At 29.2% G+C, this 115,343-nt stretch carries 119 protein-coding genes, 9 tRNA genes, 1 pseudogene and 2 other annotated features (1 of these 131 running past the window's edge); of the genes and pseudogenes, 13 read left to right on the top strand and 116 right to left on the bottom strand.

Features of this window, described 5'->3' with window-relative positions; all coding sequences use genetic code 11:
• The 6 genes from pyrF to GKG00_RS02860 all read right to left on the bottom strand — a co-directional run.
• Positions 1–234: the 5' portion of an orotidine-5'-phosphate decarboxylase gene (gene pyrF, locus GKG00_RS02885; RefSeq protein ID WP_094207104.1), read on the bottom strand. The gene continues 618 nt to the left of window position 1, outside the view; only the first 234 of its 852 coding nucleotides appear in the window; the start codon lies at positions 232–234; the stop codon falls past the left edge of the window.
• The gene (locus GKG00_RS02880) at positions 221–1,417 is read right to left on the bottom strand and encodes a dihydroorotase (protein WP_154254169.1); all 1,197 of its coding nucleotides are present in this window, start codon (positions 1,415–1,417) and stop codon (positions 221–223) included. Before GKG00_RS02880 ends, pyrF begins: the two co-directional genes overlap by 14 nt.
• A complete protein-coding gene (locus GKG00_RS02875; RefSeq protein WP_002836363.1) occupies positions 1,417–1,845 on the bottom strand; it encodes an aspartate carbamoyltransferase regulatory subunit in 429 nt (142 codons plus the stop codon). The genes GKG00_RS02880 and GKG00_RS02875 overlap by 1 nt, the downstream gene beginning before the upstream one ends.
• Entirely contained in the window at positions 1,845–2,765 is a 921-nt protein-coding gene (gene pyrB / locus GKG00_RS02870) for an aspartate carbamoyltransferase (RefSeq protein WP_154254168.1), read from the bottom strand. The genes GKG00_RS02875 and pyrB overlap by 1 nt, the downstream gene beginning before the upstream one ends.
• A gap of 68 nt (positions 2,766–2,833) precedes the next feature.
• Positions 2,834–3,460, bottom strand: a complete 627-nt coding sequence (gene nth / locus GKG00_RS02865; protein WP_154254167.1) for an endonuclease III — start codon at positions 3,458–3,460, stop codon at positions 2,834–2,836.
• Positions 3,441–4,274, bottom strand: coding sequence for a deoxyribonuclease IV (locus tag GKG00_RS02860; protein ID WP_154254166.1), 834 nt, complete (start codon positions 4,272–4,274; stop codon positions 3,441–3,443). The genes nth and GKG00_RS02860 overlap by 20 nt, the downstream gene beginning before the upstream one ends.
• A gap of 84 nt (positions 4,275–4,358) precedes the next feature.
• On the opposite strand from GKG00_RS02860, the gene rodA reads away from it, so the two are divergent.
• Both rodA and GKG00_RS02850 read left to right on the top strand, forming a co-directional pair.
• On the top strand, positions 4,359–5,462 hold the full coding sequence (gene rodA / locus GKG00_RS02855; protein WP_154254165.1) for a rod shape-determining protein RodA: 1,104 nt from the start codon (positions 4,359–4,361) through the stop codon (positions 5,460–5,462).
• An 8-nt stretch (positions 5,463–5,470) separates the two neighbouring features.
• Entirely contained in the window at positions 5,471–5,941 is a 471-nt protein-coding gene (locus GKG00_RS02850; protein WP_154254164.1) for an S-ribosylhomocysteine lyase, read from the top strand.
• A 21-nt stretch (positions 5,942–5,962) separates the two neighbouring features.
• Here the strand turns inward: GKG00_RS02850 and GKG00_RS02845 are convergent, their stop codons facing one another.
• From GKG00_RS02845 to GKG00_RS02770, 16 genes are all read right to left on the bottom strand, one after another.
• Positions 5,963–6,595, bottom strand: a complete 633-nt coding sequence (locus tag GKG00_RS02845) for a thymidine kinase (RefSeq protein ID WP_094208563.1) — start codon at positions 6,593–6,595, stop codon at positions 5,963–5,965.
• A 1-nt stretch (position 6,596) separates the two neighbouring features.
• Positions 6,597–7,181 carry a peptidylprolyl isomerase gene (locus GKG00_RS02840; RefSeq protein WP_154254163.1) on the bottom strand — a complete coding sequence of 195 codons (585 nt, stop codon included), beginning with the start codon at positions 7,179–7,181 and terminating at the stop codon, positions 6,597–6,599.
• A 41-nt stretch (positions 7,182–7,222) separates the two neighbouring features.
• Complete coding sequence (locus GKG00_RS02835; protein WP_154254162.1) at positions 7,223–7,921, bottom strand: response regulator transcription factor; 699 nt, start codon at positions 7,919–7,921, stop codon at positions 7,223–7,225.
• 8 nt (positions 7,922–7,929) lie between these two features.
• Positions 7,930–8,994 carry a selenide, water dikinase SelD gene (gene selD / locus GKG00_RS02830; RefSeq protein WP_094205632.1) on the bottom strand — a complete coding sequence of 355 codons (1,065 nt, stop codon included), beginning with the start codon at positions 8,992–8,994 and terminating at the stop codon, positions 7,930–7,932.
• Between the two features lie 11 nt (positions 8,995–9,005).
• Positions 9,006–9,644, bottom strand: a complete 639-nt coding sequence (locus GKG00_RS02825; RefSeq protein ID WP_154254160.1) for a helix-hairpin-helix domain-containing protein — start codon at positions 9,642–9,644, stop codon at positions 9,006–9,008.
• A 99-nt stretch (positions 9,645–9,743) separates the two neighbouring features.
• On the bottom strand, positions 9,744–11,495 hold the full coding sequence (locus tag GKG00_RS02820; RefSeq protein WP_154254159.1) for a C40 family peptidase: 1,752 nt from the start codon (positions 11,493–11,495) through the stop codon (positions 9,744–9,746).
• A gap of 217 nt (positions 11,496–11,712) precedes the next feature.
• Positions 11,713–12,270 carry a ribosome recycling factor gene (gene frr / locus GKG00_RS02815; protein ID WP_154254158.1) on the bottom strand — a complete coding sequence of 186 codons (558 nt, stop codon included), beginning with the start codon at positions 12,268–12,270 and terminating at the stop codon, positions 11,713–11,715.
• On the bottom strand, positions 12,263–12,982 hold the full coding sequence (gene pyrH / locus GKG00_RS02810; RefSeq protein WP_154254156.1) for a UMP kinase: 720 nt from the start codon (positions 12,980–12,982) through the stop codon (positions 12,263–12,265). The genes frr and pyrH overlap by 8 nt, the downstream gene beginning before the upstream one ends.
• A gap of 122 nt (positions 12,983–13,104) precedes the next feature.
• The gene (gene tsf / locus GKG00_RS02805; RefSeq protein WP_154254155.1) at positions 13,105–13,779 is read right to left on the bottom strand and encodes a translation elongation factor Ts; all 675 of its coding nucleotides are present in this window, start codon (positions 13,777–13,779) and stop codon (positions 13,105–13,107) included.
• Positions 13,780–13,857: 78 nt separating this feature from the next.
• Positions 13,858–14,670: a 30S ribosomal protein S2 gene (rpsB, locus tag GKG00_RS02800; RefSeq protein WP_154254154.1), complete on the bottom strand. Its 813-nt coding sequence runs from the start codon at positions 14,668–14,670 to the stop codon at positions 13,858–13,860.
• Between the two features lie 115 nt (positions 14,671–14,785).
• Positions 14,786–16,852 (bottom strand): type I DNA topoisomerase, encoded by a 2,067-nt coding sequence (topA, locus tag GKG00_RS02795; RefSeq protein ID WP_154254152.1) that lies wholly within the window; start codon positions 16,850–16,852, stop codon positions 14,786–14,788.
• A gap of 19 nt (positions 16,853–16,871) precedes the next feature.
• Positions 16,872–17,414 carry a class IV adenylate cyclase gene (locus GKG00_RS02790; protein ID WP_154254151.1) on the bottom strand — a complete coding sequence of 181 codons (543 nt, stop codon included), beginning with the start codon at positions 17,412–17,414 and terminating at the stop codon, positions 16,872–16,874.
• A 1-nt stretch (position 17,415) separates the two neighbouring features.
• Positions 17,416–18,096 (bottom strand): metallophosphoesterase, encoded by a 681-nt coding sequence (locus GKG00_RS02785; RefSeq protein ID WP_154254150.1) that lies wholly within the window; start codon positions 18,094–18,096, stop codon positions 17,416–17,418.
• A gap of 2 nt (positions 18,097–18,098) precedes the next feature.
• A complete protein-coding gene (locus tag GKG00_RS02780) occupies positions 18,099–20,351 on the bottom strand; it encodes an AAA family ATPase (protein ID WP_154254148.1) in 2,253 nt (750 codons plus the stop codon).
• Entirely contained in the window at positions 20,348–21,424 is a 1,077-nt protein-coding gene (locus GKG00_RS02775) for a DNA repair exonuclease (protein WP_154254146.1), read from the bottom strand. The genes GKG00_RS02780 and GKG00_RS02775 overlap by 4 nt, the downstream gene beginning before the upstream one ends.
• Before the next feature lie 8 nt (positions 21,425–21,432).
• Entirely contained in the window at positions 21,433–21,672 is a 240-nt protein-coding gene (locus GKG00_RS02770; protein WP_035109486.1) for a PC4/YdbC family ssDNA-binding protein, read from the bottom strand.
• Between the two features lie 188 nt (positions 21,673–21,860).
• Between GKG00_RS02770 and GKG00_RS02765 the strand changes: the two genes are divergently transcribed.
• Positions 21,861–22,478 carry a RecX family transcriptional regulator gene (locus GKG00_RS02765; protein ID WP_154254144.1) on the top strand — a complete coding sequence of 206 codons (618 nt, stop codon included), beginning with the start codon at positions 21,861–21,863 and terminating at the stop codon, positions 22,476–22,478.
• Positions 22,478–22,753, top strand: a complete 276-nt coding sequence (locus GKG00_RS02760) for a GIY-YIG nuclease family protein (protein WP_154254143.1) — start codon at positions 22,478–22,480, stop codon at positions 22,751–22,753. Before GKG00_RS02765 ends, GKG00_RS02760 begins: the two co-directional genes overlap by 1 nt.
• Positions 22,754–22,784: 31 nt before the next feature.
• On the opposite strand, the gene rplT is transcribed toward GKG00_RS02760, so the two are convergent.
• The 15 genes from rplT to GKG00_RS02685 form a co-directional block, all read right to left on the bottom strand.
• A complete protein-coding gene (gene rplT / locus GKG00_RS02755; protein ID WP_094203591.1) occupies positions 22,785–23,138 on the bottom strand; it encodes a 50S ribosomal protein L20 in 354 nt (117 codons plus the stop codon).
• A gap of 18 nt (positions 23,139–23,156) precedes the next feature.
• Positions 23,157–23,348, bottom strand: a complete 192-nt coding sequence (gene rpmI / locus GKG00_RS02750; RefSeq protein ID WP_002836329.1) for a 50S ribosomal protein L35 — start codon at positions 23,346–23,348, stop codon at positions 23,157–23,159.
• Positions 23,349–23,361: 13 nt separating this feature from the next.
• A complete protein-coding gene (gene infC / locus GKG00_RS02745) occupies positions 23,362–23,868 on the bottom strand; it encodes a translation initiation factor IF-3 (RefSeq protein ID WP_154254141.1) in 507 nt (168 codons plus the stop codon).
• A gap of 23 nt (positions 23,869–23,891) precedes the next feature.
• Positions 23,892–24,003 (bottom strand) — a sequence feature (ribosomal protein L20 leader region).
• 36 nt (positions 24,004–24,039) lie between these two features.
• The gene (gene mprF, locus GKG00_RS02740; RefSeq protein ID WP_154254139.1) at positions 24,040–26,442 is read right to left on the bottom strand and encodes a bifunctional lysylphosphatidylglycerol flippase/synthetase MprF; all 2,403 of its coding nucleotides are present in this window, start codon (positions 26,440–26,442) and stop codon (positions 24,040–24,042) included.
• Between the two features lie 10 nt (positions 26,443–26,452).
• The gene (locus tag GKG00_RS02735) at positions 26,453–28,192 is read right to left on the bottom strand and encodes an ABC transporter ATP-binding protein (RefSeq protein WP_154254138.1); all 1,740 of its coding nucleotides are present in this window, start codon (positions 28,190–28,192) and stop codon (positions 26,453–26,455) included.
• The gene (locus GKG00_RS02730; RefSeq protein ID WP_154254136.1) at positions 28,170–29,909 is read right to left on the bottom strand and encodes an ABC transporter ATP-binding protein; all 1,740 of its coding nucleotides are present in this window, start codon (positions 29,907–29,909) and stop codon (positions 28,170–28,172) included. Before GKG00_RS02730 ends, GKG00_RS02735 begins: the two co-directional genes overlap by 23 nt.
• 80 nt (positions 29,910–29,989) lie before the next feature.
• A complete protein-coding gene (thrS, locus tag GKG00_RS02725; RefSeq protein ID WP_154254135.1) occupies positions 29,990–31,894 on the bottom strand; it encodes a threonine--tRNA ligase in 1,905 nt (634 codons plus the stop codon).
• 192 nt (positions 31,895–32,086) lie between these two features.
• Positions 32,087–33,382 carry a histidine--tRNA ligase gene (gene hisS, locus GKG00_RS02720; RefSeq protein ID WP_154254134.1) on the bottom strand — a complete coding sequence of 432 codons (1,296 nt, stop codon included), beginning with the start codon at positions 33,380–33,382 and terminating at the stop codon, positions 32,087–32,089.
• A 10-nt stretch (positions 33,383–33,392) separates the two neighbouring features.
• Entirely contained in the window at positions 33,393–34,526 is a 1,134-nt protein-coding gene (locus GKG00_RS02715; RefSeq protein WP_094223410.1) for a DUF6873 family GME fold protein, read from the bottom strand.
• 51 nt (positions 34,527–34,577) lie between these two features.
• A tRNA-Cys gene (locus GKG00_RS02710) sits at positions 34,578–34,651 on the bottom strand.
• A 3-nt stretch (positions 34,652–34,654) separates the two neighbouring features.
• Positions 34,655–34,729 (bottom strand) — tRNA-Gly (locus GKG00_RS02705).
• An 8-nt stretch (positions 34,730–34,737) separates the two neighbouring features.
• Positions 34,738–34,813 (bottom strand) — tRNA-Phe (locus GKG00_RS02700).
• A gap of 89 nt (positions 34,814–34,902) precedes the next feature.
• Positions 34,903–35,628: a hypothetical protein gene (locus GKG00_RS02695; RefSeq protein WP_094203584.1), complete on the bottom strand. Its 726-nt coding sequence runs from the start codon at positions 35,626–35,628 to the stop codon at positions 34,903–34,905.
• Positions 35,629–35,649: 21 nt separating this feature from the next.
• Entirely contained in the window at positions 35,650–36,291 is a 642-nt protein-coding gene (locus tag GKG00_RS02690) for a zinc dependent phospholipase C family protein (RefSeq protein ID WP_094205609.1), read from the bottom strand.
• A 58-nt stretch (positions 36,292–36,349) separates the two neighbouring features.
• Positions 36,350–36,790 carry a hypothetical protein gene (locus tag GKG00_RS02685; protein WP_094207079.1) on the bottom strand — a complete coding sequence of 147 codons (441 nt, stop codon included), beginning with the start codon at positions 36,788–36,790 and terminating at the stop codon, positions 36,350–36,352.
• Between the two features lie 86 nt (positions 36,791–36,876).
• On the opposite strand from GKG00_RS02685, the gene GKG00_RS02680 reads away from it, so the two are divergent.
• Positions 36,877–38,022 carry a nucleotidyltransferase family protein gene (locus GKG00_RS02680; protein ID WP_154254132.1) on the top strand — a complete coding sequence of 382 codons (1,146 nt, stop codon included), beginning with the start codon at positions 36,877–36,879 and terminating at the stop codon, positions 38,020–38,022.
• 38 nt (positions 38,023–38,060) lie between these two features.
• Here the strand turns inward: GKG00_RS02680 and map are convergent, their stop codons facing one another.
• The 4 genes from map to secG form a co-directional block, all read right to left on the bottom strand.
• Complete coding sequence (gene map / locus GKG00_RS02675; protein WP_094207077.1) at positions 38,061–38,816, bottom strand: type I methionyl aminopeptidase; 756 nt, start codon at positions 38,814–38,816, stop codon at positions 38,061–38,063.
• Between the two features lie 8 nt (positions 38,817–38,824).
• Complete coding sequence (locus GKG00_RS02670) at positions 38,825–40,156, bottom strand: hemolysin family protein (protein WP_154254130.1); 1,332 nt, start codon at positions 40,154–40,156, stop codon at positions 38,825–38,827.
• Positions 40,157–40,326: 170 nt separating this feature from the next.
• Positions 40,327–42,339 (bottom strand): sodium-translocating pyrophosphatase, encoded by a 2,013-nt coding sequence (locus GKG00_RS02665; RefSeq protein ID WP_094223406.1) that lies wholly within the window; start codon positions 42,337–42,339, stop codon positions 40,327–40,329.
• 24 nt (positions 42,340–42,363) lie between these two features.
• Complete coding sequence (secG, locus tag GKG00_RS02660) at positions 42,364–42,588, bottom strand: preprotein translocase subunit SecG (RefSeq protein WP_002836307.1); 225 nt, start codon at positions 42,586–42,588, stop codon at positions 42,364–42,366.
• Positions 42,589–42,793: 205 nt separating this feature from the next.
• Between secG and GKG00_RS02655 the strand changes: the two genes are divergently transcribed.
• Positions 42,794–43,339 carry a DUF3793 family protein gene (locus tag GKG00_RS02655; protein WP_094208538.1) on the top strand — a complete coding sequence of 182 codons (546 nt, stop codon included), beginning with the start codon at positions 42,794–42,796 and terminating at the stop codon, positions 43,337–43,339.
• Positions 43,340–43,342: 3 nt separating this feature from the next.
• Positions 43,343–43,762, top strand: a complete 420-nt coding sequence (locus tag GKG00_RS02650; RefSeq protein ID WP_094223405.1) for a flavodoxin — start codon at positions 43,343–43,345, stop codon at positions 43,760–43,762.
• 45 nt (positions 43,763–43,807) lie between these two features.
• Here the strand turns inward: GKG00_RS02650 and GKG00_RS02645 are convergent, their stop codons facing one another.
• The 6 genes from GKG00_RS02645 to GKG00_RS02620 all read right to left on the bottom strand — a co-directional run bounded on the left by GKG00_RS02645 (position 43,808) and on the right by GKG00_RS02620 (position 49,530).
• Entirely contained in the window at positions 43,808–44,281 is a 474-nt protein-coding gene (locus GKG00_RS02645; protein WP_035109473.1) for a hypothetical protein, read from the bottom strand.
• A gap of 76 nt (positions 44,282–44,357) precedes the next feature.
• Positions 44,358–44,846 carry a pantetheine-phosphate adenylyltransferase gene (gene coaD / locus GKG00_RS02640; protein ID WP_154254129.1) on the bottom strand — a complete coding sequence of 163 codons (489 nt, stop codon included), beginning with the start codon at positions 44,844–44,846 and terminating at the stop codon, positions 44,358–44,360.
• Positions 44,839–45,399: a 16S rRNA (guanine(966)-N(2))-methyltransferase RsmD gene (gene rsmD, locus GKG00_RS02635; protein ID WP_002836302.1), complete on the bottom strand. Its 561-nt coding sequence runs from the start codon at positions 45,397–45,399 to the stop codon at positions 44,839–44,841. Before rsmD ends, coaD begins: the two co-directional genes overlap by 8 nt.
• Before the next feature lie 8 nt (positions 45,400–45,407).
• Entirely contained in the window at positions 45,408–47,444 is a 2,037-nt protein-coding gene (gene recG / locus GKG00_RS02630; RefSeq protein ID WP_154254127.1) for an ATP-dependent DNA helicase RecG, read from the bottom strand.
• An 89-nt stretch (positions 47,445–47,533) separates the two neighbouring features.
• Entirely contained in the window at positions 47,534–49,159 is a 1,626-nt protein-coding gene (locus GKG00_RS02625; RefSeq protein ID WP_154254126.1) for a DAK2 domain-containing protein, read from the bottom strand.
• Between the two features lie 8 nt (positions 49,160–49,167).
• Positions 49,168–49,530 carry an Asp23/Gls24 family envelope stress response protein gene (locus tag GKG00_RS02620; RefSeq protein WP_002836299.1) on the bottom strand — a complete coding sequence of 121 codons (363 nt, stop codon included), beginning with the start codon at positions 49,528–49,530 and terminating at the stop codon, positions 49,168–49,170.
• Positions 49,531–49,709: 179 nt separating this feature from the next.
• Between GKG00_RS02620 and rpmB the strand changes: the two genes are divergently transcribed.
• Positions 49,710–49,925: a 50S ribosomal protein L28 gene (rpmB, locus tag GKG00_RS02615; RefSeq protein WP_002836298.1), complete on the top strand. Its 216-nt coding sequence runs from the start codon at positions 49,710–49,712 to the stop codon at positions 49,923–49,925.
• 29 nt (positions 49,926–49,954) lie between these two features.
• Here rpmB and GKG00_RS02610 read toward each other — a convergent pair whose 3' ends face one another.
• The 24 genes from GKG00_RS02610 to GKG00_RS02495 form a co-directional block, all read right to left on the bottom strand.
• Positions 49,955–50,587 (bottom strand): thiamine diphosphokinase, encoded by a 633-nt coding sequence (locus GKG00_RS02610; protein ID WP_094205596.1) that lies wholly within the window; start codon positions 50,585–50,587, stop codon positions 49,955–49,957.
• Positions 50,584–51,123: an energy-coupled thiamine transporter ThiT gene (gene thiT, locus GKG00_RS02605; protein WP_094223403.1), complete on the bottom strand. Its 540-nt coding sequence runs from the start codon at positions 51,121–51,123 to the stop codon at positions 50,584–50,586. The genes GKG00_RS02610 and thiT overlap by 4 nt, the downstream gene beginning before the upstream one ends.
• A gap of 16 nt (positions 51,124–51,139) precedes the next feature.
• Positions 51,140–51,790 (bottom strand): ribulose-phosphate 3-epimerase, encoded by a 651-nt coding sequence (rpe, locus tag GKG00_RS02600; protein ID WP_154254124.1) that lies wholly within the window; start codon positions 51,788–51,790, stop codon positions 51,140–51,142.
• A complete protein-coding gene (rsgA, locus tag GKG00_RS02595; protein WP_154254123.1) occupies positions 51,790–52,668 on the bottom strand; it encodes a ribosome small subunit-dependent GTPase A in 879 nt (292 codons plus the stop codon). The genes rpe and rsgA overlap by 1 nt, the downstream gene beginning before the upstream one ends.
• Positions 52,658–54,541 (bottom strand): Stk1 family PASTA domain-containing Ser/Thr kinase, encoded by a 1,884-nt coding sequence (pknB, locus tag GKG00_RS02590; protein WP_154254121.1) that lies wholly within the window; start codon positions 54,539–54,541, stop codon positions 52,658–52,660. The genes rsgA and pknB overlap by 11 nt, the downstream gene beginning before the upstream one ends.
• Positions 54,531–55,268 (bottom strand): Stp1/IreP family PP2C-type Ser/Thr phosphatase, encoded by a 738-nt coding sequence (locus GKG00_RS02585; protein ID WP_154254120.1) that lies wholly within the window; start codon positions 55,266–55,268, stop codon positions 54,531–54,533. Before GKG00_RS02585 ends, pknB begins: the two co-directional genes overlap by 11 nt.
• Positions 55,265–56,314: a 23S rRNA (adenine(2503)-C(2))-methyltransferase RlmN gene (gene rlmN / locus GKG00_RS02580; protein ID WP_094224623.1), complete on the bottom strand. Its 1,050-nt coding sequence runs from the start codon at positions 56,312–56,314 to the stop codon at positions 55,265–55,267. Before rlmN ends, GKG00_RS02585 begins: the two co-directional genes overlap by 4 nt.
• Positions 56,315–56,363: 49 nt before the next feature.
• The gene (gene rsmB, locus GKG00_RS02575) at positions 56,364–57,635 is read right to left on the bottom strand and encodes a 16S rRNA (cytosine(967)-C(5))-methyltransferase RsmB (RefSeq protein WP_094224622.1); all 1,272 of its coding nucleotides are present in this window, start codon (positions 57,633–57,635) and stop codon (positions 56,364–56,366) included.
• 114 nt (positions 57,636–57,749) lie between these two features.
• Positions 57,750–58,433 carry a zinc metallopeptidase gene (locus GKG00_RS02570; protein ID WP_094207062.1) on the bottom strand — a complete coding sequence of 228 codons (684 nt, stop codon included), beginning with the start codon at positions 58,431–58,433 and terminating at the stop codon, positions 57,750–57,752.
• 9 nt (positions 58,434–58,442) lie between these two features.
• A complete protein-coding gene (gene fmt / locus GKG00_RS02565; RefSeq protein WP_094224633.1) occupies positions 58,443–59,375 on the bottom strand; it encodes a methionyl-tRNA formyltransferase in 933 nt (310 codons plus the stop codon).
• The gene (def, locus tag GKG00_RS02560; RefSeq protein WP_094224621.1) at positions 59,365–59,853 is read right to left on the bottom strand and encodes a peptide deformylase; all 489 of its coding nucleotides are present in this window, start codon (positions 59,851–59,853) and stop codon (positions 59,365–59,367) included. Before def ends, fmt begins: the two co-directional genes overlap by 11 nt.
• A gap of 9 nt (positions 59,854–59,862) precedes the next feature.
• Positions 59,863–62,232: a primosomal protein N' gene (gene priA, locus GKG00_RS02555; RefSeq protein WP_154254118.1), complete on the bottom strand. Its 2,370-nt coding sequence runs from the start codon at positions 62,230–62,232 to the stop codon at positions 59,863–59,865.
• A 6-nt stretch (positions 62,233–62,238) separates the two neighbouring features.
• The gene (coaBC, locus tag GKG00_RS02550) at positions 62,239–63,405 is read right to left on the bottom strand and encodes a bifunctional phosphopantothenoylcysteine decarboxylase/phosphopantothenate--cysteine ligase CoaBC (protein WP_154254116.1); all 1,167 of its coding nucleotides are present in this window, start codon (positions 63,403–63,405) and stop codon (positions 62,239–62,241) included.
• Entirely contained in the window at positions 63,398–63,595 is a 198-nt protein-coding gene (gene rpoZ / locus GKG00_RS02545) for a DNA-directed RNA polymerase subunit omega (RefSeq protein WP_094203559.1), read from the bottom strand. Before rpoZ ends, coaBC begins: the two co-directional genes overlap by 8 nt.
• Positions 63,588–64,175, bottom strand: a complete 588-nt coding sequence (gene gmk / locus GKG00_RS02540; protein WP_094203558.1) for a guanylate kinase — start codon at positions 64,173–64,175, stop codon at positions 63,588–63,590. Before gmk ends, rpoZ begins: the two co-directional genes overlap by 8 nt.
• Before the next feature lies 1 nt (position 64,176).
• Entirely contained in the window at positions 64,177–64,428 is a 252-nt protein-coding gene (locus tag GKG00_RS02535) for a DUF370 domain-containing protein (RefSeq protein ID WP_154254115.1), read from the bottom strand.
• 7 nt (positions 64,429–64,435) lie between these two features.
• Complete coding sequence (locus GKG00_RS02530) at positions 64,436–65,311, bottom strand: YicC/YloC family endoribonuclease (protein WP_154254114.1); 876 nt, start codon at positions 65,309–65,311, stop codon at positions 64,436–64,438.
• Positions 65,312–65,381: 70 nt separating this feature from the next.
• Entirely contained in the window at positions 65,382–67,118 is a 1,737-nt protein-coding gene (locus tag GKG00_RS02525; protein WP_154254112.1) for an NFACT RNA binding domain-containing protein, read from the bottom strand.
• Positions 67,119–67,127: 9 nt separating this feature from the next.
• Positions 67,128–67,577 (bottom strand): SsrA-binding protein SmpB, encoded by a 450-nt coding sequence (smpB, locus tag GKG00_RS02520; protein ID WP_094203555.1) that lies wholly within the window; start codon positions 67,575–67,577, stop codon positions 67,128–67,130.
• Between the two features lie 12 nt (positions 67,578–67,589).
• Entirely contained in the window at positions 67,590–69,695 is a 2,106-nt protein-coding gene (rnr, locus tag GKG00_RS02515) for a ribonuclease R (RefSeq protein ID WP_154254110.1), read from the bottom strand.
• Between the two features lie 76 nt (positions 69,696–69,771).
• Positions 69,772–70,386: an ATP-binding cassette domain-containing protein gene (locus tag GKG00_RS02510; protein WP_154254108.1), complete on the bottom strand. Its 615-nt coding sequence runs from the start codon at positions 70,384–70,386 to the stop codon at positions 69,772–69,774.
• Complete coding sequence (gene modB / locus GKG00_RS02505) at positions 70,373–71,056, bottom strand: molybdate ABC transporter permease subunit (protein WP_241673642.1); 684 nt, start codon at positions 71,054–71,056, stop codon at positions 70,373–70,375. The genes GKG00_RS02510 and modB overlap by 14 nt, the downstream gene beginning before the upstream one ends.
• Entirely contained in the window at positions 71,049–71,855 is an 807-nt protein-coding gene (gene modA, locus GKG00_RS02500) for a molybdate ABC transporter substrate-binding protein (protein ID WP_154254106.1), read from the bottom strand. Before modA ends, modB begins: the two co-directional genes overlap by 8 nt.
• Positions 71,856–71,922: 67 nt before the next feature.
• Positions 71,923–72,717, bottom strand: a complete 795-nt coding sequence (locus GKG00_RS02495) for a nitroreductase family protein (protein WP_241673641.1) — start codon at positions 72,715–72,717, stop codon at positions 71,923–71,925.
• A gap of 100 nt (positions 72,718–72,817) precedes the next feature.
• Between GKG00_RS02495 and GKG00_RS02490 the strand changes: the two genes are divergently transcribed.
• Complete coding sequence (locus GKG00_RS02490; RefSeq protein ID WP_154254103.1) at positions 72,818–74,659, top strand: ATP-dependent helicase; 1,842 nt, start codon at positions 72,818–72,820, stop codon at positions 74,657–74,659.
• Between the two features lie 27 nt (positions 74,660–74,686).
• On the opposite strand, the gene GKG00_RS02485 is transcribed toward GKG00_RS02490, so the two are convergent.
• Positions 74,687–75,250, bottom strand: a complete 564-nt coding sequence (locus GKG00_RS02485) for a redoxin domain-containing protein (protein WP_002836263.1) — start codon at positions 75,248–75,250, stop codon at positions 74,687–74,689.
• A gap of 130 nt (positions 75,251–75,380) precedes the next feature.
• Positions 75,381–76,337, bottom strand: coding sequence for a DUF1002 domain-containing protein (locus tag GKG00_RS02480; protein WP_154254102.1), 957 nt, complete (start codon positions 76,335–76,337; stop codon positions 75,381–75,383).
• Positions 76,338–76,514: 177 nt separating this feature from the next.
• On the opposite strand from GKG00_RS02480, the gene GKG00_RS02475 reads away from it, so the two are divergent.
• Positions 76,515–76,601: transfer RNA gene (locus GKG00_RS02475), tRNA-Leu, on the top strand.
• Positions 76,602–76,871: 270 nt separating this feature from the next.
• On the opposite strand, the gene GKG00_RS02470 is transcribed toward GKG00_RS02475, so the two are convergent.
• The 4 genes from GKG00_RS02470 to GKG00_RS02455 all read right to left on the bottom strand — a co-directional run bounded on the left by GKG00_RS02470 (position 76,872) and on the right by GKG00_RS02455 (position 78,544).
• Positions 76,872–76,955: transfer RNA gene (locus tag GKG00_RS02470), tRNA-Leu, on the bottom strand.
• A gap of 3 nt (positions 76,956–76,958) precedes the next feature.
• Positions 76,959–77,035 (bottom strand) — tRNA-His (locus GKG00_RS02465).
• Between the two features lie 125 nt (positions 77,036–77,160).
• The gene (locus tag GKG00_RS02460) at positions 77,161–77,850 is read right to left on the bottom strand and encodes a thermonuclease family protein (RefSeq protein ID WP_154254101.1); all 690 of its coding nucleotides are present in this window, start codon (positions 77,848–77,850) and stop codon (positions 77,161–77,163) included.
• A gap of 19 nt (positions 77,851–77,869) precedes the next feature.
• The gene (locus GKG00_RS02455; RefSeq protein ID WP_154254100.1) at positions 77,870–78,544 is read right to left on the bottom strand and encodes a glucosaminidase domain-containing protein; all 675 of its coding nucleotides are present in this window, start codon (positions 78,542–78,544) and stop codon (positions 77,870–77,872) included.
• Between the two features lie 116 nt (positions 78,545–78,660).
• On the opposite strand from GKG00_RS02455, the gene GKG00_RS02450 reads away from it, so the two are divergent.
• Both GKG00_RS02450 and GKG00_RS02445 read left to right on the top strand, forming a co-directional pair.
• Positions 78,661–78,736 (top strand) — tRNA-Thr (locus GKG00_RS02450).
• A gap of 27 nt (positions 78,737–78,763) precedes the next feature.
• Positions 78,764–79,651 (top strand): DegV family protein, encoded by an 888-nt coding sequence (locus GKG00_RS02445; RefSeq protein WP_154254099.1) that lies wholly within the window; start codon positions 78,764–78,766, stop codon positions 79,649–79,651.
• Positions 79,652–79,668: 17 nt separating this feature from the next.
• Here the strand turns inward: GKG00_RS02445 and GKG00_RS02440 are convergent, their stop codons facing one another.
• The 33 genes from GKG00_RS02440 to mraZ all read right to left on the bottom strand — a co-directional run bounded on the left by GKG00_RS02440 (position 79,669) and on the right by mraZ (position 111,491).
• Positions 79,669–80,592, bottom strand: coding sequence for an RluA family pseudouridine synthase (locus GKG00_RS02440; protein WP_154254098.1), 924 nt, complete (start codon positions 80,590–80,592; stop codon positions 79,669–79,671).
• A complete protein-coding gene (locus GKG00_RS02435) occupies positions 80,589–81,266 on the bottom strand; it encodes a uracil-DNA glycosylase (protein WP_154254097.1) in 678 nt (225 codons plus the stop codon). The genes GKG00_RS02440 and GKG00_RS02435 overlap by 4 nt, the downstream gene beginning before the upstream one ends.
• Positions 81,266–81,712, bottom strand: a complete 447-nt coding sequence (lspA, locus tag GKG00_RS02430) for a signal peptidase II (protein WP_094203541.1) — start codon at positions 81,710–81,712, stop codon at positions 81,266–81,268. The genes GKG00_RS02435 and lspA overlap by 1 nt, the downstream gene beginning before the upstream one ends.
• Positions 81,713–81,720: 8 nt before the next feature.
• The gene (locus GKG00_RS02425) at positions 81,721–82,497 is read right to left on the bottom strand and encodes a YlmH/Sll1252 family protein (protein WP_154254095.1); all 777 of its coding nucleotides are present in this window, start codon (positions 82,495–82,497) and stop codon (positions 81,721–81,723) included.
• A gap of 1 nt (position 82,498) precedes the next feature.
• The gene (locus GKG00_RS02420) at positions 82,499–82,771 is read right to left on the bottom strand and encodes a YggT family protein (protein ID WP_154254094.1); all 273 of its coding nucleotides are present in this window, start codon (positions 82,769–82,771) and stop codon (positions 82,499–82,501) included.
• Positions 82,768–83,253 carry a cell division protein SepF gene (locus GKG00_RS02415; RefSeq protein ID WP_094203538.1) on the bottom strand — a complete coding sequence of 162 codons (486 nt, stop codon included), beginning with the start codon at positions 83,251–83,253 and terminating at the stop codon, positions 82,768–82,770. Before GKG00_RS02415 ends, GKG00_RS02420 begins: the two co-directional genes overlap by 4 nt.
• Before the next feature lie 9 nt (positions 83,254–83,262).
• On the bottom strand, positions 83,263–83,943 hold the full coding sequence (locus GKG00_RS02410; protein ID WP_154254093.1) for a YggS family pyridoxal phosphate-dependent enzyme: 681 nt from the start codon (positions 83,941–83,943) through the stop codon (positions 83,263–83,265).
• Positions 83,943–85,100 carry an HlyD family efflux transporter periplasmic adaptor subunit gene (locus tag GKG00_RS02405; RefSeq protein ID WP_154254091.1) on the bottom strand — a complete coding sequence of 386 codons (1,158 nt, stop codon included), beginning with the start codon at positions 85,098–85,100 and terminating at the stop codon, positions 83,943–83,945. The genes GKG00_RS02410 and GKG00_RS02405 overlap by 1 nt, the downstream gene beginning before the upstream one ends.
• Positions 85,101–85,137: 37 nt before the next feature.
• Entirely contained in the window at positions 85,138–86,364 is a 1,227-nt protein-coding gene (locus tag GKG00_RS02400; RefSeq protein WP_154254090.1) for a U32 family peptidase, read from the bottom strand.
• Between the two features lie 46 nt (positions 86,365–86,410).
• On the bottom strand, positions 86,411–87,055 hold the full coding sequence (locus tag GKG00_RS02395) for an O-methyltransferase (protein ID WP_094224599.1): 645 nt from the start codon (positions 87,053–87,055) through the stop codon (positions 86,411–86,413).
• On the bottom strand, positions 87,048–87,386 hold the full coding sequence (locus tag GKG00_RS02390) for a YlbF family regulator (protein WP_094203533.1): 339 nt from the start codon (positions 87,384–87,386) through the stop codon (positions 87,048–87,050). The genes GKG00_RS02395 and GKG00_RS02390 overlap by 8 nt, the downstream gene beginning before the upstream one ends.
• Position 87,387: 1 nt before the next feature.
• Entirely contained in the window at positions 87,388–89,055 is a 1,668-nt protein-coding gene (locus tag GKG00_RS02385; RefSeq protein WP_154254089.1) for a ribonuclease J, read from the bottom strand.
• Positions 89,056–89,508 carry a Fur family transcriptional regulator gene (locus tag GKG00_RS02380; protein WP_094207035.1) on the bottom strand — a complete coding sequence of 151 codons (453 nt, stop codon included), beginning with the start codon at positions 89,506–89,508 and terminating at the stop codon, positions 89,056–89,058. It lies immediately after the preceding gene.
• A complete protein-coding gene (locus tag GKG00_RS02375; protein WP_094224597.1) occupies positions 89,508–89,750 on the bottom strand; it encodes a DUF1292 domain-containing protein in 243 nt (80 codons plus the stop codon). Before GKG00_RS02375 ends, GKG00_RS02380 begins: the two co-directional genes overlap by 1 nt.
• A 2-nt stretch (positions 89,751–89,752) precedes the next feature.
• Positions 89,753–90,166, bottom strand: coding sequence for a Holliday junction resolvase RuvX (ruvX, locus tag GKG00_RS02370; RefSeq protein ID WP_094205557.1), 414 nt, complete (start codon positions 90,164–90,166; stop codon positions 89,753–89,755).
• A gap of 52 nt (positions 90,167–90,218) precedes the next feature.
• Complete coding sequence (locus GKG00_RS02365; RefSeq protein ID WP_094205556.1) at positions 90,219–90,485, bottom strand: IreB family regulatory phosphoprotein; 267 nt, start codon at positions 90,483–90,485, stop codon at positions 90,219–90,221.
• A 12-nt stretch (positions 90,486–90,497) separates the two neighbouring features.
• Positions 90,498–93,119: an alanine--tRNA ligase gene (gene alaS, locus GKG00_RS02360; protein ID WP_094224632.1), complete on the bottom strand. Its 2,622-nt coding sequence runs from the start codon at positions 93,117–93,119 to the stop codon at positions 90,498–90,500.
• 10 nt (positions 93,120–93,129) lie between these two features.
• Positions 93,130–94,317, bottom strand: a complete 1,188-nt coding sequence (locus GKG00_RS02355) for an AI-2E family transporter (protein WP_094203528.1) — start codon at positions 94,315–94,317, stop codon at positions 93,130–93,132.
• A gap of 2 nt (positions 94,318–94,319) precedes the next feature.
• Positions 94,320–94,727, bottom strand: a complete 408-nt coding sequence (locus GKG00_RS02350; protein WP_002839398.1) for an Rrf2 family transcriptional regulator — start codon at positions 94,725–94,727, stop codon at positions 94,320–94,322.
• Between the two features lie 106 nt (positions 94,728–94,833).
• On the bottom strand, positions 94,834–97,242 hold the full coding sequence (gene leuS / locus GKG00_RS02345) for a leucine--tRNA ligase (protein WP_154254088.1): 2,409 nt from the start codon (positions 97,240–97,242) through the stop codon (positions 94,834–94,836).
• Between the two features lie 37 nt (positions 97,243–97,279).
• Positions 97,280–97,460: a binding site (T-box leader), on the bottom strand.
• Between the two features lie 47 nt (positions 97,461–97,507).
• The gene (gene asnS / locus GKG00_RS02340) at positions 97,508–98,893 is read right to left on the bottom strand and encodes an asparagine--tRNA ligase (protein WP_094203526.1); all 1,386 of its coding nucleotides are present in this window, start codon (positions 98,891–98,893) and stop codon (positions 97,508–97,510) included.
• Positions 98,890–100,185: a replication-associated recombination protein A gene (locus GKG00_RS02335; protein ID WP_154254087.1), complete on the bottom strand. Its 1,296-nt coding sequence runs from the start codon at positions 100,183–100,185 to the stop codon at positions 98,890–98,892. The genes asnS and GKG00_RS02335 overlap by 4 nt, the downstream gene beginning before the upstream one ends.
• A gap of 93 nt (positions 100,186–100,278) precedes the next feature.
• Positions 100,279–100,731: a transcriptional regulator NrdR gene (gene nrdR / locus GKG00_RS02330; RefSeq protein WP_002836229.1), complete on the bottom strand. Its 453-nt coding sequence runs from the start codon at positions 100,729–100,731 to the stop codon at positions 100,279–100,281.
• On the bottom strand, positions 100,731–101,813 hold the full coding sequence (ftsZ, locus tag GKG00_RS02325) for a cell division protein FtsZ (protein ID WP_094224593.1): 1,083 nt from the start codon (positions 101,811–101,813) through the stop codon (positions 100,731–100,733). The genes nrdR and ftsZ overlap by 1 nt, the downstream gene beginning before the upstream one ends.
• A 332-nt stretch (positions 101,814–102,145) precedes the next feature.
• On the bottom strand, positions 102,146–102,868 hold the full coding sequence (locus GKG00_RS02320; RefSeq protein ID WP_110058111.1) for an FtsQ-type POTRA domain-containing protein: 723 nt from the start codon (positions 102,866–102,868) through the stop codon (positions 102,146–102,148).
• Positions 102,855–103,967 (bottom strand): undecaprenyldiphospho-muramoylpentapeptide beta-N-acetylglucosaminyltransferase, encoded by a 1,113-nt coding sequence (gene murG / locus GKG00_RS02315; RefSeq protein WP_154254086.1) that lies wholly within the window; start codon positions 103,965–103,967, stop codon positions 102,855–102,857. Before murG ends, GKG00_RS02320 begins: the two co-directional genes overlap by 14 nt.
• A complete protein-coding gene (locus GKG00_RS02310) occupies positions 103,964–105,073 on the bottom strand; it encodes a putative peptidoglycan glycosyltransferase FtsW (RefSeq protein WP_154254085.1) in 1,110 nt (369 codons plus the stop codon). Before GKG00_RS02310 ends, murG begins: the two co-directional genes overlap by 4 nt.
• 4 nt (positions 105,074–105,077) lie before the next feature.
• Complete coding sequence (murD, locus tag GKG00_RS02305; protein WP_154254084.1) at positions 105,078–106,403, bottom strand: UDP-N-acetylmuramoyl-L-alanine--D-glutamate ligase; 1,326 nt, start codon at positions 106,401–106,403, stop codon at positions 105,078–105,080.
• Positions 106,404–106,410: 7 nt separating this feature from the next.
• On the bottom strand, positions 106,411–107,373 hold the full coding sequence (gene mraY / locus GKG00_RS02300; protein ID WP_002836221.1) for a phospho-N-acetylmuramoyl-pentapeptide-transferase: 963 nt from the start codon (positions 107,371–107,373) through the stop codon (positions 106,411–106,413).
• 78 nt (positions 107,374–107,451) lie between these two features.
• Complete coding sequence (locus GKG00_RS02295; protein WP_154254083.1) at positions 107,452–109,689, bottom strand: penicillin-binding transpeptidase domain-containing protein; 2,238 nt, start codon at positions 109,687–109,689, stop codon at positions 107,452–107,454.
• Entirely contained in the window at positions 109,689–110,078 is a 390-nt protein-coding gene (locus tag GKG00_RS02290) for a cell division protein FtsL (protein ID WP_094207022.1), read from the bottom strand. Before GKG00_RS02290 ends, GKG00_RS02295 begins: the two co-directional genes overlap by 1 nt.
• Before the next feature lie 35 nt (positions 110,079–110,113).
• A complete protein-coding gene (gene rsmH, locus GKG00_RS02285; RefSeq protein WP_154254081.1) occupies positions 110,114–111,052 on the bottom strand; it encodes a 16S rRNA (cytosine(1402)-N(4))-methyltransferase RsmH in 939 nt (312 codons plus the stop codon).
• Between the two features lie 7 nt (positions 111,053–111,059).
• Positions 111,060–111,491 carry a division/cell wall cluster transcriptional repressor MraZ gene (mraZ, locus tag GKG00_RS02280; protein ID WP_035109458.1) on the bottom strand — a complete coding sequence of 144 codons (432 nt, stop codon included), beginning with the start codon at positions 111,489–111,491 and terminating at the stop codon, positions 111,060–111,062.
• Between the two features lie 167 nt (positions 111,492–111,658).
• Here mraZ and GKG00_RS02275 point away from each other — a divergent pair, with 167 nt between their 5' ends.
• Complete coding sequence (locus GKG00_RS02275) at positions 111,659–112,330, top strand: class A sortase (RefSeq protein WP_094207020.1); 672 nt, start codon at positions 111,659–111,661, stop codon at positions 112,328–112,330.
• A gap of 97 nt (positions 112,331–112,427) precedes the next feature.
• Here GKG00_RS02275 and GKG00_RS02270 read toward each other — a convergent pair whose 3' ends face one another.
• The 6 genes and pseudogenes from GKG00_RS02270 to GKG00_RS02245 form a co-directional block, all read right to left on the bottom strand.
• Positions 112,428–113,153, bottom strand: coding sequence for an HAD-IB family hydrolase (locus tag GKG00_RS02270; protein WP_094207019.1), 726 nt, complete (start codon positions 113,151–113,153; stop codon positions 112,428–112,430).
• Entirely contained in the window at positions 113,153–113,533 is a 381-nt protein-coding gene (locus GKG00_RS02265; RefSeq protein ID WP_154254080.1) for a hypothetical protein, read from the bottom strand. Before GKG00_RS02265 ends, GKG00_RS02270 begins: the two co-directional genes overlap by 1 nt.
• A 90-nt stretch (positions 113,534–113,623) precedes the next feature.
• Positions 113,624–113,699 (bottom strand) — tRNA-Lys (locus GKG00_RS02260).
• Positions 113,700–113,717: 18 nt separating this feature from the next.
• Positions 113,718–113,793, bottom strand: a tRNA-Lys gene (locus tag GKG00_RS02255).
• A 151-nt stretch (positions 113,794–113,944) separates the two neighbouring features.
• A pseudogene (locus GKG00_RS02250) lies at positions 113,945–114,811 on the bottom strand (IS3 family transposase); the annotation flags it as partial.
• Positions 114,802–115,341 carry a helix-turn-helix domain-containing protein gene (locus tag GKG00_RS02245; RefSeq protein WP_002842148.1) on the bottom strand — a complete coding sequence of 180 codons (540 nt, stop codon included), beginning with the start codon at positions 115,339–115,341 and terminating at the stop codon, positions 114,802–114,804. The pseudogene GKG00_RS02250 and the gene GKG00_RS02245, both read right to left, overlap by 10 nt.
• Between the last annotated feature and the right edge of the window lie 2 nt (positions 115,342–115,343).

Below are 115,343 nucleotides of genomic sequence, written 5' to 3'. Positions count from 1 at the left end.
TTTGTAAGCTATTAATCCTTCTATACCATGTGCTTCGTAGTAAGCAATTTGCACCTTAAAACATGCTACTAAATCTTTTGTATTATCTATGATTTCCTTATTAAAATCAAATAAATATTCGCTAACTTTCTTTCCTTTTTTCATATTTTCTGGTACATAATTTGTACTAGTATCTAGTCCTACACATACTATAGATCTTTCGTTTATTCTTTCAGAAAGCTTATCTATTATCATTTTTAGCCCCTTTCTCAAATTTAACTTTTCCATTTACGATTGTCATCTCAATACTACCCCTAAATTTTTCGCCAATAAATGGACAATTGTTTGATTTTGAATTAAATTTTCCTACTTTGATTTCTTTATTAATATCAATTATAACTAAATCAGCATCGTATGTTGGATTTATAACACCTTTGTTTTCCCCTAATATCTTAGCTGGATTGTAACTCATTAATTCAGATATTTTGTTTAATAATATATCATTTTCTTCATGCAATACTTTATATGCAATATTAAAGGCTGTCTCTAATCCAATCATTCCACATGCACCTTTATCTTTATCCTCTTTAGTATGAGGTGCATGATCCGTTGCAATAGCATCTACTGTATTGTTTTTTATCATTTTTATTATGCAATCTATATCTTCTTGAGTTCTTATTGAAGGATTTACTCTAAAATCACTATCTTTCATATATATGTGATGAGGAGTAACTTCGCAAGTAATTGGAGCATTTTTTTCTTTGTAGAATTTTATCGCTTCCAATGAGTCAATAGTGCTAACGTGACAAAAATGAACTCTACATCCTGTTTTTAAGCTTAAGTAGCAATCTCTAATTGTTTCTAAATCCTCTGCATACCTTGTAGAAATCTTTGTTAGATTATGGTCTTCTGCATGTACCATTATACCCTTGTTTATTTTTTCTATTTCCGTAAAAATATTAAAGGCTAGTAAAGAATCTGTTATACCTTTCCCATCTTCACTAAAGAATTTGATATTATTATCTGCTTTTTCAAAATTAATCATTTCTATAGATTTTAAATCTTTTGTTGTGGCCATGCATTGATATATATTTATTAGATCAATTTCTTTTGATTTGTCTATAATTTGATTGTAGATTTCATTATTATCCACAACTGGTTTAGTGTTTCCCATCAAATTACAACTTGTGTAGCCTCCAGCAAGTGCTGACAGGCTACCAGTATATAAATCCTCTTTATTTTCTTGACCGGGATATCTGAAATGAGTGTGTAAATCTATGAATCCTGGCATTACAATTTTTTCCTTAACATCAATGATTTCATCACATTTTTCTAATATCTCTCCTATTGCTTTTATTTTACCATTTTCTATTAAAATATCAGCAAAAATATCTTTATCTTTATCTATAATATGACAATTTTTAAGCAGCAGTTTCATTATTCCTCCACGTTATATAAGTGATCACAATAATCACACTTATAGGTTCTAGTATCCTTATCAACTAAACTAAATTTTTGTACAATACTTCGTTCAGACTGAGTAATACATCTAGGATTTTTGCATTTAATAAAGCCTTCGAAATGTTCTGGCAAATTCAAGCTAATTTTTTCTTTTATTTTTTCATTTTCAATTATATTAACGGTCATATTATCATCGAATACTCCAAGTATATCAAAATCTATATCAATAACATTTTCGATTTTAATCATATCTTTTCTTCCCAATTTACCTGATTGTGCATTCATAATCAATGCAACTGTATAGTCAGCCTTGTCTAACTTTAAAAGTTGGAATATTTTATAACCCATTCCACATTTAATATGATCGATTACAATACCTTTTTCAATACTATTAATGTTTAACATTATCTCACCCCTAATAATTTCAATATTAACGCCATTCTAACAATTACACCGTATCTAACTTGCTTAAAATAAACTGCTCTTGGATCACTATCAACTTCTGTAGCTATTTCATTTACTCTTGGCAATGGATGAAGTACAGCTAAATTTTCTGAAGCTAATTTCATCTTATCATTATCTAATATATACGAATCTTTCAATCTAACATAATCTGCTTCATTGAAGAATCTTTCACGTTGGACTCTAGTCATGTATAAAATATCAAGTTCACCAATTACATCTTCCATTTTTTCAACTTCTTTAAATTCTATATTTTTTGATTTTAAAAATATCTTAATATAATCAGGTACTTGAAGTTCTTCTGGAGATATTAAGACGAATTTGTTGTTTTCATATCTTGACATTGCTTTTATCAAAGAATGTACTGTTCTACCAAATTTTAAATCCCCACACAATCCTATTGTCATGTTGTTTAATCTTTTTTTAGTCATCCAAATTGTCAACAAGTCTGTCAAGGTTTGAGTTGGGTGTTGATGACCCCCATCACCTGCATTTATCAATGGAACTTCTGCATAAGAACTAGCTAAAACCGCTGAACCTTCTTTAGGGTTTCTCATTGCAATTATATCTGTATAATTCGATACTGTTCTTATTGTATCAGCTAAAGATTCACCTTTTGATGTTGATGAGCTTGCACTTTCTGAAAAACCTATGCAATCTCCACCTAATCTATGTATTGCTGATTCAAAACTTAATCTTGTTCTTGTTGAAGGCTCAAAAAAAAGAGTCCCTAAGATTTTTCCATTACACAAATTAGAAAAATCAGAAGGACTCTTTATAATTTCTTCTGCTAAATTTAATATTTCATTTATCTCTTCTACATTAAAATCATCTGCGTTAATTAAATTTCTATTTTTTAACATAACTATCTCCTTTGATTTATTTTCATTATAATAACATCAAAAAAGATATCTGTCAATAGTTTTTTTAATTAAGAATTGTAAAATTTACATCTGTCGTTCAATATACATTCTTCACATTTTGGATTTCTAGCCTTACATAAATTTCTTCCATGCCAAATAAATAAGTGATGACTTTTTGACCATCTATCTTTTGGTATTACTTTCATCAAAGCTATCTCAGTACTTAATACATCTTTCTCATTTACAATTCCAATTCTGTTAGTTGCTCTAAAAACATGAGTATCCACAGCTATAGCCGGTGTACCAAATGCATTACTCACAACTACATTTGCAGTTTTTCTTCCAACTCCTGGTAATTTCATTAATTCCTCTATAGTATCAGGAACTTTTGAATCATAATCATGATATAAAACATTACATGTATTAATAATGTTTTTTGATTTTGTTTTGTACAATCCACAACTTTTGATGTATTTTGTTAATCCATCTACGCCTAAGCCTAATATAGCTTTAGGGGTATTGTGTTCTTTAAATAAAACAGCTGTAACTTTATTAACTCTAACATCTGTACATTGTGCCGATAAGATAGTGGCAATTAATAATTCGAATGGAGTAGTAAAATCCAAACCTGCTTTTGCATTAGGATATAAGCTATCTAAATCATCCAGAATTTTATTAATTTTCTCGTAACTCATGAAACTTTCTCCTTATTTTTTCAATTTCAATTTTATATCCATCTAGGTTGTTAGGCGTTTCTAGTATTATTGGTCTGCCTTCTAACCTTTCATTAAAGATTACATTAAAAAGGTCTGATTTTCCAATCAATCCTTTACCAAACTTTTCATGTCTATCTTTATTTGCTCCAAATGGCATCATAGAATCATTGCAATGAATCACTTTAATTTTTTCAATACCAATTAACCTGTCAAATTCATCAAGATAATCATCAAAATTAACCAGTTTAATTCCTGAGCTAAATAAATGACAAGTATCGATACAAACATACAATGGAATACTAGCATTCCTAATAATATAAGCAATTTGATTTAAATCAAATCCAACTTCACTACCTTTTCCACTCATAGTTTCAATACATATCTTCTGACCATTTGAAACATCTATTTGATTCAAGCCTTGTACAATTAAATTAAGTCCTTTCTCAATTCCTTGATTTTTATGACTTCCTGGATGAAGAACATAATTATCAATTTCCAAATCACGAATTTTTTTCATATCCTCATTTATAAGCTTGATTGCCAATTCTCTTAGGTCTTCTCTTTCACTACATAAATTCATGGTATATGCTCCATGACATACTATTTCGTTTATATCATGAGTATCTCTAAGCTTCAAAAATTTTTCTATTTCTCTATCAGGAATTAATCTAGACTTAGATCCTCTTGGATTTCGTGGAAAGAATTGAAAAGTGTCAGCATTTATTTCTAAGCATTGTTCTATAGTTTTGTGAAGACCTTTTGATGTAGATAAATGACATCCTATTCTATTCATAAAACCTCCTAATCACCTCTAAATCATTATTATATCACACCTTAATATTTTAATATGTTATAATACTAGTTGAGGAAGTGAGACATGTTTAATATTAGCAAAAAAAATATATCAAAAATAGATAAAACTTTAATTATAAGTGTTTTAATACTTGTTATTTACGGTCTTGTAGTATTATACAGTGCTGGATCAAGTCTTTCTAATCATTATTTCAGAAAACAATTAATAGCTACAATTATAGGAATAATTGTTGTTTTTTTTATAATTTCATTAGACAACCACATAATAAAAAAACTTAACATTCCAATGTACATAATTTGCAATGTTTTACTGGTTTTAGTTTTATTTTTTGGTGTTGGTGATGAATGGGGTGCAAGAAGTTGGTTTAAGTTTGGACCAATTAATTTTCAACCTTCTGAAATAATGAAGATAGTTCTTATTATTTCGCTAGCAAATATTATTGAATCTAACAAGAACAGCCTGAATAATCCCAAAACTTTATTAAAAATACTAATTTTCGCTTTTATTCCTGTAGCTCTAATTTTAAAACAACCAGACGCAGGAACAGCAATGGTGTATACATTTATAATAATCGTAATGTTATTCACAGCTGGAATTGATTGGAAATATTTAATAGGAGCAATTATCTTAGGTTTAGTTAGTTTACCTTTTTTATACTTTAGACTGGATCAGTTTCAAAGAGATAGAATATTAAATTTTGTTCATCCTGAAAGAGATTTATCGAATACTGGATGGCAAGCTCTCCAAGGTAAAATAGCAATAGGATCAGGAAAATTGACTGGTGAAGGTTTCTTAAACGGAGTACAGAGTCAATATAATTTTATTCCTGAAAAGCAAACAGATTTTATTTTTGCAGTATTAGTTGAAGAATTTGGATTTATAGGTGGATTTATATTGATTTTATTATATGCCATTATGCTTTATAGATGTGTGGTTATTGCTCAAAATTCAGATAATTTATACTCAAAATTATTGACTATTGGATTTGCAGCAATGTTTTTATTCCACATATTTGAAAATATTGGAATGACTATTGGTGTAATGCCTATAACAGGTATCCCATTACCATTTTTTAGTTATGGTGGAACATTTCAAATTATCAACTTAATTTCAATTGGATTGATAATATCTTCATCAATTCAAAAAGACCCATTGAACTTTATTTAGGAGGAAATATGAATAAAATAGAAAGTTTTAAAATTAATCACTTAAAATTATTACCAGGAATTTATGTATCAAGAAAAGATTACTTAAATAATGAAGTATTAACTACTTTTGATTTAAGAATAACTGCGCCTAACAGAGAACCCGTTATGAACACAGCAGAAGTTCACGCAATAGAACATTTAGCAGCTACATTTTTAAGAAATAAACTTGAAAATGAAGTTATTTATTTTGGTCCTATGGGTTGTAGAACAGGATTTTATCTAATCTTGGTCGGAGATAAAAAATCTGAAGATATCGTATATTTAGTTAAAGAACTCTTTGAATTCATATCTAATTATGAAGGCGATATACCTGGTCAATCAGCAAAGGACTGCGGCAATTATTCAGATATGAATTTAAATATGGCAAAATTCTATTCTGATAAGTACTTGAAGGTTCTAAATTCAATTAAAACAGAAAATTTAATTTACCCAGAATAGAAAAAACACAATTTAGTTATACTAAATTGTGTTTTTATTTTTTTGATCTTTATCTAAATATGTTGTTTGTAGTTCTGTTAGCTTCTTTTCATTCATTTTTTCAATATAGTGTTTTCTACATAATGGCATATATGCCTCACTAGCACCCAACTGTATTCTGTTTTTATCGTCTGATATACGATAACTTACCCATGCATCATTTCCACACACAGCACACACAGCGTGGTGTTTTTCGACGTAATCACATATAGGCAATAATTCCTTAACAAGTTGAAATGGCTTGGCTTTATAGTCCATGTCAAGTCCAGCAGCAATAATTGTGAATCCTTTTTCCAAAAGATAGTTAATTTGTTTTACAAAATGATCTGCTTTTGAATTAATAAATTGTACTTCATCTATAGCAATGACATTTACATCATGAGTTTTTGTATATTCAACTATATCGTCAATATTATCGACATTTATTGCTTCAATTTCGTTTTTATCATGTGTTACTACTTTTTCCTTAGAATATCTAGAATCCATCTTCGGCTTAAACACAACTACATTATATTTAGCTATTTTAAACCTATTCACTTCTTTCCATAAACTAGATGTTTTTCCAGAAAACATAGATCCAGTATGCACTATTAATTTGCCTCTATATTGATGCATATTAATTCCTTGAAATCTCTATTGATTGAATAATAATATCATCCAACGGTTTATCTGAAAAGTCAGTATTTACGTTAGCAATTTTGTCTACAATATCCATTCCACTATAAACTTGACCAAATACAGAATGTTTTCCATCTAACCAAAAACATCCCCCGTTATTTTTATAGTATTCTTTTTGTTCTTCATCCAAATCACATTCGTCAAGATATTTAATATAATCTTTTCTAATTGAAGTGTTTTGAACTATAAAAAATTGAGATCCATTAGTGTTTGGTCCAGAATTAGCCATGGATAATGCTCCTCTTATATTTTTTAAATTATCAGAAAATTCATCTTCAAAAGACTTTTCCCAAATGCTTTCTCCGCCATAGCCTGTTCCTTGTGGATCTCCTCCTTGAATCATAAAATCTTTAATGACTCTATGAAAAATAGTTCCATCATAATATCCTTCTTGTGCATGAGTTACAAAATTTTCCACACAATTTGGAGCATCATTTTCAAACAAACAAATTTTTATTTCTCCCATGTTTGTAATTATATTTGCAATTAATTGATCTTTTTTAGGTATATCAGTTTGATACATATTCCCTCCATAAATAATTAAACTGCTTTTTAAAAAGCAGTTTAAACTTTTGTATTTGATGAGAAGTAATATCCTTCTCCCCATTTTGTTCTAATAATTAATGATTCGTTATCTTTGATTTTTTCTCTCAATCTTTTAATGTGAACATCAACAGTCCTGATATGAGACTGTGCATCTTCCCATAATTTTGCAGCCAATTCCTTTCTTGAAAGAACCTTATCTTTATTAGAAACAAGTGCATATAACAATTCAAATTCTCTTCCTGTTAATTCTATATATTGACCATATCTTTTTACAGTTCTTGATATTAAATTAAATTCAAATTCACCGATTTGTATTATGTTTGTTTTATTATTGTCATTTACTAAATCTGATTTCGTTCTTCTTAGAACTGCTCTAATTCTTGCTTTTAACTCAAGCATATTAAATGGATAAACTACATAATCATCTGCGCCATATTCTAACGCTAAGATTTTTTTCATATCATCTGATTCGTCACTAACAAAAATTGTCGGAATGGAATATAATTTGCTAATTTCTTTTTTGAAATCTAAGCCTGTACCATCCGAAAAATTCATGTCACTAAGCAAAAAATCATAGTAACCTTTTTTTAGTTTTTCAAGTGCATCTTCAATTGTAGAACATTCTGAAACTTCATAATTTTCATCATTAGAGAAATTCAAAATGATCTCATCTTTATACACATTAGATGGAAAAACTAACAGAATTCTAAGTTTCATAAGTTTAATTAGATTACTTCAATAAAGTGATCTGTTTTTTCCTTTACTCTTCCTATTATATTTCCAACTTGGCCTGATTCATGTAATTTTTCTACAAGTTTATCAGCATCTTCCTTAGATAATGCAATTAATAATCCGCCTGATGTTTGGGGATCAAAGACCAAATCATCTACAAAGCTACTAACATTTTTGCTGATTTTAACATCATTTCTGATAAAGTTTCTGTTGTCATAAGCTCCTTTTGGAACTAATCCTAAGTTAACAAACTCTTCTACTCCTTCAAAAATAGGTAAGTTTTGTGAGTCAATTTCTATTGTTAAATCAGATCCCTTAGCCATTTCAAGTGCATGGCCGCACAAACCAAATCCTGTTACATCAGTAGCAGCATGAACTTCTAGTCCATCGCAGGCTTCCTTAGCGTATTTATTCAAAGTAGACATAGATTTGATAACTTCATCAAATAATTTTTGATTATCCATTCCACCTTTTATAGCAGTATTTACAATTCCTACACCTAATTTTTTAGTTAATACAACCACGTCTCCAACTTTAGCTGTAGAGTTGGCCCAAACTTTATCAGGATGGTTTATCCCTGTCACAGACAATCCATATTTAGGTTCATCATCTTGAATTGTGTGACCACCAACTAACAGACATCCCGCTTCTTTTGCCTTATCAGCACCGCCTTTTAAGATTTCAACCAAAATATCTTGATTCATGCAATCTGAAAAACAAACAATATTTAAAGCTAACAATGGATCTGAACCCATAGCATATAAATCACTTAAAGAGTTTGCCGCAGCTACTTGACCAAATGTATATGGGTCATTAACAACCGGCGTAAAGAAGTCTAGAGATTGAATTAAACATAAATCATCTCTTACTTTGTATACAGCACAATCATCGCTTGTATCTAATCCTACTACTAAATTATCGTCATTTACTTTTTCAAGATGACTTAATACCTCAGCTAATTTACCAGGTCCTATCTTTGCTGCACATCCAGCTGTTTGAGTAAACTCAGTTAATTTGACATCTTCTGGTTTAATTGTTTTGTACTTTTTGTCTAACATTTTTATCTCCTTTAATCTATAGTTATTAAACTTTTCAATGATTCAAAAGTTTTATCGCCTATTCCATCTACATTTTTTATTTCTTCAATTTTTTTAAATTGATTTTTCTCTCTAAATTCTATTATTTTTTTAGCTTTGGAAGGTCCAATACCTGGTAATGTTTGCAATTTATTACTATCAGCGGTGTTAATATTTACAAGATTACTTGAGTTATTATCTCTTATTGTAACTAAATCAGAGCTTTGTGTATCATTGTTTTGTTCTTTTGAAGTTTCTGATTTAGAAGGAATATAGATCTTCATTTCATCTTTTAGCTTCATCGCCAAATTTACACTTTTCGTATCAGCATCTTGTTTAAATCCACCTGCTAGTTCAACGATATCTTTAATTCTATCATCTTTTTTAAAATGATAGACACCAGGTTTGTTTACACAACCATCTATTTGACACATCTTAGTAGAATTATCTTCGCTGTTATGTGCACTATTTTCAGACTGCTTATTTACACTTTCTGTTGATTTTGTATCAACTAAAGCTTGAATTTGATTGTGATTCAAATTATCTGAATTAGATTTATAGTAACCAAAACCAGCTAAAACAATTATTGCTATACCAATTAAAATTTTATCTTTAGAAAAATTGAAATTCATAGTGCGCCTCTTATATCTATATACTCTATAATATCATATGCTCAAGCAATTCGTCCAATAAAAAAAGCTACTAGCATTAAATGCCAATAGCTTATGATTTTAGTTTAAGATTCTTCTTGCTGTTACAAATGTATTTGAGTAATAGTTTGAGTCAATGTCTGAAATAATTACACCAGTTGAAGGTGTTGATGCATGAATCATTTTTCCATTACCAACATAAATCCCTACGTGAGAAATACTACCTGATCCATTTGTACTAAAGAATAACAAATCTCCTTGTTTCAAATTACTTTTACTTACAGGATATCCATTATTTGATTGTGCAGCTGAATTTCTATAAAGAGAAATACCGCATACTTTATTATATAAATAACTAGTTAAACCAGAGCAATCAAATCCTACTCCTGGTTGTGCAGAACCCCAAACATATCTTTCTCCCAAATAATTATAAGCTGCTTGAGCTACAGCACTGCCAGAACCACCTTCATTAGATCTTACAACCTTAGAGTTAGAATCTTTTTTATAAGAATCTTTAACTTCTGTGTTTTTTGTTTGGTTTGGTTCAACTTTACTGTCTTGAATATAATTTACAGAAATATATCTTCCCTCAGAAAGTTTTAGCCAATATTCTCCTTTGATACCACTAACTTTAGTACCTTTTTCTAATACTGAAACAACATTAGAATCCATACTGTCTTTATCTCTAACATTAACAGATTCTTTTACATATCCAGTATAGTTAGTTCCTTCAAATTTTGTAGAATTTGATTTATTTACTTGTTCTTTCTTCTTTGCTTCTGAAATTTGATGTTTATCATTTTGTTTTTCTTCAATTTTACTATTTTGCAAGTATTTAATACTAATAAAACCATTATTTCCATTTACAGAAGTTTTGAACCATCCATCTTCAACTACACCTTGTACTTTAGTGTTTTTCTCTAATACACCTAGTTTATTAGAGCTGATTGATTTTTCACTTCTTATATAAACTGGAGATTTTACCCACATATCTACTGACTTTTCAGCAGAATTTGATTTTACTTCCTTAACTTCAGTATTGTTTTTTGAAACTTGTTTTTTAGCTTCAGAAACTACTTTTTTGCCTGATTTTTCATTAGCTAAGAAGTCTTTACTTACGTATGCTTCTTTGTTTTTATAGCTTATTTTTGCCCATGATTTATTGCCATCATCTTTAACAACAACTTTTGTATCTTTTGGTAAAACACCTATTGCTTCAGATTCTTTATCCGCTTTTTCTCTTACAAATAAATCGCCTGTCGTAGATTTTGTTATATTTGAATAAATCTTTTCTTCTTCATTTTTAGAATTCCTTGAAAGAGTTAATGAAGCAACTTCAGATTTTTCTTTCTTTAGGCTTGATTTTGAATTCTTATTATCTTCTGAAATTTTCCCAAAATTTGCAGTAGATAATTCTACTTTTTTAGCTTCATCTTTTTTTGTATCTACTTTTTCACTATTTTGTTTGTATGTAGAAACGTTATTATCAATAGAAGCTTTTAATTCTTGCTTATTCTTTTTAACTTCTTTTACTTCAGAATTAATTTCTTCTTTAGATTCTTTAGATATAGTTCTTGTGGAATCATTTAATACGTTTCTTACTTGTGAATTTCTTATTTCATTAAGAGCTTTCTCTTTTTCTTCTTTTTCAGCATTTGGAGTCAATAAATCATTGCTTTTTATTGCAACTGAATATTTAGAATCATTTGATTGATTAGATTCAACATTATTGTCTCCTATTAAAGTTGTGGAACTTAAATAAGGCGATACAAAAGTTCCTACAGCTATGACTGAAGCTAATCCGATAGATAAGCCAAGTCCTTTTTTGTTCATATTAACTTCCTCCTAATACATCCTAAGATAATATTAAAAGAATTAAAAAAATATGTCAAGTAAATTCAACAAAAAAGTTACAAATAAGTTTCAAAAAAGTAATAATTGTAACATTTTTGTCATAATTACTGATTTCTCCACTTTTATATAAGTTACTTAAAAATAAAAAAAATCTATTCACAACATGATGAACAGATTTTTAATTTAATATTAATTTTTAGATTTCCATTAGTTCAGTTTCTTTATCAGAAACAATATTGTCAATTTCTTTTGTTAACTTATCTGTTAATGATTGAATATCATCTAATAATACGTGCAATTCATCTTCAGATATTTCAGCATTTTTTTCCATTTTTTTTGCATCGTCAACAAAATCTCTTCTTATAGATCTTATAGTGACTTTAGATTTTTCGCCATATTCTTTAACAACTTTTGTCAATTCTTTTCTTCTGTCTTCAGTTAATTGCGGAAATGGTAATCTTATAATATTCCCATCATTGGAAGGAGTGATTCCCAAATTAGATGCTTGAATTTGTTTTTCAATTTCTTTCATTATTGATTTATCCCATGGCTGAATTGTAAGTAATCTAGCTTCTGGAGCAGAAATCGTAGCAACTTGTTTTAAAGGTGTTGAAGTTCCATAATAATCTACCATAATATTATCTAATACGCTAGGATTCGCACGACCAGCTCTTACTGTTTTCAGTTCTTCTCTTAAAGCATGCAATGTTTTCTCAGCTTTTGTTTCCATATCTTTTAAAATTTGTTTACTCATTTTTATCCCCCTCAACAATTGTTCCAATATTTTCTCCATGAGAAACTCTAATTATATTTTTAGGATCATCTATACCAAAAACCACTAATCCCATATTATTTTCCATGCAAAGTGATGTCGCTGTTGCATCCATTATCCCTAAGCCTTTGTTTAAAATATCAATATAAGTAAGTTTATCGTATTTGATTGCATTTTTATTTTTATTAGGATCAGAATCGTATATACCATCTGTTCCTCTTTTACCTGCTAAAATAACATCAGCGTTAATTTCTACTGCTCTTAATGCAGCTGTTGTATCAGTAGAAAAATAAGGTAATCCTGTTCCTGCAGCAAAAATTACAATTCTACCTTTTTCAATGTGTCTTATGGCTCTCCTTCTAATATAAGGTTCTGCAACTTGTTTCATATCTATTGCTGTTTGTACTCTTGTTTGAATACCTTTTGCTTCCAAAGATGCTTGCAATCTCAAAGCATTTATTGTCGTTCCTAACATTCCCATTGAGTCCGATGTAGCTCTATCAATTTTAGATGATCTTCCTCTCCAGAAATTTCCACCACCAACAACAATAGCAATTTCTAATCCCTGTTCGTGGACAGCTTTTATAGAATCGCAAATATTTTCTATAATATCATCATCTAATCCGTGTCCTTGGTCTCCACTTAAAGCTTCACCGCTTAATTTTAGTAGAACTCTTTTATATTTTAAACTCAAAATTTCCTCCTAATTAATAATAAGGTTTTCTTTAATTAATCATACCAAATTAACATTTTAAAATCAATATGATACTATGTAAAATAAAAAAAGCTGCAATATAGAAATTGCAGCAATAATTTTTATTGACCCATTTGTTTTTTTACTTCTTCAGCAAAATCTTCGTTTTTCTTTTCTAAACCTTCGCCAACTTCAAATCTAGCAAATCTACGAATTTTAATGTTTTCACCTATTTTTGCAATTAAATCTGTTAATAATTCTTCTACAGATTTATTAGGATCTTTAATGAATGGTTGTTCTAATAGACAAATTTGTGAGTAGAATTTTTTTATTCTTCCTTCAACTTTCTTTTCAGCAATCATTTTTGCTTTATCTTCAGGAATATTTTTTCCGTCGTTTTCGTTCATAGCTTGATGAACTAATACTTCTTTTTCTTTTTCTACTTCTTCAGATGGTACTTCATCACGACTTACGTATTTTGGATTTGATGCTACAACTTGCATTGCTATATCTTTTGCGAAATCCTTAAATTCTTCATTTTTTGCAACAAAATCTGTTTCGCTATTGATTTCAACAATAGCAGCAATTTTTCCACCGTGAATATAAGTTTCAACAATACCTTCAGATGCTAATCTTCCAGCTTTTTTTTCTGCTCCAGCAAGTCCTTTTTCTCTCAAAAGATCAATTGCTTTTTCAATATTTCCATCTGCTTCAGTTAGGACTTTCTTACAGTCCATCATTCCTGCGCCAGTTTTTTCTCTTAATTCTTTTACCATACTAGCAGTAATTTGTGCCATTTTATTACCTCCAATTGAATTAAAAAGCGACTGTCAAACAATTATTTAATTTTAAGTTTAACCGTCGCTTATTTTTTATTATTCTTCGTCTGATTGTTCTTCAGAATTTTCAACAAATTCTTTTAAATCTTCTTCTAATACTGAGTCTTCGTTTTCAGATTCTTCTGTATCACTTTCAGTTTCAGAATAAACTTCTTCTGAATCTTCACGACCTTGATTTGCTTCAATAACAGCATCAGCAATTGTAGAAGTTAAAAGCTTAACCGCTCTAATTGCATCATCGTTACCAGGAATAGCAATATCCAATTCGTCTGGATCACAGTTAGTATCTACGATACCTACAACTGGTATTCCTAATATTTTTGCTTCGTGAACAGCAATGTATTCTTTTTTAGGATCAACTACAAAAAGTACACTTGGCATTTTTGTCATTTTTCTAATACCACCAAGGTTTTTTTCTAGTTTTTCTCTTTCTCTTTCTAATTGGCTAACTTCTTTTTTAGGTAAAAGATCGAAAGTTCCATCTTCTTCCATTTCATATAATTGGTGAAGTCTATTAATTCTTGTTTTGATAGTTTTGTAGTTTGTTAACATACCACCTAACCATCTTTGGCTTACATAATGTTGTCCACATCTTTTAGCTTCTGTTTCGATTGCTTCTTGAGCTTGTTTTTTTGTTCCTACGAAAAGAACTTCTCCACCATCTGCAACGATGTCTCTTACATAATTGTAAGCATCATCAATTTGTTTTACAGTTTTTTGAAGATCTATAATATAGATTCCATTTCTTTCTGTAAATATAAATTTTGACATTTTGGGGTTCCATCTTCTTGTTTGATGTCCAAAGTGAACCCCAGCTTCTAACAATGATTTCATTGATACTACTGACATTTTTTCTACCTCCGTTTTTTTCCTCCAGACGACTCATCTACAAATGCGACAATTAAGCAACTGCATCTGTATCATCGACTGTGTGTTTTACTTTCAAAGTATATCATATATGTTTTTATTTTTCAAGCTTTTTATAATCACATTTTTCATTAGAACAAAGAATGGATTCTCCATGCCTATTTTTTCTATGAACTAGTAAACTACCACATTCAGGACATTTTTCACCTGTAGGCTTATCCCATAAAGCGAAGTCGCAACTTGGATAATTTTCACATCCATAAAAAACTTTACCTCTTTTAGAAACTTTTTCTATTATTCTGTGACCACATTTTGGGCATTTTACTTTAGTATCTTTTACAATAGTTTCAGTATATTTGCAATCAGGAAAAGCACTACAGCCAATAAACTTTCCATTTCTTCCGTGTTTTATTACCAAATCATTGCCACATTCAGGGCATTTACGTCCAATTGGTTCGTCTTTAACTTTAAATTTATCTTGTGCATTTTTTGCATTGATTAAATCTTCATTAAATCCATCATAAAAATCTCTAATTACTTTTTTCCATTCAACGTCGTTTTCAGCAATATTATCTAATTCATTCTCCATTTCAGCAGTGAATTTTTCATTAATAATTGAATCAAAATATTTAACTACAAATTCACAAACTTTTTCTCCGATTTCTGTTGTATAAAATTTTTTCTCTTTTAATTCAACATAATTTCTAGACAAAATACTGCTTATAATCGATGCATAAGTACTTGGCCTACCAATGCCATCTTCTTCAAGTGTTTTTACAAGGCTTGCTTCTGTGTATCTAGGTTTTGGTTTAGTAAAATGTTGTTTAGATTCTATTTCTTTTGAAATTATAGAATCTTTTTCCTTTAATTCAGGCAATTCGCTATCTTTGGTATTCAAAGAATATACTCTTGTAAAACCGTCAAAAATCACCACGTTACCATTAGATCTAAAAGTATAACCATTGTTATCAAAATCTATTGATGTAGATAGATAACGTGCATCTTTCATCTGACTAGCAACAGTTCTTTCCCAAATTAATTTATATAATTTGTACTGATCATCTGTCAAATATTTTTTAATTTCATTCGGTCTTCTTTTTACTGATGAAGGTCTAATACCTTCGTGAGCATCTTGTGATCCTTTTTTCTTTTTAGAATAATCGTATCCTTTTGTGGCATATTGTTTTCCATAGAGATTATTAATAATATCTAGGCAATCACTTACGCAAGCATGAGAAATTCTTGTTGAATCTGTTCTCATATAAGTAATCAAACCTACTGACCCTTCGCTACCCAAACTAATTCCTTCATATAATTGTTGAGCTATTCTCATTGTTTTAGAAGTTTGAAAATATAACTTTTTATATGCTTCTTGTTGAAGTGTAGATGTTGTAAAAGGAGCGTAAGGTTTCCTAGATTTTTTTTGTTGTCTTATAGAATTTACAACAAAATTATCTGACAAATCATTTAGAATTTTATCCGCTTCATCCTTGTTTTTTATATTGATTTTATTAGATTTATCGTTTTTTGAATAATATAACTCAGAATCAAATTCCAGTTTTTCTTTGGATAAATTTGCATGAATAGACCAGTATTCTTCTGGTTCAAACTCTCTTATCTCTTTTTCTCTTTCACAAATTAATCTTAAGGCTACAGACTGTACTCTACCAGCACTTAGGCCAGATTTAACTTTCTTCCATAATAATGGAGAAATGCTATAACCTACTATACGATCTAAAACCCTTCTTGCTTGTTGAGCATCTACCAATTTTAAATCGATAGCTTCAGGTTTTTTTATTGCTTCTTTTACAGAGTCTTTAGTTATCTCTTGAAATTTTACTCTATTTTCTTCCTCTGGATTTATATCTAATAAATAGCACAAATGCCAAGAAATAGCTTCTCCTTCCCTATCAGGGTCGGTTGCCAAGAAGATTTTTTGAGAATTTTTGTAATCTTTTTTTAAAGAATTGATTACACTGGCCTTACCACGCACATTAATATATTGTGGTTCGAAATCATTCTCTATATCTATGCCTAGTTTACTTTTTGGTAAATCTCTTAAATGACCAATTGTAGCTACAACTTTATATCCTGACCCTAACATTTTTTGAATTGTCTTTGCTTTAGTTGGAGATTCTACTACCACTAGCTTTTTATTTGCCATTAAAAGTCTATCCTTTCTGTTAACTTTCTTGTAATTTCGATCTTAGTTCACTTATAGATTCAGTTGAAATTTGATCTTTATTTATTCCTAATTTATTTATTATCTCTTTTAAATGTTCTTCATCTTTGACTTCAATTTCCAAATATGGATACGGATAAAAATCTTTATCCCAGCAATCAAAATCCAGTCTTGCATCCATAAACTCAAATGATTTTCTTTCTTTTTTTGATGAAGATTGCTTATCCAATTTAACAAATTTTAATATTTGTTTCAAGTTTTCTTCGCTATCAAATTCTATAGTATATTCATCGTAATGTCTAACGTTCGTATCATTAACTCTATTTTTGTAAGTAAGAAATTTCTTGTTTACATTATTAAAAATATCTTTCGAAATTCTAATTCTAAGATAATCACTACTATCAATTAAATCAAAATTATTAGATTCAATTAAAATATTTTCTTGAATTTCATGAGCTATCATTTTAGCTCCCATTTCAACAGCTTTATCCATCAAACCATTAAAATCATCAGTAAATACCTTGCATTCTAATTCTTTTTCCATACTATTCCCTAATTTTCTTAACTTTAAAATCTATATAATCCGAAGACACACAATGTACATTTATTCCATCTATTGTTCCTTCGACGACATTTTGATGTCCATATCCGTGCAAATGTCCGTATATTAAATCTGTAACATTATAATTTTTTAAACAATTAAATATCTCATTAGGTTGTTTATTAATATTAAAAGGTGGATAATGAAGCATCATAATAATATCATTGTTATTTCGGACGCTTTCCAAACTCATATTAACTCTTAAAATTTCTCTTTGAAAAATTTTTACATCTTTCTCTGTAGCTTCTTTGCTAGTTGGATCAAGCCACCCACGTGATCCACATATATTGATATCTCCTAAATCTAGTGAATCATTTTGAATAAAATTAATAGATTCTAATTCTAATTTTCTTAGTTTACTTATACCAGACCACCAATAATCATGGTTACCTCTAGTTAGAATCTTTCTACCTGGACTCTTATCGATCCTTTTCAAATCTACAAAAGCATCATCTAGTTGCATTGCCCAGGAAATATCTCCTGGTATAAGTATAATATCTTCATCATCCAATTTTTCTAGATTATGAAATATCTTTTCTTCATAATTATCCCAATTATCACCAAACACATCCATCGATTTTTCTTTTGTATAATCCAGATGTAAATCACCTATCGCATATATCATAATTACTTTAACTCAATTTTCTTATATATTATGTCTAGTTCATTTAACAATTGCTCATCTCTGTTTTGGCAAGAAAAAAGTATTATTTGATTATTATTTGAAATTTTAAATAACAAATCTAGACATTTCTTATATCTTACATCATCTAATTGGACAAAACAATCATCTAGTATCATCAAATAATCAAGACCCATTAATTCTTCAAGAACACTTATTCTAATAAAAACAGAAAGCAAGTCAAATGTTCCAGAACTTAAATGTTTTTGTTCATAAAATTTTACTCCATCATAAATACTGACATCTAAATTTTCATCAACCCTAAATTTGTCCTTATCTTTAGTTGAATAAGCCATCATTTCTGAAACTTTCTTGTTAATTCTAGGGATAAAATTTTTGTGTAATTTATTTATACTTTTATTGATCAAATCCATAGCTAATTCTATAGATGTAATTTCATTTTCGTATTTTTGAATATTCTCATTGATATCTGCTAATTTTTCTTCTTTTTCCAATAGAAGATTTACAGATTTTTCAAGTATTTTTGTCCTTTCAAATAATTTCGCATTTTCTTCAATAGATTCGTCAATTTCTTTATTAAGTAAGTTGATGTCTTTTATATCATTATTCTCAAGTTTTATTGAATCTGAATTAATATCTTCTAATAAAATACTAAAATCATATTCAGATGATATCTTTTGAAGTTGATCATCTTTATCTGAAATTCTATCCATCAATTGATCATACTCTATTTTTTTTCTTCTATAATCTTCAACATCTATGTTCTTCAAATTTCTTGATGAAGATAAAATATTGTTAATCTTTGACTTGGAACTTTCATCTTCATTTATAATAGAATCTAGTCTTGAGTCAATATCTTGAAGCTGTCCCTCAAGTTTGCTCAAATAATCAATGCTTTTATCCATGTTTGAGTCATATCTAAAGTCATTAATTACTTCATTGTAATTTTTATAACTCATATTAGTAATTTGATTAACCTTTTGCACAATCTTATTTAATTGACGATTGTACGATAATTTCTTAAATTTATTGGATATACTAACCAAAATATAATAAAGAACAAATAATACAGGAGCAATAACTATTTCTTTTGTATACCCCGTCATATAGATCATTCCAGCAACAATTATTGTAAATATAACTCCAATAATGAGTAATTTAAGCTTTAATTTAGAAATTCCATTTAATTTTTTAATTAAATTATTCATTTCATCAATATAATCTCTTATAGTTTCATAATTACTAAGTTTTGCTTTTAATTGGTAGTAATCCTTACTTAATAATTTCTTTTGCTTCGATAACTCATTAAATGTAATTCTATTGTCGTTTAATAATTTATTTTGATATTCCAAACTATTGACATCATCTTCGTCAATGTCATTGATGTATTTAATCTTTGATACTCTGTCTAATAAACTTGCTTTTTCTTTTAAAATCTGCATTTTATAGTTTTTTGCATCTTCTATTTTTTCTATATCGTTCTTCTTGTGCAAATTAACTAATTTTTCTTTATTTAAAAGAAGTTTCTCGTGTCTAAGCTTGTACTCATTTAACTTATTTAAACTATCTTCATATTCTTTTTTGTCTTTATTAATATTTTTGATTTCATCTTCTAAATCAAACTTTTTTTGATATAAACTCCCCAAAGGTTTTGCCTTAGATTGTTTAGTCCCAATATTTGATTTCATCTTTTCCAGATTATCTAGAGCTTTTTTAAATGAAACAGAATCATTATTGCTATCTGATGAATTCAATAGCATATCAACAATAGAACTTACATTTTTATTTTCTGCATCTAATTCTTTCAAGTTAGAAAAAACAGTGGATTTGAAGATATCTGAAGGCATTTTAAAAAAGTATTCACCAGGAAATGATAAATTATCTTGATTAAAACCATCTAGTTCAGTTTCGTTATTACCAGTAGTCTCATTGAAAATATTAAAATATTTTTCTTTAAAATTACGATAAATTACATATCTCTTATTATCTTTCTCCACTAAAATACTGCCCTCATAGTTTTCACTATTCCAAGGGCGATATTTTTCGTAGTCTTCACTAAATACAGTTCTCTTTAAGTAAGGTTTAACAAATCCATAAAATACACCTTCTATAAATTTAGATATAGTGGTCTTTCCTGACTCATTTAACCCATAAATTAGATTAAATTTGTCTCCAAATTCTATTGTGTAATTATTAAATCTGCCAAATGATATCAAATCTAATCTAATAATTTTCATAAATTATTCTCCATTAAGGACTTAATTCCTAAATTAATTGCTCTTTTAACCACAGGATCTTCCCCATCCAAGTTTTTTGTCTCTTCAATAAAATAACCCAACACATTATTTCTGTTAAATTCATAAATTTTATCCAAATTTATATTAGATTCTGTGTTGTCAATTATTTCTACATATTCACAATATTTTTTTAAACTTTCTTGTAAAGAATCTATATCTAGATCAAACCCATCTTCTAATTGTCCCTTTAAATTAATTCTAATGTAATTTTTCTTATCTTCAACTAAACATTTAGACAATGAACCTACCAAATCGTAATAACTAAATTTATCTGATATATAATAGTCAAATTCATTGAAGTTTGATTCTGAACAATCTAAAAAATCGATGTCAAGTCTATTATCAACTATACTTCCAATAACAGCACCGTGCATCCCTTTTTCTTTAAAACTCAATGGTTCAATAGAACCTGGATACACAAATTTATCATTAAAAATAGTCGGTTTATGTATATGGCCTAAAGCCACATAATCAAAACCCAAATTATTTACTTTATCTTGATCAAAAAACATATAACAATTGTTATCATTTAATAAATCAGAATGAATCATTAAAACATTAGTTTTTAACTTGTCCAGTTTTAAATCATCAAAAATGTTTATAAAATCGTAGTTGTTTTTATTGTAACTTATCCCATAAACATCAGTGTCATCAAATTCTATTTTTTCAAGAGTATCCTTTTTGAAAATATTCAGATTATCACTAATATTTACCATATCCCATAAATTATCATTATAAATAGGATCGTGATTACCACCTATAATACAAATTTGTGAATTTGTTCTAGAAAATAGATCCATTAAACGATTCATATCACTTAGGCTAAAATTATCCAAATTATACAAATCCCCAGACAGAAAAATATAATCAACATTTTCATCAATACTATATTTGATTAACTTTTCAACTGATGTCCAAATTCTTTGCCTTCTTATTTTAGACATAGATTGTGGAATTGAAGATTTTTCAAATTTCATGCCTAAGTGAAAATCAGCCGAATGTATAAACTTCAAAATATATCCTACTTTTCTGAATCTAATTGTTTCAATTCATCTTCTATTAATGCGTGTAATACTCTTAATTCTTCTTCTGTGAATGTAAGACCTTTACTCATTCTTGTATGATCAGGATTCCATTCTCTAATATCGTATTTTGCATCGTAATCAGACCATTTTACGATATTTAATTCCTTGTTCCAGTTGTTAGCTTTTGTAGATAAAACTCCAATTCTTTCTACTATTTCAAATTTTAAATCAGCCATAATTACCTCCATTTTTATAAATATATTATAGCATTATTTTAAAATATGCAAATATATGTTTTTGTGTTAGAATATCATAGAGGTGAATTTAATGAAAAAACAAAAATTAGCTCAAGTTATAGCGTTTATTTTGGTAGCAATGATGGTTGCTCCATTTATACTAAATGTAATAATGAACATGAGATAAAATGATAATAAATAATATTGAGTTCAGTGATAAAAAAGATAAGTTCGTAATTGAGACTGATACAAAAGAAAGTTTTTTACTAAGTTACAATGATTTTGAAAAATATAAAATTCATAACGAAATGATAATAGATGATGAATTATATACTCATTTATTGAATATCTCAAAATTTACAGAGGCTTTTGAAATCAGTCTTAATTTTTTATCGTATAAATTACGAACTGAAAAAGAAATAACGACAAAATTAAAATCAAAAAAATTTAGTTCTGAAATTATTGAAGACGTTATAGAAAAATTAAAAAAACTAGATTTACTAGATGATTATAACTACGCGAAAATATTTATAAATGATAAAATTAATCTGACAAATTACAGTAAAAGAAGAATAATCAATGATTTATACCAAAAAGGTATTGATAAAAGAATTTATGAGGATTATTTAGAAGAGGTTTTTGGATATAATATGGAGTTAGACAAAGCAACTCAAATAGTTGAAACTAAAATCAATATTTGGAAAGAAAAGCATGAAGGCTATGATTTAAAAAATAAAATAGTTACCTTCTTACTTCAAAAAGGTTTCAGCTACGATATTGCAAAACAAGTAAGTGGTATGTATTAATGTATTATCTATATATCTTAGAATGCGCTGATAAGAGTTTATATACAGGTATTACAAATGACTTTTCAAAAAGAATTAAAATGCACAATAAAGGCAAAGCTAGTAAGTATACGAGAGCAAGGCTTCCTGTAAAATATGTTTTTATGAAAAAAATTGATAATAAAAGTGATGCATTAAAATTAGAAATTAAAACAAAAAGTCTAACTCGTGATAAAAAGTTAAAACTAATAAATTCAAATGAAAACGAAATTAATACTATATTAAAAAAAGCTTAAGTATGATATAAATCAACTTAAGCTTTTAATTTTATAAATTGTTTTTTGCTAATTCAACTAATTTTGCGAATTCTTTTTCATCTCTAACAGCCATGTCAGCAAGAACTTTTCTGTTCAAGTCAACACCTGCTACTTTTAAGCCGTGCATAAATTTGCTGTAGCTTAAATCATGCATTCTTGTAGCTGCGTTAATTCTAGCAATCCATAATTTTCTGAAATCTCTTTTTCTTCTTTTTCTTCCAACGTATGAATAAGCCAATGATTTCATTACAGCTTGGTTAGCTGTTTTGTATAATGTATGTTTTGAGCCGTAATATCCTTTAGCTTGTTTTAATACTTTTTTATGTCTTTTTCTATTATTTGTACCACGTTTAATTCTAGCCATTTATATTTCCCCCTCTAACTAAGGAATCATTTTATCGATTCTTCTCATATCTGCATCACTAACTGTTGTACCTTTTCTTAAGTTTCTAATTCTCTTTGCAGATTTTTTACCTGTTAAGTGACTTGCATAAGCTTTGTATCTTCTTAACTTACCTGTACCAGTTCTTCTAAATCTCTTAGCAGAACCTCTATGTGTCTTCATTTTTGGCATATTATTTCCCCCTCTAATTTTCTTTATCAGTCAAAGGACCCATAAACATTATCATCATTCTACCTTCCATAGAAGGTTTCTTTTCTATTTGTCCTACATCTTTTGTTAATTCATAAAATTTATCAAGAACTTCCTTACCCAAATCCTTGTGACCAAGTTCTCTACCTCTAAATCTAACAGAAACTTTTACTCTGTTTTCATTGCTTAAAAATTTAGATGCTTGATTAGCCTTAACTTCTAAATCGTGTTTTTCAATATTTGGTGAAAGTCTTATTTCTTTTACGTTAATTACTTTTTGATTTTTCTTCGCTTCTTTTTCTTTCTTTAATGCATCGTATTTGTATTTTCCATAATCTAATATTTTGCATACAGGTGGCTTAGCGTTTGGTGCTACATTTACCAAATCTAGATGTTTATTTTCAGCCATTTTCAAAGCTTCTTTAATAGGAATTACACCTATTTGTTCACCTTCATCATCGATTAATCTAACTTTAGAAGATCTTATCTCCTCATTAATCATTAAGTCTTTTATATTATTCACCTCCAAAAAAATAATGGCGGGTAAAAATACCCGCCAAAAATTAATAATCAAATTAAATTTTAACCTTATGAATTCGAAATTATAAGGTGAGAGCGGATATCTCTACTTAACAACAATAAATATTGTATACTATGTTGAACGCTTTGTCAACTATTTTTTCTTTGAATTTACTACATTAATTAAAATATATGGTAAATTAAAGTCCGAAGTATATGCTATATACTTATTCGACCAATTAGGCTTAAATTTATCCTTGTAGTTTCTTAAACCTTTAAAATTATATATCTTATTTTGAGTATTGTAAACAATATTTAGAAGTTTTTCCTTCTTCTTTGAATAAATCTTATCTCCAACTTTAGACAAAGGAGCCATTCCTAGGTAAAATTTTTCAAAATTATTTTCTTGACCCCATAAAATTAACTTGATAAATATAAAATCCATCAACCCGTCTTCATTTGATCTATCATATCTCATTAGATCGATAGAAAGTGTTTTATCATCATAAAACGGTTGAAGATTTGCAAAAGCAAGTAATTCATCGTCTTTGTAAATACATGCAATTTTTGTTCTTTTCAGATAATATTCGTCAAAAAATCCTAAACTAAATCCCATTTCATTTTTATTTCCTAACCATTTATCCGAAACAATTTTCATTTGAGATAACAGGTTATCGGTTGGATCTTCAACTTTAAATTCATAATTTCCCTTATCGAAGTTATTAAGAACATGTCGCCAAGTTCTATTTTTCTTTCCTACTAAAGAAAATTGAGTTAAGTCTACTGTTGCGTCTTGTCCAACCTTAACGAATCTAAAACCTTGATCACAGTATAATTCAAGATTTTCTCCATTTATTTCATAAAAACAAACATTCATGTGATATTCATTGCAATAAACTATAAAATCATCAATTGCTTCAACGAAATTTTCTTTCTTACCTATTGGATCACCTAATACGATAACGCTGTTTTTTACTGGGCGATACATAATCATTACTGTATTTGTCTTGTCAAAATAAACATTTTTATCATTCAAATAAACTAAATGACTAAATTCATTTCCACCAAATTCTTCCAAGAATTTATCAATTTTTTCAAAATACTCATCTGTTAATTTTGTAAATGTGATCTTCTTAGTTCGTGTATATTGAGCAAGGTAAGATAATATCAGAACAAATAAAACATATAGAAGTATAAATTTCTTGTTTTCAACCAAATAATTTAGAGAATATTTTCGATGTGATGTCAAAAAATTTACCTTGCGAACAGTATTGCTAATAAAGATAAATAATACTGTGACAACTGATAATTTACCGATAGTATTTATAAAATATTTTGGGTTGATTTTGATAGCTTTTTCTGTGAATCCATCTTTCATTATATACATTACAATTCCCAATACTAATGTAATAATAGATTCTTCAATGTCTAATCCTTTTAATAATGTTGAAAATACTGAAACTATTAATACTGCTTCAGCTATATAAAAAGATTTCTTAACCGATTTTTTTATTCCTTGTGAAAGAAGTATTAATAACCCACCTGATGTAAGAGTTATAAATCTAGCCAAAATCACTACATCTTTCTTAACAAATCTCTTTAAAAATTTTATTCTTAATAACATTGATGGAGTGGCAACACTTAAACATAATATTATCCCAACGATTAGAGTAAAAATAGACAAAATATTAAATGCGAACTGTTTCTTGTATTGATCAGTATTGTAATTGTCGTAAATTCTTTTTAATATCATAATTAAAGAAATTATCCATGGAATAACACTACTTACAATTCTGTATATCAATATGGCAATTATTGCAGCTCTAGGTTCTATCAATTTACATAAAAAGTGTATTTCTATTAAATCCGATACAACAAATCCATCCTGCATCAAGCTAACTTGCCCAAATACATTTGAAACACAATAAATAAGCACCAAAGATGAAAGATTTACATTAGTAAATTGTTTTATCACAAAAACGAAAAGTAACATATTAAATGCTGTAACAACAGTTTCATAAATTACTGATAAAACTTTTCTTTTGACACTTATGTTATCCTTTACAACAAAATCTAAATAATATGGACATTTATTTTTAAAATAAATAACACAAATACCAATAACCAATATTACTAAATAAATCAAAAATAGTGTCCATTCTGGTTTCATTAAAAATATCGTGATTATACTAATTAAAGATAAAGCGATAAAATTAGAAATATTTTTGTTTAAATTCTGATCCTTATACTCATCTTCACCAATAAATACTGATTCTATTCCCTTTATCCACACAAATTTTCTTAATGATTCTAGAACCCAAAACTTTTTTATATCCTTGAAATCAAAATTTTTATTATATAAAAAATAAGAGGTTGATGAAATAAGAAATACTAAAAGTCCAAATAAAGCAATTTGTAATTTTTGAGCAATACTCAAAAAAATCTTATATTTAAAGATATGATTAGGTGCTATAAAATTGTTCCTTACTATATATAAGACAATAATTGTGAATATTATAGTGTATGTTGTCCTAATTAATTTTAGTTTTTTGTCCATTAATCCCCCTTTAATTGGATGATTGCTCATCATACATTTGTTTGTAGAAACCATCTTTTAGTAATAGCTCATCATGAGTTCCACTTTCTATTATTTTACCATTGGATAAGGCAAAAATCTTGTCTACATTTCTAATTGTAGATAATCTGTGAGCTACTATCAATGTAGTTCTTGAATATTTTAATTTTTCTAATGGTTGTTGGATAATTTGCTCTGTTTCAGTATCAATATTTGATGTAGCTTCATCTAAAATTAATATTCTAGGATTTCTAATGTATGCTCTTGCAAAGGAGATTAATTGTCTTTCTCCTTGTGAAAGATTAGAGCCTTTTTCTTTTATAGGTTCATTTAAACCTTTTTTAAGCAATGTATAGCATCCTAATTCTTCTAACGCATGTATCACTTCCTCGTCCCTATAATCCTTATCTAAAGTGATATTTTCTTTTAATGTAGTTTCAAAAAGAAACGGATCTTGTAGTACAACCGCAAAGTTTTCTCTCATAATATCTTCATTTAAATTATTGATATTTATCCCATCAATTAAAATTTCACCACTTTTTACATCGTAAAACTTCAATATTAAATTAAGGATTGTTGATTTTCCACTACCTGTAGTCCCTACAAAAGCTGCACTAGTTGATTTTGGTATTTTAAATGAAATATCCTTCAATACATCATTTTTATCATAAGCAAAATAAACATTATTAAATTCAATATCTCCCTTTAGGTCTTCTATCACACCATCTGACTTTTCAATTGTATCTAATTTCATTATGTCAAATATGTGACTTGCAGATGCATAAGCTTGTTCCATATCTCCAAATCTTGTAACGATTACGCTAACATTCGAAAATATCTTTGAAGTATAATCAATAATGATATAAAGGCCACCAACCGTAACTGGATAACTTTTCGTTATCTGACCATATCCAAAATAAAATAAAATTATAACTGTTGATAATAAACCAATTATATCAATTGCCCTGTATCCACCATAACTTCTCAGTTTTGTAAGGGCCAAATTATTATAAAAAATTTCTTTGTTAATTTTATCAAATTTATTCTTTATAGTTTTCTTGACATTTAATGCTTGAATTATTTCCATATTATTAATATTTTCATTAATATTTGCATTTATTTTACTAACTAGATGTCTGATTCTTTTGTTATGCTTTGCTGACTTGTATCTATAATCATAAAATATTAAGAAAACCAATGGAAACAATATAAGAAGCATCAGCGACACTTTTATATTTGTTACAACCATCATAATATATATTGCAATTATCATTATCGCAGCAGTTGTAATATCTGCAAGAATTAATTGAAACATTATCTTCAATCTCATAGTATCATTCGTAATCCTTGATACGATACTTCCCGCTGCCAAATTATCGAAATATTCTATAGGTAATTCATTGATATGTTTGTAGATATCATTTTGTACAAAATATGTTACATTGTTTGCTGCCAATTCAAAATAAATCATACTCAAGTTACTAAAAATTCCACACGCAACGTAAATCACCAAATAAATAGTCAAGTATTTAATAATTGATGAAAAATTTCCAACTATATTATTCTTTGCGACAAACTCATTTAATACAAATCCTATTACAATCGGTCCCAAAATTTCCATTGAAGTTCTTAATAAGGAAAAGACAAATCCAATTACCAATTCTTTTGATTGCTTCATGGAATACATTTTTAGTTTTTCTGATACAAATTTATTTCTTAATTTGCTCTTCATATCTGCCCCTTACTAATTGGATATTATATTGATTGTAATACCATTGTTTGTTTTCCATTAATTCTGAATGAGTACCCATCTCACTTATTTGACCATCTTTCATTACTATTATTAAATCAAAATCGTCAATCTGATTTAATCTATGAGTCGATAATATTACGGTTTTTTTAAGTTTTTTTAACTCTCTTAAAATATTTTTCTCAGTTTGAGTATCTAATGCACTTAAACAGTCGTCTAATACAACCAAGTTTGAGTCTTTTAATAAAGCTCTTGCTAATGAAATTCTTTGTTTTTGACCTCCAGATAACGACAGCCCGTTTTCACCACACAAAGTGTCAAATTCATCAGGAAAATTGACTATATCCTTATAAATATCCGCACTTTTAGATACTTTAACCACTTCTTCATCTGTGGCCTCTATCTTGGAAAGTTTTATATTATTTTTTATTGTATCCGAAAAAATCATACTTTTTTGAGACACATACGCCATATTATCTCTTGCTGATTTTAAATTTAATAAATTCGTGTATTTACCGTTGATTTCAAATTCATCTTGCCTTGGATATAAGAATAATAATTGTTTAAGAATAGTTGACTTTCCTGACCCTGTCTTCCCAACAATAGCCACCCTCATGTTCTTCTTGAATTCAAAAGAAATATCTTTAAGTGCGAATTCTTTAGAGTAAGGATATTTGAAACTATAATTTTCAAACTTAATACTTTCTATATCATCAATTTCCTTGTAATCTTCGTTTAAATCTAATTCATCTTTATAGTCAAGTATATTATCGATTCTATCCATTGATGCATCGGCTTGTTGATATACATTTATGAAGTTTCCTAATGCATACATTGGCCAAATTAACATATTTAAATAATATGTAAAAGAAACCAATTGACCAACAGATATTTGATTCTTACTTATTAAAAATGTTCCATATCCGATTGCTATAACAAAAGTTATTGCTGGGATTATCCTTTGAAAAGGAGCCATCATTGCTCTGTATTTTACAACATCCATGTTTTTTTGAACCAACATTTTAGAACGATTTTGAAACGAAAAATATCTGGCATCTTTTATCCCAAAAACTCTTATAATTCTAATACCTTCAACATCTTCTAGTACACTATTGTTTAGCTTATCAAATGTAGATTGCACAATTGAGTATTTTTCATGGATTTTCTTACCAATTTTTAAACACAAAAATGCCAATATAGGAAGAGGTATTATAGAAACTAGTGTTAAACGAACGTCAACTACGACCATCATTATAATTATTATAAACAAAGGAAATACTGTAGAATCAAAAAATGTAAGAGTTCCAAATCCCATCAAATCGCTTAAACTATTGACATCTCCAGTAGCTCTGTTCATAAGTTCTCCCGTTTTGAAAGTTTGAAAATATTTCATGGATTCGTTTAAGTATTTATCCATAAGTCTATTTCTAGTTACATAGTCTATTTCATTCGAAGCTCTGAATGTGTAATAACACCATCCCATTGCAAAAAAATATTTAATTCCTATTACTAAAACATCAATTAAAAGTATAATTAAAAAAGGTTTTAATTCTATCGAATTGTTTAATACTCTATCGGTTAATTTCCCTGTTATATATGGAGGAATTAATCCTACTAGGTCACTTAATAAAAGAAATGTAATAGCAAGAATTAATTTGTTTTTGTAATATTTTAGAAACCAATAAAATTTCTTGTACATTTTACCTCCTTCTATTAAAAATTTGCTCTGAAAAATTCAGAGCAAATTTTTATATTGTAAAATAAGCTTTCTTTATAGAATTATTTTCTATTTTGATATTCATCTACTAATTCATCAATAAATTCATCAGTATTCTTAGATCCTACATCTCCGAGATCTCTTTTTCTTACTGATACCTCATTGTTATCAATTTCATTTTGTCCAATTATTAATGAATAGTTCACTTTCTTCAATTGAGATTCCCTGATCTTAAGACCGATTTTTTCACTTCTATCATCGACTTTCACTCTCAATCCACGTGCTCTCATTTTTTGTTGTAATTCATACGCATAATCATTGAATTTATCGCTAATAGGAAGAATTTCTACTTGAACTGGTGATAACCATAATGGGAATTTTCCAGCATAGTGTTCTATTAGTATTCCCATAAATCTTTCTTCACTACCTAAAATTGCTCTATGAATCATTGCTGGACGTTTTTTAGATCCATCACTTGCGATATAAGTCATATCGAATCTTTCTGGCATTTGGAAATCTAATTGAATAGTTCCACATTGCCAAGTTCTACCAATTGCATCTTCCAAATGGAAATCTATTTTAGGGCCGTAGAAAGCTCCGTCACCTTCATTAATTTTATATTCAAGACCTTTGTGTTCCAACGCACTCTTAAGTGAATTGATTGCTAAATCCCAATCTTCATCTGATCCCATTGAATCTTCAGGACGAGTCGACAATTCAACTTCGTATTTAAATCCAAATTTAGAATAAATGTAATCACAGAAATCTATAATCTTAGTTACTTCTTCTTCTATTTGTTCAGGTAAACAGAATACATGTGCATCATCTTGTACGAAAGTTCTAACTCTGAATAAGCCATGCAATGCACCTGATAATTCATGGCGGTGAACTTGACCCAATTCTGCAACTTTAATTGGAAGCTCTCTGTAGCTGTGCAATTCATCTTTGTAAACTAAAATTGATCCTGGACAGTTCATTGGTTTTATTGCATAATCATCGCCATCTATTTGAGTGAAATACATATTTTCTTTGTAGTGATCCCAGTGACCTGATTGATGCCATAAATCTTCGTTCAAAATCAATGGAGTTTTGATTTGACCATATCCTCTATCTAAAAGTTGTTCTTTCAAGAATTTTTCTAGTTCATTTAACACAACCATTCCATTTGGATGGAAAAATGGGAAACCCGGTCCTTCTTCTTGAATTGAGAATAGCCCCATTTCTTTACCAATTTTTCTGTGATCTCTTTTCTTAGCTTCTTCCATTCTTTCTAAATATTCGTCTAATAATTTTTTCTTAGGGAATGAAATTCCGTAAATTCTTTGAAGCATCTTGTTATTTTCATCACCTCTCCAGTATGCACCGGCAATTGATAATAACTTGAATGCTTTAATATTTTTCACTTCTAATAAATGAGGTCCTCTACACAAATCAACGAAGTCTCCCATTTCATACAATGTAATTGTAGCATCTTCATCAAGATTTTCTATTAAGTCAACTTTATAATCTTGACCTTCTTTCTTAAATCTTTCCAAAGCTTCTTCTCTTGAAATCTCAACTCTTACTAATTTAGGATTTTCCTTAACTATTTTTTTCATTTCGGCTTCAATTTTTTCTAAATCCTCAGGTACAAACTTGTGATCTGTATCTAAATCATAATAGAATCCAGAATCAATTGATGGTCCAATTGCAAATTTTGTATTTGGATACAATCTTTGAATAGCATAAGCCATTAAGTGAGATGAAGTATGCCAGAAAACTTGCTTTCCTTCTTCATCATCAAATTTTACGAATTGAACTTCACAGTCAGAATCAATAGTTTCCATTAATCCCATTATTTTACCATCTACAACTGCTCCGACACAGTCTCTTGCTAATCCTTCAGAAATTGATTTGCAAACATCTAATAAACTAATTTCTTCATCAAATTCTTTTACGGATCCATCTTTTAATTTTACTTCAAACATAAATACCTCCTAATAAAAAAGAGACCCTCATCCCGATAGGGACAAGTGTCTCGTGGTTCCACCCTAATTTTTTCTCATTTGACAATAGGCTCCAAATTAGTATTCAGCATACTGATCTCTTAAGTAAAATTTCAGCCTAAGTTTTACTCTCTCTGAAAGTTCTTATATGCCTACTGGGATTTTTCATCGCCTTTATTTTAACTTTTCAATAATTTGGTTAAGTTCTAATAATTCTTGATTACCATTTTCCATATTTCGTAAAGTGAATTTATTTTGCTCAACTTCATCTTGTCCTATTATTATAACATATTTTACGGATAATTTGTCAGCATAATTAAATTTCTTTTTTAATTTATCATCTTCAAGATAACTCATACATCTTACAGAAGAACTTCTCAAATCATTCATAAGTTTAACTGCATTTTTTTCGTAACCTTTCATAGGAATAATGATGCAGTCAAAATTATTTTGTTGGCCTTTTACTAAATTTAATTCTTGAAGTTGATAAAATAATCTAGTTAAGCCGATACTCATTCCTACTCCAGGCAACTTGCTTTTGGTGAAATTATTAGCTAAACTATCATATCTTCCTCCAGAACAAATAGATCCTATTTCACGATATTCCTTAAAAAATGTTTCAAATACTGAACCTGTGTAGTAATCAAGCCCTCTAGTTATAGATAAATTTATTTTAATATTATCTGGACTAACTCCCAAAGATAAAATATCGTCATATACAAATTTCAATTCTTCAAGTCCACAAACAAATAATTCATTATCAATATTCAATGATTCAAGTTTTTCGATAATTTCTTGGTTAGTTCCATCTATTTGTAAGAAATTTAAAATCGAATCAATTTTTTCATTATCCAAGTTTAGCTTAGATAATTCTTCTTTTACATTATCTATTCCTATTTTATCTAATTTATCAATTATTCTCAAACATGATTCAAAGTCCTCAATACCTAAATAAGAGAAATATCCATTCAATATTTTTCTGTTATTAAATTGAAATTCAAAGTCTGGAACATCTATTGATTTTAAAGCTTCATACATACATTTTACTATTTCCGCATCATTATATAAGCTCAATTTTTCATTTCCTATGATGTCTATATCGCATTGATAAAATTCTTTATATCTTCCTTTTTGATTTCTTTCTCCTCTATAAACCTTAGCTATTTGATATCTTCTAAATGGGAATGCTAAGTCTTGCATGTACATTGAAACGTATTTTGCGAGTGGCACAGTTAAGTCAAATCTCAATCCTTGATTTTTCTTACTACTATCAATTCTATACACTTGCTTACTTGTTTCTCCTCCACCTTTAGATAGTAAAACGTCTAATTTTTCTATAGCAGGTGTATCGATTGAAAAAAATGCATTTTTAATAAAAACATCTTCTATTCTTCTTTTAATTGTATCAAACACCATTTGGTCTTCAGGAAGAAGTTCCATCATTCCCGGTAATGTAGATGGTTGAATCATAATTGACCTCCTAATAATTAAAAATTATAGATCCGCGATCTATAAAATCATCATCATCTGTATAATAGTATTTTATATTTTCTTTTTCTAAAAATTCAATAAGTTTATTTTTAAATTTATAATTTTCAAGATTGCCATAAAACACAACCCCTAAATCAGCACAATATCCACAAGTCCCACCAATAAATCCTGTATCATAACCTTCTAGTTTTATTTCACCATAATCTATTAAATATGCCTTAATATTTTGTTTCTGAACACTAGCATATATAGATTTATCACTGGTAATTACAAATTTATCAGTAACTACTGTTGAACATTTTGAATATCCTTGTTTGACCATTATTATTTTCTCATCTTTAAGTAATTTTAATACAACAGGATCTACAGATTTTTTATTACAGACTAAATGATTTTCAATTGAAAAGTTATTTAACAAGCAATCTTTCGGGTATGTGTTCGTTATCTCAAGCTCCGTTACATATAATGCTATATAATTTGGAAGATATGCTCTATAATGAAAATACGATTCTTGAGTACAAACGAATGCATTTTCATTTATTTTCCTAATTTGCATATCTACATGGTCACTAACTTTTTCATCCATTTTTTTACTATCGAAACTGTAAATAACTTCATAACAATTGCCTTTTAAAAATTTTATCAAGCCATTTTTAGCTTTAAAACTAATTATCGCAAATTTCTTATGAGATTCTTCAAACATATCATTCTTTATTTCTAATCTATTTTGATCATCCAAATGTTCTTTTATAATTTCATCGAAAATAAATCCATTAAACTTAAATTTAATTATATCAAATAAGTTTGATAGTGCATAATCCATTAAAAATCTAAAAATTTTAAAAAGTATTGATTTATTAATTTTATCTAAATATATCTCTTTGATTAACAACTCTTTATCATCTAAATCTAACACCAAATACCCTATTAACTTAGTTTCTTCAAAAATCACGAAATGATTTCTATTAGATATTTGTTTTTTCAAAGATTTAATTATTGTTGTTCTATTTTTCGCCAAATTTGAATCAAACTTATTTTGAAATAAAAAATTATTTCTCAGTTTGTATACAAAATCTGATAATTCCTCAATATACTCATCTTCTAATAAATCAATAAAAATCATATTAACTCCTTTACATATAAAAAAAAGGAAAGTCTATAATAAACTTTCCTTTGGAGGCGACACCCAGATTTGAACTGGGGGTGAAGGTGTTGCAGACCTCTGCCTTACCACTTGGCTATGTCGCCGTATGGAGCGGAAGACGAGACTCGAACTCGCGACCCTCGCCTTGGCAAGGCGATGCTCTACCACTGAGCCACTTCCGCACACATTTTGGTGCCCAGAGCCGGAATCGAACCAGCGACACAAGGATTTTCAGTCCTTTGCTCTACCGACTGAGCTATCTGGGCTTAATGTATCAAACATTACTTTACTAGTATAAACGATTAAATTTGTTTTGTCAAATTTTTTTACAACAATTTAAATCCGACTTTACAATTTACTTATACCTTTGTAATACTCTGTCATTTAACCCATACCACAATGCATCTTCTATAGAATTATTTAAAACAGTTTTCAAAGTTTTAACAATTTTTTTGTACAAATTTTCTAATTGCCACATATTCAAGAATTTTTCTTCAGAAATCACTACACTATCATTAATAGATTTCATCACTAACTGTTTGTCCATCTTGCTATTAATGCTAAATATCTTGTCTTTTAAGATGTTTTCACAATAATTATCTATTATTGAATCTTGTACTCTAAATGCATTTGATTTGTTTTTAATTGAACTAATCATCTTATTTTTTAAAAACTTAGCACTTCTGCTTTCAGTATTATGAAGAAGAATATCCGATTTTTTAATCGTAGATGCTGGAATATGTCTTAATGCATAAAACTCCAACTCATCACTTATATTCTTATTATTAAATCCTTCAGTATAAGCTTGAAGATAATAAGTGAATTCAATTTTATTAATATCTTCTGATATCAAATCAAAAATAGCTTTAATAATATTTTCTCTATCATTTCTATACGACAAATGATTAATTAAAACATTGTAAATTTTATTAAGAGCGTTATATTTGACATAACAAGGTTGTATTTTATTTTCTTGTTGAACAATATCAAGCATTAAGTATAAAGCTAATAAATCGTCTTCGAAAAGAAATTTTTTCTCAAGCTTTTTCTTTAAATTGTTCGTGTTATAAGCTTTATACATAACTCCTACTCCTAATTATATTTAAAAAACAAAGGACTTTTGATAGTATCTTTCTGTAGAGAATACTTCAATAGTTTCAAAGATAAAACAGAAAATAGAATAATTCAAACCGTACGCAAAATCCAAATCTCTTGTTTTATCTTCTGAAATGCTATATTCATCTACTATATCTTCAATATAATTCTTAACCAATGTTTTTAACATCACACATTCATCATTATCTATGCTTATTTGACTTGATGTTATTGCTTTTTTGTCAAATATATGATTTTGTGCTAACTTATTCAAAACTCTTTCGTAATTCATGTGATCTTTAAGGTGTTGATTACACCTCCATCTTTTTGCATGTGGAAGACACACATAATCACTTAGATAATGACTTATTACTCCAAGTTTTGTACTTAAAATCTTATTTTGCAATGAATTCAATCTTGTTAAGTCTGTAAATTGAAAAAGATAAATTATAGTGATAATTTCTTTTACAATATAATTTATACTTTCTTCTTTGTAATGTGCTATTAGCTTGTATTTTGGTAAAATATCTGGACTAACAGCTCCCCATTCTAATTTTTTTATATTTAAATTGATTCCATAGGAATCTTTAATGTCTTGATTTATTTCTCTAACAATTCTCTTATGAGTTTCTGGAAAAATATTAATCACTACCTTTCGTCATTGGACATAATATTATTTTAGAGTAATTTAAGTTAAAAGTCAATTATTAACTTTTGCACATAAATACAAGGAAATCGCTAATTCTCAACGATTTTTCGTCTATAACTTCATTTATAAGATTAACAAATTCACTAGAATATTTTTCAGTTAAAAAAGAATAATCTATGTTAAGCGAATGAATTTCGAATTTTTTCATTTCACAAAAAACATTATAGATTAGATTTTTGAAAATATTTTTGTTGTTATTTCTTAAATCATCTGGCAAATTTGCCAATATCACATAATCCGAAGTTATATTAAAAGCGGGAATGATTTTACATTCGCCTTTTTCTATTCCACTTATTTTTGTAAGAGGTTCTAAAATTCTTTCTCCAGCTTTTTCAACTAATTTTTTTGAATTCTCTTCCAGAAGTGAATTTTCGATAAAATATAAAATTGCATCGCTTTGTAGCTCAAAAATATTGCCTTTAACAAATCTTATATCCATAAAATCTACCCCTTTTTATTTACTATATTACCAATATCAATTATAATACAACATAAGAAAAAAGTATATGAAAGGAATCAATAATTATGAATATAGCTATAGTAAGTGAATACAATCCGTTCCATTTTGGGCATTTACATCAAATAGATCAAATAAAAAAAATTTTCCCAGAATCAAATATAATTGCAATCATGAGCGGAAATGTAGTGCAACGTGGTGAATTTTCTATTTTAGATAAACTTCATAAAACTAAAATTGCTTTGGAACACGGAATAGACTGTGTTATTGAAATTCCTTCAGTATTTTCCTTGCAATCAGCGCAAAATTTCGCCTATTACGCTATTAAAATAATAGACACTATTGGATGTGATTATATTTCTTTTGGAATTGAAACAGAAATAAAAGATCTAATTTCATACAAAGATTTTCTACTAGAAAATGAAGGTAATATTAAACAGTTTATACTAGAAAACAAAAATATTTCATATAATAAAAACATAATGATATTTTCAAAGCAAAACTACTCTGAATATTCCGATGAAATATTCAAATCAAATAACATTCTTGCTTTGGAATATATGAAATCATTAGATAAACTACACTCTAAATGTAAAATTCTGCCAATAAGAAGAGTCAATAGCGAGTACAATTCAAATTCCTTAGAATGTATTTCTTATAGTGCCTCTTCTATTAGATATAATTTGAAACTATTAGAAGAATTCAAAGACAAAATTCCATCCTTAACTTACGAATATCTAAAACAAAATTCTATTAGATCTAACAAAAAACTTTTAGACATATTATCTTATAAATTATTTGTGGAAAAGTCAGAATTAGATAATATAACGGGTTATGAGAAAGGATTAGATAATCTTCTATCAAATGCATTGAATGAAAATTATGATGATTTTTTTGAAAACATAAAAAATAAAAAATATACCAAAAATCGACTTCAAAGATTGATTTTAAATTATATTTTAGGAGTAGATAAAAAATTTGTAGATGATATCGTAAATGCAGATATTGAAGCTGTTCGCCTATTGGGATTCAAAAAAAACTTCGATTTGTCCGCAATTAAAAAAAATTGTAAAATTTATTCTTTGAACAGAGATTTTTCAAGTTTATCTGATAATTACAAAAAATTATTTGAATATGATATAAAAGTCAGTAGACTAATATATTCTACAAAAAAGGTTAATGATTTTTATAATTTTCCAGTAATAAAAAAATAGAGAATATTTTGAGGAACCCCCAAAATATTCTCTTTATTTTATTGTCCTTGTTGTTTAGTCAAAATTCTTGGACCATCTTTTGTGATAGCTAATGTATGTTCATATTGGCATGATTTTTTTCCGTCAATAGTTCTAGCTGTCCATCCATTTTTATCAATTTTCAACTTATGAGTTCCCATATTTATCATTGGTTCAATAGTTAAAACCATTCCCTCTTGTAATCTAAGACCTCTGTGTTCTTTACCATAGTGAAGAACCATTGGATCTTCATGCATACCTCTTCCAATCCCGTGGCCTGTGAATTCGCGTACTACAGAATAGCCATTAGTTTCTGCTATTGATTGAATTTTAGCTCCTATATCTCCTAATCTATTGCCAATAACAGCTAATTTAATTCCTTCATACAAACATTCTCTTGTAACATCCATAAGTTTTTGAGTATCTTCATCTATTTCACCAACTGCATAACTCCAACAGGAATCACTCATCCAACCATTCAATTCAACTACTGTATCTACTTTTAACAAATCACCTGATTTTAAAATATAATCAGATGGATATCCATGGCATATTTCATCATTTACAGAGCAACATGTAGCGTATGGGAATCCCTCAAATCCTATTTGAGCTGGTATTGCTGCCTTGCTTCTAATAAATTTTTCGCAAAAATCATTAACTTGCATTGTAGTCAAACCTGGTTTAACAAATTCCCTCAAAGCTTCATGCATTCCAGAAATAACATTTCCAGAAATATCCATTTTTTCTATTTCTTCTTTATTTTTTATAATAATCATTTAATCACCTATTCAAAAAAGTTCTTAGGTAATGTAATTTTTACCTTTTTAATTCTTTTATCTTCCACAAAAATTATATTGTACAAAACACCATCTATTTCTATTTTTCTTTTAAAACCATCTTCAGGTATATATCCCAATCGATTTATTAACATACCCCCTAATGTATCATAATCATCCGATAGCTCATCAATCTCAAGTCCAATGTTAGAATTAATTTCTTTTATAGAAGTACTACCTTTTACTATATAATTAAACTTGTCAACCTGAATAATATCAGGAGCTTCATGATCGTATTCATCTTCAATATTTCCAACTATTTCTTCAATTAAATCTTCCATCGATACAATACCTGAGAAACCACCATATTCATCAATTAAGATTGCCATGTGAATTCTTTTTTTCTTCATATCTGAGAATAAATCATTGATATTTTTAGTTTCTGATATAAAATACGCTGGCTTTAAAATCTTTCTTAAGTCAACATTATTAAATCCATGTTTGTAAGCTTCACTCATGTAATCTTTAATGTAGATGATGCCCAGTATGTTGTCAATATCACCTTCATATACTGGAATTCTTGAAAATTTTAGTTCCATTAATTTATCCAAATAATCTTCAATACAATCTTCAAGGTCAATTGCAAATACTTCTGTTCTTGCTGTCATTATTTCTTCAGCTGTTTTTTCATCAAAGTTAATAACAGCATCAATCATATCTTTTTCGTTTGAATTTATAATTCCTTGTTCCTTTCCGACCTCTACCATTGATTTTATTTCTTCAACAGTAATTTTGCTCTCCACATTCAAAGTTTTAATTCCAATTATACTCAGTATAAATTTTGTTGACTTAGAAAGTAAAAAAACAAATGGTTTTAAAACAAAGTAAATAAATTTTACAGCATTAATCGAAAATAACGCAAAAGAATCCGCCACACTCAAAGCAATTCTTTTTGGAATCAATTGTCCAAACAAAATATACAAAAACGATAAAACAATAAGTACAACACACACTGATATCCAATAAGTTACAGATTTATTTAATCCTAAAAATATCATCTTTTTACTCAAACTTACACTTAAACTAGATGCACATATTGCTGAAGCAACAAATCCAATATAAGTTAATATAACTTGAATAGTAGACAAAAATTTTGTGTGTTTTTCAAATTGTTCTAAAACAGATTTTGCCTTTTCATTTCCGTCATCACTCATAACCCTAAGCTTATTTTTATCACAAGAAACAATTGCTATTTCACTTGCTGAAAAAAAAGCATTAATTACTATAAGTATTAATAAAATAACCAATTCTACAATAAGATTGGGCCCGACTTCGTCCATTTAATCCTCCTAAAATTATAGATAATAATATTATACAATAATTTTGAATTAAAATAAAACAAAATTAAAAACGGAATGTTTTCTGCAATACAAAGATAACATTCCGCTTAAAATCATTTAATTCAATTCGTGTTTTAGAAAAACACATCAAATACTAAAATATTCGATTTTTAGAATAAGTTTAGTATTACTCCACCATGTTGAGCAATCAATGGTGCGAATACTAATGATACTACCGTCATCAATTTAATTAAAATGTTTAATGATGGACCTGAAGTATCCTTGAATGGATCCCCAACAGTATCTCCTACTACAGCTGCCTTATGAGCATCTGATCCTTTTCCACCGTGTTGACCAGATTCAATATATTTCTTAGCATTATCCCATGCTCCACCACTGTTTGACATGAATATTGCCATTAAGACACCTGTTACAAGTGAACCTGCTAAAAGTCCACCTAAAGCTTCTGCACCTAATAAGAATCCCATTAAAACTGGACAAACTACAGCTAACAAACCTGGAACAAGCATTTGTCTTAATGCAGCACCTGTAGAAATGTCGACACATTTTTTGTAATCAGGTTGTTGAGTACCTTCCATAATTCCTGGGAATTCTTTAAATTGTCTTCTAACTTCAACAATCATATCATTTGCAGCTGTTCCTACAGCATCCATAGTCAATGCTGAGAATAGGAATGGTAACATACCACCAATGAACATACCAGCTACAACTTCTGGACTTGTAACATCTATTTGTTTCAAACCTACTACAGCTGTATATGATGCAAATAATGCTAATGCTGTTAATGCAGCACTACCAATTGCAAATCCCTTTCCTATCGCAGCGGTAGTATTTCCAACTGAGTCTAATTTATCTGTAATATTTCTAACATCTTCTGGTAATTCGCACATTTCAGCAATACCACCAGCATTATCTGCTATTGGACCATAAGCGTCTACTGCAATTGTCATTCCACAAGTAGATAACATACCTATAGCAGCTACTGCAATACCATACAAACCTTCTGTAGGGTTTGTAGCACCATTTGATGCAAAGAATGAAACTATTATACCAATAGCTATAACAATAATTGGACCAGTAGTTGATTTCATTCCTGTAGCCAAACCAGAGATAATATTTGTAGAAGAACCTGTTTCTGATTCTTCAGCAATTTTTTGAACTGGCTTTTTATCTTCAGATGTGTAGTATTCAGTAAATTGTGAAATTATCAATCCAACTAATATACCAGCTAATACAGAGAAGAAAGCATTATTACTACCAAGAATAGATCTTGATAAGAAGAATGATCCTGCGATTGCTAATATTGAGCTGATAATTGTACCTGTATTCAAAGATTTTTGAGGATCTTTTCCTCCTCTAACTGTAAATACACCTATAATAGATGCAATAACACCTAAAGCTGCTGTTGCTATTGCAAATGATACACCAGCTTCTTTATAAGCTAATAAACCTAATGTGATACCTGATAAAATACTACCAGCATAGGATTCAAATAAGTCGGCTCCCATACCAGCAACATCCCCTACGTTGTCCCCAACATTATCTGCAATTACTGCAGGGTTTCTAGGGTCATCTTCAGGGATACCAGCTTCAACTTTACCAACCAAGTCTGCTCCAACATCAGCTGCTTTTGTATATATACCTCCACCAACTCTGGCAAATAAAGCTATAGAAGAAGCACCAAAACTAAATCCAGTAACAACTTCAGCATCTTGGAAAATAATATAAGAAAGAGTTATACCTAAAATTCCTAATCCAACAACGCACATTCCCATTACTGCTCCACCAGAAAATGCTACGTTTAATGCTCCATTCATTCCTTCTTCTTTTGCCGCATTAGCTGTCCTAACGTTTGCCTTTGTTGCAGCTTGCATACCGATGTAACCTGCAAGTACACTAAATATTGCACCAGCTAAAAAACAAATTGCTGTCTTATAATCGATTGCAACACCTAGAATTACACATACTATAACTACAAAAATAATAAGTGCTTTGTACTGGCGAGAAAGATAAGCCATTGCTCCGTCGTGAATAAATCCAGATATCTCCCTCATTCTTTCATTACCAGCACCTTTTTTACTTATGCTACTAAATTTTATTGCAGCAAATAATAAAGCGATAATACCTGCTGCAATAGCTAAATAGTAATACATATTGTCCATGATTTACTCCTTTCAACTATTAAATTATTTTATATATGCTAACGCCAAAGCTGAAACCAAGAATATAACTGATGATACAATAACAACTCTGTTAATATAATTATCCTTAGTTAATCTTCCACCATGTCCACCGACATTAGTTTCGCCTGTTAACGCTGCCATCCCTTCTGATTTAGTTTCTTGACTCATCACTGCAATTATTATTACAATGCTGGCAATAACTAAAATTACTGAAAAAATAGTCTTCATTTATCCACCTCATTTCGATTAAGTTGATATATAAAATATAACATAGACATTCGATATTATCAAGATACTTCATATATCATTATTGCACAAAGTTATTATACCACAAATTTCTTTGAATTTAATTGATAATCAGTATTGATTTATCAAAAATCATGTGCTATACTTATTGTGATATCAATTATCAATACTTATTATAGAGGTGGTTATGTTACAAGACATATTATTAGAACATTGTTATCCCACACTAAGTAATCTCAAATTTGCAAATATGATAAATGTTGATTATACAGATAGCATATTTGAAGACATATTTAAATTAAACGAAAAATTATCAGAATATAATTTTAGCTTAATTATTTTAAAGCAAACTAGAAAAAAGTTGTTGCTGTACTTAATAAATTACAATTTAATAGAAAACTATAATGATAAGAGGCTGCAAAATGCTTTGAAAAGTTATGGTTATCCTGCGGATAATTTTAATAGCAGCATAAATTTTTTAAAGAAAAGATTACTTGAAAATGAATTTCCTCATGAAATCGGATTCTTCTTAGGGTATCCCTACGAGGATGTTCTTGGTTTTATCAATTACAACGGAAAAAATGAATGTATTTCTGGAAAGTGGAAAGTATATTCTGATGTAGAAAAAGCAAAAGATATATTTAAAAAATATGACTATGCTAAGCTCGTAACAAAAAGATTATCATTACAAGGAAATAACTTGTTTGATATAATAAATTATTTTAAGGAGTAAATTATGAATTTATTAATTTTATACTGGTCTCAAACTGGTAATACTGAAAAAATGGCTCAAATCATTAAAGAAGAATGTGAGTCAAAAGGATCTAAAGTCGAAATGGTATTTAGTGATGATTATGAAAACTACGATATAAACAATTTCGATGTCATTGCTTTTGGGTGCCCTGCTATGGGTGATGAAGAACTAGAAGATACTTCATTTGAACCGATGTTTTCTGATTTAGAAAATACATTAAATGATAAAAAAATTGCTCTCTTTGGTTCTTATGAATGGAACAACGGTGAATGGATGGGCTTTTGGAAAGAAAGATGTTCGAAAAATAATTTAAACGTTATTGATACTGTAATCTGCTATGATACACCAGACGAAAATTCTACTGCTGATATCAAAAAATTCGCAGATAATTTATTAAAATAATACTTAAAAAAGCTTGGTAGTCATCTAAAACTACCAAGCTTTTTATTAGCCTTTTAATTCATTTCTGTTTTCTTGTAATTCTTCCAATAGATTGTTCAATTTGTCTTGAGTTGTTTCCAACATTTCATCGATATATTGGATAGATTGACTCTTTAATAGTCTAGCATTGTTTTCAGCTTGAGAAGTAATTTCTTCTGCATTTTTTTGAGCTGCAATAGTAACATCGTGTTCATTTACCATTGTTTCAAATCTGTTTCGAGCTTCTTGGTCTATTTTTTCTGCTTCTTTGTAAGCTTGAGTTCTAATATTTTCAGATTCTCTGTTAGCTTCATCAATAATTCTATTCTTTTCAGCATTAGTCCATTGAGCTTGTTTGATTTCTTCTGGTAAATTTTCTCTCATATCTTTTAAAACTGATAGAAGTTCTTCTCTTTCAACCATAACTTTTTTAGAAAATGGAACTGTTGATGCTTCATCAAGTATATCTTCCATTTCTTCTATTAACTTAATAATATCCATGTAACCCTCCTGCATTGAGCTAATTATTCTTACAATTATTATAATAAAAATATCAAATTAATTCAAGATAAAGCATTTATTTATCGCTAAATTTATCCTTTATATCGTCAATGATATTTTCAGGAACAAGTTCTGATATATCAGCTCCATAGGAAGCTATCTCTCTTACTATAGAAGACGAAAGAAATGCATATTTGCCATCTGCAACTAAAAACAATGTTTCTAATTCATTATTTAATTTCTTATTAGCCAAAGACATTTGCATTTCTGATTCAAAATCACTAACAGCACGTAGTCCCCTTATAATTGTACTACATCCTATTTGTTTTGCAAAATCTACAGTCAATCCTTCAAATTGATGAACTCTTACATTAGATAAATGGCTACAAGATTTTTTAATCATCGAAACTCTTTGTTCAAGAGAAAATGTACTTTTCTTTTGAATGTTTTTTACAACAGCTACATTTACTTCTTCAAAAATTTTTGCACTTCTTTCAATAATATCCATGTGTCCATTCGTAATTGGATCAAAACTACCCGGATATAATACCTTTGTTTTATTCATTATCATTCCTCAAAAAATATATATTCTTCTTTTTACCATATTGTTTTTGTTTTTCTAATTTCAAATTTTTGAAATATTCATCAGACAATTCTTTTTCGGATTCTAATATAACAAGACAATCATCATTTAAAAGATCATTATCTATGAGCATTTGAATGGATTCTTTGTAATAATTTAATCTTTCATAAGGCGGATCGATAAAAACATAATCAAATTTTAATCCTTGTCTTCTGATATTCAATAAATTTTTCTTAAAATCACCTTTAAAGACTTTTGCGAATTCCTGTGATTTTGTATGCTCAATATTTTCATTGATGCATTTTATATTATCATTAGAAGCTTCACTAAATACTACTAAATCACATCCACGACTTATGAACTCTATACCAACTGCGCCACTTCCTGCAAATAAATCTAATGCTTTGGAATTAGGTTTTACTTGAAAAATCACGCTAAATATAGCCTCTTTTATTTTACCTTCTGTCGGTCTTGTAAATCTATCTAAATCGGTATTTAAGTTCATACCTCTCATTTTTCCTGAAATAACTTTCATTTCTCACCTCAATTAAAAATAACATTTTCTAGTAATTTATCTTTAAACTTATTAATTTCTTCATCCAAATACATATATTCTTTAGTTTCGCATAAATCATTCGTATATATATACTCAGTTATCACAGCAGCTTTTTCTATCAAATCATAGTCTTTTTCTAGATCTGCTATGTTTAGAAGTGGTATTCCTGATTGTCTAGTTCCTAACAAATCACCACTACCTCTCATCATCAAATCCTTTTGTGATAGTTCAAATCCGCTGTTCGTCTTAACCATAATATTCATTCTTTCCATTTGTTCATCAGAATGTGCATTGTTGATAAGAATACAATAAGATTGATCTGAAGATCTGCCCACTCTACCTCTTAATTGATGAAGTTGTGAAAGTCCAAATCTTTCTGCATTATATATAACAATTACATTTGCTTTTTTGACATTAACGCCAACTTCAATAACTGTTGTAGATACCAATATTTTTGTATTCCCGTCTACAAAATCTTTCATAATTTCTTCTTTTTCCGAAGATTTCATTTTACCGTGTAACATTCCAACATTTATATCAGAAAAATATTCACTAGATAACTTATTGTAAAGTTCTGTTACATTCTCTAAATCCAATGCTTCAGATTCTTCTATCAATGGACACACAACATAAGCTTGAAACCCATTTTCAACTTGTTTTCTGATAAAAGCTGCTATTCTTTTTTCATAACTAAATCCAACAGAATATGTTTCTATTACTTTTCTGCCTTTAGGCATTTCATTTATTGTTGATATATCCAAATCCCCATAGTAAGAAAGTGCTAAAGTTCTTGGAATTGGAGTAGCTGTCATCACAAGAACATCTGGATTTTGTCCCTTGTCTGAAATTTTCTTTCTTTGCCCTACACCAAATCTATGTTGCTCATCGGTAATTACGAGTCCAAGCTTTTTAAATTCCACAAAATCTTGTATTATTGCATGCGTACCAACTATGACATCAAAATAACCCGACTTTATTCCTTCTAAAACAGAATCTTTTTCCGATTTTGTTAAATCAGATTTTAATAAACAAACTTTTAACCCAAATTTTGAAAAATCATCCGATAAGTTTTCATAATGTTGTGTCGCTAAAATATCCGTAGGAGCCATAAAAGCTGATTGATAACCACTTGAATATGATTTGAATATCGCTGCTTCAGCTACTATTGTCTTTCCACTTCCTACATCTCCTTGAACCAATCTATTCATTCTCTTTTCAGATGTCATATCACTTTCAATATCTCTAATTGCTTCTAACTGTCCTTTTGTAAGTTCAAATTTTAAAGACTGTATGAAAAGATCCATGCTTTCGTCAGTTTGAAATTTTATATAATTTTGTTCGTTTAGTGTTGTCTTCATTGATTTCATTGCCAATTGCATTATAATAACTTCTTCAAGAACAAGCGCTGTCCTGGCTCGTTTAAATTGTGCATAATCCACAGGCTTGTGTATGTTTTTTATTGCATTTCTTTTGTTCTCAATATCGTAGTTTTTAATCATACTATAAGGAATAACATTTTTAATTTCATCAATACAATGTTTAATAGCAAAATCAATGAATTTAATCATATCATTATTTGTAACGCCTTTTCTTACTTTGTAAATTGGATAAATAATGCCCAATTTTCCACCAAAAGTTTTACTCAAAATTGGTGACGATATCTTGAATTGATTTTGAACTCTATTTATTTTCCCATACAAATAGTAGGTAGTGTTTGGTAAAATTTGATTTCTGATAAAAGGCTGATTAAACCATGACACACTTATTTTAGAAGTATCGTCAAAAGCAATAGCAGATGTTAAGTTTAAATTTCTTCTAAGATATTTAGTTACAGGCTTTGAAATAAATTTGACTTTTATAACGCAGCTTTCTTCATCTCGTATATCTATTATATTTTTTATTATTGATCTATTTTCGTACCTATACGGGAAATAATTCAATAAATCATTAGCATCAAAAATACCCATTGAGTTTAAAACTTCTAATTTTTTCTTTCCTATTCCTTTTACTTCTGATAATTGCATAACTCACCACACAAAAAAATCCCTACATTAAACATACAAATAATAGACCGATGAAAATCGATCTATTATCTGTAATTATTTGTAAGGAGTTATTCTATTGAAAATACATAGTAATATAAAGGTTGAGATCCTTCGACAACCTCAATATCAATGTTTTTATATTCTTCTTCCAAACTATCTTTCAACTTATTAGCAACCATTTCATCACAGCCTTCACCGTAATAAATTGTAACCAATGAATCGTCTTTTTGAATTAGTTGTCTCAATAAATCCATTGAAACTTTATTAATATCATTACCAACCGCTCTGATATTCTTTTGGTCAAGACCGATAATGTCATCTTTCTTTACTTTAATATCTGACATATTTAAATCTTTTACCGCAAAAGTAACTTCACCAGTCTTAACTGTTGCTATTACATCGTTAAAACTATCAAAGTTTTCTTCTGCACTTGCTTCTTCATTGAATGCTAAAAGAGCCGAAATAGATTGTGGTACGGCTTTTGTCTCTACAACGAAAACTTTTTTATCAACTATTTGTTTTGCTTGATTAGCTGATAATATGATGTTCTTATTGTTAGGAAATACAAAAACTGTCTTTGCATTAACTTTTTCTATAGAATTAACTATATCTTCAGTTGAAGGATTCATTGTTTGTCCACCAGTAATCACTTCATCGACATTTAACATATCGAAAACTTTACTGAATCCTTTACCACTACTAACCACTACAAATCCAAAATCTTTTTCTGGTTCTGAAGGTTTTGTAGAAGCTTGACTAATTTCTTCTTCAGTAGAATGCAAGTTTTGATGTTGTAATCTCATATTATCTATTTTGATATCTCTTAGAGCACCTAATTCCATGGCAATTTCTAAAACTTTACCAGGATTATTAGTATGAATATGAGTTTTGATTACTCCATCACCTTTTACAACTAGTAAACAATCCCCAAAGTTTTCTAATTTTGATCTATATGAATTTTCATCTGCATCAGTCATTATAAAAAATTCAGTACAATATCCGAATTCTATTTCTTCGTCTGATACAACATCAGTATTTTCATTAATAGTTCTAGGAGATTCGTCAATTACTGTTTCTGAAATTAATTTTTCATTATCGTAATTTAAAACGCCTTCTAAGAATAACATTAAACCTTGTCCACCTGCATCAACTACGTCGGCTTCTTTCAAAACAGGTAACATTTCTTTAGTTTTTAGAAGTGCCTTGTTACCTTCAGATATAATATCTGTCAAAAATTTTTTAATATCTTCGTAATTTTGATAGTTTTGATCAGCAAACTCACCCATACATCTAGAAACTGTAAGAATAGTTCCTTCTGTTGGTTTCATTACAGCTTTGTATGCAGTTTTATAACTTTCTACAAATCCATCTCTTAATGCAAATATATTAAATTCAGTATAATCTTTAAATCCATTATAAAAACCTCTCATGATTTGAGAAGTAATTACACCAGAATTTCCTCTAGCTCCCATAAGAGAACCATCACTCATAGCTTTAGCTAAATTTGCAATACTCAAATCAGTTACGCCATTAACTTTTGAAATAGCTGATTTAATTGTCAATGTCATATTAGTACCAGTATCTCCATCTGGAACTGGAAAAACATTTAAGCTATTTACTATTTCTCTTTTATTTTCTAAGTTCTTAAATCCCGCTAGAAGGCAATTCTTGAACAGTGTTGCGTCATTCTTCATTGTGCCCCCTATTTTTCTTCATTTATTCTCATATCTTGAACAAGAACATTAACACATTCTACTTCAAGACCGGTTTTATTTTCTACACTATATTTAACTGTATCAATAATATTTTGGCAAACCACAGCAATTTTAGTACCATATTCCAAAACTACAGTTAAATCTATTACAATTTTATTATTTTTTGTATAAACTTTTACTCCCTTACTCATATTGTCTTTATTGAGTAACATTAAAAATCCATCTGATAAATTTTTATAAGCTAGTCCAACAATTCCGTAACAAGTCATAGCTGTTTCACTAGCAATAGTTCTAACGATATTATCTGATATTAATATTGAACCATATTCGTTATCAATTTTAGTAGTCATATTACCTCCTATTTGTGATACCTAACTAATTATATTATACTCTTTTGATGTTTAAGATTCTAATTTACATATTAATACTATATTATTATAACATATTTTAGCTCTAAAAGCTTGAAATTCAGTTTTAAAATATGCTATAATATCAAGAGACATTTGAAAAAGAACCAGGAGGTGTAATTATGTCCAAAAAATGTGAAATTTGTGGTAAATCAAGAACTTTCGGAAATAATAGATCATTTTCTTTAAGATCTTCAAATAGAAGCTGGGCACCTAACATCAGAAAAGTTAGAGCTTTAGTCGATGGCAAACCAAAAAGAATCAATGTATGCACTAGATGCTTAAGATCAGGTTTAGTTGAAAGACCTCAATTTATCAAAACAACAGAAGAAGAATAAAACAAAGAGTCGAAAACTTCGACTCTTTTTTAATCTCTAGAATCAATTAAAAGGCCATATCCCTCTATTAATTCTATATATGCTTTTTTATTTTTTATTTTATTACTAATCGTCAATGATGAACAAAAATCAACATCTAAAAATTCGCTGTCGTATTCAAAACCTTTTAATTTAATTTTAATTCCACTATTCGATAAAACTACAATAGAAATATAATCATATTTCATAACACATTCTGTGCTTTCTCCTAAGAATTTAATTATATTATTGTTACCAATAAAAATAAGTTCAATCCCTTTTTCATAACATCTTTTTGAATAAATTAAATTCGACATTGTGTGATCTAATCTGGTTCCTGTTGCCCCAAAAGCATATATTGTATTACAGTTCTTTTCGATTAATATATTTATTGCGGCTTCAAAATCAGTAAAATCTTTTTTGCAATTATATTTTTCAAAAATCTTGTTGTTTTCTTCTAGAAAAATTTTGTCCTTATTATTTATAGAGTCAAAATCTCCTATAGCAAAATCAAAATCTTTATGATAATCGGTGAAATATTTTGTTCCACCATCTACAGCTATTCTAAAGTCTGATTTTTCATAATATTCTTCAAAAAGATTCTTATCAGATAATTCCCCTGCGCAACAAATCAAACCAATCATTTTTTACTTACCTTTGATACAGGTTTAATTAAAATTAATATAACAACTATAGCTATAATTCCATTAGGAACAATGTAGGTGATGTTATATAAGAATGATCCTAGTAATGCAGGAATATCTGATGGCAATGTGTCTTTGAAAAATACATAACCACTTAAAATCGCAGCTACTCCTCTCATTAAAATAGCGAATATACATGCTAAAATCATTTTATAATTAATTTTGCCACTCAAAGTTTCTTCATTACATCCTAACCCTGATAATCCTAAAGCCATATAAGCTATTGGATAATCTAGCATATATTGTATTGGGTGAATAACGTAAGGATCAACAAAGCTATCCAAAACTCCATACATTAATCCAATTACAATCCCTGGTTTTAGCCCCCATCTTAGTCCAAATAATAAAATCGGAACATATCCCGCTAGGGAAACAGATCCTCCTCTTGGCATTTTAAAAATAACAATACTGTTTAGCACAGCTGTCAGAGCTAAAGTAATTGCCCCTTCAACCATAAATCTCAAATTTTTGTTCAAGATATCCTCCTTTTAACTATAATTTTTGATTGTAAATATCTAGTTGCGATTCTATGTCATGATTAAAAACATCTGAACCACTTACAATTAGATTAGCTCCAGATTCTAACACTTTATCGACATTAGAAGTTTTTACCCCTCCATCAACTTCCAATATAATATCTTTTTTTGATGTTTCTATCATTTTTCTTGCATCTTTTATTTTTGAATATTGACTCTCTATAAAGGATTGTCCTCCAAAGCCTGGATTTACACTCATTACAAGTATTATATCCAAATCATCAATAATATAATCACAACATCCCAATCCTGTAGATGGATTAAGTGCTAATCCACATTTTTTTCCAGCTTTATGAACAGTCTGAATAATCCTATGTGGATGAAAAGTTGCTTCTGGATGAAAAGTAATTATATCAGCTCCGGCATTCAAAATGTCATCTATAATATTTTCTGGTTTGTTAACCATCAAGTGACAATCAAGAATAAAGTCCGGATATTTTTCTCTTATTTGTTTTATAACTGCTGGACCAAAAGAAATATTTGGCACAAAATTTCCGTCCATAACATCCAAATGCAAATATTTTATTCCATTGTTTTTTAGTATATCTAAGTTCTTTTCTAACTCAAAAAAGTTACAAGCCAACAAAGATGGACTTAAATTAGCCATTAATACCTCCTAATTTTTTCGTATTCTTCAACTATATTCAAATAATTATCATATCTACTTTGAGATATTTCTCCAGTTTCAACAAGCCTTTTTATTTCACATTTTGGTTCATTAATGTGATCACAATTATTGAATTTACATCTTGAACTGTTTTTTCTAAATTCTACAAAGTTATTTTTGATTTCAGATTTTTCATCTAAAAAAGACAAATCAAAAGAACTAAAACCCGGTGTGTCCAAAACGTAAGTATTGTCATCTACCATTTTAATTTCAATGTGTCTTGTCGTTTGTTTTCCCCTCTGAGTTTTATCACTAATTTTTCCAGAAATAAAATTCTCATTTGGAAATAAATTTTTTAAAGTACTGGATTTCCCTGCCCCACTAGGACCAATGACACAACTAATATGATTTTTGAATTCATTTAATAACTCTTCATTAGTAATTGAAGATTCATTTGAATTGAATATTACTTTATACCCAATATTTCTGTATATATCAGCATAAAATTTTTTCTCATCCTCAGAAACCAAATCAGATTTATTAAATACAATGACGCAATCAATATTGTTTTTCTCAATCATTAATAGATATTTGTCTAGTAACATTAGATTAATATTAGGTGACTTTATACTACTTAGAACGAAACATTTTTCTATATTACTCACTTCAGGGCGGTGCAAAAGTACAGATCTTGGATGTATTTTTAAAATAAATCCAAGACCATTCTCTACGTTTATATCTACTTTATCCCCTACAACTGGAGTAATTTTCTTGTTCCTAAAATTCCCCTTTGCCTTTGAAGGATACACTTCGTTTCCAATGCTTACGTAGAATAATTCTCTTTGAATTTTAGTAATAACACCTGTTTTATCCGACATTAATTAGCTCTCCATTGATATAGACTTTAATATCATTATTAGGTTTTACTTTTACTTTAATTCTTATATCTCCTTCAGAAGCGTCATGGTTTTCTTCATAGATAATGTTGTTTTCAGTTTCATCTTTAACAGTTACTGTGTAAATCCCTTTTTCTACAGGTTTACTTATTCTAAATACTTTATCAATCATTTCAGGTTCCTTTTTACCTTTACTGATTATTACATCAATTGAACTATCTTTTTTAAGTTTCTTTCCCGCGTCATATTGTTGCCATATAACTTGGTTTGTATCGTATGAATTACTAAATTTCTTTTCAATATTTCCTATATTAAGTCCAATTGATTTTAATTTATTACTAGCTTGACTAATATCAGTCCCTATTAAATCAACCATTTCTACTAGCTCTTCTTTCTTACCTAAAGAAATTACAACATCAACTTTAGAATCTTTATTTATGCTAGTTCCTGCATCCGGATGTTGTTGCATAATTTTTCCAGCTTCAAAATTATCGCTGTTTTCTTTAGTTATTTCGCCAATTTCTAACCCCAATTTGTTGAGTTGGATTTTAGCATTTTCAATAGTCATATTGGATAAATTAGGTACAGACACCTGTTCCTCGCCTTTGCTTACAACTAATTTTATAATAGTCCCTTTTTTCACTTCTGTACTCGATTCAGGATCTTGTTCTAATACTTTTCCTGGTTCAACATTACTTTCAGTCTTATATTCTGAAACAACAGCAATTAAATTATTAGCCTTAGCTTTATTTAAAGCTTCGTTTTCCGTTAAACCAGTTAATGCAGGAACTAAAACTAGGTCTTGCTTATTCTTGTTTATATATTTCTTGCCAAATATAATTGCAACAAATACCAAAGCTGCTAAAACTATAGGCAATAGAATCCACATAAATTTTTTAGATTTATTTTTATTATCTTTTGTAGAAGATTGTTTAGGCGTTTTATAAACTGCTTCTTTTACTTCAGGTTGTTCATCATTTTCTTTAATTATTGGATTTTTAGTAGTTTTTTGATATAAATCAGAAGAATAGTTTTGATAATTTCTCAACATTTCTTTCAATTCTGTAGCTGATTTAAATCTATCATTAGGATCTTTTGCCATCGCTTTAACTATTATATCATTAAGGCCTTGTGGTAAATCATGACGAAGATTTATAGGTGGCACCAATGGATCTTGAATATGTTTCAATGCAATTCCAACAGCATTTGGTGCATCAAACGGTACTTCTCCTGTAGCCATTTGATACAATACAACACCTAATGAATATATATCACTTTTCTCATCAATAAATTTACCCTTTGCTTGTTCTGGTGAAATATAATGAACAGTTCCCAAAACAGTTGAAGTATATGTCAATGTTGCAGACGAAGAAATTCTTGCAATACCAAAATCTGTAGCTTTTAAATTATTAGATTTATCAATTAACATATTATGTGGCTTAATGTCTCTGTGAATTATTCCATTCTTATGAGCACATTCTAATGCACTTGCTATTTGAACTCCATAATTTACGATATCTTCAATCGGCAAAATTTGTTTTTCATCGATTATATCTTTTAATGTCTTACCATCGACATATTCCATTACGATGTAATTATATTTGCGACCATCAACATACGAACTTCCAACATCGAACACACTTACTATATTTGCATGAGTCAATGATGCAGCAGATTGTGCTTCCATAGCGAATTTTCTCAGAAAATCTTGGTCTTCCATATATTCATTTTTTAATACTTTTACAGCAACATATCGATTTAAAACAGTGTCCAAAGCTTTGTATACTTTGGCCATCCCGCCAACGCCGACCTCTTCTATTATCTCATATCTATCGCCTAAAACTTTACCTATCATAATTTTCCCCTTCATATAAATAAAGCGTAATAGTTATATTATCAATACCTTCGATATCATTTGCTTCATCAATCAGATTTTGAGTTATTTTATCCAAATCTGATTCTTCTTTAATAATATCAACTATATCTTCATTTTCTAATTGTGAAGTCAAACCATCTGTGCACATTAATATCAAATCACCCTTAACAAGCTCAACGTTAAAAATGTCTATATCTACAGTATCTTGAATTCCTAAAGATCTTGTAATAACATTTTTTTGTGCAAAATCTAAGGCCTCTTCTTCAGTTATAGTTCCAGATGATAATAAATCATTCACAAGAGAATGATCTACGGTAATTTGCTTTAGTTCTCCATCCCTGTATAAATACAATCTACTGTCTCCAACATTTGCGACAATAGCATTATCATCATAAACTAAACAAGCAACTATCGTTGTGCCCATATTTCTATGTTCAGAATTATTTTCACTATCTTTGTAAACTTCCTCATTTGCTAAAGTAATCGCTTTTATCAGTGTATTCTCGTAATCTTTTTCATTTTCATTTTCTTTTACGTAGTTTATAACAGTTTCGACAGCTTTTTTGCTTGCAACTTCACCAGCTTTATGTCCACCCATTCCGTCGCACACAACAAGTAAGCTAAAATCTTCTGTAATATAATTCATATGATAATCTTCATTAAGCTTTCTTACCAGCCCGATGTCTGTGTTTGAAGCATATTTCATTTCACACCTCTTTTAGTCATATTGTTAATTCTTAATTGTCCACAGGCTCCTTCAATATCAATGCCCTGTTTTCTTCTTATTGTAGTATTAACATTGTTTTTATTCATGTAATTCATAAATTCCATCATCTTGTTTCTATCTGGAGATTTTTGATTAAATTCTTCAATAGGATTTAATGTTATTAAGTTCAAAAGACAATTTCTATTTTTTAATAAATCGACTAGCTTGTCCATATATTTTTTTGAATCATTTACACTTTCGATTACCGTATACTCAAATCCAATTCGCCTTTTTGTTTCATCAAAATAATAGTCACAAGCATCTAGAATTTCTTCAATTGAGTATTTGTTTCCAATGGGCATTAGCTGACTTCTCTCATTATCAAATGGATTATGAAGTGAAATAGTTATGTTTATACCTATATTTTCATCTGCAAGTTTAATTATTTTATCGACTAACCCACACGTAGACAATGTTATATTTCGAATAGACATATCTTGTCCTTCTTTATTCGTAATCAGATTAATAAATCTAATAACATTATCGTAATTATCTAATGGTTCGCCTATCCCCATTAGTACCATATTGTTAATTCGTATACCCAAATCATTTTCTACCAAATATATCTGAGCGCACATTTCATAAGGTTGTAAATTCCTTAAAAAACTTTTCTTTGTCGACGCACAAAATTTACATCCCATTCTACAACCAATTTGTGTTGATAGGCATATTGAAGTGTGAGTTTTATATTCCATAAATACCGTTTCTACGATATTACCATCACTCAACTCTATAAGATATTTTTTCGTGTTGTCTAATTTTGAATCAATCCTTTTGATAATACAACAATTTTTGATAACATTGTATTCGTCTAGTTTTTTTCTTAATTCATTAGAAAAATTAGTCATATTGTTAGGATTGGATATTCTATTTTTATGAATAGCTTGAAAATACTGCAATGCTCTGAAAGATTTTTCTCCATTATTCACAAAAAATTCTTTCAGTTCGTCGACAGTCATATTTTCCAAGACAATTTTATTTTGCATATTATTCACCAATCTAAATTATATCAAAAATCTCAAGTTTTGTAATCTATTAGTCTTTTAAAAACTTTGAAATGAAAAAGCCCTGCGTTCCTTTTTGGAATGGCATAAGTTTTATAAATTCATTTTTATCTCCATAAAAATCAATATCTTCTCTTTTTAAATTTAATTTGTTTTCAATATAATCCACATTTTCTTCGTTCTCTTCTTTTAAAAGTGAGCATGTAGAATATACTAAGATGCCGCCTTTTTTTAAATATTTTTCACAATTTTCAAGAATTCTTCTTTGCGTTTCAACCAAATCTTCTACATCTTTTTTCGTTCTGAATAATTTTATCTCTGGATTTTTATTGATAACACCAGTTGCAGAGCAAGGTGCATCCACAAGAATTCTATCAAATTTATTTATCAAATCTTCTTGTAAAATAGTTGCATCAAAGTTCAAATATTGCACATTTTCAACTCCACATTTATACACATTCTCTTTTATTCTATCTATTTTATTATTATTAATATCATTACAGTAAATAATCGATTGATTGTTTGTTAATTCTTGAATGTTGCATGATTTTGACCCAGGAGCTGCACAAATATCAAGAACTACGGAGTTCTCCATTGGCTCTAAAACCTCTGCGCACAAACTACAAGAACCATCTTGGATAATAAATTTACCTTCTTTAAATTCGTTCGTATCTATTATCGATTCAGGATTTCTTACGATAAAACTATCTTTTAAAAAAGGATGCTCTTCTAATACGAATCCTTGATTTTCTAAATTTGTTTTTAAATTATTTTCCTTCAATTTATTTTGTTTAATTACAAAATCAGATTTGTAAAAGAAAGATTTGAGAAGTTTTTTTACAGTTTTTTTAGAATAAGATTTGTTCAACATCTTAAGTAATTCTTTGTTTATGGAGAATTTAATTTCATCTCCTAAATCTTCCTCATCCAAATTAATCCTGCAAACCTCCCTTAGAACAGCATTAACATAATCTTTATAATGTGTTAAGTTGTTAGCCAATTCTACTGCTTCGTCAACTACAGCATAATCAGCTGTTTTCATAAATAGTATTTCCGTAGTTGCCATTCGCAATATTTCCAAAACAATTTTATCAAGCTTATTTAATTCCAAATCGCTGCACTTAGATATTACATAATCTATGAAAAATCTATTTTCTATTTCTGTAAATACACACCTTTTAATGTACGCGATATCTCTCTTGTCCAAATCACCATAATCATAAGTCTTTAATAATTCAGAAGAGTATCCCGATTTATTATTAATTGAGTTGGTAATATTAATTATTTCGTTTCTAATATTCATAATCTCTCATTTCTTTTAATTATTTTAATTACATAATATATTTTACACTAAAACAGCAAAAATAAAAAAATTGAACCTAAAAGGATTAACCTTAGGTTCAATCTACATTAATTTTTAATCTCTATCTCTTGATATCAGTATTAATCTTACCAATTGTAACAGTGAAACCAAAGCGCTTGCTATATAAGTTAATGCAGCTGCTTTTAAAACTTGTTTCGCAGGTTCTATTTCATCATCAGTCAACAGCCCATTTGATAAAGCTCGTATAGCTCTACTACTAGCATCAAACTCAACAGGTAATGTAACTAATTGAAACAAAACAGTCGCTGAGAATAAAATAATTCCAAATTCTACTAATGGTCTCATGCTAAACATAAATCCAAGTAAAATTAAAATCCACACTGATTTCGATGCGAAATTCACAACAGGAAACAAAGATTCTCTAAATCTCAAGAAACCATAATTTTCCTTGTCTTGAATCGCATGACCTACTTCGTGACTTGCCACAGAAACTGCAGAAATCGACTGACTATTATACACTGCATCTGATAAAGCCAAAACTTTTTTTGATGAATCATAGTAATCAGTCAAGCTTCCTTGAACATTTACTATTTCTATATCTGACAAACCTTCGTAATCAAGCAAAACTCTTGCCATTTCTTTTCCAGTCAATCCTTTTGAATTAGTTGTTTTCTTATACTTATCAAAAGTATGAGTAACTTTGATTTGTGAGTAAAATGCCAATATCAAAGCCGGAATTAACAGCAGCATAGTTCTATCATAATAAAAATTAAACAATGATTCCTCCTACAAAATTATTCCCTCTTCAAATGAATTTCCATTCAAATATTCGCTAACGTTAAGAGGTTTTTTATTTGGAAGTTGTAATCTTGTGATAATTATAAATCCATCTTCACAAGCAACCTTAATTCCATTTTTGTCAACTTTTACAACTTCCCCACTCTTATTATCATTATATTGTTTTATTATGTTGATATTGTGAACTTTTACAGTTTTATTATTTAATTTAAAAAACAAACCTGGCCAAGGAGTCAATCCTCTAAATTTATTGTAAATTACGTCTGCTTTTTCATTAAAATTAATTTCACCCATAAATTTTTGAATTTTACCTACAGTAGATGCTTCATCTTCATTTTGTTTTTCTCTTGAATTGAAATATTTTTGGTAATCATTGATCACTTTATCGATTAAATCAGCACCCATTATCATTAATTTATCGTGCAATTCTTCAAGCATAATTTCATTGTCAAGCTCAATTTTATCTACAGCTAAAACATCACCAGCATCAAGTCCTTGTTCAACTAACATAATACTTACACCGGATTCTTTATCACCATTTAGTAAAGAATAATTTATCGGAGAAGCTCCTCTGTATTTAGGTAAAATTGATGCGTGAACATTTAAAATCTTGTTTTTAAACCTATCCAGTATTCTTTTTTTGATTAATTGACCATAAGCTACCACCACAATAAAATCAGGATTAAGTCTTTCTAATAGATCAAAGACTTCATCGTCATTTATATTTTGTGGAGTAATAACCTCTATTCCCAAATCAATAGCTCTTTTTTTAACTGCCGTAGGTGAAAACTTATTTCTATTTCGTTTTTTATCTTGTTGTGATATCACTAATTGAATTTCGTTATTTGGGTTGTCATATAATCTTTGCAAACTCTCAACTGCAAAATCTGGAGATCCCGCAAATACAATTTTATTTTTCATCATTCAATCTCTCAATCTCTTCATCAGAAAGATCCAATACTTTATCAGTGTACAATACGCCATCCAAATGATCTAATTCATGACAAAAACAATGTGCTTTGTAATCAGTGCCTGTTTTCCTTTGAATATTTCCGTCCAAGTCTGTGTATTCTACAGTAACAGTCTTAGGTCTTTCAACATATCCATTTTTACCAGGAACTGACAGACAACCTTCAACATTAATTTGCTTTTCATCTGATCTTTCTACGATTTTTGGATTTATCAAAACCATTTTCCCGTCTTCATCTTGCATGTCTATTACTACTATTCTCTTAAGCATTCCAACTTGAACACAAGCCAATCCTATTCCTTTATTTTCATACATCGTTTCAAACATATCTTCTACGATTTGTTTGATTCTATCATCTATTTTTTCAACCTCTCTTGATTTTTTTCTCAAGATTGGATCATTTTCTAATCTAATTTGTCTTAATGCCATTTTATCTCCTTAAAAATAACTTTGAGGATCTAATGTTATTTTAAGCGTTATTCCCTCTAAGTTAATATTGTATTCATTGTTTATTAAAACTTTTTTTATTATTTCTATTATGTTATCTTCTCCATTAGGGAATTTATAGTACAAATCAAACCTGTACATATTATTTATCCTTTCTATTGGAGAAGGATGAGGACCATTAATCAATGTTGTAGATAATTTATATCTTCTAATAAGGGCAGCAACGTAATTTGAAACTTCATTGATTTTTTTCATAGCAACATTTTTGTTTTTACTAGAAATATTGATGTTTAATATTCTGAAAAAAGGAGGATAATTAAATGATTTTCGAAGTTTTATCTCCTTTTCATAAAACATTTTGTAATCATGAAGCGCTGCTGATGTTATAGCAAAATTATCAGGTTTATAAGTTTGTATAATTACATCTCCTTCATATTCTGCTCTTCCAGCTCTTCCGGCTACTTGAGTTATCAATTGAAATGTTTTTTCGTTTGATTTGTAATCTCCTAAGTTCAAACTAATATCTGCAGCCATTACTCCGACTAATGTAACATTCGGAAAATCAAATCCTTTCGACAACATTTGCGTCCCGATTAATATATCTATTTCTTGATTATTCATCATATCATAGATTTTTTTGTAATCTTTTTTTGTGTTTGTAGTGTCTCTATCCATTCGTGCAATTCGAGCATTTGGAAAAAGTTCTCTAGTTTCTTCTTCTAATTTTTGAGTACCTGCTCCAAACTCTTTTATAAATTTCGAGCCACAGTTTGGGCATACTTTCGGCTTTAGAGCTGTTCTCCCACACATGTGACAAATCAATCTATTTTTTGTCTTATGATATGTCATGGAAACATCACAGCTATCACATTTTAGTACATATCCACATCTTCTGCACGAAATAAAAGAAGTGTGACCTCTCTTGTTTAAAAACAAAATAGTTTGTTTTTTGTTGTTTAAATTATCTTGAATTTTATTGAGTAGAACTTTACTGAACATTCTCATGTTTCCAGTTTCAAGTTCTTTTCTCATATCTACAATAGTGCATTCAACAGGGTTTGTATCATTAGCTCTTTTATTCATTTCAATAAGATTGTACTCACCTTTTAAAGCTTTGCTGTATTCTTCAACTCCAGGAGTTGCTGACCCCAATAAAAGCTTTGCGTTATTATATTCTGCTCTAAATCTGGAAATATCAATAGCGTTGTATTTAGGATTTTTTTCACTTACATAACTTGTTTCATGCTCTTCATCTATTATTATCAATCCTAAATTTTTAAACGGAGAAAATACAGCACTTCTAGCTCCAACTACTATTTTATATTCTCCATTATACATTTTTCGAAATTGTTCGAATTTTTCGTTAACATTTAACTTAGAGTGAATTATAGCAACTTTCCCTGGAAACCTACCCTCAAATCTTTCAATAGTCTGCGGAGTCAATGATATTTCTGGAACCAGAACTATGCTATCTTTACCTTCATTTAACATTTTTTCAACCAAATGCAAATACACTTCTGTTTTACCACTACCCGTTACACCATGTAACAAATTGAATTGATTTTCTAAAATCGAATTATAGGCTTTTTCTTGCTGAGAATTTAGTTTTATTTTTTGGTAAGTTTTTGTATCATCCACAACAATTCTGTCAACTTCTTTGAAATAAATTTCAACAATTTTCTTTTCTTCCAGCGCTTTTACTACGCTTGAAGTAGTATTAGTTTTTGCTAGAAGCTCACTATAAAGTATGTTGTTTTTAGTTTTGAGCATTTCAACTATTTTTTGTTGGGCATTTGCTCTTCTTGAAATAACCGGATTATCTTCTATAAGTTTGACGTATTTCAATAGTTTTGGCGTGATTTGTTGATCGTATACTAAATCCATTTTCAAAAAATCAGATTTTACATACTCCATTAGCTTTTTATGGCTAATGTCTGAAATTTCTTTAATTTCTGAATATTCTTTCTTGGTTTTAAGAATATTGTACAAATCTTCATCTACATTTTCTAATTTATCATTAGCAGTGAAATATTCTTTTAATTCTTCAAAGTTTCCAGGTGGCAAAATAGTTTGAAAAGCAGAGCTATAATCGCTTAAATATTTATCAACCATGAAAAAAGCAATATCTATCGATTCTTGAGTGACAATAGGATTTAAGTCTACTACTGATATTATTTCTTTGTAATCAATATCTTGTTTAGGGTTATCATTAATTCTAACCACTAGCGCTAATTTGTTAATATTTGATTTTCCAAAAGGTACTATAACTCTCATTCCAACTTCTACATCTTCACTTGAATAATATGAGTATAGCCTGTTATTCATCTTCGATTTGTTTCTAAAAATAACATCAATATACATGTTTACCTACTTTATCAAATCCAATATCTTATCTGCGATATTTAATTTTGTATTCTTATCAATTTCTAATATATTATCTTTGCTGATTACAGTTACCTTGTTGTATTCTGAATTAAATCCAATGTCTTTTTTCGATACATCGTTTAATACTATAAAGTCTAGATTTTTTTTATCTAGCTTTTTCTTAGCATTTTCTAATAAATTATTTGTTTCTGCAGCAAATCCAATAAAGGTTTGACCATCTTTTTTATTTAATGATTTTAAAATATCTGGGTTTTCTTCTAATTCTAATGAATTGATACCGTCTTGTTTTTTTATTTTTAAATCTTTTCTATTTTTTACTTTAAAATCACTCACTGCTGCAGCCATAATTAAACAGTCGAAATTATCGATGCAACTTTCGATTTTTTCTTTCATTTCAATAGCAGACTCCACTTTGATGTTTTCAATACCGTATGGACTTTCTGCTGTTGTTTTCCCAGAAATAATTGTCACATTGGCCCCTCTCATAAAAGCTTTCTTCGCAATCGAATATCCCATTTTCCCACTAGAATCATTCGTTATATATCGTACAGGGTCAATTCTTTCAACTGTAGCTCCGGCTGTAATCAAAATTTTCTTTCCTTTTAAATCTTTTTCGCAAAAGTATTTTTCGACTTCTTCAACAATTTCCCAAGGTTCCTTTAATCTTCCATCTCCTTTTGTGTTACAAGCGAGCATTCCGCTATTTGAATCTATAATTAAGTGTTCCTTTTGTTTCAAATCTTCTATGTTTTTTTGTGTAGCTGGGTTATTCAACATATTGGTATTCATACTTACACAAAACATTATTGGCTTGGTATAAGCTAGTGCTGTAGATGATAGCAAATCATCTGCAATACCATAATTTATTTTAGCCATAGTATTTGCACTAGCAGGTGCAATCAAAAACAAATCTGCCCATTTTGCAAGTTCTATATGTTCAACAACCTTGTGTGAATTGTTGTGAAACATTTTGTTTTTAACATCGCATTTTCCAATTGTTTCAAATGTCATTGGACTTACAAATTCACAAGCTGAATCAGTCATGATAATTTTGATATTATAATCAAGTTTTTTTAGTCTACTTACAACATCTACAACCTTGTAAATAGCAATTCCTCCAGTAACACCTAAAAGAATATTTTTACTCATTTGATTTGTTTTCCCAAACCTTTTTTTCCATAACTTCTTCTAAAGCTGTAGTAACTGGTTGAGCTTTTGCTTTCTTTAGTTTTGTGTCTTTACCGTCTATTAACATTCTTGCTCTTTTACTTACCATTACACAAAGTGCATATCTACTATTGTTTATTTCTGATAATTTTTTAAATGATGGATTAATCATATTTTTCTCCTTTTACAACTCTAAATTTTTCTGCGTCAATTATAGTTTCAATATTTTTTACAGTTTCGTCAACATCTTCATTGATAACTGCATAATCATATTCATCAATAAAACTCAATTCTTTCTTGGCGTTTTGCATTCTAATATTAATTGTTTCTTCGTCTTCTGTATTTCTTCCTTCAATTCTTCTCCTAAGTTCAATCAAATCTGGTGGAAGAATGAATACAAAAACAGCTTCTGGATAGTTTTCTTTTACTTTTAATGCTCCTTGAACATCAATTTCTAGAATAACTATTTCTCCTTTATTTATTTGATCAAAAACAAATGATTTTGGAGTTCCATAATAGTTATTGTGCACATTAGCATATTCAATGAAATCTCCTTGCTCTATTTTCTTCTTAAACTCATCTAAACTCAAAAAATAATAATTTTCTCCGTCTATTTCATAAGGCCTCTTCTTCCTTGTTGTAGCGGATACAGAATATACAATATCATTTTTTTGTGATATTAATTTTTCACAAACAGTTCCTTTTCCAACTCCCGATGGGCCAGAAACAACTAATAAAAATCCGTCTCTCATATTAATCTTCCTTATTATTTGATTTATCTAATCTCATTTGTAAAGTCTCTGGTTGAAGGCAACTCAACACAACATGACTTGAATCCATAATTATTACGCTTCTAGTTTTTCTACCAAAAGTAACATCGATAAGATTATTGTCTTCCTTTGCTTTTTGAACAATTCTTTTAATTGGATTTGTTTCGGGACTAACAATCGCAATAATCCTGTCGCTATTTACTAAATTTGAAAATCCTATACCTAAACTTTCCATTTTCCCTCTATTCAATGTTTTGTACTTGTTCTCTCAATTTTTCAATCAAACTTTTAACTTCAATAACGCAAACAGAAATAGATTCATCATTCGATTTCGAAGAAATTGTATTGATTTCGCGATTCATTTCTTGAATTATAAAGTCCAATTTACGTCCTATGCAATCTTTCATATCCATTGCTGATTTAAATTGAACTATATGAGAATCAAATCTCTTCAATTCTTCGTTAATATCCACTTTGTCAGCCATTAAAGCAACTTCCAAGTACATTCTATCCTTATCAATTTTTTCTTCATCTAACAATTCAGATATTTTATTAAATAAATTTTCTCTGTATTCTTTTACACTATTTTCAGTCAAACTTGATATTTTATATATTTGATCTTCTATTTTTGATAAATTACTAGATAAATCTTCCATCAAATTATCGCCTTCAATAGATCTCATCGAATATATTTTATTCACAGCTTCATCTAAAACTTTTAAAATATTATCGTGTAAAAATTCATTGTCTAAATCTTTGTAAGTAAATGACATGACATCATCATATTTTACTAAATCCCTGACATTGATATCTGATGCCATATCTAACTTTTGATTTAATGAATCAAGCTTTTCCTTGATTTTTTGAGCTAATTCATAGTTAATATCCACACTGTCAACTGATAGTTGATATTTTTTGATTTTAATATAAACATCAACTCTACCGCGTTTTAACTTATTTTTGATTAGAGATTTCATGTCTTCCAACATAAAATTCAAATAACTCGGCATTGAAAAATTGAAATCCAAATACCTATTATTAACAGATTTGATTTCAATATCTATGCTGCAATCTTCTAATTCCAAACTTGAAGATCCAAATCCTGTCATAGACTTCATTTCTATCGCCTCCCTTGATATTGTTAGTGTATATTAATCTTTAAGAATTTACAATAATTTATTACAATTTTTAAACAATTTCTTTGATTTTATCAATATCGCAAGAACTCATGTCGACATTAACAGTGTTGAAATTATTGTAAAAAACCATTCCTGGTTTTGCTCCCTTAGCTTTTTTTACATTCTTTTTTTCAGTATAATCGACTTCGACGTATTTTTCTTTACTCATTGATGAAAAATACGCCGCTAAGAAACAAGCAACGCCGTAGTCTTCTTCAGTCAAGTTTTCGTTTCTCATTATGACGTGTGAACCTGGCATATCTTTTACGTGAACAAAAATATCTTCTTTGTTAGCTTGTTTCAAGGTAAGATTATCATTTTGGTAATTATTTTTACCTACAAAAATATCAACGTTATTTTCTGTTACAAAATGTCTTGGCTTTGATGGTTTTACTTTTGCAGTTTTTTTCTTAGATTTTTTTATCAAACCTATTTTTACCATCTCATCCTTAATCTCTGATAGTTCCTGATATTCTGTCACTCTCTCCAGCGTTTCTAGAAGTTGTAGCAAATATTCGTTTTCTTGTTTTATAAGAGGAAGCTCTTGTGTAATCATTTTTTCTCTAGTTTTTAATTTGCTAAATTTTTTGTAATAATTTTGTGCATTTTCATTTCCAGATTTTATTGGATTCAATGGAATTTCAATTGGGTTCATATCATCATAGAAATTCTGTACATTTATTTTGTCCACGCCTTTATGGATCAAATGCATATTTGAACTTATCAGATCAGCATAAACTTTGTAAATATCTCTTTTCTTTGCTTCTTGCAAATCTACAGTTAAGTTGCTCAATTTATTTGAATTTCTTTGAATTTTATTTGAAACTATTTTCTTCAAGTGCGAAGATTTTTGTGTAATTGAATCATTCGAACTGTGTTTTTTATAATAATAATCCAACATTTCGTGAATATCATCAAAGTTTTTCTTTTGATATCCGTATTTTTCTAATTTAATTACATGAAAATCCTTTAATTTTTCATCTTCATCAATGACTATAGAATAATCATAATCACAATTTTTGATAGCTTCTCTAACTTCAATAAATGCTTGATTAAATCGAGATTTTTCATCTTCGGTCAAATCTTCGAGCCTTATATTAAAATCCAAATCTGCTCTCAGGCATATTTCTCTCGAAATAGTGGGAGAAAATCCAGTATAATTCATATAAAAAACTTTTTGTAGTTTAGTAGTCCCCTCAGCTATTTCTGTTGGAAGATCATCTGATTGCAGAATGTTTCTCTTATCATCTTCTAAATATGAATATTTAGTTTTTGGAAGTATTTGTCTGATGCTTTTTGTATCGAAGCTAATTCTTTTGATTGCATCTACAATCATTTGACTTTCTTTTTCAATCAAAATTATATTTGAATGCTTACCCATAAGTTCTACAACTAATGTGTAGTTCATATCATATCCCATTTCGTCTCTGCTATTGATGTCAATACTTACAACTCTATCCATCGATTCTTGATAAATATCAGTTATAACCGCTCCTTGTAAGTATTTTCGCATCAGCATACAGAAATTATACGCCTCAATTGGATTTTTCTTATTTTCATTTGTAAAATGCATCCTCGGTAAGGATGAGGATGCAGAAATAAGAAGTTTATAGTTTTGTTTGTTATTATAAATAATTAAATCCAATTCGTTTTTATCGGGTTGATTAACCTTGCTGATTTTCCCGTTGATTAATTTTCCTTTTATATCGTCTACTATCGCTTTTGTTACAATTCCGTCAAAGCTCATTATTACTCCTTATCTTCTCATTGCTCTTTGCATATTTCTCAAATCGTCACGTTTTTTCAAAGTTTCTCTCTTATCGTATAGATTCTTACCTTTTGCAAGAGCTATCTCTACTTTAACAAGTCCATTTTTTTCATAAACTCTTAGAGGTATCAAAGTATACCCTTGTTCTTTTGTTTTTCCGATTAATTTTCTGATTTCAGATTTATGCATTAAAAGTTTTCTTTTTCTTAAACTATCCACGTTAAAAATATTTCCTTCTGTGTACGGACTCACATTCATTGAATATACAAAAACTTCTGAGTTTTCTATCATGCAATAACTTTCCTTAATGGAAACTTTTCCTTTTTTGATAGACTTTACTTCAGTTCCTTTTAGTTCAATTCCACATTCGTACACATCTTCGATAAAATATTCGTGACGTGCTTTCTTATTGTTTGCTAATAATTTTATATCACTCATTATTTTCCTTTTCTAATTTACAAATTCAAAATCTATTTGACGTTTATCTTTGTCACTATTTATAACTTTAACTCTAACTTTTTGCCCAATATGGTATGATTTTTTAGTTCTTTCTCCATAAACTGTGTAGTTTTTATCGTCAAATACATAATAATCATCTATCATAGATTGAAATTGTACTAAACCTTCAATCGTGTTGTCAAGTTGTACAAAAATCCCAAATTTTGTTAGCGAACTAATGATTCCTTCAAATTCTTCATCTATGTGTTGTTGCATATATTCTGCAGATTTCATATCAATAGCTTCTCTTTCAGCTTCCTCAGCTCTTCTCTCAGTTGCTGAGCATTGTTTTGCAATGTCTTTGATATATTTCATGAATTCTTTTTCGTTATTAGTATCTGGCTTATGATTTATAAAATTCTTCACAATTCTGTGTATAAATAAATCCGGATATCTTCTAATTGGAGATGTGAAGTGCGTATAGAACATCGATGCAAGTCCAAAATGAATGCTAGGATTTTCGCTGTACTCAGCTTTTTGCATAGATCTTAATAAAAGTGAAGATAATAGAGGTTTTTCAGGCTTGCCATCTAGTTCATTTAAAATTCTTTGGTAATCCTTTGAATACAAATTCTTACCTTTCAAATGGTATCCAAAATTAGACAAAATTCTTTTAAAAGTATTCACCTTTTCTTCGTCAGGTTCTTCGTGAACTCTGTATAAAAACGGTCTATCCAAATATCCAAAATGACTTGCCACTGTTTCGTTTGTAATCAGCATGAACTCTTCAATCAATTTATTTCCAATTCTTCTCTCATCTTTTGTAACATCAACTACTTTAGAGTTTTCATCTAAAATAATTTTAGTTTCTGGAAAATCAAAGTCAATACTTCCTCTGTTTTTTCTTCTAACACTTAGAATTTCATACAATTCTTTCATTAGTAATAAATTATCCGTGAGTTTTTCATCATCATAAGGATTTTCTATATCTTCTAAAAAGTCTGACACATTTTTGTAGACTAATCTATAATCAGAGTTTATAACAGACTCATAGAATTTGTAGTCAAGAGTTTTACCCGTTGGTGAAATTTCCATTTTAACCGTTAAACAAAGCCTGTCTTCATTAGGGTTTAGTGAGCAAATTCCATTAGATAATTCTATAGGTAACATAGGAATTACTCTATCCAACATATACACACTTGTTCCTCTTCTGAAAGCTTCCTTATCAAGTGCAGTATTCTTTCTAACATAGTGGCTGACATCAGCAATGTGAACATATAGTATGAAGTTGTCACCTTTTTTTGAAATACTAATGGCATCATCAAAATCTTTTGCATCAGACCCGTCAATTGTAACTGTAAATAAATCTCTAAAATCCATTCTAGATTTCTTTTCTGATTCATCAACCTGTTGCTCTATTTCCCTAGCTTGTTCTTTAACTTTCTTTGGAAATTCATATGGTAATTTAAAAGTCTTTGCTATAGAATAAATGTCAATTCCAGGATCGTCCTTGCCTCCTAAGACTTCAACTATAACACCTTCTGGATTTTTGTGTTTTTTAGATGGAGTTTTGATTAATTTAACTACGACTTTATCGTTGTTTTTCGCCCCATTCTTATTACCAGATTGGACAAAAACGTCGAATCCGTATTTTTTATCATCTAATATTACAAATCCATAACCCTTTGCTTCATCAAAAGTTCCCACAAGTTTTTTTGTTTCTCTGGATAGAATTTGTAAAACTTTCCCTTCAGGACTTCTGTTTGGTTTTTTATCTACTGTTATTGTAACTAAGACTTTATCTTTATGGATTGCACCATTTAAATCCTTTTTGGCTATAAATATATCATCAATACTTTCATCATCAGGAATAAAATAGCAAAAATCACTTCCAGATCCTTGAATAGTACCTGGATATGCTTTTTGCTCTGTAATTGGAATTATATTAGAATTTTTATCAAGTAAAATTTTCTTATCTTTTTGTAGTTCATTAATAATCTTATGAAAAATTTTCTTATCTTTTTTTTCAATATTTAATCTTGAAGATAATTCATCAAAAGTTAGAGGAATATAATCATTAGAATTTACGATATTAAGTACCTTTTGCTTTATTTTCATTAAATACCTCCTAGTTGTTTCCTACCTATATTATACCCTAAATTGTAAGAAACTACCTAATTGATGTATTTAACGTTTATTTTACAATTTTCCCCTTATCAATAAAAATTAATCTATCAGATAAAATTTCTGCTTCGTGTCTATTATGGGTAACCATGATAATTGGAATATCCAATGATTTTTTGATTTCGATCAATTCTTTATAAAACTTATTCTTAAATTTTTCATCAATTGAACTGAAAGGTTCATCCATTAATAGCAAACGCGGCTTATTTGCTAACGCTCTTACTATTGAAACTTTTTGTTTTTCTCCACCTGATAAAGTATTTGAAAAATTTTCCAAAAGATATTCAATCCCTAGTTTTTCTATAAGTGAATTTGTGTAATTTTTATCAGGATTCATAAAAAAAATATTGTCTTTAACACTCATATTTGGAAATAATGCGTAATCTTGAAAAACATATCCAATATTTCTTTCCTGTGGTTTCAAATTTATTTTATCTGAAAACAAAATATTATCATCAAGAATAATCTCTCCTTTATCTGGAGTTAATAAACCTGCTATCGAGTTTAAAATAGATGTTTTTCCGCTTCCGGACTCACCCATTATGCACAAAATTTGATTCTCCACGATAAATTCAACATTTAGAACAAAATGATTTAATTTCTTTTCGATATTACACTTCAGCATTTCTATTCCTTCTCTTTTCTATCCATCTATTCAAGAAATATATCAATGAAAATGAAAATATCACAACAACAATCATTAGAGTATTAGCCATTGTTTTATCGCCACGTTCGACCGCATAGTACATAGCTAACGGAATTGTTTGAGTTTTATTTGGAATATTTCCAGCAACCATCATAGTTGCTCCAAATTCTCCTAAACTTCTAGCAAAAGCAAGTACCAACCCACTGATTATCCCTGTATAAGCTAACGGAATTGCTATTCTGAAAAATATTTTCCATTCACTAGCACCCATTGTTCTTGCTGCATTCAAAATTTTCTTATCAATACTTTGAAATGAAGCTTTGCAGTTTTGATACATGAGCGGAAACGAAACTATTACAGATGCTATGACACACGCCTTCCATGTAAAAATAACGCTCCATCCAAAATTATCGTAAAAAATTTTACCAATTAATCCGTTATTTCCTATTACAATTAAAAGTATGTATCCCAAAATTGATGGTGGTAAAACTAGAGGCAATGTGATAATTGCCTCTAAAACACTACCGTTTTTCTTGTTAAATTTTACCATCATCCATGCAATAAATATAGATAAAACAGAAGTTATAATGGTTGAGATTATGGATACCTTCAATGAAATTATAATAGGCATCATAATATCATTATTCATCGCTAGATTCAAAACCTGCTTCCTTGAAATATTTTGTTGATAATTCGTTTTGCAAGAATTCATATAATTTGTTTTGCATTTCAGTATTCTTAGAGTAAGTTGTTTTAGTTATTGGATAAATAATAGGTTTGTGAGAACTTTCATCAACATTATAAGCAACTTCAACCTTATCATCAGTTACAGCATCAGAAGAGTATACAAATCCTACTTCAACTTCCTTGCTGTCAACAAATCTCAAAGTATCTTTAACATTTTTACCATATACAAATTTTTCTTGAAGCTTGTCCATTAAATTATAATGAGTCAAACTTTGTTTTGTATATTGTCCTACTGGAACAGTTTCCAATTCTGCTACAGCAATTTTACCTTTAATGTTTTCCAAATCTTCAATTTTAGAAATTGTAACATCAGTTTCTTTGTTTTTAACAATAACTAACTTGTTTTTTAATAAACTTTTTGAATCTTTTACAAGTTCTTCTTTTTCAAGAGCTTTTACTTGTTTTTGTCCTGCTGAAACGAAAACATCACAAGGAGCTTTTTGTTCGATTTGTTTTTGTAATTTTCCTGAGCTTGCTAAGTTAACATCTACTTTAACATTATTTTCTTTTTCAAATTCAGGAATAATTTTTTCTAACGATTCTTCTAAAGAAGCTGCTGCAAATAAGCTTATGTTTCCATTATTCGTTTTTTCTTCCATTTTCTTTTCCGCTTTTTGTCCAGCATTTTGTTTTTCATTTTTTGCACAACTAGCCAAAATTAAACACCCCACTAACATTAATAATAAGTACTTTTTCTTCATATCATTATCCTCCTTAGCATATAACGCTATGTATTAAAAAAGCCCTTTAAAAGGCTTTTTTTCTTAATTAAAAATTAACTGATGCAATGTATTTGTAATTGTCTTTATCTTTTAATTCTTCTTTTACAATCCAATTTGCGTCTATATTATTATAATTAGCTAATTCTGTATAATAGTACATTACAATTCCTGCATCTATAAGATTTTCAATTCCTTTGTAATCTTTGATATACAAATCAAAATCGTCATCATTTAATACAAATCTCCATGGTTGTTCGTTTTTAGTTGAAGGAGCAAATCTCAAATAACTAAATAACTCATCCAAACCATAATTTTGTAATTTATCTATATCGATTGGAGTAGACAATGATTTGTCGCAAACAAATTCTTCAACACCAATTCTTGAGCTAAATTTCTTCTTACCAAATCCAAATTCGTTTGGAGCATATCCCATAGCAAGTAAGAAATCTACATTAGAATTATCTCCAAAAGCTGATTTTTTGGATTCTTCTGAAGCGTTGGATATAGTCACCCAGCAACTTCCTACATTTAGTGCATCTAATTTAGTGATCAAATTTTCAAAATAAAATGCACCAAATATCATTGATAACTCATTATTCTTGTCAGCTTCCATTGCAATATAATGGTTAGCTTTTATCATAGTACCATCGTATCCACCCTCTCCATCAAGAGAATTGTAAACCACAGAACCATCTTTGTATAATTTAAAATTAACATCGTATTTCTTTGCTAAATTGTTTATATCAAAAATAATAGATTCAACTTTTTTTAAATCTGAATCACTAAGATTTTTTGATTTAAAATCTCTTACTGATTTTCTATTTTCTAAAAATTCATTCATTGACATTTTAATTACCCCTTATAATAAATCTTATAATTAAATAATACTACAAATTGCGAATAATCACAAACATTTTGATATAATAATTAATGGTGATAATATGAAATTTACTGAAAATCAGCAAAAAGCAATATCTCATTTTAAATCTCCTGCATTAGTATTAGCAGTTCCTGGAGCCGGTAAAACCACCGTACTTCTTAATAGAATTAAATACTTGGAAAAAGTTCACAATATTGATCCAAAAAGTATTTTATCCATAACATTTAGCAAATCTCAAGCAGTAGATATGAAAGAAAGATTTTCTGAAAAATTTCCAGAAACAGATTCTGCGTATTTTTCAACGATTCATTCTTTTTGCTATTATATTATAAAACTACATTATAAAATGAATAATAGAATATTTAAAATTCTTGAATCCAATAATGATATTAATAAATATCTTGTTATTAGAAATATAATAAGAAAAGTCAATAAAACAAACTCTAAAGATGAAGACGTTGAAAAATTTTTGCAATATTATGGATACTGTAAAAATATGATGATATTCAAGGATTTTCCCAAATTCGATATCCAAAATTTTGAACAAATATACCTTGAATATGAAAACTTCAAGAAAAAGAATTTTTATATTGATTTTGATGATATGCTTACTAAATCATTTGAAATCCTCAACGAAGATGATTATATATTAAAAAGAATTAAACGTAAGTACAAATTTTTTCAAGTAGATGAAGGACAAGATACTTCCAAAATCCAATTTGAATTAATCAAAAAAATCGCCTATCCTGAAAATAATTTGTTCATTGTCGCTGACGACGACCAGTCGATTTATTCTTTTAGGGGAGCAGATCCTAGCTATTTATTAGATTTTAGTAAAATTTTCCCAGATGCTAGTATTTATTATATTGATCAAAATTTCAGATGCAGCGACAAAATAGTTAATGCTAGTAACTTGTTTATCAAGCAAAATAAAAATCGATACAATAAGGATGTTACTTCCACAAAATCATCAGACAGAAAAATAATTATAAAATTTCCACAAAACTTTTTGTCGATGTTTTCTTATCTAAAAAACAATATAAATCCTGAAAAAAAGACGGCAATTTTGTACAGAAAAAATATTTCCTCTATTGCCTTGAGTAAGTATTTACACGATCAAGATATTGATTTCCACTCTAGATATCAAAAAGATGATTTTTACAATCATTTTGTGCTCAATGATATTTTAAAAATGATTGCATTTTCTGAAAACAAAACGTCTGTTGGACTTTTTAGGGATATTTATTACAAATTAAACAGCTATATCAAAAAAACTTCCATAAATCAACTGGAAACCTATGATGAATCAATGCCTATTTTAGATCGTCTTTTGGATGATTCAACTCTAAGCAGATATTATGTAGACAGGTTTATGGACTTAAAATCATTTTTTTCAGGAATAAAAAGAGCAAAAGGTTCCAAAAAAATTGATATCATTATGAATGATATTGATTACAAAACATATATTGAAGACAGTGTTCTACTCCAAAATCAAAAGATATCATTGGATCTTTTGATAGAAATTTATAAATATTTGTTTAAAGATTGTGAGTGCTACGAAGATTTTATTAATGAAATTGAAAATTTGAAAACAATCCAAAAAGATTCGATAAAACATACTAGTAATCTTAATTTATTAACTGTCCACTCTGCAAAAGGTTTGGAATTTGATGAAGTATTCATTATAGATTTGATAGATGGCGAGTTTCCTACAAATATCGACTCCAACAACAAGAATTACGAAAATATATTTGAAGAAGAAAGACGAATGTTTTATGTAGCTATGACTAGGGCTAAGGATAAATTAACACTGTTATCTCCCAAAACTAGAAATTCCGTTGAAGTTGATTCATCCCAATTTTTAAAAGATATCATAGAAATTGAAAATAATTTAAAAAACTAGCTGTAATTTTACAGCTAGTTTTGCTATTTATAAGTTACCTACTAGATCAATTCCTGGTTTTAAAGTGTCTTGACCAGGTGCCCAGTTTGCTGGACAAACTTGATCACCGTATTTGTCTACATATTGTGCAGCTTGCAATTTTCTTAATAATTCGTGTGCGTTTCTACCAATTCCATCAGCAGATACTTCGTATAATACAACATCTAAATCAGGATTGATCAAGAAAGCTCCTCTTTGACTTTGACCGTCAGCTTCTTTTAAAACGCCAAATTGTTTTGATAAAACAAATGCTCTGTCTGATAACATTGGATATTCGATTTTTTTAATCTTTTCAGATTTATCATGCCATGCTTTGTGAACAAATTCTGAATCTGTAGATATAGAATATATTTCACAGTTTAATTCTTTAAATTCTGAGTATAGGTTTTGTAAGTCTTCTAATTCAGTAGGACATACAAATGTAAAATCTCCTGGATAGAAGAACAATAATGACCAGTGACCTTTTAAATCTTCACTAGAAACTTCTGTAAGTTCTTCATTGTGATATGCAGGAACTTTAAATTCTTCAACGTGTTTTTTAATTAATGACATAAATAATCATCCTTTCCTATTTAATTTACAATTTAATTATACCATATTTTGTAATGATTACAAGTTGCATTGATATTATTTCATATATTTCACTATATTAAAAAAAGAGGCTCGAAAGCCTCTAAATTTGTTATTTATTTGAATCAAAAGAATCTGCAATTGATTTTATGATTGAAGAGAAAAAGTTAATTATCTTATCAATAATACCAGCATCTTCTGCCTTTTTATAAATATCCTTAGCTCCTTCTATAACTTTACCAGAAATATTAGACAATTCATCCTTAATATCTTTTGAATCAATAGATTTCACATTAGAATATTTTTCGAAAAAATTAACCAATTCTTGTTTTTGATCTTCTGTAATTACATTTTCAAGATTATTCTCTTTGATTGCGTCGTTGACAATCTTTTTAATTTCTTCAAGAGTTGGAGCTTGGCCATTATTGTTAATATTTATATTCGCAATATTATCTTTTATTACAACAATGACATCATTTAATTTATCTCTATTAAAGTCACTTTTATCTTTGTTTTCTTTATTAATATCACTGACAACTTCTAGTTCTTCTTGGGCAACTTTTATTCTGTCACTGTCAAGCTTTTCACCATTTGACTCAAAAGCTTTGAATACACCAGTGAGCGCTGATTCTCCAGTTACCGGTCGAACTGCTGCTACCATTATTGTACAGTCTTTTACGCCTGCTGTAATTGCAGCATTTTCATATTGTTTTTCAGTAATTAATGTAATGTTTTTTGGTGTTGTAATATTGACTTTTATACCTTTGTTTTTGTTTTCTTTTTTGACCAAAACGCTTGAAATCATACTACCAGGATTTGAATCGTCCCCTCCGATGTATTTCAATAAATCATTATAAGTAACCATAACAGACTTTATATTGTCATCATCTTCAATATTCAAAAGTCCTTTTGTTTTTCTAATTTGAGATTTATCTAAGCTTTCACCATACACAAAAGTTGGCTTTCCCCATCTCTCATCAACAACCTTCGTGTCTATCTCTCCGGCAAAACTTATAGTTGATGATAATGAAATCAAAATAGCTAATAAAAAAACTGTAATTTTTTTCATAGATTGTTATCCTCCGTTCACATTGATTATAGCACAAAATCAAGCGTTCAAAGTCTACAAAATTATTAAGAAAAACTAAACAAAATAAGCCAAATCTCAAAGACTAATAAATTAATTTCAAATTTTTACAAAAATTCCTTTACATTATTTTTACTTTATGCTATACTTATAAAGTCAGCCGGAGTGATGGAATTGGCAGACGTACTGGACTCAAAATCCAGCGGTGGCAACACCGTGCGGGTTCAAGTCCCGCCTCCGGCACCATATACAAGATAGCTTTAAAAGCTATCTTTTTTTCTTGCAAATTTTAAAACCCAGGTAAAAATTTTTACCTGGGTTATTTTCGTTTTTTTATTAAATAATAGCTAAAATTTCTTAGAGAAATCAAAACACAAAAACTAAAATCATACCAATAAAAATTGTTACGTTTCTTGTTACGTTTTATCATTAAATGTGAAATCAATTAAATTAAATACACAAACAAAAAAGACTCAATTCCAATGATTTAATCATTTGAATTGAGTCGATATAATTTGGTGCAGGAAAGAGGACTTGAACCCCCACGTCAAAGACACTAGATCCTAAGTCTAGCGCGTCTGCCAATTCCGCCATTCCTGCTTATGGGGTGGATGAAGAGATTCGAACTCTCGATCTTCAGTGCCACAAACTGACGCCCTAACCAACTAGGCTACATCCACCATAGCCTCAATTGACTACTTTATAAGTGTACCATAATAAGATATGATTGTCAAGCATTTGTAAAATTTATTTCAAGTGAACTTGACTTTATTATTATAGCATCGTGTTTTTAATTTTGCAAGTATTATTTTGAAGATTTTGAAAAACCTTCGTCTTGCGCTTCTTTTTCTGTTACGAAATATTTCTCACCTTTTTTGAAATTGATTTTTACATCTTTGTAACTCTTCTGATTAGGCATGTGATATATTTTCAATCCTTTATTGTTGATATTTCCTTTTATCATTCCCCTACCTTTAGAATCGGTGTATTTTATATATAAATTGGGATCATTTACATAAAAATCTTTCCAGAAGCCTTTTTTATTCTCCCTTGCATATTCTTCGGCTTTTTTTAATCGTTCAGAGTATTTTTGATTGGTTGTCTTAGTGTATAATTTGGCCATTCCTTCTTTTAGTAATTTTTCATTAATAAATTCATCATCTAAGAACACATAACCTAGTTTTCTTTCATATACATCCTTTTTTTCATCGTCAAATTCTAACCTAACTTTTTTATTTTCTAGCAAATTTTTAGTGTATTCACTTGCAATTTTGCCTTCTTTGACATTTCGACTTTTATCTTCCGCTACACTTTCTGGTGTATCAATTCCTATAAGCCTTACTCTTGTCCTCTGTCCGTCTATATTTAATATAACAGTGTCTCCATCAACAACTCTGACTACTTCGTATAAATTATTTTGATTTTCTGTTTGAATAATTGTGTCACAGCTTGTTAAGGATATTAGTATTAATAATCCTACTAAAAATTTCTTCATGTTTTCCTCTCACTTTTTATTATTTATAGCTTGATAAAATCTTTTCAGCTATTAGTATCATATGATTATTGACTTTTTCTCCCCAATTCTTATCACTAGCATAATTTTTGTTCATAGCGTAAGAATTGTACCCTTTAAAATACTTCCCATTGTCGCTAAGATACAATATTTTGATTTTTTTGCCTATATCTTGAATTCCTTCATCAAGTGAATCATATTGACTTGCTCCGTTGTAAGGATCAGAGTCAACAGCATTGAATCCAAACAAATTATTCTTGTCTTTTGCTATTCTGCTTTGTCCAAAATCAGATTCATGATTTGCTATAGCTAATAAATACAAGGCGTTCACACCGTATTTCTTTTCTACTTTAATAAATGAATGCGCATTGCCCTTTAAATCAGTGCCTTCTAATGCAACCTCTAACATTCGTTCAGATATTTGAGATTTGTGAGTTGGATAAAACATATTATCTTCTGTAATTTTTAAAGCGCCTACTCTTTTAAATTCAGCCAAATCTTTTTCTATTTTGGTTAGCGTTTTCAACTCACTATCTTCCAATTCACTTCTTTGATAAGTGATTTTGTTAGAAAAAGAAAAATAATTTTCAGAATAATTAATTATTAAACAGGCACAAAATACCAACATAAGAAAGAATATTCCAACTCTTTTTTTTATTAGTTTCTTGTTTTTCATTCTGCCTCCTAGAATATGACTAGTATTTTATCATAATTTTTACAAATTTCCTATTGATTTTCATTATTATAATAACCTTGAATTATTGCACTCTAAAGCTTATAATAAATGTATATGCTGTTGTGGCTCAGTTGGTAGAGCAATTGATTCGTAATCAATAGGTCGGAGGTTCGATCCCTCTCAACAGCACCAAAAAACAATACTTATCTGGAGGTAAGAATGTCTATAAAAATAATCACAGATTCTGCTTGTCAAATAACAGATTCTAATAAAAATGAAAATTTAATAATACTGAATATGCCAGTTATTAGTTCTGATAAAGAATACATAGAAGGTCAAACAATTAATTCTTCAGATATGTTTTCTAGAATGAAAAATGGAGAAGTTTTCAAAACTAGTCAAGTTCCATATAAAACCTACTATGAATCATTTAAAAATGAATTAGAAAGTGGAAATGATGTTATATGCATTACACTATCAAGTGGACTTACTAGCACATTTCAAACTGCCACAATGGCAATGAATGCATTATTAGAAGAAAATAAAGATTATAAAATAATAGTTAAGGATTCTCTTTGTGCTTGTTCCGGAGAAACTTCAGTTATTAACAAAGCACTCAAACTTGTAGAATTAAATTATTCATTTAAAGAAGTAAACGAAAAATTAGATGAAATAATCTGCGCACAAGAGCATATTTTTACCGTTACTAACTTAGAGTATTTGTACAGAGGTGGAAGATTATCTAAGACTCAAAAGGTAATGGGATCATTATTGAACATAAGACCAATTATGAGTGTGGATAAAAATGATGGTAGCTTGTATGTTGTAGAAAAAGCGCGCGGCGAGAAACAAACTTTTATTAAAATGAAGAATTTAATGATTGAAAAATGCAATAACAATGTGAATTTAAATCAAACTCTTTATGTTTGCTATGGCGAAAATGAAGATGAAGCAGATTTATTAATCGAAAGAATAAAAGAAGAATACGAGTTCAAAAAAATAGTAAAGTATCCATTGGGATGTGTTATAGGTGCTCATATAGGTCCAAATCTACTAAGTATTTATTTTAGTAACAAAGATTTAGGAGACGAGTTATCAGAAGTTTAAAAAAAATACCTTCTAAGTTATAACTTAGAAGGTATTTTTGTGTAATCTAGTTTTGTTTTTTTTATAGCTGTGATAAAGTCCTGTTTCAAATTTCCAATTACATTGATATTTTCGTGAGTTTGAGGATGAACAAATTGAAGGTTGTATGCGTGTAGAACTTGACTGTCGAAAAGTATTTTTTCTTTTTTCAATCCATATAATTTGTCACCTAAAATCGGATGATGAATATAATTCATGTGAACTCGAATTTGATGAGTTCTACCCGTTTTGATTTGGACTTTTACAAGGGAATAATCGTCATTATAATCAAGTCTTTCATAATTAGAAACAGACAATTTTCCTTCGTCAGAAACCATCATCTTCTTTCTATCTTTAGGATTTCTAGTCATATATTCTTCAATTATTCCACATTCATCGATTTTCCCATGAACAATACACAAATAAGTTTTTGTAATTTCGTGATTTTTGATAATCTCTTTTAATTTTGAATGTGTATCGTTGTCCTTTGCAATTATTATTAGTCCTGTAGTATCTTTGTCTAATCTGTGAACTATTCCCCTTCTATAATCTCCGTCAACATCACTCAAACTTTCAAAATTATACATCAAATAATTCACCAATGTATCAGAATATATAGTCTCTGTAGGGTGAACTATTATATTTTTGTCTTTATTTATAATCGCAAGATAATCGTCTTCATATACGACATCCAAATCATGTTGCTGTGGTTTTATAGTTTTGTCTGGCTTTTCATAGTCAAATTTAATCTTATCGTTCAGATTTAACTTGTAGTTTTTTTTCTGATTTTTTCCATTTACCAGTACTTTTTTGTCATCGATAAGTTTTTGAATTTCACTTCTGGATAATTCAACTTCATTAGCCAAAAAAACATCCAATCTTGAGTTTTGATTAGAATCATCTATTAAAAATTCGTACATCATATATTTTCTATCGTCCAATCAATAGGTTCAAGCCCGTTATCCTTCAAATAATCGTTAGCTTTTATAAAATGATTGCAACCGAAAAATCCCCTATTTGCAGAAAAAGGAGAAGGATGTGGTGATTCTAATATAAGAGCGTTCTTGCTTTTAATTAAATCTTTTTTCATTCTAGCGTTGTTTCCCCACAATATAAATACTATCGGTCTATTAGAATTTCCTAATAATTCTATTATTTTATCCGTTAAAATTTGCCAACCAATTTTGGAATGAGAATTTGGTTTGTTTTCGATTACTGTAAGTGAAGTATTTAATAACAAAACTCCTTGCTTTGCCCATTTCATCAAATATCCATTGTTTGGAATAGGATAACCAAATTCATTTTGCAATTCCTTGTAAATATTGATCAATGAAGGAGGTGTTTTAACATTTGGCTTTACCGAAAAACTAAGTCCATGAGCTTGATTAGGATTGTGATATGGATCTTGACCTAAAATCACAACCTTGCAATCTTCAAATGGAACTAATTTAAACGCTTCAAAAATATAATTCATATCAGGATATACTCTGTAATTTTGATAATCGTGTATCAAAACTTCTCTTATTTTTTTATAATAATCCTTGTCCCATTCATCTTTTAATAAATCATCCCAACTATTTCCTATACTAACACTCATTATTTCTGTCCTTTTAAACTAAATATCACAAGTAAAATACAAGATACTACAACAGCTATATCTGCAACATTGAATACTGGAAAATCGTAATTAAAAGGTAATCTTACAGAAATAAAATCGATGACATAACCTCTGAAAATTCTGTCGATAAGATTTCCCAATGCACCTCCAAGTAGTAGCCCGTATATTACTTTTTCAAAACTAACCAAGCTTTTGTAATTCTTAAAAATATACACGATTACAAATCCAATTATTAGTAATGTAATTATCATTAAAATAATTTTCTTATTTTCAAGAATTCCAAAAGCCGCCCCTCTATTTTCAAGGTAAGTAAGCTTCAAAAATTTATCAAAAATGATAATATCTCCTTCTTTTAGAGAAATTGCCATATATTTCGTTAAATGATCCAAGCCAATTACCAAAATCATCATTAAAATTGTAACCATTTTTACTCCTAAATGTATTTAATATATTTTATTCTCAATTTGTCCTTTTTTGTGCTTCCCAAATATTCTATAAGCCTGTATCTACCATATCCTCTTATTGATACAAGAGAGTTTTCTTCAACTGATTTGCTTGTATTGGATATTACTTCATAATTAAGCTTGATTTTCTTGTTTTTTATCATAATCTGAGCATCTTTCCTAGAAATATTTGCCATCTCAGAAACCAAGCAATCTAATCTCTCTGAGTTAATAATTCCAGTAAAAGATTTAACCTTTTCTTCATCTTTTTTTATATTCTCTTCAATAATCGATGTCGAAATATTAAACTTTTTTATCTTGGCCAAATTCAAATTCAAAAAATTAATCATCGTATTTGTAGCACACATATAAAATCTTTTATTATGAGTAAAAATATCTCCGATTTTTTCACGATTAATTCCTAAATTCAATACAGCTCCTAAAATATCTCTGTGAGTAATTTCTTGATCAGTTTGTATTTCTAAAAGACCAATATAATCGAACATATTAATGTATTCTTCTGCGTAGCAATACCTATCCCACATTATAATAATGCTGTTTTCACAGTTTATTGGACAATTTGTAACCATATACCCCACATCGGTCTCTGTGTTCAAAATTGAAGTAGCATACTCTATTTCTTTTGGATTCATAAAATCAGTGGCATAAATAGTTTTTGTCCTTTTAACTGAAATAAGACTATCAATAAATCTATCGATAGTCTTCTTAATTTCTATATCTTGAATGTAATTTAATTCATAACTCATTTTAAACCAATCCTACTATAACCGATCCAATAATTTGAAGAAATATCAATGTTATTAATGGTGACCAATCTATAATGCCTCTATCAAGTCCAAACATATTTAAAAGTTTTTTTGCAGGATACATTATATAATCAGTAATCAAATAAATCGAATCAACTAAGGCATTGTCTATTGATACGTGAACAAAAGACAATATAACTCTAATAAATATCGACCATTCTATTAACTTTAAAATGGTTAAGAAAAAATTAACGATACTAAATCCATTTATCATAATTGGAAAAATCCATTATTTTTTGTAATTTGATCCTTAATCTTGCCGTCTATTTCTACCCCTTTTGGAACTAAAACAAAAATATCTTTAGTTACTTTTTGCATTTTACCATCAAGTGAATAAATAGCTCCACTAACAAAGTCAAATATTCTTTGCTTTACATCCTTTTCAAGCATTTCAATATTTAATACAGCAACTTCGTTTTTTAATATAACATCAATAACCTTTGGTGCATCATCAAAACTAATTGGTTCGTGAATATTAATCTTAACTCTGTTTAAAGGTTTTGATTCCACAGGTTTAGTTGTAGAATTATTCATGCTTACTATATTGTTTTTTGTTTCGTAATTTTGTTTTGGTTCATAATCATTTGATTCAGCTTCAACATGATCTGAGTCATCATAGTAGTATTCATCATCGTAATATTCGTCGTAATCGTCTTCTACCCCTACTAATTTTTTAAATGAATTCATAAATGACATAATGTCCTCCTAATTGTAATTTCTTTTACCAAAAATAAAGCTTCCAACTCTTACCATATTGGATCCTTCTTCAAGTGCCACTTTATAGTCATGGCTCATTCCCATTGATAAGTATTTCATTTCTATATTTTTGTATTCTGTATTTTTTATTTTATCATAAATTTCTCTCATTTTCTTGAAAACCCATCTAATTTCTTCAGGATCTTCTGCAAATGGAGCAATGCTCATCAATCCTTTTACTTTGACGAACTCTCTTCTTTCTATTTCTTCAATAAAAGAATTCAAATCATCAAGATATAAACCAGATTTTTGCTCTTCTTCTGCAACATTTAATTGAATCAAGCAATCTTGTGGTTTATTAATTGCACGAGCTCTCTTTTCTATTTCTTTTAAAACACTCATTCTATCTAATGAATGAATCAAACAAGCTTTTCCTACAACATCTTTAACTTTATTAGATTGCAAATGACCAATCATATGATAATTAACACAATCTTTTAATTCATCATATTTCCAGCTCATTTCTTGGGGCTTATTTTCGCCAATATCAGTTACTCCACAATCAATAGCTTCCTTAATCCTGTCGATGTCCACAGTTTTTGTAACAGCAATAAGATGTGGTGATTCTCCATGAGATGCAAATTTTTTCAAATTTTCATTAACTTCATTTAGATTGTCTTTTATACTCATTATTTTAAAAGTTCCCCCTCTTTAACAAACCTTGGATTTTTTACAATATAATCGTATAGCTCCAAAGTGTTTACTTTTCTGTTATTAACATCAATCTGTCCATCAATACCCGTTGAAACATAAGCAAATTTATCATCATTTTTTAAAACTTTTACAGCTACAAATTTTACAATTCCCGTTTCTTTTTTGATGTAAACGCCTTGTGTAGAATCTTTTGTAATAATTGACTTGTTAGGTATTTTGAATACTTTTGTTTTTTTATCAATCATAGTTATAGGCACAAATCTTTTATTCATTAAATAATTAATACCATCATTCATATCGCATACTATAGTTATGATATCTCCATTTACTTTTATGTCTTTTATATGTGCTGAATATTCGTTTTTATCAACATGGATTTCTATTTCGTCGTTATTTTTTAAATTTCTATTTAACTTAGAACTTTCCACATCAAAGGCCAAAGACAAATTCATACTATCAACTACTGATAAGCCTTTAGAAGTATAACTTTCATCTATATCTCTTAGATAAAAATCACTACCCATAATACTAGAAGAATTATATCCTACGAAGTTTTCATAATTATCAATATTGTTTTTTAACACTCCACTAACTGTTGTCTTTACAGTAGATGATTTTGAATTTAAAACTTGTTTCAATATTTCCAATTCTTTTTTAGAATGAAAATACTCTTCTTCTGTTATATTCTTTTTCTTATCATATTCAGACAGAAACTTACCATCAAAGTTTCTATTTCTTATAGAATTTGATAGTGTTTTAATATCTGTATCCTTAATCTCAAATTTACTTGTAGTCTTATCGGCGTGATTTATTTCCAAATCGTTCAATTTGTCATCTATATATTTTGTACTCATTTGTAGATTGATATCTTTCGGTACGTTTATTACATTAGATCCAACAGGATATTTTACATTTTCAGCCACTTTTGTATCCACATCATTTAAATAAATGTACTCATCTTTGAGAACAAGAGCATTTACATTTATTTCGTTTTTTATTTTAGAAATATCGTTCACAAGATATAAGTTTCGTTTGAATAAAAAACCTAATAAATTGTGAACAATAAATACTAATAATAAAAAAGAAATAATTATTATAAAAAATTCTTTTTTGTTAAGTTTTTTAGTTTTCATAATCTGATTATATCATAGTATAAATTACATTCCAAAATTAATTATCACTCTTTTTTCTCATCATAGAATTCGGTTGAAGTTTTTGTTCAATCTTTATTTTAAAAATTTGTTGAGCCTTATTTGCCACTTCAATTTCATTCATTTTTTCATCATACATTTTTTCGATCTTAGTGGTAATAAATCCATCTTCTGGTCCAAAAATTTCTACTTCGTCTCCTTTGAAAACTCTATTTCTTTGTTCAAAAGTAGCAATATTATTTTCTTCATCATAATCCAATAATAATCCAACAAAATCATATTTTCTAATGTAAGATGATGATTCGTACAATTGGTCGTTTTCATCAGGTTTTTTTTCAAAAAATCCTGTAGTAAAATCTCTATAAGAAACTTTTTTAATCTCTTCTAAAAGTCTCTTCGCTGTTTGTCCGTCAAATTCATTATTGTAATATTTGTCAATAGCTATTCTATAGCTTCTAACTACCGTAGCTACATAGTATTGACTCTTTACTCTACCTTCTATTTTCAAACTATCAATTCCTGCCTCGATTAATTTATCTAAATGCTCAATCATACACAAATCTTTTGAATTAAAAATAAAAGTTCCTTTCTCATCTTCTTCAATCGGAAAATATTCTCCAGGTCTTTTTTCTTCAACAAGTCTGTACTTCCATCTACATGCTTGTGCGCAGTCTCCTCTGTTTGCGTCTCTTCCTGTCATGTAGTTACTCAATAAACATCTTCCCGAATAAGACATACACATAGCTCCGTGTACAAAACATTCTAATTCAGAATCAGGGATATTTTTCTTGATGTCTTGAATTTCTTTCAAAGATAATTCACGAGCCAAAACAATTCGTTTGATTCCTTGATCCATCCAATATTTTACTGTTCTAAAATTTGTAACAGATGCTTGTGTCGACATGTGAACTTCAATATCTTGATTAATACTTCTAATAATAGAATAAATTCCTGGATCAGAAACAATAAGAGCATCTACATTAATATCGATTAAGCTTTGAATGTAGTCTTCAATCCCTTCCAAATCGTCATTGTGGGCTAATATATTCATAGTTATATATATTTTCTTGTCTCTACTATGAGCGTATTCTACTGCTTCTTTCATATCATCTAATGTGAAATTTTTAGATGCAGTTCTTAAACCATAGTCAGGACCTGCCATATACACTGCATCTGCGCCATAATCTATGGCTGTTTTTAATTTATCTAAATCACCTGCCGGTGCTAATAATTCAACTTTTTTCATTTAATCTCCTCAAAAATAGTCGGAAATCATAGACTTCCGACTATCGCTATTTTAATTTAGTTATGCTCATTCCATCATCTATTGGAATTATGGTTGTATCGTATTTTGAACTATCAGAAATAATTTCTAAAAATTCTCTTAATCTCTTAACAATTGTTATTTTTCTGTGTCTATGTTCATAGAATTCTTTTTCGCATACCATTCCTCTAAACAAAACATTGTCACATACAATAACTGAATTTTTGTTAGATAATCGTACAGCTTCTTCAAAATATTTTATATATTGTCCTTTAGCAGCATCGATAAATATCAAATCAAATTTTGTATCCATATTTTTCATTACTTCGTATCCGTCTCCAAATATTAATTCGATATCGTCATAGCCATACTTTTCAAAGTTTTCTCTGGCAAAATTTGCGTTCTCTTCGTAATTTTCAACTGTAGTAATCTTTGCAGCTGGACATGTTTTTTTCATGACAATTGAACTATATCCAATAGCTGTGCCTATTTCTAAAATAGATTTTGGCTGTTCCGTCAGTAAAATCATCTTTAATAGCTGTCTAACTTCTGGTTCAACTATCGGTATATGATTATTCTTAGCAAATTCTTCTAGTTCTAAAATAGTTTCATCTTTACTTTTTGATAATTGTCTTAAATAATCTTGTAGTTGTTCATTTACAATACTATTCATCTTCTAATTTTATGCCACCTTCTAATGCATCGTAGACATCTTTCAAAATCATAGAAAATCTTGCATCTGCTTGCAAATAAGCTGCTATATCGTGATTTGTCATAATAATATTTTGTAAGTTTTGAAGTTTTTGTACATCTTCAGGATCTTCTTTTCCTGTTTGTTGAATTTTTAATTGATACTCAAAAAGATGCTTTTTAAAATCATCTATCATATTTTTGTTAGTTTCATTCTTCTTATAAACTTCTTTATGAAGTTTTTTGAGCTCTTGAAACTCTTGAGAATTGTTCAACATTTGTGCTAATTCTTCAGCTTTTTTCTTATATTCCATATTATACCTCCATTATTACTGGCAATATCATCGGATTTCTCTTAATTTCTTGATACAAGAATTTCTTTAGTGTTTCTCTTATATTGTGTTTAAGAGTAGACCAGTCATATATATTTTTTGTATAACATTCATCTAGGACTTTTTGGACAACAGATTTGCAATCTTCCATTAAATCATTATTTTCTTTAACATATACAAATCCTCTTGAAATGATGTCAGGACCAGCTATAACTTCTTTATTTCTAGCATCTAAAGTAATTACTACAACTATTAGTCCATCTTCTGATAAATGTCTTCTATCTCGTAATACAACATTTCCTACATCGCCTACTCCAAGTCCATCTACTAAAATATTACTTGCAAATTTAGTGTCGACAAGATTAATGCTTTTTCTTGTAAATTCAATTGTATTACCATTGTCTGCAATCACAATATCTTTTTCTTTCATTCCCATATCAAGCGCTAAATTCGCGTGACACTTTAAGTGTCTCATTTCTCCATGAAGTGGAACAAAAAATTTCGGTCTAACTAATGAATGCATCAACTTTAATTCTTCTTGACAAGCGTGCCCACTTACGTGCACATCAGCCAAGGAAGAATAAATAACTTTAACTCCCATTTCCATCAATTTATTGATAACTGAACTAACTTGATTATCATTTCCTGGAATTGGTGTAGCAGACAAAATAACTGTATCAGTAGGATCTAAATGAACTTTTCTATGAGTTCCATTAGCCATTCTTGTCATTGCACTCATAGGCTCTCCTTGAGAACCAGTTGTTAGAAGAACTATTTCGTTTGGACGGTACCTATTGATATCATTTATATCAATAATAGTTTTTTCATTAACTTTAATGTATCCCAACTCACGAGCTACATTAACAGTGTTAATCATTGATCTGCCCGAAAGAGCGACTTTCTTATTGAAATGTTCAGCTGCTGAAATAACTTGTTGAATTCTGTGAACATTAGACGCAAAAGTAGCTACAATTATTCTAGCAGGTGCATCATCAAATAAATTTATAAATGTTTTTCCAACGCTTTTTTCGCTTAAAGTATAGCCTTGTCTTTCAACATTTGTACTATCAGCGAATAGTGCTAGAACTCCCTTATTACCTATAGAAGCTATTCTTCCAAAATCCATTCTATTGTTATCAATTGGAGTGTAGTCAATTTTAAAATCACCAGTAAAGAACAAAACTCCCACAGGAGTTGTTATAGATAAACTTGCAGCATCAGGAATTGAGTGACATACTTTTACAAATTCTACGCTAAATGCTCCAAGTTTTATTGATTTCTTATAATCAACTGTGTGAAGTGACTTCAAGCTTAACTTGTGCTCCAATATTTTGTTTTCTAAAAGTCCCATTGTAAGTTTTGTACCATAAACAGGAACGTCTAATTTTTTTAATACATAAGGAATTGCCCCGATATGATCTTCGTGACCGTGAGTAATTACAATGCCTCTGATTTTTTCCTTGTTTTTTTCTAGATAAGAAATATCTGGGATTACTATATCAACTCCCAACATTTCTTCATCTGGAAATGTCATTCCACAATCCACAACAATAATATCATCTTTGTATTCAATTACTGTCATGTTCTTTCCTATTTCGTTAAGTCCTCCTAGTGGAATAACTTTTAATTTATCAATATTCTTTTTTGCCATTTATTTCTCCTCATTTTTAATTTTTTCTTGGCAATCAGAACATATCCCATAAAACTTTAAATCGTGATTTTGAATATCGAAGTTGTAATCATTTTTGATTTGTTTTTCGACATCTTCTAATAAATCGTATTTTACTTCGTCAACTTTACCACAATTCGTGCATATTATATGGTGATGATGGTGGTCTTCATCCTCATCTACTAATTCATATCTGTATCTTTTATCATCAAAATCTAACTTGTAAACCAAGTTAAGTTCTTCAAAAATTAATAAAGTTCTATAAACCGTAGCTATTCCAATCTCCGGATCTTTTTTGCTTACTATTTCGTTCAATTCTTCCGGAGATAGGTGTGAATCCATATTTTCTAACAACGCTTCAAAAATTACTTCTCTTTGCTTAGTAACTTTATATCCCGCATTGATTAGCTTAGTTTTCAATGTTTCTATGTTCATTATTGCTCCTTTTGTGAATTCATTAGATCTTCGTATGCTTCAATAGCATCGTTTAATTCTTGCTCATTTTCTAATCCAATAAATTCAACTTGTTCCTCATTTTCTATATATTTCAAAATAACATTTTCTCCATTTAATACATCTTCTAATACGCAATAATTATCATCGTCCATACCAAATGTATTTATTATTTTAAATTCTTTTTCATTGTTGTTTTCATCGTATAATTTTATAGTTTCCATGATTATCTTCCCATATCCAAATAAGTTTGCAGAATATAAGTAGCTGCAACACTATCAATTACATCTTTTCTTTTTTTTCTTGAGACATTTTGTTCAATCAATACTCTTGTAGCACTGATTGTTGTAAGTCTCTCGTCAACATATTCAATATCTAGATCAGTGTGTTTCCTTAGTTCTTTTACAAATGTTTTAACTTTTTTAGCTTGAGGGCCAATAGTATTATTCATATTTTTAGGTAGACCTACTATAATTTTACTGACTTCCTTTTCTTTAATTATATCATTTATGATTTCTATGTCTTCAATCTTGCTTTTCCTCTTAATAGTCATCAAAGATTGGGCAGTCAATAAGAATGGATCACTTATAGCGATACCAATAGTTCTATCTCCCACATCAAGTCCAATATATCTTTCCATAATTATTTACATATTTTGAGAGCTGTTACAAGTAACAGCTCTACATTATCCTTTATTTATCTATTTCGTTCAAATAAACTTCTAACATTTCTCCCAATAAATCATCTCGATCTATTTGTCTAATCAAATTTCTCGCATTATTAAAGCTTGTAATGTAAGTAGGATCACCTGATAATATATATCCAATAATTTGATTTTTAGGATCATATCCTTTTTCCTCTAAAGCTTGGTAAACTTTCTTCAAAGTTTCTTTTATTGATTTCTGTTCAAGTTTTGATGCTTCAAATCTAACCGTATGGTTTAAATCCTTACCTTCCATTTTTTGCCTCCTTTAAGCATTAATTTTTGATCTTACTGTTTCAATTCCCTTTTGTAGTGCTTCATCAACTTTAGAGTTATCTTTTGCACCAGCTTGTGCAAAATCTTTACGGCCGCCGCCATTTCCACCGCATACTTTGGCAACTTCTCTTACAATGTCCCCAGCAAATACACCTTTCTTAACTGCTAAGTCCGTAACTAAAGTTATAAATGATACTTTTGATTCATCTGAATTAGCTAGTATTACAACACCATCTTCTAATTTTGATTTAATATTTTCTCCAAAATCCCTAAAAGAATTATTGTCCAACCCACTTAATTCAAATACACAAACTTTTGTGCCGTCAATGTCTACAGCATCCTCAATAACTGAATCAATATTTGAAGATAAATCCTTATTTGTTATATCTTTAAGTTTTTTCTTCAATTCTTTAATTTCTTCAGTGTTCATTTCAATTCTTCTTGTGATTTCATCTTCATTAGATGCCTTTAACGAATGCTTAACAATATCAATCAAACTATCTCTATCTTTTAAATATTTGTACACTGCGCGACCAGTAATTGCTTCAATTCTTCTGACACCTGCAGCTACACTTGATTCAGAAAGTATTTTCAACATTTGAATGTCACTCGTTGTCTTAACGTGAGTTCCTCCACATAATTCTTTAGAATAATCTCCCATTTGAACAACTCTTACAACATCTTGATACTTATCTTCGAAAAGACCTCTAGCTCCAATTGATTGAGATTGTTCTAATGACATTTCATCAATTTTTACAGGAATACCTAAAGCTATTTTTTCATTAACAATTTGTTCAACTTTTTCTAATTGTTCTTTAGTAACTGCTTCAAAATGTGTAATATCAAATCTTAATCTTTCTCCATCAACATAAGAACCAGCTTGATTAACGTGATCTCCTACAACATCCTTTAATGCTTGATGCAATAAGTGTGTAGCGGAGTGATTTTTCATAATATCTCTTCTATTAAGTTCATCTACTTCAATCGTAACTTTATCTCCTACATTTAAGCTTCCTTCGATAACTTTCACGTAATGCAAGAATACTTTCTTTCCAGTTTTTTTCGTGTCGTAAACTTCAGCTTTGAAATTATCATTATAGATAATTCCCTTATCACCTACTTGACCTCCACCTTCTCCATAGAAAGTTGTACGGTCTAATACTATTATACCCATATCTTCAGCATTTAAATTATTATCATTTTCACCGTAGATTTCGATAACTTCACTTTCATCTTCTAAAGAATCATATCCATCAAATTTTGTTTCAGGAAGTCCTTCGCCATATTTTTTGTCAGAAGACCAACCCATGTTAGATTCATTTCTTGATCCTCTAGCTCTTTGTTTTTGTTCGTCCATTAATTTTTTGAATTCATCTTCATCTACAGTTTTGTTGACTTCACCAACCAATTCCTTAGTTAAATCTATAGGGAATCCATAAGTGTCATATAATTTAAATGCATTTTCTCCACTAAACACATCTGATTCAGTTTCTTTTAGCATAGAATCCAAAATACTCAAACCTAAATCCAAAGTTTCTTGGAATTTCTTTTCTTCAGCATTAGCTATTTTTACAATTCTATCTCTTTCATCTTTTAATTCAGGATATCCAGATTCATAAACTCTAATGCAAGAATCTATAACTTTTTCTATAAAACTGTCGTTTATTCCCAATAATTTTCCGTGTCTACAAGCTCTTCTTATAAGTCTTCTTAGTACATATCCTCTTTGCTCATTACTAGGAATTACACCATCATAAATCAAAAATGTCATAGCACGTACGTGGTCAGCAATAATTCTGATTGATACATCATTTTGATGATTTTCTTTGTATTTTACGCCTGAAATTTCTTCAATAGTTTTGATTATATCTTTTACAAGTCCAATTTCAAAAATATTATCAGCATTTTCCAAAACCATTGTAATTCTTTCAAGACCCATACCAGTATCTATGTTTGGATGAGCAATTCTTTCGTATTTTCCGTCAGCGGTTTTGTTGAATTGTGTGAATACCAAATTCCATACTTCCAAGAATCTTTCGCCCTCATCACCTGGTTTTGCATCTTCTCTAGGGTCAAATTCAAATCCTCTATCTACGTGAATTTCAGAACATGGTCCACAAGGTCCTTGATCTAGTTCCCAGAAGTTGTCAGCTTTTCCTAATTTAACAACTCTTTCTGGACTAACTCCTACATCATTTACCCAAATATTATAAGCTTCTTCGTCTTCTTCATATACAGTTATCCACAATATATCTTTTGGTACTTCTAATTCATTTGTCAAGAAGTCCCAAGCCCATGTAATAGCTTCTTTTTTGAAATAATCTCCAAAAGAAAAATTACCAAGCATTTCAAAAAAAGTACCATGTCTTTGAGTTTTCCCTACTTCGTCAATATCAGCTGTTCTGATACATCTTTGTGAAGATGTTGCTCTGTCTTTTTTTAGTTTTTTCTCACCTGTAAAATACTTCTTCAAAGGAGCCATACCAGCATTTATAAGTAGAAGACTTTTATCATCTTGTGGTATAAGAGGAAATGATTTGATCACAAGATGTCCCCTTTCCCCAAAATAATCTAAGAATTTTTTTCTAATTTCATTTAAACCATAATCTTTCATTATAACCTCACTAATTTTTAAAAAACATTTTAATTTTATCCTTAAAATGTAAATATAATATTTTAACTGTAGCAACGAATGGAACTGAAAGAATCATACCTACAACTCCAAACATTCCTCCACCTATAATCAAACTAACAATTACTAACAATGGATTAATTCCAATTTTTGAACCTAATAATTTAGGTGCTAGAATATTATTTTCAACCCATTGAATAGAAACGAACACAATTACTACAACCACCGCTTTTAAAGGGCTGTCCAAAAAAGCCAAGATAAAGGCTGGAGTAACCGCTATAAAAGGACCAATGTATGGAATAATATCACCTACCATAGTAAGTATTCCAATTATTATCGCAAAATCGACTTTCATAATGATTAAGGCAATTGCAGTCAATACTCCCACAAAAATTGCCATAATTAATCTACCACGAATGAATTCACTGTAAGCTTTATCCATATCAGAACAAATACTCAAAAATTTATCTTTATTTTCATTTGGTATGAATCCCATTATAAAGTCAATGCACTTTTCTTTATCTAATAACATATAAAAACTTACAACTGGAACTAAAACAATTCTGAGTAAATTGCTGAATATATTTCCCGTAACATCGCCAGTTTGGGATAATTTGTCCAGTATAGAAGTTTGGATAGTTCCAAGCTTTTGGTTAATTGTTTGCATTGCATTGGACATAATTTTGCTAACGTTAGGATATTCTTTAAATATTTTATTGTTGATAGCATTTAGTTTCACAGAAATATCCGACATAAAGCCAGGTAAGCTTATTATCATTTTTTTAATTTGTTGTATAGTTTGTGGAACGACAATCATCCCCAATAAAATAATCAAGAGGATTACTATAACGTAAATAATTAAAATAGCTATTGACCTTTTAACTCCTTTTTTTTCAATATATTTTACCAAAGGATTTATAATATATGAAAGCACTATTCCTATCAATAAAGTATTAATTGTATGATATATGATTGGATATTTTGAAAATAAAGCTGCAATTCCCAGCAATATAAGTATTAATATGGTAGTCTTTTTTATTTTATGAAAATTAAATACAATTTTGTATTTTTCGTCTACTTTACTATTTCCCACAGTAATTAGAAAATAAGTTCCAAAAACCATGAAAATAATAGTTATAAATATTAATGCATTTCGCAAAAATTCAGAATTAATAAGCATATCTATTTCTCTTTGCTAATTAAATCTTGCAAACTCACGTTTTTTATACTGTTAATCATATCATCATGCATTTGAGTCCAAATAAGCCTAGATGGACAAGTGTCTTCTCTTGAACAAAGTCCTGGAACTACAGAGCATTCTGTCACTCCAAAAAACTCTTCTAAACACTCCAAAATTTCAGCTACTGAAATTTCTTTTGGAGATTTTTTCAATAAATAACCACCTTGCACACCTCTAACGGAAATCACCAAATCTTGTTTTTTCAATTCTCGTATAAGTTGTTCTAAATAATTATTACTAAGTCCTGTGGCTTTAGATATTTCATTTAAACTAACTGGATTATCTCCATATTTTTTGCCTAAATATATCATAGCCGCAAGTCCATATCTTCCTCTCGTAGATAATCTCATAAGCCCTCCTATTTATGATAAATTTTATCATAGTAAAATAGTTGTGTAAATATCCTTTTGCAATAATAATAGTAGATTAAGAAAACTCAATCTACTATTACCAAAATTATTTTACAATTATATTAAAAATTCTACCTTTAACATAAATTTTCTTAACTATGTTTTTGCCTTCAAGATATTTTGCCACAACATCATCAGCAATAGCTTTTTCAAAAACTTCATCTTCAGAAGCATCTCTAGATATTTCTACAGTTGCTCTTAGTTTACCATTTACTTGGATAGGAAGTTCTATTACATCCAAAATAGTTTTCGATTCGTCATATTCTGGCCAACTAGCTTCGTGAACATATCCTTCATATCCCATTCTTTGCCAAATTTCTTCTGTAATATGTGGACAAACTGGATTTAATAATATCAAGAATATCTTGAATTGTTCTTCGGAAATTTTATCTAAGTTGTTGAATTCATTTAATAATGTCATAAGTTGAGCGATTGCAGTGTTAAATTTCAAGTTTTCATAATCTTCTGAAACTTTTTTAATAGTTTGATGAACCAAAGTTTCCATTTTTTCAAAATTAGAATCTCCATCAACTAATTCTTGTGTTCTCCAAACTTTATCCAAGAATTTTCTACAACCTTTAACCCCATTTTCAGACCAAGGAGCTGATTTTTCAAAATCCCCAATGAACATTTCATAGCATCTCAAAGTATCTGCACCAAAATCTCTGACGATATCATCTGGATTTACTACATTACCACGAGACTTACTCATTTTTTCGTTGTTATCACCTAAAATCATTCCATGGCTAGTTCTCTTCATGTATGGTTCTTTTGTAGGAACTACTCCAATATCATACAAAAATTTGTGCCAAAATCTTGAATACAATAAGTGAAGTGTAGTGTGTTCCATTCCACCGTTATACCAATCAACTGGAACATAATAATCTAAGTTTTCTTTACTTGCTATAGCTTCGTCGTTGTGTGTATCAGTATATCTCAAATAATACCAAGAAGACCCTGCCCATTGTGGCATAGTATCAGTTTCTCTTACAGCATCTCTACCGCATTTTGGACATTTTGTATGAACAAATTCATCTATATTAGATAGTGGTGATTCTCCATTATCTGTTGGTTCATAATTATCAACCTTAGGCAATACTAGTGGTAAATCTTTTTCTTCCAAAGGAACCCATCCACAATGTTCGCAATAAACCAATGGAATTGGTTCTCCCCAATATCTTTGTCTAGAAAATACCCAGTCTCTCAATTTGTAGTTCGTTTTCTTGTGACCTATTTCTTTTTCTTCAATGTATTCATACATTTTTTCTTTTGCTTCGTCTACACTCAAACCATTTAAGAATTCAGAATTAATAAGATTTCCTTCGTTTGTTTCGGTGAATGCAGAATTTTCTATGTCGGATCCTTCAATTACAGGAATCATTTCAATGTTGAATTTTTTAGCGAATTCATAGTCTCTTTCATCGTGCGCAGGAACTGCCATAATAGCACCTGTTCCATAAGTCATCAATACATAATCTGATACATAAACAGGAATTTCTTTGTTAGTCAAAGGATTAATCGCTGTTAATCCATCAATTTTATATCCTGTCTTTTCTTTAGATAAATCCGTTCTTTCCAATTCCGATTTCTTAGCAACTTCTTGTCTGTAACTTCTGATTTCTTCGATATTTTTAATTTGATCACTATATTTTTCAATCAAAGGATGATCAACAGAAATAACCATGTAAGTTGCACCAAATATAGTATCTGCTCTTGTTGTAAAAACAGTAATTTTTTCGTCAACTTCTTTTAATGGGAATTTAATTTCTGCACCGTATGATCTTCCAATCCAGTTGATTTGTTGTGATTTTATTCTATCCAAATAATCGACATCTTTTAAATCATCTATAAGTCTATCAGCGTATTCAGTAATCTTAAGCATCCATTGATTCTTAACTTTTCTAATTACTTCTCCGCCACATCTTTCGCAGTGACCGTTAATTACTTCTTCATTTGCAAGTCCTGTTTTACATGAAGGACACCAGTTAATTGGCATTTCCTTTTTGTAAGCAAGTCCTTTTTTAAACATTTGGATGAAAATCCATTGAGTCCATTTATAATAATCTGGGTCTGTTGTATTTATTTCTCTGTCCCAATCAAAAGAAAAACCTATTGATTGCATTTGTCTTTTGAAGTTTTTGATGTTGTTTTCAGTAACAATTTCTGGTCTTATTTTATTTTTAATAGCAAAATTTTCTGTAGGAAGTCCAAATGCATCCCATCCCATTGGATATAAAACATTATATCCTTGCATTCTTCTTTTTCTTGAAACTATGTCCAATGCAGTGTATGGTCTTGGATGACCTACGTGTAGTCCTTGTCCAGATGGATAAGGAAACTCTACTAATGCGTAGAATTTTTCTTTTGACTTGTCATCAGAAGTCTTGAAAGTTTTGTTTTCTTCCCAATATTTTTGCCACTTTTTCTCAATTGAATTCGGATTATATCTATCCATTTTTACCTCCAAATAATAAAAAATTCGCCTCTTACATAGAAGAGACGAAATAAAATTCCGCGGTACCACTCTTATTGGTTAATCCCACTCAAATCTTTAACGCAGATATACGAATATTCTATTAATAAACAAGTTCAATAATCTCAAATATTGATTCGCACCAACCACCAATTCTCTGAAAATTTTTAATTATTTACTACTTTTATTCAAATATTATTATAAAAACTTATTACTATGATATCACATCACAGAATTAAATTCAATATTAGTATTCACAATGTCCAACAGTTCTTGGGAACGGAATGACATCTCTTATGTTTGACATTCCTGTCATATACATTACCATTCTTTCGAAACCTAATCCAAATCCACCGTGTTTTACTCCGCCGTATTTTCTTAAATCAAGATACCATTTGTATTCTTCTTTGTTGAATCCTAATTCATCCATTTTCTTATCTAACAATTCGTATCTTTCTTCCCTTTGGCTTCCACCAATTAATTCACCAATTCCTGGGACTAAAAGGTCTGTTGCTGCAACTGTTTTGTTGTCGTCGTTAAGTCTCATGTAGAACGCCTTGATTTCTTTTGGATAATCAGTAACGAATACTGGACCATCTACAACTTTTTCACTCAAATATTTTTCGTGTTCTGTTTGTAAATCCATTCCCCATTCAACAGGATATTCAAATTTTTCTCCTGATTTTTGTAAAATTTCAACAGCTTCAGTATAAGTTAATTTTTTGAATGATTTATTGGCAACTTTTGTTAATCTTTCAATTAGGTTCTTGTCTACAAAACTGTTGAAGAATTTAATTTCTTCTTCACAATTTTCCATAACATCCTTTATGATATATCTAACCATATCTTCAGCCAAATTGCATACGTCATCCAAGTCAGCAAAACATATTTCAGGTTCCATCATCCAGAATTCTGCAGCATGTCTAGGAGTATTAGAGTGTTCACTTCTGAAAGTTGGTCCAAATGTATACACATTTCTAAATGCTAATGCATAAGCTTCTGCTTGTAATTGACCACTTACTGTTAAGTTAGTAGATTTTGAGAAGAAATCTTGTGAAAAATCAACATTTCCATCGTCATCTTTTGGAATATTATCTAAATCTAATGTTGTAACTCTGAACATTTCTCCAGCACCTTCAGCATCACTGCCTGTTATTATTGGAGTATGAACATATACAAATCCTCTTTCATTAAAGAATTTATGAATAGCAAATGCCAATCTACTTCTAACTCTAAATACAGCATTAAATGTGTTTGTTCTTGGTCTTAAATGTAATATTGTTCTCAAAAATTCAAATGTATGTCTTTTCTTTTGTAGTGGATAATCATCTGTAGATTCCCCTTCTACTATAATTTTTGATGCTTGAATTTCAAATGGTTGTTTAGAATTTGGAGTCAAAACTAATTTACCTACGACAATAATTGCTGAACTTAATTTTAGTTTTTCACTCTTTTCAAAATCTTCATTATCTTTTCCTACTACTATTTGAACTGGATTGAAAAAAGTTCCGTCGTTTAGTTCAATAAAACCAACATTTTTACTGAATCTTGAGTTTTTAATCCAACCTCCAACTTCAACTTCTTTGTCAGAATACTTTTCGTAATCTTTAATCAAATCTCTAATTAATATCATTCTTTACTCCTCGTTTTATTATATATTTTGCTTTCATATCCAATATCTTTTGGATCGTAATATTTTTGATTTTTCAATTCGTCTGGTAAATATTGTTGATATGAATCATCGTTATGTGGATATTTGTATCCAATTCCTCTGTCCAATGATTTTGCCCCACTATAATGCGCGTCTTTTAGATGACTAGGAACATCGTAAATCTTGTTTTGTCGAATATCTTCCAAAGCCTTGTCAATTGCGACATAAGACGTATTAGATTTCTCACTAGATGCAAGATATATTACACCATTCGATAAATTTATCCTACATTCTGGTAATCCTATTAAATTAACTGCGTTGAACACATTAATGGCTACAGTTAAAGCTTCAGGATTTGCCAAACCAATATCTTCTGATGCGAAAATCACCATTCTTCTAGCGATGAATTTGGGATCTTCTCCGCTTTCAATCATTCTTGCTAAGTAATACAAAGCTGCGTCAATATCAGAACCTCTCATAGATTTAATGAATGCCGATATTACATTATAGTGATCTTCTTCTTTGTCATATTTTAACACAGGTTTAAATACTGAATTTTTAATCACATCTTCATCTATGATCAAACATCCATTAACTTGGTCTGTACTTTCGACTGCAATTTCCAAAGCATTCAAGGCACTTCTTGCGTCTCCATTTGCAGAATTTACAAGAACATCAATTGCTTTTTCATCAAATTGAATGTTCATTTCTCTAAGCTTTTTATCTTCTGTAAGCGCATTTTCTATGATATTTCTAATATCTGTATCAGTCAACGGTTTCAACTCGATAATTTGACATCTAGATAAAAGAGCTTTGTTAACTTCAAAGAATGGATTTTCTGTAGTAGCACCTATCAGTGTAATTGTACCGTCTTCAACATATCCAAGCAAAGCATCTTGTTGCGATTTATTAAATCTGTGAATTTCGTCTATAAACAAAACGGTCTTTTTATTATACATACTCAAATTATTTTTAGCTGTTGAAATGACTTCTCTAATATCTTTAACTCCACTAGAAATAGCAGATAATCTTTCGAACAACGAATTAGTTTGGTTCGAAATTATTTCTGCCAAGGTTGTTTTTCCAGTTCCGGGAGGCCCATAAAAAATCATGGAAGGAATTTTATCAGCCTTTATCAACCTATTCAAAAGCTTTCCTTCTCCAACCACATGGGATTGTCCAAAATATTTATCCAAACTTTTAGGTCTGAGTCTATTTGCTAACGGCGAACTATTTTCTTTTTGTAATTGTAAATTATATTCAAATAAATCCAAAATATTTCCCCTTTAACATTTATTTTATTTATATCTTACCACAAAAATTAAATATCGTTAAATAAAAATTAAAGGCCGGATAATTACCCGACCTTATTCATTATCTAATTTTGATATTTCCTCGTTAAAAGATTTAACATCTGTAAATTCTCTATACACAGAAGCAAAACGAATATATGCCACCTTGTCAATCTTCTTAAGCTTTTTCATTATTAATTCACCTATCTCAGATGAATCTACCTCCCTTTTATTGCTATGTGTTAATTCAACTTCTATCTCTTTAGTAGCCTCAAGCAACACTGAATCTGGAACGGGTCTTTTTTCACAAGACTTTTTCATTCCACGATACACTTTATCCCTATCAAAAGCTTCTCTGTTTTTATCTTTTTTTACCACTGTAAGGTTATTAAAATCATATCTTTCATAAGTGGTAAATCTTTTGTGACAAGAAATACATTCTCTCCTTCGTCTAACTATCTTATCATCTTCCGATGCTCTAGTATCTACAACTTTTGTATCAGATGCATTACAGAACGGACATTTCATTAGAATCCTCTTCTCTTCAAGAATGAAGGTATTTCTATATCGTCGTGATCTTTTTCAGAAGTTTCTTCTGATTTTTGAGAAACTGAATCAGTTTTTTTGTTTGATTTTAATTTGTTAGCCATTGGATTGTCAGAATCAAATCCTGTTGCAATAACAGTAATCTTGATGTCATCTCCTAGTGAATCATCGATACCAGCACCAAATATTATATTAGCATCTGGATCTACTTCTTCTCTAATTAATTCTGCAGCTTCATTAACTTCGAATAATCCTAATTCTTTTCCAGTAACGTTAATTAACACAGCTTTTGCTCCACCAATTGATGTTTCTAATAAAGGAGATTTAACTGCAAGTTTAGCAGCTTCCATTGCTCTATTATCTCCGTTTGCTTTACCAATACCCATATGAGCAATACCTTGGTTTAACATAATTGATCTAACATCGGCAAAGTCTAAGTTGATTAAGTTAGGTACAGCGATTAAATCAGAGATACCTTGAATACCATCCATAAGAACTTCGTCAGCCATCATGAAAGCTTCAGACATTGTAGTTCTCTTGTCTGAAATTTGTAACAATTTATCGTTAGGAATAATTACCAAAGTATCAACTTTTCCCTTCAAAGCTTCAATACCTTGTTCAGCTTGCATTTGTCTTTTTCTTCCTTCAAATGTAAATGGTTTTGTTACAACACCAACTGTAAGTATTCCTTTTTCTTTTGCGATTTGTGCAACTATTGGTGCAGCACCAGTACCAGTTCCACCACCCATACCAGCAGTTACAAATACCATGTCTGTTTTGTCAAGTGCTTCTTCGATTTCGTTTCTACTTTCTTCAGCAGCTTTCATACCAACTGCAGGATTAGCTCCGGCTCCCAAACCCTTTGTAATCTTGCTTCCAATTTGCAATTTAGTATTAATATCTAAATTATTTAAAATTTGTTTGTCAGTATTAACTGCAACAAATTCTACACCTTGCAAACCTTCTTCTTTCATTCTCTTTACGGCGTTATTTCCGCCGCCACCAACACCAATTACTTTGATTTTGGCTAAATCATTATCTTCTAGTTCCATATCAAAAGTCATAACATCCTCCTAATTTGTAATTAAAATTCCTTTTAATCTCTTTAACTTAATTATACTACAAGTTCAACAATATTTTTAATGACATTTAGCGTTTTTTCACTTCTCATTTGTTTTGTACTTGTAGTATAATCTTTATTGTATTTAATTATTTTCAGCTACATTTAGCTATTTTGCTTTGTATCTATAACATTTTTAAAGTTTATTGCTTTTTCTTTGAGTGTGATGTAATTTTTAAATCATAAAACTAATAATACACTAATGTATTATAAATACACCATATTTTTTATGCATCTTATAAAATCTTTTTTACAAAGCAAGCTCCAAAACTGTAATTACTCAGTTTGTTCTGGATTTTCTTTTATCAAAAATGGTTTTTGAGGATCTTTAGTATCTAGCATTTTTGTGTTTATACTTTTAGTACTAATTTCTTTTAAAATCTTCGAAATATTATTTGATTTCTTTTCTGAGTCATTTAAATCTCCAAAAAAGACTTTTATTTCATTTTTTGTAACCATTGTTATATCGTTCGAATTTACCACATTAATCTCTGTTAATTGTTCCAAAATTTTGTGTGTATAAAGGTTATTCAAAAATTCATGAAATTTTTCGTCCGATTTTAAATTACTAATTTTTGACAGATTCTCATTTGCTCCAACAATTTTAACAATTTTTGAAAAGTCTATTCTATCTTTGTTCTTTACAATTTTATAATCCGAATCTACGAAAAATTTATCTTTTCCAACTTCAAAATAACAAATATCCTTTGCCTCTTCCACTGTTATTTCAATAGTATTTGGATAAATTTTCTTGATATTTGCATTTCTAATATAAATATCTTTATTAATCTTTTCCTGTAATTTTTTCTTATTAAATCTAAAAATATTTTCTCCTAATGAGTAATTAGCATAATTTTGTATTTCAGATATTTTTACCATTTTATTGTTTTTAACTGTGATTTTTTTTATTGAAAAATAGTCAAGTGTAGCACATAAATACGCTATGAGTCCAATCAATAGCGATATTGCTACAATAATTACTACTCTATGCTTTCTCATCTTGTTCTACCAATCTGTAAAGTTCATCTACAATATCTTTACAAGCAGTTGGATAAGACATTTTCTTCGAGTTTTCTGATAGTTCTTGTAACAATTTATCATCACTTAGTATTTCATTTATTCGATCAAATAGCGTATTAGCATTCACGTCTTTTTCCAATATAACCTTACTTGCTCCTATTTTTTCAAATGCTCTTGCGTTGTGTTCTTGATGATTTTCTGTTGTATATGCTTTTGGAACAAGTATTGACGCTTTACCCAAGAAGGATAGTTCAGCTAGTGTTATAGCCCCACTACTTGTAACGATCAAATCAGACACAGAATAAGCTTTATCTATGTCATCTATATATGGATAGATGTGTAAATTTCTAATGTCATTTCCTGATTTTTGTATAAACTCATCGTAATTTAATTTACCTGTAGCCAAAATTACTTCAAATTTATCTTGATTAGATATTTTATCAACCATATCAAGTGTTGCTTTGTTTAATATTTCAGAACCATTTGATCCGCCAAATATGAATACAACTTTTTTATTATCCGATATTTTGTATTGTTCAATTGCTACATCTTTATTTTTTTCAATATCAGTAAATCTATTTCTGATTGGGTTGCCCGTTACCACTGCTTTTTCTTGATTTTTAAAGTATTTAATAGATTCTTCAAATGTTACAAAATATCTGTCTACATATCTTGATAGTATCCTATTAGTTACTCCAGGGAAGCTATTTTGTTCGTGAAAAGCTACCTTTGCTTTAGTTTTAGTAGCTTTATATAAAATTGGACCACTCACATATCCACCAGTTCCAATAACAAGATCTGGTTTAAAATCTTTAAGAATTTTGTTTGCTTCTTTTAATCCTTTGAATAATTCTTTCAAAGCTTTAAAAGAATTCGCATTTATTTTTCTAGGGATTCCTCTAACATGTATAGTTTTAAAATCTATTCCGAGTTTTGGAACAATACTACTTTCCAATCCTTTTTCGGTTCCTACATAAAGTATTTTATTGTTTTCATCTCTTTTTTTTAATTCTTCAATTAATGAAATGGCTGGATATATATGTCCACCAGTTCCGCCGCCAGATACTATTATATTCATTGTCTCTCCTCTTCATTGTTTCTGTCTACATTTAAAATTATTCCTACTAATGCCAACATAATCATCAACGATGTTCCACCGTAAGATATAAACGGTAACGTCAATCCTGTTGGTGGAATTAATCCTGTAACCACTGTCATATTAACATAAGCTTGTATTCCTATTACGAAAAGTATTCCAGAAACCAATAATCTTGAATAGATATATTTTGTTTTCATCGCTATTCTAATTCCAAAAACTAGGAATGCAAAGTAAGCAATAATTAAAATCAAAGCTCCCAAAAATCCAAATTCTTCACAAATAATCGCAAAGATAAAATCGTTATGAGCTTGTGACAAATACAAAAATTTCTGTTTACTCATGCCCAATCCGCTTCCCAGAAAACTACCGTTAGATACAGCAGCTAATGATTGGGATAATTGCCATCCCTGATCTTCTAAATTTCCCAACGGATCAATAAAAGCTATAATCCTGTCAATTCTACTGTATCCTATTTTTACTTTAAATATCGCTACGTATCCAAAAACAAGAGCAGTTATAAATGTAGACACAATATATCTAATATTTAAACCACTTACCATAAATACGCAAAAAACACTTCCTATGATTACTATTGCTGTTGATAAATCGGGCTGGATAAATACAACACCTCCTGATATCGCAACTAATATAATCATTCTCAAAAATCCTTCTTTGAAGGTTTTAATTTTATTGATATTTTGTGATACAATAGCCGCTGCTAAGTTAATCGATGCAAATTTAAGAATATCCGATGGCATAAAGCTAAATGATTTAATCTTGATCCAACGTTTTGCGTAATTTATTTCTTTTCCCAACGGTGTAAAAACAAGCATACACAATAAAATTGCAAAAACAAATATCCACAATGCGTTTTTTTTGTAATTGTCATTATCAAATACACTAGTAAATTTCATGAAAATAAAACCTAGCAATGCAAAAATTCCTTGTCTTAGGCCATAATAATACCAAGCTCTATGTTCACTAACTGCCGTTGGCCAACTTGAGCTTAATACCATAATTATTCCAAAAATTGTCAGGAAAATTGTTATATACAAGATACCTTTCCCATCTTTTGAAAGTTTCATGCTTCTATCCTCGCAAATTGTTCACTAATTCCTTAAATTCGTTTCCTCTTTCTTCATAGTTATTGTACATTCCCCAACTTGCACTAGCTGGAGAAAGTAGCACCACGTCTCCTCTTTGAGCTATTTTATTAGCTTGAGTAATCGCTTGTTTCATATCATCTACTAAAAATATATTTTCAAATCTATATTCTCTTGCTTTTTTTTCGAACAACTCTCTAGTTTGCCCCATTAAAATCAATGCTTTAAACTTGTTCTTACCAGCTATAAAAAAATTATCCAAGCTTACTTTTTTGTCGTATCCACCAGCTAGTATAATAACATTCTTATCAAAAGATTCTATTGCTTTAACACTTGCATCAACATTGGTTCCCTTAGAATCGTTGTAGTATTTTACTCCCGATAATTCTCTTACAAATTCTAGCCTATGTTCTACACCAGAAAAACTCATTAAAGTTTGTCTGATACTATCATCATTAATACCTATCAGCTTTGCTAAAGTAACACAGAATAGAACATTTTGATAATTATGATAGCCTATTAATTTAACATCTTTTAAGTCAATTATTTTGTTGCAATCTGAATCAGAAAAATATATTGAATCGTCTTTGATGAATGAACCTTTTTTCACATCGGTTGAAGTAGACACATCATATACATTTGATTTTGTAAAATTTTTGCATTCTTCGTAGTATTCATCATCAACATTAAGTACCGTGTAACAATTATGGTCTTGATTCTTTAATACATTCATTTTCGCGTTTACATAATTTTGCATACTTCCGTGCCAATCAATATGATCTGGGGTAATATTGATTATGCAAGAATATTGTGGTTTAAAGTTTTTCGTACTTTCTAGTTGGAAGCTTGAACATTCAATAACAAAATATGTGTCTTTGTCGCTGTTGTAGATTTCCCACAACATTCCTACCCCAATATTTCCTATCGAAATAGCTTTTCTTCCTGAATCATTCAACATTTTAGTCATCAACGAAGTTGTAGTTGTTTTTCCATTCGTGCCAGTAATTGCTACAATTTTAATATCTTCAAAAATTCTTTGCGCCAATTCCAAATCACTAACAACTTCGATATTTAATTCATTAGCCTTTAATATCACTGGATTATCCATTCTAATGCCCGGACTTTTTAAAATAATATCGTAATTATCAATAGTATCTATAGATTCTATTTGAGCGTCTAATTCCTTTAATATTTTTGTTTTTTCTTCGTCAATATTATCATCGATAGCTCCCAAATCATATCCTTTTAATTTTAATGTTTTTAGAGCTGATATTCCTGTTCTAGCTAATCCAAATACTAATATTTTTTCCATAATTTACCTACAATATATCTATTAGTGTAATTAAACTTGTAATTACTGATACAACCATAAAAGTTGATACTATTTTTTGTTCTTTGTAGCCTTTTAATTCATAATGATGATGAATAGGGCTCATCAAAAATACTCTTTTTTTGTTTCTCAATTTGTAGCTTGTCATTTGAATTATTACAGATAATACTTCAATCATGTACACAAATCCTAAAATGATTAAGTACAAACTTAAGCCGTACATAGCCATAATCATTACCAAAGCGCCACCTATAGCCATAGATCCTGTATCACCCATAAAAACTTTAGCTGGATTTGAATTATACACCAAAAATCCCAATAGACTTCCTGCAAAGATAATACTGAATATACTAGCTGTCGAATTTAAGTTATACAAAATAATACTTGTAGCAATAAACACAGGAATTGATACAGAAGTTGCAAGTCCGTCTAATCCATCAGTAAGATTAGTAGCATTAGATGTTCCCATCATTACGAAAATCAAGAATGGATAAGTTATTATTCCAAAATCTACTGTTTTATGGAAGAAAGGAATGACTTGTTTTGTGAAATTCGGATTCACTTGTTTTATCAAAAAACAAGCTATGATGGAAAACAAAAGTTGTAACACAAGTTTTTGTTTTTCGTTTAATCCTAATGAACGCTTCATTACTAATTTCATGAAGTCATCTATAAAGCCAATTGCTCCAAATGCAAGCATTCCATATATCGCCAACAAAACTTCACTATTAAATAATCTAAATACAATCACCGTAATCAACGTAGATATTATAAATATAATACCTCCCATAGTTGGTGTTCCAGCTTTCGAATAGTGTGATTTGGGGCCGTCATCTCTGATTTCTTGACCAATATGTTTTTGTCTTAAAATCTTGATTATAAACTTTCCTAATATCAATGAAATTACAATTGATAATAACATCGACATTAAAATTTCACTTTTAAAATTCATATTTATCTCCTTAAATAATGAACACTAATTATGTCCAATTTTATACCTCATAAGTATTTATTATACCACACGAAAAAATTATTCTTCAGTATTTTTCTCTTGTTCAGTATAAATTTTAATGTAAGATTTTGGATCCATCAATTTGTTTTCTTCAGGATCAGTTTTTACTACTTTACCTTTTTTACCATTTTTGATTTCGATATTTTTAATACCGTATTTTTCTAAAGTATCTACAGCATCTTCAACTGTGAATCCTACTATTTCAGGAATTCTAATCATTGAGTCCTCAACACTTCCTGTTGTAAGTTCAATTATATCTCCCTTATTCACTTTAGAATATGCAGCTGTTTCTTGAGATTTTACAATTGAATTTAAATTCGAATTTGAATTTGTAACCTTAGACTTTAAGCCCAATGAATTCAACTTATCAACAGCTAACTTCAATGTTAGCCCTTCTAATTCTGGAACAGTAACCTTATCTGAATCGTCAGAATCCAGTCTAGTTTTATTTATTCTCTTATATTCAATAATTCTTGAAAAAATCTTACCTGCAGAAGGTGCACATACAGCACTTCCTCCGTTTTTTCTTTGAGGCTCATCTACTACGATTAAAACAGTGTATTCTGGATGATCTGTTGGAAAAGATCCAAAAAATGAAGCAGTAGTTTTGTCGTCGGTGTATTTACCGTCTTCGATTTTTATACTTGTTCCAGTTTTACCACCTATACCAAATCCTTGAATTGAAGCTTTTTTACCACTTCCATCATCTACAACTCCCTGCAACATTTTATTGATTTGTTTTGAAGATTGTGCAGAAATTATTTGTCTTTTGACTTTTGGCTGAACTTTTTCTATCTTTTTTGTCTCCTTTGAAATAAATTCCTTAGCAACATGTGGTTCTATCAACATTCCACCATTCACTATTGAGTTTAAAGCTGTTATCATTCGAATTGGCGTTGCCGAAATACCGTGACCATAAGAAAGTGTAGCAAGTCTTGCTGCATCTATATCTTTCACACTTTTCGGAGCTATTCCCAATTCTTCAGCCGGTAAATCAATATCTGTTTTTTGATTAAACCCAAAACCATTTACGTATTTTTGCATATTAGCTTTTCCCAAATCTCTGCCAATATTTACATATGCAATATTGCAAGAATTGTTAAAAGCTTCTTGAAAAGTTTCGTCACCATGAGGATTCCAATATCTTTCGCATCTTATAACAACGCCTGGAATATCCCTGATAAATCCATTACAAAAATAATGTGATTCTTGTGTTGCAGTGTGCTCTTCAGTTGCAGCCGCACTAGTTATAGTTTTAAATACACTTCCAGGCTCATAAGTCCATGAAGTTGCTTTGTTTTCCCACATATCAAAATAAAATTTACTGATTTTATCTTCATCATTTTCTTTTTTCAAATCATTTAATTCATTTATTTGATCTTTTAAAAGCGGAGTTTTAGGATCATTGGGATTAAAAATAGGATAAGACCCCATACCCAAAACATCTCCATTATTTGGGTTCATAACGATTATCGTCGCAGATTTTGGTTTAAAATTATTCTCTATGTCTTTTAAACTATCTTCTACGAATCCTTGGATAGTACTATCTATAGTTGTTTTTAAATCATATCCATTTTCTGGATTTATTATCACAGAACTATCATCAGATAAATCAATAGATCTATTAACTGAACTGTTCAGAATTCTTTTTCCGGGTTTCCCTTTTAATTTAGCATTATAAAAGCTCTCCAACCCAACAACGCCATCATTATTTACATTTGTAAATCCTAAAACTTGAGCTAACATTTCCTTGTTTGGATAATACCTCTTTTTCTCAGAAACGATGCTAATAAATTTCTGATTACTAATAGGTAGTTTTTTTATGTTTTCTATTTCTGTTTTTGATAATGAAGGTTTAACTAGAACTGTTTTCTTTTTATCTAAAACTTTTCTCAATTCTTCAGGTTTCATACTTAAAGTTTTTCCTAAGGAATCAATTAAGTTTGATTTCGATTGATCGTTTAGATAAGTAGCATTTACATACAAATTATTTGATACCACATTATCTGCCAATGTCTCTCCATTTGTATCTAATATTTTCCCTCTTTCAGCATCAATATTAATAGTATTGGTGCTTTGTTTTGCCGATAGTTTTCGGTATTTATCTCCGGCAGGAGTCAATTGTAAATAAATCAGTTTACCAACTATTAATAATACAATAATTGTCAATATACAAAATAAAACTACAATACGAGAATTGTAGTTTTTATTGAAATTTTTATTGATTTTTCCTTTGCTTAAATTGCGCCTTCTCATTATTTTTCCTCTAATTTTAAGTACATAATTTGAGCATTTTCAGGAAATTGCATACCCAAATTATTTTTTGCTATTTCTTCAATATTTTTACTAGTTAATTTACTTTCTATATGAGATTTTATCACATCTCGGTTGCCTTCTGTAAGCATTACCTGATCTTTTACTTCTTTTAATTCACTGGACATACTTTGAATCTTAGAATAACGATTCATAACCAAAATGGATAAACAAATAACCACGCATATCATTACTTTATTAAAAGTAGAAAAAAGATTTGTTTTTCTACTAGGTCTATTTAATTTTTTTGTTTGTTCAATTTTTTTTACTTCAAATTCTTTTTTTTCTACATACTGTGGAAAAACTTCGATTTTTCTTTGTGCATTACCCATTTTTGTCTCCATTTATTAATCAAATCATATAATTATCAAATAATCTTTTCAGCAACTCTCAATTTTGCACTTCTAGCCCTAGAATTTTGTTTTAATTCTTCTGGTGAAGGCTCTATCGGTTTTCTAGTAATAATCTTAATTTCAGGCTTATGATTGCAAACACATACCGGAATTTCTGGAGGACAAATACAACCTTTTTGTCTTTGTTTAAAAATATCTTTACAAATTTTATCCTCCAAAGAATGAAACGTTATTATGCAAATTCTACCTTCAGGATTCAATAAATCTATGCAATCTCCAACTGCTTGTTCTAAAACGTCTAATTCTTTATTAACTTCAATCCTAATTGCTTGAAAAGTTTTCTTTGCACTGTGGCCTTTTTGATTCATTCTTACTTTTTTAGGAATCGCTTTTTCGATGACTTCCACTAATTCGAAAGTAGTATTAATAGGTTTAATTTCCCTTTCATTGCATATAAACTGAGCAATTCTTTTCGCCCATTTTTCTTCTGAATATTTGAAAATAATATTTTCCAAATCCTCTTGTGAATAAGTGTTGACGATATCCTTGGCGCTAACTGGATTAGTTTGATCCATTCTCATATCCAAAACCGCATCATGCATATAAGAAAAACCTCTACTATCTTCATCGATTTGATAAGAGCTAACACCTATATCCATTAAAATTCCATCAACTTTTTCAATTCCTATATTTTGTAAATCGCTTTTAATATTTTTAAAATTATCCTTTATAAAGATAACCTTATCTCCATATACCTTTAAGCGTTCTTTTGCTACTGTTAATGCGTCTTCATCTTGATCAAAGCAAATTAGCTTACCATTCCCAATTCTTTTTGCAATTTCTCTGGAATGTCCAGCGCCTCCAACAGTGCAATCCACATAAACTTTTCCGTCTCTAATATTCAAATTTTCGATGCATTCATTTAATAAAATTGGCACATGTTTGAATTCCATAATTCACCTACAAATCAAGATCATTTAAATCATCAGCTAAATCGTCATAGTTTAGTGAAGAGTCATTAGAATATTGTTCCCATTTTTCTTTATCCCATATTTCAATACGATTGGATACTCCAATAATAGCAACTTCTTTTTTGATATCTGCATAGTTTCTCAAGGATTGTGGAATCAAAAATCTTCCTTGTTTATCAATTTCTTGATTACTAGCACCAGCAAAAAACACTCTTGAAAACGCTCTTGCTTGTCTTCTAGTTAATGACAATTTATTAAGCTTTTCTGTCATTTGGATAAAAGCAGATACCGGATATACGAAAAGACATTCATCCATACCTTTTGTAATGTAGAATTCTTCTCCTATTTCATCCCTAAACTTTGAGGGCATAATAACGCGACCTTTTGAGTCAATATTATGAAAATATTCGTTAATAAACATTTTTCCCTCCACTTTGTTCCACTTTCATTCCACTACAATAATAATATCTTTAATATATGATGCTTTCAATGTTTTTATACGTTCTGAATATACGTTCTTTTCGATATTTACTTAAATTTAAATATATGTTAAAATACTCTACGTAATAAAAATTAAAGAGGATGAATATGAGAAAGAAATTTGGAATTTTTTTAATGACGATAGGTATTCTACTATTTGCTTTGTATTTTGCAGCAAGATTAATACCTAACTATTATAGTGAAAATGATATAAGTAAAGATATATCATCCACAGAAATGGAACAAAACAATAAAAAGGAATTCAAAAACGACTTTGACGCTGTAAACTCCATTAGCACAACTACATCGTTGTTTAATTTTACAGCTATAAGCGGAGAAAATGTTATTGGACAAATTATTATCCCTGATTATAATTTGAGTTTACCTATTCATCGTGGAGTAACTGATGAACACTTGTTAAGTGGTGCAGCTACAATGAAAGAAGACCAAAAAATGGGAGAAAAAAATTACACACTAACAGGTCATTACATGAAAAGAAATGGCTCTTTATTTAGTAAAGTGTATGATTTAACTAAAGGTACCAAAGTTTACATTACCGATAAGAAGAACATCTACGAATATGAAATCGTAGATAGAAAAGTTACTGACTCATATGCATTTTATATGTTAGAAGACGACAGAATTGAAAAATATGATAATAAACCTATTCTTTCTTTGATGACATGTGATATGCCAAATGATCCTAATAACAGAGTATTCCAAATAGGAAAACTTGTTAGATCATTTAAATACGACAAAAATTATTTCAAACAAAATTAGGATAAAAATTTAGACCACAGATTAAATTCAAAATTTTCTGTGGTCTTTTCATATAAAAAACTCTCCTCACAACTGTAAAGAGAGTCTGTTATGCTTTTTAAATATCCAAAATTTTACCATTTTTAGGAAATTCGTATATTACATCTTTTCTTTCAATGATTATTTTGGTTTTTTCATTTATTTTTTCGTTAGCTCTTATTAGTTCAAATAACTCTTTGGTAGGATTAATCGCTGTTGGTTTTCCCATCATATTAATCATAGAAAAATCACCCGAAGTATCACCGTAACAGTATGAATTATCGACATCAATTTCATAACGTTCAACAATTTCATCGATCACAGTCTTTTTACTATTTTTATCCCACATTGGAACCACTTCTCCAGTGTACATTCCTGAATTTTTCAAATACAAGGATGCTCTGTATTCAGTTACTCCATAGCTCTCAGCCATTTCTTTTACTAAAAAGTCCGGGCTTCCTGAAATAAAGAATATCAGATGATTATTTTCTTTGTGAAATTTAATCATCTCACGAGTATATCTGTAAACTTTCTCTTTAACTTGGCTGATTACTTGATTTGATATATATTCATTGAACTCACTACTAAATCCTTTGAGCTTATATTTATAGACATCAACCAATTGATTGAGATACTCATCATAGTCAATTTTTCTTTTTTCGTATTTTTGGTATGCTGGATAAACTTTTTCGTAGTATAATTTTTGATCTATTATTTCAAAATTAACCAATTTTTTGAAATGTTCAATCATTAGTGAATCTCTGGCAATTGTTCCATCAATATCAAAAAACGCGCCTATTTTCATTATTTTGTACTCCTAGATTCTTCAACTAATCTGTCAAATTTTTCGATTATATTACGAAATTCTAAGCTTTTTTTCTTTTCAGGTATAGGTTTTATGATATCCAAAATCAAAGAATATGCTAAGCAAATTACAGCCGACGCAAATGTAAAAGTAAACATCATTAACAAAGTGAGTCCAAACTTACTTAAAATCGACAACATCGACATTACAAAAAGAATAGCTGATAAAATAAAAATAGCAGTTGTGAATATATATTTTTTTTGTTTATTGTGTAATTTATTATGTAAAATATGCACTATAATCATTAATAAAACTACAAATACGAAAAATAAAAAAGTAAAACCTTTGTACTTCCATACTACAGATAATATTGATTTCATGTTCGTCCTCCTTTTTTTATTATATCATATATATTGAACTTTTAATTTAATTTTCTAAAATAAAAAAATCCGAGTCAATCCCGGATTAGATGGTGCGCCTTCAGGGACTCGAACCCTGGGCCCACTGATTAAGAGTCAGTTGCTCTACCAACTGAGCTAAAAGCGCATATTAAATTTAAAAAAGTGGTGCGCCTTCAGGGACTCGAACCCTGGGCCCACTGATTAAGAGTCAGTTGCTCTACCAACTGAGCTAAAGGCGCATATATTTACCACAACAATAATATTATACACTATTTTAAGAATTTGTAAAGAGTTTTAAATATTTTTCAAATTCAAATTATTGTAATAATGTAAAAAGAAGCAGATAAATTTTGAGCTGAACCCGTAAACACGGAATAATTTAATAATATTTTAAGCGGAATGTAATCTGTACATAACAGGGGACATTCCGTTTAATTTTGTTTTAATCCTATCTTCATTGTACCATTTAATATATTTTTCAATCTCATTTTTCAAATGATCATAACTATTAAAATTTTCTCCATAATACATTTCCTGTTTCAAGATTCCAAAGAAGTTTTCCATTGGAGAATTGTCTAGACAATTGCCTTTTCTTGACATACTTTGCCTAATATTCATTTTTTCTAGTTTTTTAGTCCATGAACTATGTTGGTAACGGAATCCTTGGTCTGAGTGTATAGTTAAATCTTTAATGTCTTTATTTTCTTCTAGTGCTTTTTCTAGCATTTCATTGGTTAATTTAGTTGTTGGGTGATTGCTTAGTGTGTAGCTAATTATTTCGCTGTTGTATAGGTCTAGTATTGGTGATAGATAGAGTTTTTCTTCTTTGCCTCTCAATCTAAATTCTGTTACATCTGTTAACCATAATTGATTTGGTTTAGTAGCGCTAAATTGTCTTCTTACTACACTATCTGCTACTTTGCCTATTTGTCCCTTGTATGATGAGTATTTTCTTGATCTAGTTTTGAATTTAGTACATAGCAAGGATTCTTCTCTCATTATTCTTAATACTCTTTTATGGTTGATATTAAAGCCTTTATTTTTTAATACCATAGTTACTCTTCTGTAGCCATATCTACCTTTTGATTCATCTACTATGGTTTTAATTTCATTTTTAACTTCTTTGTCTTTGTCTGTTGGATTTTCTAATTTTATCTTCCATTCATAGTAGGATGATTTTGGTAACTTAGCTATTTCTATCCATTCACTTACCTTGCTTTTTGGATATTCTTTTTGTAGTTTAAGGATTATCTTTGTCTTTTCCTTGCTTCTGCTTCCTCTTCCAGTAGCAAGGCTTGTAGCTTTTTTTCGTAGATTATCTTCATTTTGAGAAGTCTATTTTCTTCTCTTAATCTTATTAATTCTTCTCTTTCAGTTTCGCTTATTGGAATATTAAGTTTAGATTTTTTATTTGATTTGGTCATTTCTTTTTTAGGCCTTCCTCTGTTATCTTCTAGCCCAGATAGACCTCGTTCTTGATAAGCTTTCTCCCATCTGTACACCATAGATCCATTTACAAGATTGAAATGATCTGCAGTCTCTCTAAGCGAAGTATTATTGATCTGCCTATATTGTATTACAGATAGCTTAAATTCACTAGTGTAATTATTGTTTTTTAACTTTTTTGATAAGTTATCAAAGCCTTTAGATTTATATTGGTTTATCCATAGCTCTAACGTGCTTTTAGGAATGCTATATATTTTAGCTATTGATTTGATTCCACCTGATTCACCTGATAAGTATTCTAGTACTAATTTTATTTTAAATTCTTTTGTATATTTTGGCATAC

The sequence above is a fragment of the Finegoldia sp. BIOML-A1 genome (assembly GCF_009678325.1).
GTDB classification, from domain to species: Bacteria; Bacillota; Clostridia; order Tissierellales; family Peptoniphilaceae; genus Finegoldia; species Finegoldia magna.
Note: the sequence above shows the minus strand (reverse complement) of the source record. Positions and strands in the feature narration are given on the sequence as shown.

What these genes read in the sequence shown, in the direction of transcription:
- GKG00_RS02880 (WP_154254169.1), bottom strand. Translation starts at nt 1,417, where the DNA reads ATGAAACTGCTGCTTAAAAATTGTCATATTATAGATAAAGATAAAGAT.
- GKG00_RS02875 (WP_002836363.1), bottom strand. Translation starts at nt 1,845, where the DNA reads ATGTTAAACATTAATAGTATTGAAAAAGGTATTGTAATCGATCATATT.
- pyrB (WP_154254168.1), bottom strand. Translation starts at nt 2,765, where the DNA reads ATGTTAAAAAATAGAAATTTAATTAACGCAGATGATTTTAATGTAGAA.
- nth (WP_154254167.1), bottom strand. Translation starts at nt 3,460, where the DNA reads ATGAGTTACGAGAAAATTAATAAAATTCTGGATGATTTAGATAGCTTA.
- GKG00_RS02860 (WP_154254166.1), bottom strand. Translation starts at nt 4,274, where the DNA reads ATGAATAGAATAGGATGTCATTTATCTACATCAAAAGGTCTTCACAAA.
- rodA (WP_154254165.1), top strand. Translation starts at nt 4,359, where the DNA reads ATGTTTAATATTAGCAAAAAAAATATATCAAAAATAGATAAAACTTTA.
- GKG00_RS02850 (WP_154254164.1), top strand. Translation starts at nt 5,471, where the DNA reads ATGAATAAAATAGAAAGTTTTAAAATTAATCACTTAAAATTATTACCA.
- GKG00_RS02845 (WP_094208563.1), bottom strand. Translation starts at nt 6,595, where the DNA reads ATGCATCAATATAGAGGCAAATTAATAGTGCATACTGGATCTATGTTT.
- GKG00_RS02840 (WP_154254163.1), bottom strand. Translation starts at nt 7,181, where the DNA reads ATGTATCAAACTGATATACCTAAAAAAGATCAATTAATTGCAAATATA.
- GKG00_RS02835 (WP_154254162.1), bottom strand. Translation starts at nt 7,921, where the DNA reads ATGAAACTTAGAATTCTGTTAGTTTTTCCATCTAATGTGTATAAAGAT.
- selD (WP_094205632.1), bottom strand. Translation starts at nt 8,994, where the DNA reads ATGTTAGACAAAAAGTACAAAACAATTAAACCAGAAGATGTCAAATTA.
- GKG00_RS02825 (WP_154254160.1), bottom strand. Translation starts at nt 9,644, where the DNA reads ATGAATTTCAATTTTTCTAAAGATAAAATTTTAATTGGTATAGCAATA.
- GKG00_RS02820 (WP_154254159.1), bottom strand. Translation starts at nt 11,495, where the DNA reads ATGAACAAAAAAGGACTTGGCTTATCTATCGGATTAGCTTCAGTCATA.
- frr (WP_154254158.1), bottom strand. Translation starts at nt 12,270, where the DNA reads ATGAGTAAACAAATTTTAAAAGATATGGAAACAAAAGCTGAGAAAACA.
- tsf (WP_154254155.1), bottom strand. Translation starts at nt 13,779, where the DNA reads ATGGCACAAATTACTGCTAGTATGGTAAAAGAATTAAGAGAAAAAACT.
- rpsB (WP_154254154.1), bottom strand. Translation starts at nt 14,670, where the DNA reads ATGTCAGTAGTATCAATGAAATCATTGTTAGAAGCTGGGGTTCACTTT.
- topA (WP_154254152.1), bottom strand. Translation starts at nt 16,852, where the DNA reads ATGGCAAATAAAAAGCTAGTGGTAGTAGAATCTCCAACTAAAGCAAAG.
- GKG00_RS02790 (WP_154254151.1), bottom strand. Translation starts at nt 17,414, where the DNA reads ATGGAAAAAGAATTAGAATGCAAGGTATTTACTGATGATTTTAATGGT.
- GKG00_RS02785 (WP_154254150.1), bottom strand. Translation starts at nt 18,096, where the DNA reads ATGATATATGCGATAGGTGATTTACATCTGGATTATACAAAAGAAAAA.
- GKG00_RS02780 (WP_154254148.1), bottom strand. Translation starts at nt 20,351, where the DNA reads ATGAAAATTATTAGATTAGATTTGATATCATTTGGCAGATTTAATAAT.
- GKG00_RS02770 (WP_035109486.1), bottom strand. Translation starts at nt 21,672, where the DNA reads ATGGCTGATTTAAAATTTGAAATAGTAGAAAGAATTGGAGTTTTATCT.
- GKG00_RS02765 (WP_154254144.1), top strand. Translation starts at nt 21,861, where the DNA reads ATGATAATAAATAATATTGAGTTCAGTGATAAAAAAGATAAGTTCGTA.
- GKG00_RS02760 (WP_154254143.1), top strand. Translation starts at nt 22,478, where the DNA reads ATGTATTATCTATATATCTTAGAATGCGCTGATAAGAGTTTATATACA.
- rplT (WP_094203591.1), bottom strand. Translation starts at nt 23,138, where the DNA reads ATGGCTAGAATTAAACGTGGTACAAATAATAGAAAAAGACATAAAAAA.
- rpmI (WP_002836329.1), bottom strand. Translation starts at nt 23,348, where the DNA reads ATGCCAAAAATGAAGACACATAGAGGTTCTGCTAAGAGATTTAGAAGA.
- infC (WP_154254141.1), bottom strand. Translation starts at nt 23,868, where the DNA reads ATGATTAATGAGGAGATAAGATCTTCTAAAGTTAGATTAATCGATGAT.
- mprF (WP_154254139.1), bottom strand. Translation starts at nt 26,442, where the DNA reads ATGGACAAAAAACTAAAATTAATTAGGACAACATACACTATAATATTC.
- GKG00_RS02735 (WP_154254138.1), bottom strand. Translation starts at nt 28,192, where the DNA reads ATGAAGAGCAAATTAAGAAATAAATTTGTATCAGAAAAACTAAAAATG.
- GKG00_RS02730 (WP_154254136.1), bottom strand. Translation starts at nt 29,909, where the DNA reads ATGTACAAGAAATTTTATTGGTTTCTAAAATATTACAAAAACAAATTA.
- thrS (WP_154254135.1), bottom strand. Translation starts at nt 31,894, where the DNA reads ATGTTTGAAGTAAAATTAAAAGATGGATCCGTAAAAGAATTTGATGAA.
- hisS (WP_154254134.1), bottom strand. Translation starts at nt 33,382, where the DNA reads ATGATTCAACCATCTACATTACCGGGAATGATGGAACTTCTTCCTGAA.
- GKG00_RS02715 (WP_094223410.1), bottom strand. Translation starts at nt 34,526, where the DNA reads ATGATTTTTATTGATTTATTAGAAGATGAGTATATTGAGGAATTATCA.
- GKG00_RS02695 (WP_094203584.1), bottom strand. Translation starts at nt 35,628, where the DNA reads ATGTATAAAGCTTATAACACGAACAATTTAAAGAAAAAGCTTGAGAAA.
- GKG00_RS02685 (WP_094207079.1), bottom strand. Translation starts at nt 36,790, where the DNA reads ATGGATATAAGATTTGTTAAAGGCAATATTTTTGAGCTACAAAGCGAT.
- GKG00_RS02680 (WP_154254132.1), top strand. Translation starts at nt 36,877, where the DNA reads ATGAATATAGCTATAGTAAGTGAATACAATCCGTTCCATTTTGGGCAT.
- map (WP_094207077.1), bottom strand. Translation starts at nt 38,816, where the DNA reads ATGATTATTATAAAAAATAAAGAAGAAATAGAAAAAATGGATATTTCT.
- GKG00_RS02670 (WP_154254130.1), bottom strand. Translation starts at nt 40,156, where the DNA reads ATGGACGAAGTCGGGCCCAATCTTATTGTAGAATTGGTTATTTTATTA.
- GKG00_RS02665 (WP_094223406.1), bottom strand. Translation starts at nt 42,339, where the DNA reads ATGGACAATATGTATTACTATTTAGCTATTGCAGCAGGTATTATCGCT.
- secG (WP_002836307.1), bottom strand. Translation starts at nt 42,588, where the DNA reads ATGAAGACTATTTTTTCAGTAATTTTAGTTATTGCCAGCATTGTAATA.
- GKG00_RS02655 (WP_094208538.1), top strand. Translation starts at nt 42,794, where the DNA reads ATGTTACAAGACATATTATTAGAACATTGTTATCCCACACTAAGTAAT.
- GKG00_RS02650 (WP_094223405.1), top strand. Translation starts at nt 43,343, where the DNA reads ATGAATTTATTAATTTTATACTGGTCTCAAACTGGTAATACTGAAAAA.
- GKG00_RS02645 (WP_035109473.1), bottom strand. Translation starts at nt 44,281, where the DNA reads ATGGATATTATTAAGTTAATAGAAGAAATGGAAGATATACTTGATGAA.
- coaD (WP_154254129.1), bottom strand. Translation starts at nt 44,846, where the DNA reads ATGAATAAAACAAAGGTATTATATCCGGGTAGTTTTGATCCAATTACG.
- rsmD (WP_002836302.1), bottom strand. Translation starts at nt 45,399, where the DNA reads ATGAAAGTTATTTCAGGAAAAATGAGAGGTATGAACTTAAATACCGAT.
- recG (WP_154254127.1), bottom strand. Translation starts at nt 47,444, where the DNA reads ATGCAATTATCAGAAGTAAAAGGAATAGGAAAGAAAAAATTAGAAGTT.
- GKG00_RS02625 (WP_154254126.1), bottom strand. Translation starts at nt 49,159, where the DNA reads ATGAAGAATGACGCAACACTGTTCAAGAATTGCCTTCTAGCGGGATTT.
- GKG00_RS02620 (WP_002836299.1), bottom strand. Translation starts at nt 49,530, where the DNA reads ATGACTACTAAAATTGATAACGAATATGGTTCAATATTAATATCAGAT.
- rpmB (WP_002836298.1), top strand. Translation starts at nt 49,710, where the DNA reads ATGTCCAAAAAATGTGAAATTTGTGGTAAATCAAGAACTTTCGGAAAT.
- GKG00_RS02610 (WP_094205596.1), bottom strand. Translation starts at nt 50,587, where the DNA reads ATGATTGGTTTGATTTGTTGCGCAGGGGAATTATCTGATAAGAATCTT.
- rpe (WP_154254124.1), bottom strand. Translation starts at nt 51,790, where the DNA reads ATGGCTAATTTAAGTCCATCTTTGTTGGCTTGTAACTTTTTTGAGTTA.
- rsgA (WP_154254123.1), bottom strand. Translation starts at nt 52,668, where the DNA reads ATGTCGGATAAAACAGGTGTTATTACTAAAATTCAAAGAGAATTATTC.
- pknB (WP_154254121.1), bottom strand. Translation starts at nt 54,541, where the DNA reads ATGATAGGTAAAGTTTTAGGCGATAGATATGAGATAATAGAAGAGGTC.
- GKG00_RS02585 (WP_154254120.1), bottom strand. Translation starts at nt 55,268, where the DNA reads ATGAAATATGCTTCAAACACAGACATCGGGCTGGTAAGAAAGCTTAAT.
- rlmN (WP_094224623.1), bottom strand. Translation starts at nt 56,314, where the DNA reads ATGCAAAATAAAATTGTCTTGGAAAATATGACTGTCGACGAACTGAAA.
- rsmB (WP_094224622.1), bottom strand. Translation starts at nt 57,635, where the DNA reads ATGAATATTAGAAACGAAATAATTAATATTACCAACTCAATTAATAAT.
- fmt (WP_094224633.1), bottom strand. Translation starts at nt 59,375, where the DNA reads ATGAAAAATAAAATTGTATTTGCGGGATCTCCAGATTTTGCAGTTGAG.
- def (WP_094224621.1), bottom strand. Translation starts at nt 59,853, where the DNA reads ATGGCATTAAGACAAATTAGATTAGAAAATGATCCAATCTTGAGAAAA.
- priA (WP_154254118.1), bottom strand. Translation starts at nt 62,232, where the DNA reads ATGTATATTGATGTTATTTTTAGAAACAAATCGAAGATGAATAACAGG.
- coaBC (WP_154254116.1), bottom strand. Translation starts at nt 63,405, where the DNA reads ATGAGTAAAAATATTCTTTTAGGTGTTACTGGAGGAATTGCTATTTAC.
- rpoZ (WP_094203559.1), bottom strand. Translation starts at nt 63,595, where the DNA reads ATGATTAATCCATCATTTAAAAAATTATCAGAAATAAACAATAGTAGA.
- gmk (WP_094203558.1), bottom strand. Translation starts at nt 64,175, where the DNA reads ATGAGAGACGGATTTTTATTAGTTGTTTCTGGCCCATCGGGAGTTGGA.
- GKG00_RS02535 (WP_154254115.1), bottom strand. Translation starts at nt 64,428, where the DNA reads ATGGAAAGTTTAGGTATAGGATTTTCAAATTTAGTAAATAGCGACAGG.
- GKG00_RS02530 (WP_154254114.1), bottom strand. Translation starts at nt 65,311, where the DNA reads ATGAAGTCTATGACAGGATTTGGATCTTCAAGTTTGGAATTAGAAGAT.
- GKG00_RS02525 (WP_154254112.1), bottom strand. Translation starts at nt 67,118, where the DNA reads ATGAGCTTTGACGGAATTGTAACAAAAGCGATAGTAGACGATATAAAA.
- smpB (WP_094203555.1), bottom strand. Translation starts at nt 67,577, where the DNA reads ATGAGTGATATAAAATTATTAGCAAACAATAAGAAAGCACGTCACGAA.
- rnr (WP_154254110.1), bottom strand. Translation starts at nt 69,695, where the DNA reads ATGAAAATAAAGCAAAAGGTACTTAATATCGTAAATTCTAATGATTAT.
- GKG00_RS02510 (WP_154254108.1), bottom strand. Translation starts at nt 70,386, where the DNA reads ATGCTGAAGTGTAATATCGAAAAGAAATTAAATCATTTTGTTCTAAAT.
- modB (WP_241673642.1), bottom strand. Translation starts at nt 71,056, where the DNA reads ATGAATAATGATATTATGATGCCTATTATAATTTCATTGAAGGTATCC.
- modA (WP_154254106.1), bottom strand. Translation starts at nt 71,855, where the DNA reads ATGAAGAAAAAGTACTTATTATTAATGTTAGTGGGGTGTTTAATTTTG.
- GKG00_RS02495 (WP_241673641.1), bottom strand. Translation starts at nt 72,717, where the DNA reads ATGAATGAATTTTTAGAAAATAGAAAATCAGTAAGAGATTTTAAATCA.
- GKG00_RS02490 (WP_154254103.1), top strand. Translation starts at nt 72,818, where the DNA reads ATGAAATTTACTGAAAATCAGCAAAAAGCAATATCTCATTTTAAATCT.
- GKG00_RS02485 (WP_002836263.1), bottom strand. Translation starts at nt 75,250, where the DNA reads ATGTCATTAATTAAAAAACACGTTGAAGAATTTAAAGTTCCTGCATAT.
- GKG00_RS02480 (WP_154254102.1), bottom strand. Translation starts at nt 76,337, where the DNA reads ATGAAAAAAATTACAGTTTTTTTATTAGCTATTTTGATTTCATTATCA.
- GKG00_RS02460 (WP_154254101.1), bottom strand. Translation starts at nt 77,850, where the DNA reads ATGAAGAAATTTTTAGTAGGATTATTAATACTAATATCCTTAACAAGC.
- GKG00_RS02455 (WP_154254100.1), bottom strand. Translation starts at nt 78,544, where the DNA reads ATGAAAAACAAGAAACTAATAAAAAAAAGAGTTGGAATATTCTTTCTT.
- GKG00_RS02445 (WP_154254099.1), top strand. Translation starts at nt 78,764, where the DNA reads ATGTCTATAAAAATAATCACAGATTCTGCTTGTCAAATAACAGATTCT.
- GKG00_RS02440 (WP_154254098.1), bottom strand. Translation starts at nt 80,592, where the DNA reads ATGATGTACGAATTTTTAATAGATGATTCTAATCAAAACTCAAGATTG.
- GKG00_RS02435 (WP_154254097.1), bottom strand. Translation starts at nt 81,266, where the DNA reads ATGAGTGTTAGTATAGGAAATAGTTGGGATGATTTATTAAAAGATGAA.
- lspA (WP_094203541.1), bottom strand. Translation starts at nt 81,712, where the DNA reads ATGGTTACAATTTTAATGATGATTTTGGTAATTGGCTTGGATCATTTA.
- GKG00_RS02425 (WP_154254095.1), bottom strand. Translation starts at nt 82,497, where the DNA reads ATGAGTTATGAATTAAATTACATTCAAGATATAGAAATTAAGAAGACT.
- GKG00_RS02420 (WP_154254094.1), bottom strand. Translation starts at nt 82,771, where the DNA reads ATGATAAATGGATTTAGTATCGTTAATTTTTTCTTAACCATTTTAAAG.
- GKG00_RS02415 (WP_094203538.1), bottom strand. Translation starts at nt 83,253, where the DNA reads ATGTCATTTATGAATTCATTTAAAAAATTAGTAGGGGTAGAAGACGAT.
- GKG00_RS02410 (WP_154254093.1), bottom strand. Translation starts at nt 83,943, where the DNA reads ATGAGTATAAAAGACAATCTAAATGAAGTTAATGAAAATTTGAAAAAA.
- GKG00_RS02405 (WP_154254091.1), bottom strand. Translation starts at nt 85,100, where the DNA reads ATGAAAACTAAAAAACTTAACAAAAAAGAATTTTTTATAATAATTATT.
- GKG00_RS02400 (WP_154254090.1), bottom strand. Translation starts at nt 86,364, where the DNA reads ATGAAAAAAGTTGAATTATTAGCACCGGCAGGTGATTTAGATAAATTA.
- GKG00_RS02395 (WP_094224599.1), bottom strand. Translation starts at nt 87,055, where the DNA reads ATGAATAGTATTGTAAATGAACAACTACAAGATTATTTAAGACAATTA.
- GKG00_RS02390 (WP_094203533.1), bottom strand. Translation starts at nt 87,386, where the DNA reads ATGGAATATAAGAAAAAAGCTGAAGAATTAGCACAAATGTTGAACAAT.
- GKG00_RS02385 (WP_154254089.1), bottom strand. Translation starts at nt 89,055, where the DNA reads ATGGCAAAAAAGAATATTGATAAATTAAAAGTTATTCCACTAGGAGGA.
- GKG00_RS02380 (WP_094207035.1), bottom strand. Translation starts at nt 89,508, where the DNA reads ATGAACATAGAAACATTGAAAACTAAGCTAATCAATGCGGGATATAAA.
- GKG00_RS02375 (WP_094224597.1), bottom strand. Translation starts at nt 89,750, where the DNA reads ATGGAAACTATAAAATTATACGATGAAAACAACAATGAAAAAGAATTT.
- ruvX (WP_094205557.1), bottom strand. Translation starts at nt 90,166, where the DNA reads ATGGAAAGATATATTGGACTTGATGTGGGAGATAGAACTATTGGTATC.
- GKG00_RS02365 (WP_094205556.1), bottom strand. Translation starts at nt 90,485, where the DNA reads ATGGAAGGTAAGGATTTAAACCATACGGTTAGATTTGAAGCATCAAAA.
- alaS (WP_094224632.1), bottom strand. Translation starts at nt 93,119, where the DNA reads ATGAAAGATTATGGTTTAAATGAAATTAGAAAAAAATTCTTAGATTAT.
- GKG00_RS02355 (WP_094203528.1), bottom strand. Translation starts at nt 94,317, where the DNA reads ATGCTTATTAATTCTGAATTTTTGCGAAATGCATTAATATTTATAACT.
- GKG00_RS02350 (WP_002839398.1), bottom strand. Translation starts at nt 94,727, where the DNA reads ATGAGATTATCTACGAGAGGAAGATATGGACTTGCGGCTATGATATAT.
- leuS (WP_154254088.1), bottom strand. Translation starts at nt 97,242, where the DNA reads ATGGATAGATATAATCCGAATTCAATTGAGAAAAAGTGGCAAAAATAT.
- asnS (WP_094203526.1), bottom strand. Translation starts at nt 98,893, where the DNA reads ATGATATTAATTAGAGATTTGATTAAAGATTACGAAAAGTATTCTGAC.
- nrdR (WP_002836229.1), bottom strand. Translation starts at nt 100,731, where the DNA reads ATGAAATGTCCGTTCTGTAATGCATCTGATACAAAAGTTGTAGATACT.
- ftsZ (WP_094224593.1), bottom strand. Translation starts at nt 101,813, where the DNA reads ATGACTTTTGATATGGAACTAGAAGATAATGATTTAGCCAAAATCAAA.
- GKG00_RS02320 (WP_110058111.1), bottom strand. Translation starts at nt 102,868, where the DNA reads ATGAGAAAGCATAGAGTAGTAATTATTGTAGCAATATCGCTATTGATT.
- murG (WP_154254086.1), bottom strand. Translation starts at nt 103,967, where the DNA reads ATGAATATAATAGTATCTGGCGGCGGAACTGGTGGACATATATATCCA.
- GKG00_RS02310 (WP_154254085.1), bottom strand. Translation starts at nt 105,073, where the DNA reads ATGAAACTTTCAAAAGATGGGAAAGGTATCTTGTATATAACAATTTTC.
- murD (WP_154254084.1), bottom strand. Translation starts at nt 106,403, where the DNA reads ATGGAAAAAATATTAGTATTTGGATTAGCTAGAACAGGAATATCAGCT.
- mraY (WP_002836221.1), bottom strand. Translation starts at nt 107,373, where the DNA reads ATGAATTTTAAAAGTGAAATTTTAATGTCGATGTTATTATCAATTGTA.
- GKG00_RS02295 (WP_154254083.1), bottom strand. Translation starts at nt 109,689, where the DNA reads ATGAGAAGGCGCAATTTAAGCAAAGGAAAAATCAATAAAAATTTCAAT.
- GKG00_RS02290 (WP_094207022.1), bottom strand. Translation starts at nt 110,078, where the DNA reads ATGGGTAATGCACAAAGAAAAATCGAAGTTTTTCCACAGTATGTAGAA.
- rsmH (WP_154254081.1), bottom strand. Translation starts at nt 111,052, where the DNA reads ATGGAATTCAAACATGTGCCAATTTTATTAAATGAATGCATCGAAAAT.
- mraZ (WP_035109458.1), bottom strand. Translation starts at nt 111,491, where the DNA reads ATGTTTATTAACGAATATTTTCATAATATTGACTCAAAAGGTCGCGTT.
- GKG00_RS02275 (WP_094207020.1), top strand. Translation starts at nt 111,659, where the DNA reads ATGAGAAAGAAATTTGGAATTTTTTTAATGACGATAGGTATTCTACTA.
- GKG00_RS02270 (WP_094207019.1), bottom strand. Translation starts at nt 113,153, where the DNA reads ATGAAAATAGGCGCGTTTTTTGATATTGATGGAACAATTGCCAGAGAT.
- GKG00_RS02265 (WP_154254080.1), bottom strand. Translation starts at nt 113,533, where the DNA reads ATGAAATCAATATTATCTGTAGTATGGAAGTACAAAGGTTTTACTTTT.
- GKG00_RS02245 (WP_002842148.1), bottom strand. Translation starts at nt 115,341, where the DNA reads ATGCCAAAATATACAAAAGAATTTAAAATAAAATTAGTACTAGAATAC.